This is a genomic window from Streptomyces sp. NBC_01717 (assembly GCF_036248255.1).
Taxonomy (GTDB): domain Bacteria; phylum Actinomycetota; class Actinomycetes; order Streptomycetales; family Streptomycetaceae; genus Streptomyces.
Window position 1 is genome coordinate 402,330 of record NZ_CP109179.1, and the last position, 115,343, is coordinate 517,672.

87 protein-coding genes and 21 pseudogenes (2 of these 108 cut by a window edge) are annotated in these 115,343 nt (G+C 67.4%); 65 read left to right on the forward strand and 43 right to left on the reverse strand.

Going from position 1 to position 115,343, the window contains the following annotated elements; all coding sequences use genetic code 11:
* From OHB49_RS43615 to OHB49_RS43625, 3 genes are all read right to left on the reverse strand, one after another.
* Positions 1 to 1,125: the 5' portion of a neuraminidase-like domain-containing protein gene (locus OHB49_RS43615; RefSeq protein WP_329167140.1), read on the reverse strand. Its footprint begins 8,907 nt before the window's first position; the window shows 1,125 of its 10,032 coding nt (coding positions 1–1,125); the start codon lies at positions 1,123 to 1,125; the stop codon falls past the left edge of the window.
* A 145-nt stretch (positions 1,126 to 1,270) separates the two neighbouring features.
* The gene (locus tag OHB49_RS43620; protein ID WP_329167141.1) at positions 1,271 to 9,202 is read right to left on the reverse strand and encodes a SpvB/TcaC N-terminal domain-containing protein; all 7,932 of its coding nucleotides are present in this window, start codon (positions 9,200 to 9,202) and stop codon (positions 1,271 to 1,273) included.
* 1,221 nt (positions 9,203 to 10,423) lie between these two features.
* Complete coding sequence (locus OHB49_RS43625) at positions 10,424 to 10,633, reverse strand: hypothetical protein (protein ID WP_329167463.1); 210 nt, start codon at positions 10,631 to 10,633, stop codon at positions 10,424 to 10,426.
* A gap of 979 nt (positions 10,634 to 11,612) precedes the next feature.
* Here OHB49_RS43625 and OHB49_RS43630 point away from each other — a divergent pair.
* Positions 11,613 to 12,560 (forward strand): annotated as a pseudogene (locus tag OHB49_RS43630) (hydroxyacid dehydrogenase); the annotation flags it as partial.
* Positions 12,561 to 12,691: 131 nt separating this feature from the next.
* Positions 12,692 to 13,221 (forward strand): annotated as a pseudogene (locus OHB49_RS46080) (SidA/IucD/PvdA family monooxygenase).
* 105 nt (positions 13,222 to 13,326) lie between these two features.
* Here OHB49_RS46080 and OHB49_RS43645 read toward each other — a convergent pair.
* On the reverse strand, positions 13,327 to 14,472 hold the full coding sequence (locus OHB49_RS43645) for a LuxR C-terminal-related transcriptional regulator (RefSeq protein WP_329167142.1): 1,146 nt from the start codon (positions 14,470 to 14,472) through the stop codon (positions 13,327 to 13,329).
* Between the two features lie 217 nt (positions 14,473 to 14,689).
* Here OHB49_RS43645 and OHB49_RS43650 point away from each other — a divergent pair, with 217 nt between their 5' ends.
* The 11 genes from OHB49_RS43650 to OHB49_RS43700 all read left to right on the forward strand — a co-directional run bounded on the left by OHB49_RS43650 (position 14,690) and on the right by OHB49_RS43700 (position 25,567).
* The gene (locus OHB49_RS43650) at positions 14,690 to 15,316 is read left to right on the forward strand and encodes a LysE family translocator (RefSeq protein ID WP_329167144.1); all 627 of its coding nucleotides are present in this window, start codon (positions 14,690 to 14,692) and stop codon (positions 15,314 to 15,316) included.
* A gap of 127 nt (positions 15,317 to 15,443) precedes the next feature.
* Positions 15,444 to 16,793 carry a diaminopimelate decarboxylase gene (gene lysA, locus OHB49_RS43655; RefSeq protein ID WP_329167145.1) on the forward strand — a complete coding sequence of 450 codons (1,350 nt, stop codon included), beginning with the start codon at positions 15,444 to 15,446 and terminating at the stop codon, positions 16,791 to 16,793.
* 45 nt (positions 16,794 to 16,838) lie between these two features.
* A complete protein-coding gene (locus OHB49_RS43660; RefSeq protein WP_329167146.1) occupies positions 16,839 to 18,014 on the forward strand; it encodes an aminotransferase class I/II-fold pyridoxal phosphate-dependent enzyme in 1,176 nt (391 codons plus the stop codon).
* 504 nt (positions 18,015 to 18,518) lie between these two features.
* Positions 18,519 to 18,686, forward strand: coding sequence for a hypothetical protein (locus tag OHB49_RS43665; RefSeq protein WP_329167147.1), 168 nt, complete (start codon positions 18,519 to 18,521; stop codon positions 18,684 to 18,686).
* Between the two features lie 111 nt (positions 18,687 to 18,797).
* A complete protein-coding gene (locus OHB49_RS43670; protein WP_329167149.1) occupies positions 18,798 to 19,565 on the forward strand; it encodes an iron-containing redox enzyme family protein in 768 nt (255 codons plus the stop codon).
* A gap of 104 nt (positions 19,566 to 19,669) precedes the next feature.
* On the forward strand, positions 19,670 to 20,944 hold the full coding sequence (locus OHB49_RS43675) for an ATP-grasp domain-containing protein (protein WP_329167151.1): 1,275 nt from the start codon (positions 19,670 to 19,672) through the stop codon (positions 20,942 to 20,944).
* 50 nt (positions 20,945 to 20,994) lie between these two features.
* Complete coding sequence (locus OHB49_RS43680) at positions 20,995 to 21,189, forward strand: nitroreductase family protein (protein WP_329167152.1); 195 nt, start codon at positions 20,995 to 20,997, stop codon at positions 21,187 to 21,189.
* A 135-nt stretch (positions 21,190 to 21,324) separates the two neighbouring features.
* Positions 21,325 to 22,569, forward strand: coding sequence for an MFS transporter (locus tag OHB49_RS43685; RefSeq protein ID WP_329167154.1), 1,245 nt, complete (start codon positions 21,325 to 21,327; stop codon positions 22,567 to 22,569).
* A 1-nt stretch (position 22,570) separates the two neighbouring features.
* Positions 22,571 to 23,845: an ATP-grasp domain-containing protein gene (locus tag OHB49_RS43690; RefSeq protein WP_329167155.1), complete on the forward strand. Its 1,275-nt coding sequence runs from the start codon at positions 22,571 to 22,573 to the stop codon at positions 23,843 to 23,845.
* Positions 23,846 to 23,918: 73 nt separating this feature from the next.
* Entirely contained in the window at positions 23,919 to 24,779 is an 861-nt protein-coding gene (locus tag OHB49_RS43695) for a class I SAM-dependent methyltransferase (protein ID WP_329167157.1), read from the forward strand.
* Entirely contained in the window at positions 24,776 to 25,567 is a 792-nt protein-coding gene (locus OHB49_RS43700) for a cysteine hydrolase family protein (protein WP_443079723.1), read from the forward strand. The genes OHB49_RS43695 and OHB49_RS43700 overlap by 4 nt, the downstream gene beginning before the upstream one ends.
* Before the next feature lie 310 nt (positions 25,568 to 25,877).
* On the opposite strand, the gene OHB49_RS43705 is transcribed toward OHB49_RS43700, so the two are convergent.
* Positions 25,878 to 26,369, reverse strand: a complete 492-nt coding sequence (locus OHB49_RS43705; RefSeq protein WP_329167159.1) for an allene oxide cyclase barrel-like domain-containing protein — start codon at positions 26,367 to 26,369, stop codon at positions 25,878 to 25,880.
* 658 nt (positions 26,370 to 27,027) lie between these two features.
* Between OHB49_RS43705 and OHB49_RS43710 the strand changes: the two genes are divergently transcribed.
* Positions 27,028 to 27,669 carry an HNH endonuclease family protein gene (locus tag OHB49_RS43710; RefSeq protein ID WP_329167161.1) on the forward strand — a complete coding sequence of 214 codons (642 nt, stop codon included), beginning with the start codon at positions 27,028 to 27,030 and terminating at the stop codon, positions 27,667 to 27,669.
* Between the two features lie 615 nt (positions 27,670 to 28,284).
* Here OHB49_RS43710 and OHB49_RS43715 read toward each other — a convergent pair.
* The 3 genes from OHB49_RS43715 to OHB49_RS43725 form a co-directional block, all read right to left on the reverse strand.
* Positions 28,285 to 30,369 carry a SpoIIE family protein phosphatase gene (locus OHB49_RS43715; protein WP_329167163.1) on the reverse strand — a complete coding sequence of 695 codons (2,085 nt, stop codon included), beginning with the start codon at positions 30,367 to 30,369 and terminating at the stop codon, positions 28,285 to 28,287.
* A 727-nt stretch (positions 30,370 to 31,096) separates the two neighbouring features.
* Positions 31,097 to 32,302: an esterase/lipase family protein gene (locus tag OHB49_RS43720; RefSeq protein ID WP_329167164.1), complete on the reverse strand. Its 1,206-nt coding sequence runs from the start codon at positions 32,300 to 32,302 to the stop codon at positions 31,097 to 31,099.
* 154 nt (positions 32,303 to 32,456) lie between these two features.
* Positions 32,457 to 32,732, reverse strand: coding sequence for a transposase (locus OHB49_RS43725; RefSeq protein ID WP_329167165.1), 276 nt, complete (start codon positions 32,730 to 32,732; stop codon positions 32,457 to 32,459).
* A 231-nt stretch (positions 32,733 to 32,963) separates the two neighbouring features.
* On the opposite strand from OHB49_RS43725, the pseudogene OHB49_RS46085 reads away from it, so the two are divergent.
* A pseudogene (locus tag OHB49_RS46085) lies at positions 32,964 to 33,178 on the forward strand (hypothetical protein); the annotation flags it as partial.
* Here the strand turns inward: OHB49_RS46085 and OHB49_RS43730 are convergent.
* Positions 33,177 to 33,509: pseudogene (locus OHB49_RS43730) on the reverse strand (MFS transporter); the annotation flags it as partial. The pseudogenes OHB49_RS46085 and OHB49_RS43730 overlap by 2 nt on opposite strands.
* A 30-nt stretch (positions 33,510 to 33,539) precedes the next feature.
* Here OHB49_RS43730 and OHB49_RS43735 point away from each other — a divergent pair.
* Complete coding sequence (locus OHB49_RS43735; RefSeq protein ID WP_443079724.1) at positions 33,540 to 33,953, forward strand: DinB/UmuC family translesion DNA polymerase; 414 nt, start codon at positions 33,540 to 33,542, stop codon at positions 33,951 to 33,953.
* A gap of 43 nt (positions 33,954 to 33,996) precedes the next feature.
* Here the strand turns inward: OHB49_RS43735 and OHB49_RS43740 are convergent, their stop codons facing one another.
* The 11 genes from OHB49_RS43740 to OHB49_RS43785 form a co-directional block, all read right to left on the reverse strand.
* The gene (locus tag OHB49_RS43740; RefSeq protein ID WP_329167166.1) at positions 33,997 to 39,360 is read right to left on the reverse strand and encodes an SAV_2336 N-terminal domain-related protein; all 5,364 of its coding nucleotides are present in this window, start codon (positions 39,358 to 39,360) and stop codon (positions 33,997 to 33,999) included.
* Positions 39,353 to 40,309: an AAA family ATPase gene (locus tag OHB49_RS43745; RefSeq protein ID WP_329167167.1), complete on the reverse strand. Its 957-nt coding sequence runs from the start codon at positions 40,307 to 40,309 to the stop codon at positions 39,353 to 39,355. The genes OHB49_RS43740 and OHB49_RS43745 overlap by 8 nt, the downstream gene beginning before the upstream one ends.
* Positions 40,306 to 42,372, reverse strand: coding sequence for a hypothetical protein (locus tag OHB49_RS43750; protein WP_329167168.1), 2,067 nt, complete (start codon positions 42,370 to 42,372; stop codon positions 40,306 to 40,308). Before OHB49_RS43750 ends, OHB49_RS43745 begins: the two co-directional genes overlap by 4 nt.
* On the reverse strand, positions 42,369 to 43,316 hold the full coding sequence (locus OHB49_RS43755) for an SAM domain-containing protein (protein WP_329167169.1): 948 nt from the start codon (positions 43,314 to 43,316) through the stop codon (positions 42,369 to 42,371). The genes OHB49_RS43750 and OHB49_RS43755 overlap by 4 nt, the downstream gene beginning before the upstream one ends.
* 136 nt (positions 43,317 to 43,452) lie before the next feature.
* Positions 43,453 to 43,650 carry a hypothetical protein gene (locus OHB49_RS43760; RefSeq protein ID WP_329167170.1) on the reverse strand — a complete coding sequence of 66 codons (198 nt, stop codon included), beginning with the start codon at positions 43,648 to 43,650 and terminating at the stop codon, positions 43,453 to 43,455.
* Positions 43,651 to 44,290: 640 nt separating this feature from the next.
* Positions 44,291 to 45,099, reverse strand: a protein-coding gene (locus OHB49_RS43765; RefSeq protein WP_443079709.1) for an IS5 family transposase whose coding sequence is annotated in 2 segments (ribosomal slippage) — positions 44,291 to 44,751 and positions 44,751 to 45,099 — 810 coding nt in all. Because the reading frame shifts where the segments join, the coding sequence is not laid out codon by codon here.
* A 227-nt stretch (positions 45,100 to 45,326) separates the two neighbouring features.
* A complete protein-coding gene (locus tag OHB49_RS46090) occupies positions 45,327 to 45,566 on the reverse strand; it encodes an excalibur calcium-binding domain-containing protein (protein ID WP_443079742.1) in 240 nt (79 codons plus the stop codon).
* Positions 45,529 to 45,723, reverse strand: a complete 195-nt coding sequence (locus OHB49_RS46095; RefSeq protein ID WP_443079743.1) for an Ig-like domain-containing protein — start codon at positions 45,721 to 45,723, stop codon at positions 45,529 to 45,531. Before OHB49_RS46095 ends, OHB49_RS46090 begins: the two co-directional genes overlap by 38 nt.
* Before the next feature lie 224 nt (positions 45,724 to 45,947).
* The gene (locus OHB49_RS43775; RefSeq protein ID WP_329167171.1) at positions 45,948 to 46,112 is read right to left on the reverse strand and encodes a hypothetical protein; all 165 of its coding nucleotides are present in this window, start codon (positions 46,110 to 46,112) and stop codon (positions 45,948 to 45,950) included.
* 333 nt (positions 46,113 to 46,445) lie between these two features.
* On the reverse strand, positions 46,446 to 47,327 hold the full coding sequence (locus OHB49_RS43780; protein WP_329167173.1) for a WD40 repeat domain-containing protein: 882 nt from the start codon (positions 47,325 to 47,327) through the stop codon (positions 46,446 to 46,448).
* Positions 47,328 to 48,114: 787 nt separating this feature from the next.
* Complete coding sequence (locus OHB49_RS43785) at positions 48,115 to 48,810, reverse strand: DUF6300 family protein (protein ID WP_329167465.1); 696 nt, start codon at positions 48,808 to 48,810, stop codon at positions 48,115 to 48,117.
* Here OHB49_RS43785 and OHB49_RS43790 point away from each other — a divergent pair.
* Positions 48,744 to 49,110: pseudogene (locus OHB49_RS43790) on the forward strand (transposase); the annotation flags it as partial. The gene OHB49_RS43785 and the pseudogene OHB49_RS43790 overlap by 67 nt on opposite strands.
* 21 nt (positions 49,111 to 49,131) lie before the next feature.
* Here OHB49_RS43790 and OHB49_RS43795 read toward each other — a convergent pair.
* A pseudogene (locus tag OHB49_RS43795) lies at positions 49,132 to 49,578 on the reverse strand (IS5 family transposase); the annotation flags it as partial.
* Between the two features lie 65 nt (positions 49,579 to 49,643).
* Between OHB49_RS43795 and OHB49_RS43800 the strand changes: the two are divergent.
* Positions 49,644 to 49,958 (forward strand): annotated as a pseudogene (locus tag OHB49_RS43800) (DUF6980 family protein).
* A 131-nt stretch (positions 49,959 to 50,089) separates the two neighbouring features.
* Here the strand turns inward: OHB49_RS43800 and OHB49_RS43805 are convergent.
* Both OHB49_RS43805 and OHB49_RS43810 read right to left on the reverse strand, forming a co-directional pair.
* Entirely contained in the window at positions 50,090 to 51,019 is a 930-nt protein-coding gene (locus tag OHB49_RS43805; RefSeq protein ID WP_329167175.1) for a cellulose-binding protein, read from the reverse strand.
* A 132-nt stretch (positions 51,020 to 51,151) separates the two neighbouring features.
* Positions 51,152 to 51,256 (reverse strand): annotated as a pseudogene (locus OHB49_RS43810) (IS5/IS1182 family transposase); the annotation flags it as partial.
* 1,274 nt (positions 51,257 to 52,530) lie between these two features.
* On the opposite strand from OHB49_RS43810, the gene OHB49_RS43815 reads away from it, so the two are divergent.
* Positions 52,531 to 52,887, forward strand: coding sequence for a hypothetical protein (locus tag OHB49_RS43815; RefSeq protein ID WP_329167177.1), 357 nt, complete (start codon positions 52,531 to 52,533; stop codon positions 52,885 to 52,887).
* 588 nt (positions 52,888 to 53,475) lie between these two features.
* On the forward strand, positions 53,476 to 53,739 hold the full coding sequence (locus OHB49_RS43820; protein ID WP_329167178.1) for a hypothetical protein: 264 nt from the start codon (positions 53,476 to 53,478) through the stop codon (positions 53,737 to 53,739).
* A gap of 42 nt (positions 53,740 to 53,781) precedes the next feature.
* On the opposite strand, the gene OHB49_RS43825 is transcribed toward OHB49_RS43820, so the two are convergent.
* The 3 genes from OHB49_RS43825 to OHB49_RS43835 form a co-directional block, all read right to left on the reverse strand.
* Positions 53,782 to 54,135, reverse strand: a complete 354-nt coding sequence (locus OHB49_RS43825) for a hypothetical protein (protein WP_329167180.1) — start codon at positions 54,133 to 54,135, stop codon at positions 53,782 to 53,784.
* Complete coding sequence (gene dnaE / locus OHB49_RS43830; RefSeq protein WP_329167181.1) at positions 54,132 to 57,725, reverse strand: DNA polymerase III subunit alpha; 3,594 nt, start codon at positions 57,723 to 57,725, stop codon at positions 54,132 to 54,134. The genes OHB49_RS43825 and dnaE overlap by 4 nt, the downstream gene beginning before the upstream one ends.
* 463 nt (positions 57,726 to 58,188) lie before the next feature.
* Positions 58,189 to 58,875 carry a M24 family metallopeptidase gene (locus OHB49_RS43835; RefSeq protein ID WP_443079725.1) on the reverse strand — a complete coding sequence of 229 codons (687 nt, stop codon included), beginning with the start codon at positions 58,873 to 58,875 and terminating at the stop codon, positions 58,189 to 58,191.
* A gap of 559 nt (positions 58,876 to 59,434) precedes the next feature.
* Between OHB49_RS43835 and OHB49_RS43840 the strand changes: the two genes are divergently transcribed.
* The 18 genes and pseudogenes from OHB49_RS43840 to OHB49_RS43925 all read left to right on the forward strand — a co-directional run bounded on the left by OHB49_RS43840 (position 59,435) and on the right by OHB49_RS43925 (position 76,324).
* A complete protein-coding gene (locus tag OHB49_RS43840) occupies positions 59,435 to 59,782 on the forward strand; it encodes a hypothetical protein (RefSeq protein WP_329167184.1) in 348 nt (115 codons plus the stop codon).
* Between the two features lie 33 nt (positions 59,783 to 59,815).
* The gene (locus OHB49_RS43845; RefSeq protein ID WP_329167186.1) at positions 59,816 to 60,067 is read left to right on the forward strand and encodes an antitoxin MazE7; all 252 of its coding nucleotides are present in this window, start codon (positions 59,816 to 59,818) and stop codon (positions 60,065 to 60,067) included.
* Between the two features lie 3 nt (positions 60,068 to 60,070).
* A complete protein-coding gene (locus OHB49_RS43850; protein ID WP_329167187.1) occupies positions 60,071 to 60,445 on the forward strand; it encodes a toxin Doc in 375 nt (124 codons plus the stop codon).
* 904 nt (positions 60,446 to 61,349) lie between these two features.
* Positions 61,350 to 61,718 (forward strand): DoxX family protein, encoded by a 369-nt coding sequence (locus tag OHB49_RS43855; RefSeq protein ID WP_329167188.1) that lies wholly within the window; start codon positions 61,350 to 61,352, stop codon positions 61,716 to 61,718.
* Between the two features lie 126 nt (positions 61,719 to 61,844).
* On the forward strand, positions 61,845 to 62,978 hold the full coding sequence (locus OHB49_RS43860; protein WP_329167189.1) for a monodechloroaminopyrrolnitrin synthase PrnB family protein: 1,134 nt from the start codon (positions 61,845 to 61,847) through the stop codon (positions 62,976 to 62,978).
* Positions 62,975 to 64,255: a flavin-dependent oxidoreductase gene (locus OHB49_RS43865; RefSeq protein ID WP_329167190.1), complete on the forward strand. Its 1,281-nt coding sequence runs from the start codon at positions 62,975 to 62,977 to the stop codon at positions 64,253 to 64,255. The genes OHB49_RS43860 and OHB49_RS43865 overlap by 4 nt, the downstream gene beginning before the upstream one ends.
* Before the next feature lie 11 nt (positions 64,256 to 64,266).
* A complete protein-coding gene (locus tag OHB49_RS43870) occupies positions 64,267 to 66,000 on the forward strand; it encodes a type I polyketide synthase (protein WP_329167191.1) in 1,734 nt (577 codons plus the stop codon).
* Between the two features lie 15 nt (positions 66,001 to 66,015).
* Positions 66,016 to 66,237 (forward strand): hypothetical protein, encoded by a 222-nt coding sequence (locus OHB49_RS43875; RefSeq protein WP_329167192.1) that lies wholly within the window; start codon positions 66,016 to 66,018, stop codon positions 66,235 to 66,237.
* A 29-nt stretch (positions 66,238 to 66,266) separates the two neighbouring features.
* Positions 66,267 to 66,539 (forward strand): annotated as a pseudogene (locus tag OHB49_RS43880) (3-oxoacyl-ACP synthase); the annotation flags it as partial.
* A gap of 320 nt (positions 66,540 to 66,859) precedes the next feature.
* Positions 66,860 to 67,038 (forward strand): annotated as a pseudogene (locus OHB49_RS43885) (3-oxoacyl-[acyl-carrier-protein] synthase III C-terminal domain-containing protein).
* A gap of 55 nt (positions 67,039 to 67,093) precedes the next feature.
* The gene (locus OHB49_RS43890; RefSeq protein ID WP_329167194.1) at positions 67,094 to 67,330 is read left to right on the forward strand and encodes a phosphopantetheine-binding protein; all 237 of its coding nucleotides are present in this window, start codon (positions 67,094 to 67,096) and stop codon (positions 67,328 to 67,330) included.
* A gap of 131 nt (positions 67,331 to 67,461) precedes the next feature.
* Positions 67,462 to 67,593 (forward strand): annotated as a pseudogene (locus OHB49_RS43895) (class I SAM-dependent methyltransferase); the annotation flags it as partial.
* A 103-nt stretch (positions 67,594 to 67,696) separates the two neighbouring features.
* Positions 67,697 to 67,923, forward strand: a pseudogene (locus tag OHB49_RS43900) (ammonia-dependent NAD(+) synthetase); the annotation flags it as partial.
* Between the two features lie 132 nt (positions 67,924 to 68,055).
* Entirely contained in the window at positions 68,056 to 71,520 is a 3,465-nt protein-coding gene (locus OHB49_RS43905) for a WD40 repeat domain-containing protein (RefSeq protein ID WP_329167195.1), read from the forward strand.
* 8 nt (positions 71,521 to 71,528) lie between these two features.
* Positions 71,529 to 73,151, forward strand: coding sequence for a hypothetical protein (locus tag OHB49_RS43910; RefSeq protein ID WP_329167197.1), 1,623 nt, complete (start codon positions 71,529 to 71,531; stop codon positions 73,149 to 73,151).
* On the forward strand, positions 73,127 to 74,320 hold the full coding sequence (locus OHB49_RS43915; RefSeq protein WP_329167199.1) for a hypothetical protein: 1,194 nt from the start codon (positions 73,127 to 73,129) through the stop codon (positions 74,318 to 74,320). The genes OHB49_RS43910 and OHB49_RS43915 overlap by 25 nt, the downstream gene beginning before the upstream one ends.
* A gap of 1 nt (position 74,321) precedes the next feature.
* Positions 74,322 to 75,695, forward strand: coding sequence for a hypothetical protein (locus tag OHB49_RS43920; protein ID WP_329167200.1), 1,374 nt, complete (start codon positions 74,322 to 74,324; stop codon positions 75,693 to 75,695).
* Positions 75,696 to 75,745: 50 nt separating this feature from the next.
* Positions 75,746 to 76,324 carry an SLATT domain-containing protein gene (locus OHB49_RS43925; protein ID WP_329167201.1) on the forward strand — a complete coding sequence of 193 codons (579 nt, stop codon included), beginning with the start codon at positions 75,746 to 75,748 and terminating at the stop codon, positions 76,322 to 76,324.
* A 1,008-nt stretch (positions 76,325 to 77,332) separates the two neighbouring features.
* Here OHB49_RS43925 and OHB49_RS43930 read toward each other — a convergent pair.
* Complete coding sequence (locus OHB49_RS43930; RefSeq protein ID WP_329167202.1) at positions 77,333 to 78,490, reverse strand: hypothetical protein; 1,158 nt, start codon at positions 78,488 to 78,490, stop codon at positions 77,333 to 77,335.
* A 583-nt stretch (positions 78,491 to 79,073) separates the two neighbouring features.
* On the opposite strand from OHB49_RS43930, the gene OHB49_RS43935 reads away from it, so the two are divergent.
* Positions 79,074 to 79,337 carry a hypothetical protein gene (locus OHB49_RS43935; RefSeq protein ID WP_329167203.1) on the forward strand — a complete coding sequence of 88 codons (264 nt, stop codon included), beginning with the start codon at positions 79,074 to 79,076 and terminating at the stop codon, positions 79,335 to 79,337.
* A gap of 575 nt (positions 79,338 to 79,912) precedes the next feature.
* Here the strand turns inward: OHB49_RS43935 and OHB49_RS43940 are convergent.
* Positions 79,913 to 80,587 (reverse strand): restriction endonuclease, encoded by a 675-nt coding sequence (locus OHB49_RS43940; protein ID WP_329167205.1) that lies wholly within the window; start codon positions 80,585 to 80,587, stop codon positions 79,913 to 79,915.
* Positions 80,588 to 81,785: 1,198 nt separating this feature from the next.
* Positions 81,786 to 82,112, reverse strand: a complete 327-nt coding sequence (locus tag OHB49_RS43945; RefSeq protein WP_329167206.1) for a hypothetical protein — start codon at positions 82,110 to 82,112, stop codon at positions 81,786 to 81,788.
* Between the two features lie 427 nt (positions 82,113 to 82,539).
* Between OHB49_RS43945 and OHB49_RS43950 the strand changes: the two are divergent.
* From OHB49_RS43950 to OHB49_RS43980, 7 genes and pseudogenes are all read left to right on the forward strand, one after another.
* Positions 82,540 to 82,886, forward strand: a pseudogene (locus OHB49_RS43950) (transposase); the annotation flags it as partial.
* Positions 82,887 to 83,049: 163 nt separating this feature from the next.
* A pseudogene (locus OHB49_RS43955) lies at positions 83,050 to 83,464 on the forward strand (transposase); the annotation flags it as partial.
* A gap of 206 nt (positions 83,465 to 83,670) precedes the next feature.
* A complete protein-coding gene (locus OHB49_RS43960) occupies positions 83,671 to 85,335 on the forward strand; it encodes a sensor histidine kinase (RefSeq protein WP_329167207.1) in 1,665 nt (554 codons plus the stop codon).
* A 4-nt stretch (positions 85,336 to 85,339) separates the two neighbouring features.
* Positions 85,340 to 85,750, forward strand: a complete 411-nt coding sequence (locus OHB49_RS43965) for a roadblock/LC7 domain-containing protein (protein WP_329167208.1) — start codon at positions 85,340 to 85,342, stop codon at positions 85,748 to 85,750.
* Positions 85,747 to 86,118 (forward strand): DUF742 domain-containing protein, encoded by a 372-nt coding sequence (locus tag OHB49_RS43970; protein ID WP_329167210.1) that lies wholly within the window; start codon positions 85,747 to 85,749, stop codon positions 86,116 to 86,118. The genes OHB49_RS43965 and OHB49_RS43970 overlap by 4 nt, the downstream gene beginning before the upstream one ends.
* On the forward strand, positions 86,099 to 86,710 hold the full coding sequence (locus tag OHB49_RS43975) for a GTP-binding protein (RefSeq protein WP_329167212.1): 612 nt from the start codon (positions 86,099 to 86,101) through the stop codon (positions 86,708 to 86,710). Before OHB49_RS43970 ends, OHB49_RS43975 begins: the two co-directional genes overlap by 20 nt.
* The gene (locus OHB49_RS43980) at positions 86,707 to 87,975 is read left to right on the forward strand and encodes a cytochrome P450 (RefSeq protein WP_329167214.1); all 1,269 of its coding nucleotides are present in this window, start codon (positions 86,707 to 86,709) and stop codon (positions 87,973 to 87,975) included. Before OHB49_RS43975 ends, OHB49_RS43980 begins: the two co-directional genes overlap by 4 nt.
* Positions 87,976 to 88,016: 41 nt before the next feature.
* On the opposite strand, the gene OHB49_RS43985 is transcribed toward OHB49_RS43980, so the two are convergent.
* Entirely contained in the window at positions 88,017 to 88,295 is a 279-nt protein-coding gene (locus OHB49_RS43985) for a hypothetical protein (protein WP_329167215.1), read from the reverse strand.
* 90 nt (positions 88,296 to 88,385) lie between these two features.
* Here OHB49_RS43985 and OHB49_RS43990 point away from each other — a divergent pair, with 90 nt between their 5' ends.
* Positions 88,386 to 88,508, forward strand: a complete 123-nt coding sequence (locus OHB49_RS43990) for a hypothetical protein (protein WP_267881606.1) — start codon at positions 88,386 to 88,388, stop codon at positions 88,506 to 88,508.
* 27 nt (positions 88,509 to 88,535) lie between these two features.
* On the opposite strand, the pseudogene OHB49_RS43995 reads toward OHB49_RS43990, so the two are convergent.
* A pseudogene (locus OHB49_RS43995) lies at positions 88,536 to 88,679 on the reverse strand (IS5 family transposase); the annotation flags it as partial.
* Positions 88,667 to 89,032, reverse strand: coding sequence for an HNH endonuclease (locus OHB49_RS44000; RefSeq protein ID WP_329167217.1), 366 nt, complete (start codon positions 89,030 to 89,032; stop codon positions 88,667 to 88,669). The pseudogene OHB49_RS43995 and the gene OHB49_RS44000, both read right to left, overlap by 13 nt.
* 736 nt (positions 89,033 to 89,768) lie before the next feature.
* Between OHB49_RS44000 and OHB49_RS44010 the strand changes: the two genes are divergently transcribed.
* On the forward strand, positions 89,769 to 90,410 hold the full coding sequence (locus tag OHB49_RS44010) for a hypothetical protein (RefSeq protein WP_329167218.1): 642 nt from the start codon (positions 89,769 to 89,771) through the stop codon (positions 90,408 to 90,410).
* 144 nt (positions 90,411 to 90,554) lie between these two features.
* A complete protein-coding gene (locus OHB49_RS44015; protein WP_329167220.1) occupies positions 90,555 to 90,740 on the forward strand; it encodes a type II toxin-antitoxin system RelE family toxin in 186 nt (61 codons plus the stop codon).
* Between the two features lie 719 nt (positions 90,741 to 91,459).
* On the opposite strand, the gene OHB49_RS44020 is transcribed toward OHB49_RS44015, so the two are convergent.
* Positions 91,460 to 91,615 carry a hypothetical protein gene (locus tag OHB49_RS44020; RefSeq protein ID WP_329167221.1) on the reverse strand — a complete coding sequence of 52 codons (156 nt, stop codon included), beginning with the start codon at positions 91,613 to 91,615 and terminating at the stop codon, positions 91,460 to 91,462.
* A gap of 142 nt (positions 91,616 to 91,757) precedes the next feature.
* Entirely contained in the window at positions 91,758 to 92,003 is a 246-nt protein-coding gene (locus OHB49_RS44025) for a hypothetical protein (protein ID WP_329167222.1), read from the reverse strand.
* 926 nt (positions 92,004 to 92,929) lie between these two features.
* Here OHB49_RS44025 and OHB49_RS44030 point away from each other — a divergent pair.
* On the forward strand, positions 92,930 to 93,154 hold the full coding sequence (locus tag OHB49_RS44030; RefSeq protein WP_329167224.1) for a hypothetical protein: 225 nt from the start codon (positions 92,930 to 92,932) through the stop codon (positions 93,152 to 93,154).
* A gap of 43 nt (positions 93,155 to 93,197) precedes the next feature.
* Here OHB49_RS44030 and OHB49_RS44035 read toward each other — a convergent pair whose 3' ends face one another.
* A complete protein-coding gene (locus tag OHB49_RS44035; RefSeq protein WP_329167225.1) occupies positions 93,198 to 93,575 on the reverse strand; it encodes a hypothetical protein in 378 nt (125 codons plus the stop codon).
* A gap of 29 nt (positions 93,576 to 93,604) precedes the next feature.
* On the opposite strand from OHB49_RS44035, the gene OHB49_RS44040 reads away from it, so the two are divergent.
* The 5 genes from OHB49_RS44040 to OHB49_RS44060 all read left to right on the forward strand — a co-directional run bounded on the left by OHB49_RS44040 (position 93,605) and on the right by OHB49_RS44060 (position 99,583).
* On the forward strand, positions 93,605 to 93,883 hold the full coding sequence (locus OHB49_RS44040; RefSeq protein ID WP_329167226.1) for a hypothetical protein: 279 nt from the start codon (positions 93,605 to 93,607) through the stop codon (positions 93,881 to 93,883).
* 236 nt (positions 93,884 to 94,119) lie between these two features.
* Entirely contained in the window at positions 94,120 to 95,463 is a 1,344-nt protein-coding gene (locus tag OHB49_RS44045; protein ID WP_329167227.1) for an endonuclease domain-containing protein, read from the forward strand.
* A 917-nt stretch (positions 95,464 to 96,380) separates the two neighbouring features.
* Positions 96,381 to 97,058 carry a GAP family protein gene (locus OHB49_RS44050; RefSeq protein ID WP_329167228.1) on the forward strand — a complete coding sequence of 226 codons (678 nt, stop codon included), beginning with the start codon at positions 96,381 to 96,383 and terminating at the stop codon, positions 97,056 to 97,058.
* A gap of 229 nt (positions 97,059 to 97,287) precedes the next feature.
* Positions 97,288 to 99,339: a SpoIIE family protein phosphatase gene (locus tag OHB49_RS44055; RefSeq protein WP_329167229.1), complete on the forward strand. Its 2,052-nt coding sequence runs from the start codon at positions 97,288 to 97,290 to the stop codon at positions 99,337 to 99,339.
* 112 nt (positions 99,340 to 99,451) lie between these two features.
* Positions 99,452 to 99,583 (forward strand): hypothetical protein, encoded by a 132-nt coding sequence (locus OHB49_RS44060; protein ID WP_329167230.1) that lies wholly within the window; start codon positions 99,452 to 99,454, stop codon positions 99,581 to 99,583.
* Between the two features lie 69 nt (positions 99,584 to 99,652).
* Here OHB49_RS44060 and OHB49_RS44065 read toward each other — a convergent pair whose 3' ends face one another.
* The 5 genes from OHB49_RS44065 to OHB49_RS44085 all read right to left on the reverse strand — a co-directional run bounded on the left by OHB49_RS44065 (position 99,653) and on the right by OHB49_RS44085 (position 104,719).
* Positions 99,653 to 101,140 (reverse strand): long-chain-fatty-acid--CoA ligase, encoded by a 1,488-nt coding sequence (locus tag OHB49_RS44065; RefSeq protein ID WP_329167231.1) that lies wholly within the window; start codon positions 101,138 to 101,140, stop codon positions 99,653 to 99,655.
* Between the two features lie 19 nt (positions 101,141 to 101,159).
* Positions 101,160 to 102,863 carry an aldehyde dehydrogenase family protein gene (locus OHB49_RS44070; protein WP_329167232.1) on the reverse strand — a complete coding sequence of 568 codons (1,704 nt, stop codon included), beginning with the start codon at positions 102,861 to 102,863 and terminating at the stop codon, positions 101,160 to 101,162.
* A gap of 44 nt (positions 102,864 to 102,907) precedes the next feature.
* A complete protein-coding gene (locus tag OHB49_RS44075) occupies positions 102,908 to 103,141 on the reverse strand; it encodes a hypothetical protein (RefSeq protein ID WP_329167233.1) in 234 nt (77 codons plus the stop codon).
* A 454-nt stretch (positions 103,142 to 103,595) separates the two neighbouring features.
* Entirely contained in the window at positions 103,596 to 104,093 is a 498-nt protein-coding gene (locus OHB49_RS44080; RefSeq protein ID WP_329167234.1) for a tautomerase family protein, read from the reverse strand.
* A 62-nt stretch (positions 104,094 to 104,155) separates the two neighbouring features.
* Positions 104,156 to 104,719: a TetR/AcrR family transcriptional regulator gene (locus OHB49_RS44085; protein WP_329167235.1), complete on the reverse strand. Its 564-nt coding sequence runs from the start codon at positions 104,717 to 104,719 to the stop codon at positions 104,156 to 104,158.
* A gap of 147 nt (positions 104,720 to 104,866) precedes the next feature.
* On the opposite strand from OHB49_RS44085, the pseudogene OHB49_RS44090 reads away from it, so the two are divergent.
* From OHB49_RS44090 to ku, 3 pseudogenes are all read left to right on the forward strand, one after another.
* Positions 104,867 to 105,191: pseudogene (locus OHB49_RS44090) on the forward strand (site-specific integrase); the annotation flags it as partial.
* A gap of 155 nt (positions 105,192 to 105,346) precedes the next feature.
* A pseudogene (locus OHB49_RS44095) lies at positions 105,347 to 105,580 on the forward strand (DUF5655 domain-containing protein); the annotation flags it as partial.
* 255 nt (positions 105,581 to 105,835) lie between these two features.
* Positions 105,836 to 106,449 (forward strand): annotated as a pseudogene (ku, locus tag OHB49_RS44100) (non-homologous end joining protein Ku); the annotation flags it as partial.
* A gap of 181 nt (positions 106,450 to 106,630) precedes the next feature.
* On the opposite strand, the gene OHB49_RS44105 reads toward ku, so the two are convergent.
* Positions 106,631 to 107,023 carry an excalibur calcium-binding domain-containing protein gene (locus OHB49_RS44105; RefSeq protein WP_329167236.1) on the reverse strand — a complete coding sequence of 131 codons (393 nt, stop codon included), beginning with the start codon at positions 107,021 to 107,023 and terminating at the stop codon, positions 106,631 to 106,633.
* Positions 107,024 to 107,258: 235 nt separating this feature from the next.
* On the opposite strand from OHB49_RS44105, the gene OHB49_RS44110 reads away from it, so the two are divergent.
* From OHB49_RS44110 to OHB49_RS46100, 4 genes and pseudogenes are all read left to right on the forward strand, one after another.
* Entirely contained in the window at positions 107,259 to 108,143 is an 885-nt protein-coding gene (locus tag OHB49_RS44110; RefSeq protein WP_329167238.1) for a hypothetical protein, read from the forward strand.
* 80 nt (positions 108,144 to 108,223) lie between these two features.
* The gene (locus tag OHB49_RS44115) at positions 108,224 to 108,547 is read left to right on the forward strand and encodes a hypothetical protein (RefSeq protein ID WP_329167239.1); all 324 of its coding nucleotides are present in this window, start codon (positions 108,224 to 108,226) and stop codon (positions 108,545 to 108,547) included.
* On the forward strand, positions 108,544 to 110,058 hold the full coding sequence (locus OHB49_RS44120) for a hypothetical protein (RefSeq protein ID WP_329167240.1): 1,515 nt from the start codon (positions 108,544 to 108,546) through the stop codon (positions 110,056 to 110,058). Before OHB49_RS44115 ends, OHB49_RS44120 begins: the two co-directional genes overlap by 4 nt.
* Positions 110,059 to 111,721: 1,663 nt before the next feature.
* Positions 111,722 to 112,110 (forward strand): annotated as a pseudogene (locus OHB49_RS46100) (IS256 family transposase); the annotation flags it as partial.
* A 232-nt stretch (positions 112,111 to 112,342) separates the two neighbouring features.
* On the opposite strand, the gene OHB49_RS44135 reads toward OHB49_RS46100, so the two are convergent.
* Positions 112,343 to 113,274, reverse strand: a protein-coding gene (locus OHB49_RS44135; protein ID WP_443079727.1) for an IS5 family transposase whose coding sequence is annotated in 2 segments (ribosomal slippage) — positions 112,343 to 112,869 and positions 112,869 to 113,274 — 933 coding nt in all. Because the reading frame shifts where the segments join, the coding sequence is not laid out codon by codon here.
* A 59-nt stretch (positions 113,275 to 113,333) separates the two neighbouring features.
* Here OHB49_RS44135 and OHB49_RS44140 point away from each other — a divergent pair.
* The 3 genes and pseudogenes from OHB49_RS44140 to OHB49_RS44150 all read left to right on the forward strand — a co-directional run.
* Positions 113,334 to 113,510: pseudogene (locus tag OHB49_RS44140) on the forward strand (IS256 family transposase); the annotation flags it as partial.
* 48 nt (positions 113,511 to 113,558) lie between these two features.
* Positions 113,559 to 113,933 (forward strand): YybH family protein, encoded by a 375-nt coding sequence (locus tag OHB49_RS44145; protein ID WP_329167242.1) that lies wholly within the window; start codon positions 113,559 to 113,561, stop codon positions 113,931 to 113,933.
* A 352-nt stretch (positions 113,934 to 114,285) separates the two neighbouring features.
* A pseudogene (locus OHB49_RS44150) lies at positions 114,286 to 114,844 on the forward strand (flavoprotein).
* A gap of 342 nt (positions 114,845 to 115,186) precedes the next feature.
* On the opposite strand, the gene OHB49_RS44155 reads toward OHB49_RS44150, so the two are convergent.
* A protein-coding gene (locus tag OHB49_RS44155) for a hypothetical protein (protein ID WP_329167243.1) crosses the window boundary here: on the reverse strand, positions 115,187 to 115,343 show its 3' portion. 230 nt of this gene lie beyond the right edge of the window; 157 of the gene's 387 nt are visible here — the last part of the coding sequence; the start codon falls outside the window, past its right edge; it ends in the stop codon at positions 115,187 to 115,189.

Sequence of the window (115,343 nt, forward strand, 5' to 3'; positions counted from 1 at the left end):
CAGCGCAGGAATGATGTTCTCACCCATCGCCCGGCGCAGGCCGGCGTCCAGCATTGCCAGACCGGCTGCCCCGAGGCCACGCAGGTCCACCAACCGCCCGGCGCGTGCCAGGCCGTAGAAGACAGCCGCCGGAACGGCTTCCGGCAGTTCCTTGGAGAGGCGGCAGGAGCCCGCGAACAGCTCCAGAACGTCGTCGTCCAGCCCGGTCTCGCGGGCCGCGAAGGTGATGTCGCGGTGGCCTTCTTCGTCCAGACGCGCCGCCGCCTCACACACTGCGGCCTCGCGGCCCGCATCGTCGGCGCCGGAGTCGGAGTCGGAGTCTGCCCGCCCCCTGGCCAGTACGTGGCTGGGCATCAATTGGGCAAGAGCCCGCCATACGCGTTCGTACTCGGACGGACCGCGCTCGGCCGTGGCGCCGTCGAGCATCAAGCGGAGCGTCTCCACCCTGCGGGCCGCAATACCGAGAATCGCCTCGTCGGCCGTCACCACGTGCTCCGCGGTGAGCATCTCACCGTCCGGAACGCGTACCACCGTGAACCGTTCCTGACGTTCGTTGTCGCACGTCACGGTGAAGACGAGGTCAGGGACAAGTTCGCCGCCGGTTGGAAGGTCACCTGACGCGAACTGCTCCGTCCCGTAACCGATCTCGAACCATCCGGCCTCGCCTGTCGTGGGATGCGGCCCGGTGACAGCCCGGCCCAGCAACTGCCCCCTGTCCTCCCCGTCCCGCCCGAAGAACAGGTCCCGGTCGAGCGCGACGACCAAGGCGCGGTCGACAGGACCTGAATCGCCCACCACCTGCCCGCGCACCACCCACTCCGGCGCCGTTTCCTCCCGGTACGCGTGCAACTGCGACAGCCTGCCACTCAAAGCCTCGGCCGTGGGCCTGTCGACCTCGCCCGAGACCTCAGGCAGCGCCGCTCGTTCCTGGAACAGCCTGACGAGTCCGCGGGTGGTGGGGCCATACTCCCCCCGCTCCTGCTGCAGTCCCTCCACCAGGCACCGATAGTCGTCGACGGTTACGCCGAACTCGCCTAGATCGAGGAGGAACTGCAGCCCATCCTGAAGGTTCGCGACATCGTCAGTGCTGCTGGCCCGCATGACCGGCGGGTCGATCGGGTGCATGAGGTTCTCCGAGTGGTGGCGAGGGGGCCCAGGACGGGAGCTTTCTGGCCTTGGCTTTACCGAGGTGTGGTTTTGAGTAGTTCCTTTGCCTCGTCGGTGATGTTCAGCGTCGGCTCGTTGAAGCACGGATGCTCGGGATTCATTCCTATTCCCCTGGCAACCGAGGCATAGTTTTGAGTAGTTCCTTTGCCTTGTCGGTGATGTTCAGCATCAACTCGTTGTAGCGCGGATGTCCGGGATTCATTCCGATCTCCCTGGCCAAGGCGTGGTACGTGTTTCCTCCTCCGAGCTTAAATTCAATCCACTCGTGAGCGATCACCGCGTCGAGGCGGGTTTCGCGTAATGCTTGGTTCCACTCTGACCAGTCCACTCGGTCCCGCAAAATGGAACCCTCAACCCAAATCCCTCCGTGACGCCCACCCACATTTCCGCCGAAATTATCCCCATATTCGGTATAGCCTGAGCCCTTTTTGGTAAACCCTCTCGCGCCGATATTTTTCTTGGGAACTAGTTCGGCCATGCGTTTATTGGTCATACCGGCCATCTCGGTGTGCTCATGGGGCAGCGGAAACCTCCCCGTCACTACGCCCTCGCCAGCCATGGCACCCGGGCCGGGAATGCGCACCGGCCTGTTTGCCAGGTGCATCGAGGCTCCCGCAGCCGCCGCGTTCCCGGCTGTGTCGCTGAGAACGCCGATCGCATGAGCCAGTTTCGAATCGGCTCCGAGGCGCGACGCGATGGAGGAGGTCAGTTCGTACTTGAAGGAGTTGGCGGACTTCCCGGTAGCGATCATCTTCACCGCGGACTGGCTTGTGTCGAGCCCGTTGAGGACAACCAGGGTCGACGCACCTGCGCTCTCCGGCTCCGCGGCAACGCCAGCCGCGATCTCGAGCGCTCCGCCAGCGAGTTGGGCCAGACCCATGACGCGCGTGACGATGGGGTCGTATGTGAGGGTGGGCTGCAGGCGTTCCGCGACGGCCTTCAGCTTCTGCATGCTTTCTTGATCGGACATCGTGGGTGGCGCCGGATTCGGTGTCGCGTGAGCAGGCTTGCGTGCCGCCTGCTTCGGGACCGCCGCGTGTGAGCTCTGGGTCAGCACCCTGCTCGGCCCGGTCAAGCTCGCTCTGGGAACTCCGTTGCTATCGGTTCCGGAATCGTCCCGGTCAAGCCAGACCAAACCTGTGGAGACGCCTCCGGCCGGCGTCCGGATTTCGGTATGTGTACCGGTCGGGTCTGAATAACTAACTGGATTGCACCGCGCATAGCGGTAGAGGTTTGACCCGTCGGACAATCCAGCGGGATCACAACTGGTCCATCTGCCAAGCCAGGTCGCGTAATGTCGCGCACCGTGGCTGGAGAGTCCGCTCTCCTCGTCTCTTTCCTTCGCTGCGAATCCGTACCGTTTGGGGGTTTCGGTCGCGCTGCGACCGGCCTTATAGGCGGTACTTCCGTACGGGTAGTACTCCTCGTAGGAGATGACCTGGGCCTGGTCGTCGAGTTCCAGGCTGGCGGATCCGAGGTGGTCACCGTACTGGTAGCGGATGAGCTGGCGAGGGGTAGGGTCACTACCCTGCAGCCTGGTACGTGTCTCGACCAGCGCGAGGCGTTGCGCCCCGTCCATGACGTGCAGGCTTTCTCGCTCCAGGGTGACCTGACCGCCGTTGCGGCGGCGGAAAATCTCGAAACCGCCTAGATAGATGCGCTCCTCCACCAGGCCGGGCGACTTCTCCCAGACCTTCCGGATCCGCCCGCCCGCCACGTCGTATGTGTAGAAGGCTCGGCCGCCGCCGCCCAGGTCCACCCCGCGAAGCCGGTCCCGGTGGTCATAACTCATTCCCGCCAGATGCGGCATGGACGTCATGCTTCCGTGCGCGTCATAGGTGTATCGGGCGCTGTAGTCCGGTGTGGAGGTGTGGTCGAGCAGCCCGGCAGGGTCAGCGGGAACGCTGGTGGCGAGGAGGCGATTGCTGTTTGGGGAGTACTGGTACCGCCGGTTCCAGACGACCTGGCCTGGTTGCGCGAGGTCGCGGCCACGGTGGTGCCGCACGCCAAGGAGGTTGCCGACGTCGTCGTACCGGTAGGTCTCGACGTAGTTCCGCAGGGCCTGGCCGTCGGCGGGGAGCGTGGTGACCGTGCGGCTGCCGCGGTCAGAATCGACTTGGCCATCGCCGCCCCGGTGTTCGCGGCCCGCGGCCGCGATCAACCGGTACGTGGGGTCGTAGAGGTACTCGGAGCCGGCGTCGACGCACTCCTGATTGTGGAAGACGCGGTCGTTTGCCGTGTCCTGGATCCTGGTGATGTTTCCTACGGGATCGTAGGTGTAGGAGAGGCTCTGCAGGGCGTCCGCTCCGCGCCGGGTCTCCAGGCGGGCCAGGCGGAGGGTGATGGGGTCGTATTCGTAGGTCACCTGCACGCCATTGCCGTGGGCGATGCGGGTGCGCTCGCCCCGCTCGTTGTAGTCGATGTCCGTGATGAGGCGATGCTGGGTGGTGCCGGGATCCAACAGCGCTTGGGGTTCTGCCGGTTGCTCCAGCCATACGTCGACGCCTTCGAGCAGTGCTGCCTCGTTGTAGCGGGGCCGGATGACGTTCATCGTGGCGCCTGCGCGGTCGCTGTGCGGTGACACAATTTGGATCGGCCGGTTGAAGGCGTCGTACACGGTGCTGCCGGTGAAGGTCTCACCCTCCAGAAGCGCTTCCGTTTGCGGGCCGGAAAGGGCGGGCCAGTCGACATCGCTCCGGTGGTCATGGAGCAGCCTCCGAGTGCTTCGTAGCAGGTTGCCCTTGAAGTCGAAGGCATCGTGGGTGACAAGGCCCGCTTCGTCGAACACCTGGAAGACTCTTCCTCGATGGTTCGCTACAGCACCCTGCTGCTCGCCGTACACGGTGCGTTCCACGCGGCGCTCGCTGTCCGCGGCCGCGCTGCGGAGGAACACTTCCAGCGGGCGTCGTAGGGCGTCGTAGGTGACACGGCGACTGAAGCCCCGGCTGTCCCAGGTCCGGATCGGTTTGCCCGTGACGTCGTTGAGGGTCCACCGTTCACCGGCGTCCGGGTTGTGGGTGTGCAGGGGACGGCCGATCAGGTCAAAGTCGGCAGTCATGACGATGACGCCGCGTGCGTCGGTGGCGCTGCGCTGATTGCCCTCGATGTCGTGTTCCACACGGCTGGTGAGCATGCCCTCAGGGCCGTTGTCAGCGGCGGTCAGGAACACGCGACCAAGAGAGTCCAGGAAGGTCAACGACGGCGTCGCTGCATGAGCGCCGGCCTTCCGCGCCGCGTCGATCTCGGCTGCTGCACACTCGGGAGTCTCCCCCGGTCTCCTGCCCGCGCGCTGTTCCTGCCACGTCTGCCACATTGGTGATTGGCTGGCGATGTAACCGCGCACTAGATCGGCAACGTCGGGATCGGTGCGCGGATTCAGGCCGACGGTGTCGTTGCTGTCCCATGAAGCCTGGCGCCATGGGTCGAAGACCGTTTTCGCGTAGGTGTGGTTCGGGTGGATGGTCGCGACCGGACGTCCGACAGGGTCATAGAACACGACCGCCGAGACACCAGCATCGGTCATCTCCCGCTCTTCCTCGTAGAGGTGGGTGGAGCTGAAGAACGGCTGGTACTGCCTGACCGGCAACCCCTTGTTGTTGTGAAGCGTGCGCCCAGTGCCCACCCAGCGTGGCTCAACGGGAACCTGCCGAAGTCGTCCCTCTTCCGTCAGGAGGGTTCCGGGCCGGACATCGCCCGATGGCCGAGGGGGCAGGCCGGTCAGGACAGGAGCGTCGGCGCTGCGTTCGGGAGCGTCTCCCGCCTCCGCCTGCACCTTGGTCTGAAGGTCGCGTCCGAATCCGTCCGAGTAGGTGAAGGCCATGCGGACCCCGCGGGCCTGGGCCACAGCGGATTCTGCGGCGTGGGTCTCGCGGACGAGCGTGGCCACGAGAGGCGGCTGCCCGCACCGGGCGAACCGGTGAACGTCGTACACGGTGCGGCTCGTCGCCGCCCCCAGCAGGCCGCCGGCCCGGCCGCGCGGATCCGCCACGAATGACTGAAGAACTGTCAGCTCCGGGTCCGCCGCGTCCGGGTCGGCTGCGAAGTCAGCCAGCGAGTCGCCAACCGTATCGCCCGGCTTGCCCATCACGGCCGTGGCCACCACCTGTCCAAGGCAGTCGAACGCGGCGGCGCTCCGATTTCCGTTCGCGTCGGTGATTTCGTGCGGCTGGAGGACCCGGTAGTCGTAGTCGGCGCGGACGGTGTTGTCCAGCGCATCCCGGCTCTGAACGGCAAAAAGCCGGTGCGGCGTGTCGTAGGTCACGATCGTGGAGTGTGGCTGTCCCGGGTCGGTCTGACCGGTGCCGTCCCGGCCGAATGGATCGGTGAAACGATGTGGGAGAAAGAAGTTCTCCCGGGCAAAGGTGAGCTCCTCGTCGTGCGCCGCGGACGGGTCGGGATGATAGAAGACGCGTCCAGAGGGGATCCACCAGCCTGTGCTGTCCTCGCTGCGCACGTACCCACCTTCGCCTGCCAGCAGCGCGTCGGCGTCGCCGGTGGGCAGCAGGTTCTCCTGATCCCGGCGGAAGACCTGTGAGAGGAGTCCGGGAGTGAACGCCAGGGTGTACGTCTCGCCCGGCAACGCGTGCGACTGGTGCTGGCCCAAAGGCAGCAGGCGGCTGAGGTCATTGCTGCGGTAGCGGATGCGCGCGTGCTCGATGAGACGTCGATAGGGGACGGGTTCGGTGGCCTGCGCGTGCCCTGTGTCCTCGTACGGGAGTTCGTGGTCGCCGTCGCCTGCGGCGTCGAGTTTGCGCCGTAGGTCGTCGAAACGAAACAGCGGAGTGATGGGCCGCCCGGCTTCGTCTTCCGAGCTCGCGTCGGGGCTGACGTGGATCAGCTCGTAGCTGCGGCTCTCCCACGGAAGAGGGGGTCGGTGAACGTCCGGGTCCAGGCCGGGATCGGGATCCTGGGTCGTGTAGCGGGTCTCGAAGATGGTCACCAGAGTCTGCTGCTGCCGCTTGCGGTCGTCGTCGGTGAGAACGGGGTCCGGGTCGGCCACTCGTCGTCCGTATCCGATGGCAACCGCGCGGGTGACGTTTCCCCAGATGTCGGTGTCGAGGGTGACCGTGTGGGTGACGCGGGGGTCGGCGTGCTGCTGCCCGAGCGGGCCGTACAACGCGCGCTCGTAATGGCACTCGATGCCTTCCCGTGCATGCGTGAGGAATACAGCGTGCTGGTTGGGGCCCTGCGGCTGGAGCAGCTCGACGGTGTAGCTGTGTTCCGTGACGTGGTAGGGGCGGTCGGCTTTGCCCGCCTCGTCGGATGGGTCCTCGACAGTTCCGTCGAGGGCATAGACCTCCTCGCGCAGGGGGTAGCCGCGCAGGGCACGGCAGGCGTTCTGCGTCTCTCTCGGCGAAAGCACCCAGGGGGTAGAGGTCCCGTCCGGCTGCCGGACGGTGTCCGGCAGGATGGTGTCGTCCAGCAACATGGCGGGACGACCGGTCGAGGCGGCCGGTGCTCCGCCTGAAGCGTCAGCGTCTTCGCGATAGTATTCGTGCTCAAGTTGGCCGCTGATGCGCGCCCCTTCCAGCCACGCGCCGGTGTGGAACCAGGTGCGCGTCAGGACGGGGGGCACGTACGACGCCGGATCCATGTTCCCGGAAGCCGCGAGGCCGGCCTCGGCTGGTGCGTCCTCGGTGTGGGGCAATCCCCGTTCTTCGGTGTCGACCCGCTCCACGAGCCCAAACCCGTGAAACTCTCGCTCCTCACCGTCGTAGTAGCCGTGGTGATAGCGGTAGCTGCTGACGAAGCGGTTGCGGCTGATGTGATCGTAGATCTCGACCCGATCAACAACGTGGACCGGAAAGGGAACGCGCGTGATCCACTGGCGCCCAGAGGCCTCATCCTCCCGGTAGAAACGGGTGGACGGCGCGTAGCGCACCCGTGTCTCGGCGCTCAGGTTGTTGCGAACGCGGGTGAGGAGGTGGGGCTTGGTGCCGCCCATGAGATCCACGTATCGCACTGGTCGGCGGGAGTCGCCCGGCAGGGGGGAGGACCACACCAGGCATGCGGTCCCGTTGCCGAAGAGGTCCACGGTGGCGACCGTGGACGAGGAGTCGACCCGGGGGAAGCCGCGCAACGGCCGTGGAGGGCTCCATCGGTTGCCTGAGTCGTTGAAGTAAAGGCTTACGCCCTCGCAGCCGAGATAGACGATGTCGTTAGTGCCGGAGCCGTCGATGTCGGCCAGCCGTACCCGCTCCTGGTCGAAGAGGCCCGGGCGATCGAACCTGGGCGCATTGTCCATCGTGATCTTCGCGCCGAAGCTGCCGTGGCCAAGGTTCGGCCAGTAGCAGACCTCGCCGTTGGAGACACGGACGAGGTCTGCGAGCCCGTCACCCGTCATGTCGGCGAGGAACACCGGCTGCTCCGGGTCGGTGAAGACCAGCCGCGGCCCCTGCTCCCCCACTGGAGGCCGGGGTACGCGCCGGGCGCGCTCGAACCCCTTTTCCCCCAGGGAGGGATACCAGGTGATGGTGTCGTCCTCGGCGATCAAGACATCGGCGTGACCGTTGCCAGTGAGATCTGCCAGGCGGAGGTTGGGCGCGTCCCAGTTGATGTCGGGTAGGGATTCGAAAGGAACGAGACGGTCCCAGCCCTCCTCCCGCGTCCGCTCGCAGAAACCTGGGGTCGGACCGTCCAACTGAACTACGTCGAGGCTGCCGTCGCCAGCCAGGTCGACCAACTGCGTTCGCCCGTCGTCGGTCCGGGCTGTCGAGGGCACCCGGGGCACCGATCGCAGCGGAGCGAATCGGCCCCCGCCGAGATTGCGCTTGTAGAACCACGAGGCCGCTTCCCCGGCGAGCACCCCGCACAGGCCCTCTCCGTCCAAATCCACCCACTGGCGGGCGCCGCCGATTCCCTCTGGGAGGTTCTCGATGCTCTCGGCACCTAGCTCGCGCACCTCGTCCTGTACGCGGGCCCGGCTGTAGTCGAACTCGAGCTTCGGTAGTGACCGGCGGGTATAGCCCTGCGCCCGGCGTCGGTAGCCGCGCTGGGTGGCCGAGGTAATGAACGAGGCGACCGGATGTACCGGCTCGCTGTCCTCTGCCGCGGACGGCTCGCCCGCACCGTCGTAGCGGAAGTCGGTGGAACGAACGAGGCAGCCCCGGCCAACTGCTGCCTCCTCAGGGAAATGATGGAACATCAGCACCCGTCGGCACAGCCGGTAGGTACGCACCTCGAAGCCGGCACGATAGGAGGAAAAGGGGTCTGGTCTGCACAGCCACTCGCCCCTGTCCTGGGGCTGTGGGCTCTCCTGGTCGTGCTCCCCGTAGTCGAAGACCACCTCGAACATCCAGTCGGCCTGAGTCTCATCCCCATTGGCCGTCCGAGGCACTCGATTGCCATACCGAATCCACTTTAGGTACCGGTTAGCTGAACGAGTCGTGTCCGTTCGGCCAGCTTCGTGAGTCTGTGTCAGGTCGACCCCGACCGAATCCTCCGGCTTGTACGTATACGAGATCGAGTTGCCCCGGTCGTCATAGCTTTCGCAGATCAGCCAGCTGAAGACCCGGTCCGACCGGTGCGGGCCAGAGGCCGTGGGGGCGAGGATGCGTGAGTTCTCGTCCTTGCCGTAGAGCGTGGTGATGTTGTCACGCGTGATGCAGCGCCAGTGCGTGTCTCCGCCGGGCGTCTGGACCCAGCGCTCAATGCGCGCAAAGAGTCCTTCGGACCGTGGCCTGTAGGCGTGGACTCGGTAGTCCACGCCGTCCACGGTACGAGGCGTGGACTCACGCCCCCACTGCTCACCCTGACGGGCCAGAACCGGGACAAGGTCCTCGGCTCCGGACATCACGAAGACGTCTGATTCCTCGGCATCCAGGTAGAGGGGAAGTCCTTTGTCAGTCTTCCGAGTAATCGATGGCAAAGACAGACCCCAACCGAAGCCAAACGGCCCGTTCCCCGAGCCGGAGTCGTATGAGAGCGCCAGTTCGGGGCCGAATCCCGAACGGCCGGGGCTGGTCGCAATGGGAACGGTGAGGGTGCCCGTGCCGGTGACAGGGTTGGCGGCGAACTTCTCCCCGATACCCCGCATCGCGCCGCCTCCCTTGGGTAGGGAGAACTGTCCCGTTGAGCCCGAAGGCCCGGAAGCGACGGCGGTCGGATGTGTCGACCCCGGCATGGGCGCGTGCATCGGTCCAGGCACTCGGAAATCTCCTGCTGCGACGGATCCAGGGGGCTCGGCCCCTGTGCGCCGTCCTTTCGGCCCGCCGGTCGGCGGAAGCCGTTCGAGGACGCTTTCCCGATATTTTCGCCTCTATATATATTTTGATCCATTTAGTCGCCCAGTTTGGGCCGAAAGTGGCGGTGCTGCGCGGAGCGCGGCAAGCCTGCCCGGCGCTTCTAGTGTCAGCCGCCACCAGCCAGCGACGAAGTGCATTGCTCTGCGAGCGCAGAGCAGGGAAGCGATCTCTGGTCATCCAGACACGGTGCCCCCGTAAGCCTCACCTGACGAACTGTTTGTGAGCCGGGGCCGACCCACCGGCAGTCATGCGTGGCTGGTGCCGGGCTTCGCGGGTGGGCGTTTCTTCGCGTCCTGGACCCCGACCACCCCAACACCCTCAAAGCGCGGCACCACCTCGCCCGCTGGGCTGGCAAGAACAGCCCCGGTGGTAATGAACTTCCGTAATTGCGGTTGGGGCATGCTGGGCCACCCCCATCCTGACCACGGTCGATCGTCGCAAGTAGAACCGGCTCCCACTCGGCGGCTGCCAGATCGATGAGGGGAATACCAGGCAGGAAGAGCCAGGCGCTCCGCCGTGCCTGTCGTGCGGCGGTCCTCTTTCGCTAGCAGAGGTGCGCGTGACCCGCGCGTCGGCGTCTTGCTCACCTTCGAACGCCTGCCGTGCTCTGCTGATGAGTCCCGTGAACCGCAGGTGCCGACTGCTGCTGCTCGCCAGATGCTGCAGCAGAAGGAGGGCGACGTCCCGTGTGGGTAGCTGCCGGATCTGCTCCGCCGGAACGGGCGGGGTGAAGGTGAAGTTCATGAGCGTGACGCTACGGCTCAACACCGATAAATCGTTGCCGGGTTCCCCTTGGGGTCCGAACCCCGGGTCCTGTCGTGCCACATCAAGCCTGGGCCTGGCGGGCAGACACCTCCTGGGCGAAGTCCACTCTTGGAAGGAGGCTACGACGATGGAGGTCGGCTGCTGGAGGCCGCTTGTCAGGCTCGTAGGTCAGGTTCAGCTCGCGGTGTGTATAACTCAACTCGGTTCCTTGGGCTGTTCCGGCTGGTTGGCGGTCCGGTGCGACACGGTCAACGGCCGGACTGCGTGACGCCGCTCGCGAGCTGGCCCAAGAAGTCCAGGATTGCCCGTCCCACCGGGGTCGGAGCGATGAGCACGCCCAGCGCCAGAACGATGACCACGGTGAACTTCTCGTCCAACCGGCTCCGGGCCTCCGTACGCCGGCGCAGCCGGAAGAAGACGATGACCGAGAGCAGCACAGCCACATTGATCGTCAGCAACTGCCGGACCTCCCAGACCACGACCGTCCTCACACGAGGGCAGCGGACGCCCACCCCAGCCCCCCTTGTGTAGCCCAGGTCCGGCGGCGCTGTGGCCGAGTTGTTGGTCAATGGCAGTAAAGCGATCTGTCTGGCCGGATTCCGCAGGTGAACGGCGCTCGGCACGGCGCTCTGCCCTTATGCGGGCCGTTCCTCTCCTGTGTCCGGTGCCCGTAATGACGCCTGCCGACGGATCGGGTGGACCACCGACGAATTGTGCGCGGTCCCCGACGGATACCGTTCTGTATTGGAAAACGTGGTCTTCGCCGAGTTTCTGGGACATCGCTATCCGTGGGTCGCACGAGGTCGCGGGGCCTGTCGTGCACGGGTATCGCCGAGGCGCCCGTCGCCTGCTGTGCGCGGAGTCCGCTGCCGCTGGCAGTGCCTTAAGGGTGCATTCACCCTCGGTAATTCACCGAATCTTCTACCACTCCGCCGACTCTACGGCAGAATTTCGACCTCGGTCGGTACAGGACGGAAGATCTGTCGCGTGCCGTCGAGCCGATCTTGCCGCGCGTAAGCCCGACTTCTATATCCCTCTATCATCGACTATGTCCGCCTTATCTTGTTTCATTCACGCAACGTGATGTGCTTCCTCGCATTACGACACATGACTCTCCGTTCACTTCTGGCTGCCGCATCAGAATATGGGTGAGCAGTAATGACGGCTCGTCGTGATACGGGGGATGGAATAAGGTATGGAAAAACTTCTTGCAAGGTGTCCATCCGCACTTTTCGTTGTTGGTGCGCTCGCGGGTGCCACTGTTTCCGAGTCGCCCAATTCCGCCGGAGTGGTCGCCGGAGTTGCGAACCCCGAAATTTCCACGACGGTGACCGACCTGGGCTGGGGATGAGGCCAGAACTCTTCCAGAGGCCGGGCCTTCGAAGATATCTGTAACATTCAATTTTCCATGAACAGGTGCAGAAAGATAATTTCGAAATGTCTCAGGATCACCTTCCTGTCGTCCTTATGGCCGAGCAGCTGAGCGACGCCACGCTCAATGCTCTCGGTCCCGGATTCGCGGTACGGTCCTGCGACGGCTCCGACCGCGACGAGCTGTTTGCAGCCATCGCCGAAGCTGATGCCCTGCTGGTCCGCTCCGCGACTCAGGTGGACGCCGAAGTGCTGGAGGCTGCACCCCGGCTCCGGATCGTCGCGCGAGCCGGAGTCGGCTTGGACAACGTCGACGTCGCCGCGGCCACGAAGGCCGGTGTCCTGGTGGTCAACGCGCCCACGTCCAACATCGTGAGCGCCGCCGAACTGACCGTGGGGCTCCTGTTGTCCACGGCCAGGAACATCGCCTCGGCCAACGCCACGCTCAAGGGCGGAAGGTGGGCCCGTTCGCAGTACGGCGGGATCGAGCTCGCAGGCAAGACCGTCGGCATCGTGGGGCTGGGCCGGATCGGCGCACTCGTCGCCCAGCGGCTCGCGGGATTCGACGTGAACCTGGTCGCCCACGACCCCTACGCGAAGTCGGAGCGTGCCGCGGAGCTCGGGGTCGAACTCCTCTCGCTCGACGCCCTGCTGGAGAGGTCAGACTTCATCACGGTCCACCTGCCCAGAACCGCCGGGACCATCGGGCTGATCGGGGACGAGGCACTGCGCAAGGTGAAGCCGAGCGTCCGGATCATCAATGCGGCCCGCGGCGGCATCGTCGACGAGGCGGCTCTGGTGCTCGCCCTCAAGGAGGGCCGCGTGGCCGGCGCCGGGATCGACGTCTTCGAGTTCGAGCCGACGACCCAGTCGCCGCTGTTCGACTTCGATTCCGTGGTGGTCACCCCGCACCTGGGCGCGTCGACGGGCGATGCCCAGGAGAAGGCTGGCGTCTCGGTGGCCGAGTCGGTCCGCCTGGCATTCGCCGGTGAAATGGTGCAGAACGCGGTGAACGGGACCTCGCTAGGAAAGATCGGCTGACGACGCCGTGGGGTCGCGGAGCCGATGTCCACAACATCGTGGACATCGGCTTCGCCCCTGCCAGAATCGCGCTTGCGGCGGCACTGGACGAGCACAACGACGTCGTGTCCGAGGGCGAGCGCCTCACCGCAGCCTTCGTGGAGCAGCAGCGGGCCTTCGCCTGGCACCGGGCATGCTGATCGACGGCGCCACCATGCAGGTCTCGTTCCGCAAAGACCTCACAACGATGCGTAATCCGGTCAGGCCCCCCAGCTTCCTCCCTTACCTTCAGGACAACGGTCGTGCGGTGGAGTGCCAAGCACGGCTGGTACGTGCTCACCGCCGTCATCGGGTGCGCGCACCGGGGCGCGGGGTGGGTCGGCCGTGTCGAAGCCAACGGGGCCGCCGCCTATCGCATCCACCTCGACGTTGGACCGCGGCCGCTGGTAGCTCATCGCGTCCTGGCATCGCCCCGTCGTCCGGACCATCCCGCTGGAGACCGCCCGCGCCCGGGGCACAGCCGGCGCCATTGCCGACCACTTCGCCGCCTAGCTGCGCGACCGGCATGGCAACCCGATCGGCGGGCCGCACCGCTTCCACTACGACCGGTCCGGCACCGCCGGTCTCCGCGACGCACAGATCCGCCACGCCCTGACCGGCCTGATCAACTGGGCGGGGCGTGTCGGTGTCGCCGCGACCGGTTGTGAGTTGCTGCCAGAACGTCGTGGTGTACTTCCTACTTCCACGACCTGGGCGTCGGTCACGACCGGACCTCGGCTGGCGGCCACGACTGTTCGGCACCCGACCCGGCCCTCCCGCGCCCAAGGGGCGGGTGAGGACTTGCTTCGTCTGACGGGCGTCCGTCCGGGGGATCGTCCGTGCCGTGCGGGGCGAGCGCCGCGATGGGAGAGTTTCCGTCGTGGTCGCGCAACAGATATCCGGCGTGGATCCGGCTCTTCGCCCCGATGCGCTCCATGATTTTGGCAATGTGCCGTTGGCACGTGCGTACGGTCATGCCCATACGCCGGGCGATAACCTTGTCCTGTTCCCCGGCGACGAGCAGGCGGATAATATCGGCCTTGGTCTTGTCGGACGCTAGTATTGCCTGGTCCCTTCCATGGTTCGCCGGAAATTCTTCCGCCTGACACCACATGCGCTCGAAGGTGGCGATAAGGAAATCGATAATATTCGGTTCCCTGATGATCAGCGCCCCCTTGGGGTTGTTGCGCAGCTCGATCACCACGGCCTCCCGGTCGAAGGCGATCATCCGCATGAATCCGTCGCCCAGAGTGCGGACCTCCGCTCCGAGACCGGTGACGATTTCCACGTAGGCGGCAGTGGTGGCGCTGTACTGCGCGGTGTGCTGATAGAGCGTCCGCATCTGGACGCCGCGCCGGAGCAGTTCCTCGGTCCGTATCATCGATTCGCGCAGCACGTCCTCGGCCCGTGCGCCGCCCGGTTGCGATGTGAGCACCTCGAAGTGGGCTTGAGCTGCGAGTTTGGTGAGCTGCTCGCGGACGGCGGTCACGCTGTGCAGTTCCTCGACCGCAGGCCGGCGCAGTCGCTCGGCCAGGCCGTTCTCGTAGACCGGGGTCAGCTCGTCCCGCAGCCGGTCGGCCGCGCTCCGCAGTAGTCGGGCATGCCTCTCGGCTGGCTCTGCGAACTCGTCGGAAGCACATTCGGGCGAAACTGCGATGAAGCGCGCCTCGGCGCCCCCCACTGCCACCAGCAGTCGGCGTTTCAGCAAACCCTGGATGGCGTTTTCCACTTCTTCTTGCGGAACTCCGTCCGGCGCCGGATCGTCCGCCCCTATCCCCGTCCGCGTGACCGCATGGGCATACATGGCGCACTCCAGGGAAGAGAGCGGCGAGAGCAACTCTCGGACCTTTTCATCATGTATGTCCATTTAGTTCACCCGTCTCGATGGAGCAAGTACAGATAAGTATGCATGGAACGGCTGAGTGGGCAGGCGCTGGCTGGCATGATGGAGCCATCTATTGAGGGGGTGCGTGATGACTCCGGCCATAGCGGAAGCGACAATACAAACGAACAAGTTTCTCCCTGGGGTAACGGCGCACCGGCGGTTGGTTCCGGCTGCTCAAACCGTGGCCGGATAGACCGCTATGGAGATACAGAGCACGCTATTCGCCTCGTTCCTCCTGGCGGCGACCATCATCTGCGTCACGCCGGGTCCTGACATGCTGTACGTGATGTCCTTCGGGGTGTCGCAAGGTCGGTCTGGTGGTGTCGCTGCTGCGGCCGGAGTGGCCGGCGGCATGTTCGTGCATGCCGTCCTGTGTTCCCTTGGAGTTGCCCTCCTTATTTCGCAGTACCCCTGGCTCATGCTGGTCTTCAAAGCCGTGGGAATCTGCTATCTGACATATCTTGGAATCTCAATCCTCCGAGACAAGTCCGATCTCTCCGTGAACGCGGAAAGATCGAAGAGGCCGTACGCACACATCGCGTACAAGGCTATGATCGTGAACCTGACGAACCCCAAGGTAATCGTCTTCTACGTGGCCTTCCTGCCGCAGTTCACATCGAACTCCGGATGGCCGGTTCCCCTCCAGCTCCTTACCTTGGGACTTGTTTTCGTCACCATTGGCTTTGCTGCCGATGCCGCTGTGGGCCTGGCCAGCGGCGCGCTCAGCAAGCGCTTCGCCGAGAGCAAGACGTTCACTCGAAAGGTGAACGTGTCTTGCGGGATCGTCATGTTCTTCCTCGCCGCGGTACTCCTTCTCGACATCTGAGCCCGCGCTCCCCCGTTCCCATCATGAATTTTCCCGGGCGCCTTCCTGATGCCCCGATTCAGGTGTACGGATGTGACTCCGGCTGCCTGAAGAGAATCCACCCCGACTTCTTCTCCAAGGGAATGCCGTGTCCGCTGCAGAAACCCACTCCTCTTCCACGCCTGCCGACGTCAGTGAACTGCGCCCCGGTATATGGCCCACGACCGCCTTTCAGGGCGACGACGGCGTGCTGAACATCGGCGGAGTGCCGGTGACGGAGGTCGCCGAACGCTACGGAACGCCCGCCTACCTCTTCGACGAGACAGAGTTCCAGGCCCGCTGCATCACCTTCCGCGAGGCCTTCCACGACTTCGATGTGTACTACGCGGGCAAGGCGTTCCTGACCCGTACAAGCGCCCGGATCGCCGAGGAGACGGGCCTGAGCTTGGACGTCTGCACCGAAGGCGAACTCGCCTACGCCAAGGCTGTCGGCTTCCCCGCCGAGCGTGTCCTGATGCACGGGAACAACAAATCCGAGGCCGAACTGGCTGCAGCGCTCGCCTACGGCGTCGGACGCATCGTCGTGGACTCCCGAGAAGAGCTCGACCGCCTGGAGGCCATGGCTCCCCGGTTCCCCGACCGGAAACCCGCGGTGCTACTGCGCGTCACCGTCGGCGTGCGGGCCGACACCCACGTGCACATCGCCACCGCACACGAGGACCAGAAGTTCGGATTCTCGCTGGTCAGCGGAGAGGCTGAGGAAGCCGTACGCCGGGTGGCCAAGGGCGGGCTGCTCGAACTGCGCGGCCTGCACAGCCACATCGGCTCACAGATCCTCGACACGGCCGGGTTCGAAGCCGCCGCGAAACGGCTGGCTGGCCTGCGCGCCAAGCTCATGGAGGACGGCATCGAGCTGCCCGAGCTCGACCTCGGCGGCGGCTTCGGTATCGCCTACACCGCCGGGGACGAGCCCACCCCAGCCAAGGAGATCGCCGAGATCCTGCGCACCGTGGTCGCGAAGGAATGCGCGGCGCTGGGTGTCTCGACGCCCCGGCTGGCCATCGAGCCCGGCCGTGCTATCGCCGGCCCAGCGGGCGTGACCCTCTACCGGGTCGGCACCGTCAAGCACCGCGAGGGTATCCGCACGTTCGTGGCGGTCGACGGCGGCATGAGCGACAACGTCCGCACCGCCTTGTACGAGGCCGCGTACTCCGTCCAGCTCGCCGGCCGCACCTCCGATAGCGCCCCGACCCTGGTCCGGGTGGTGGGCAAGCACTGCGACGCCGGAGATGTCGTGGTGCGGGACGACTACCTGCCCTCCGACGTGCGCGCCGGAGACCTGATCGCCGTGCCGGGCACCGGTGCCTACTGCCGCAGCCTCGCGCACAACTACAACCAGATCCCGCGACCGCCCGTCATCGCGGTCGCCAAGGGCCGGGCACGGGAGATCGTGCGCCGGGAGACCGTCGAGGACCTGATGGGTCTCGACGTTGGCTGAACGACCGGGCAGCCATCCGCCGTTGAGATTCACCGAGGAGCCAGCATGACCAAGCATCGCACCGACGACGCTTACACCAACAGCATCGAGTCGCCGACCTACCAGAGCGCTTCGTACTACTTCAGCAATGCGGAGCACGTGAAGGCGGGGCTGCACGACAGGTCCGTGCCCGCAGGACGGTACGGACGCTATTCCAACCCCACCTGGATAGAGGTGGAGAGCAAACTCAGCGAGCTGAGCGGGGCGGAGAGCTCACTCGTGTTCGCCTCCGGCATGGCCGCGCACGTCACGGCCTTCCTGGCGCTGCTACAGGAGGGCGACGAGGTGGTGCTGCCGTCCGAGTCGTACCGGCAGGTCCGCAATGTCTTCCACCACATCCTGCCGAAGTTCGGCGTGAAGGTGCACGAGTTCTCGATCCGGGATCCCGAGAAGTTCATCGAGAACGTCGCGGCCCTGCACGGGCGGATCAAGCTCGTGCACCTGGAGATGCCATCGTCCCCGCATATGTTCCTGATCGACGTCGCGCGCGTTCGTGCCGTCGTCGACCCGGACGTGATCCTGACCTTGGACAGCTCCTTCTCCCCGCCGCCGAACTTCTACGCCCTGCAGTGGGGTGTGGATCTGGTGCTCTTCAGCGCCACCAAGTACCTCAGCGGACACGGCGACATCGTGGCCGGCGTCGCCTCCGGGCGCGAGGAACTCATCGAGAAGCTCCGCTGGTACCGCGACACCACCGGTCCGATCACCGACGGCAATACGGCCTTCCTGCTGCGCCGCAGCCTCTACACCCTGCAGCTGCGCATGGAACGCGTGAACGCGATGGGACTTGAGGTCGCCCGGTATCTGGAGGACCACTCCAGCGTGGACCGCGTCTACTACAACGGTCTGGAGAGCCACCCGCACTTCAAGCTTGCCCAGCAGTACCTCAACGGCTTCGGCGGTGTGATCACCTTCGAACTGAAGATGACTGAGGAGCAGACCGCCGAGGTCGTCGATCGGTTGCGCGTGCCGTTCATGGCCTCCAACTTCGGAGCCCCGCACACGCTGGTCGAGCAGAGCACGTTCTTCACCTATTTCGAGTACTCGGAAGAGGAGTTGAAGAGCATCGGGGTCCCCCGCGGCACGGTGCGGCTCTCGCTCGGCTACCACAACGACGTCGCGGACATCATCAAGGACCTTGACCAGGCCCTCGCCCACGTCCAGGGGGCGCCCGCGTCCTGATGCCACTCCGCGCGGCGAGGCCGACCCTCCGACATGTCTCACCCGATCCATCGAAGTGAGCCCTGCCATGGCCCAGTACCAAAGGCCTGTCGCCCTGTTGACGGACCGGCTGAACGTGGCCGCCGTCGAGACGCTCGCCGACCATTTCGTCGTCCAGCACGGCGACTGCACAAACCGCGGTGACTTGCTCGCAGCCGGCGTTCTCGTCGTCCGCTCGATGACGGCCGTGGACGCCGAGGTACCGGCGGCCGCTCTGGGGCCCAGGTGCGTCGCACTAGCCTGGGCCAGCCTGCGTCCCGGTGGTGAACGCCCGCCGGGTCGGTCGCGCCTTGCGTCGCCGAACACGCCGTGGGGCTGCTGCGCTCCACCGCGCCGGATACCCGGGCCCGGCCGGCGCAACGGCGGGCAGCCTCGGATTTACCACTGCCTCAAGGCCAACACCTCGCCGCACCTGGCCGAACAGCTGCTGGGCAACCGCTCCTCATCGACGGGACCATCGCGGACGTGCTCAGGGAACGGGCTGCGCCGGACCCCGGACGGCCGGTCATCTTCTCGCCGTTCGGCCTCGGCATCCTGGACCTCGCGGTGGAACATCGGCTGTTCCGGCAGGCCCGGGAAGAGGGACGGCTCCTGGACGTGACCGGCTTCTTCGGCGAGACCCGTCGGTGGTGACGGCGCCGCACGCCCTCCCTCCTCCCGGCCCCTACGACTCACGGCTGCTGCACCCCCGTCTCCGGCAGCATCCCTTCCCCAACCATCGCATCACCCTTGAGAGGACGACGCATGTCTACCGCGGAAACCGAGATCCAGACCGACATCAACCACAAGCGCGTGCTGGACCTCGCCGAGTCTGTCTACCGCCACCCAGCGCTGAACAACGCCTTCTACGACCTGTGGCTCGGCACCGAGCTGCCCGCGGAGAAAGTGGAGATCGTCGCGCGCAACTTCTTCGCCCAGGTCGCCCCCACCGTCAACCGGCTTGCCCTGGTCTTCCTGCGGATGTCCCCGGACGACCTGGTGGCACGCTCCGAGACGATTGAGAACTTGAACGACGAGATGGGCAACGGTGACCCCTCGAAGGTGCACACCGTGCTCCTCAAGAACTTCTTCTCGGCTCTGCTCTCCCGAATCCAGAGCCGCCACGTCGCGTTCGACGACATCGACCCGACGGTCCTGCCCGCCACACAGCGCGTGATCGACGCAGGTGCCCGGCTCTTCGGCCACGAGAACGTCAAGATCGGCTGCGGGGCGCTGCTGGCGCAGGAATGGCACGCCTACGCCCAGCTCGTCTATCTCTACGAGGGGTCGCGCAACTACATGCGCCACTTCGAGCTGGAGGAGTTCCACGAGCACTGCGAGTTCTTCTACCTCCACATCGGCGCGGCGGAGAAGGAGCACAAGTTGCACGCCGTCTCCAGCTCCGCCGCTTTGTGCACGACTGAGGAGGACCTGGAGGCCCTGGAGTACGGGTTCACCAGCTATCTGAACCTGCTTGCCCAGTTCTGGCAGGAGCTGGCTGTCGCCGCTGGCCCGTCCGTCACCGCGGCCTGATCCCCGCCCATGGAGGAGGGCCTTCGCCGCAGGTTTTCCCCTCCCCGGGTCACCAGGTACAGCGAACCCTTCCCAGCAGCCACAGACCAACGAAGTGAGGCGCGATGACCGCCGTCCCCCGCGCAGTTGTGGTGATCGTCGATCCCTTGCGCGCAGGTATCAAACTCGCCCAGCTGTTCAACGGACTCGGCTACCGGTGCGCGGCCGTGCTGAGCGAGGAGAGCGACTCGGAATTCTGGCGCGCGTCCTTCCGCCCGCAGGATTTCCTGCTCACCCTCCAGGAGGCGCACGGCTTCGACACCCTCGTCCAGGCCCTGGGTGCCCACGAGGTGGCGTGTCTGCTGCCCGGCGGCGAGTCCGGCGTCGACCTTGCCGACAGGCTGACGCCGTACTTCCCGAGTGTTCCGGGGTTGAATCCCGCGATGGCACACGGGCGGCGCGACAAGTACTTCATGGCTGAACTGCTGACGGCCCGTGGTATCGCCGCGATCCCGCACTGCAGGACCGGGGACGTCGAGACCGCTCTGGCGTGGTACCGCAACCGGGGCGTGAGCCATGTCGTGGTCAAGCCGCTAGCGGGGACCTCGGCCGAGGGCGTGCACTTCTGTGCGTCGCAAAGGGATGTGCGAGATGCCTTCGCAGAACTCCTTGGCACCGTCAGTCTGTTTGGCAGGCGGAACAGTGAACTGCTGATCCAGACCGACATCTCTCGCGGCGGCGGCGTGGAGTTCACGGTCAACTCGGTCAGCTCGCGCGGACGCCACCACGTCACGGACGTCTGGCGGATGCGGCGGCGCATGGTCGACACCACCGCGGTCTGCGTCTACTCCGAGCTGGTGCACCCCGACGAGGACGAGTACAAGGTGCTCGACGCCTATACCCGGGGCGTGCTCGACGCACTCGGCATCGACAACGGCTCCGCGCACAGTGAGATCATGCTGACCTCCGGCGGACCGGTCCTGATCGAGACGGGCGCACGCATCGAGGGAGCCTGCGACCCCGGTGCCGCTCTGACCCTGTGCGGCCGGAGCCAGAACTCGCTGCTGCCGCAGAGCTATTTGGACCCGCCGGCCTTCGAGCACGCGATCGCCGGGCCCCGGCCCAGCCCCGCTCTGTACGCGCGCCACGTCTATCTGCTCAGCCCGGTGAAGGGCAAGGTCATCCGCGCACCCGACCTGGCTCGGATCCGCGCCCTGCCCACGTTCTACGGCATGGACACCACGCTGGACTCCGTCGCTGTCCTGGAGCGCACCGTCAACCTGGCTACCTGCCCGGGCAATCTCTACCTCGTCTCGCCCAGCCGGGAGCGCATTGAGGAGGACTACGCCGCGCTGCGGGACCTCGAGACCAGCCTCTATGCGGCCATGCTCACCGACTAGTACCTGCCGACCAATACCCGAGGAGCGTTTCTTGGACGCCGTGAACGGCGGTGCTGACGGATCAGAGTGCACCGAACGACGAGGAGCTCGCCTACCTCCTCCAGGATACGGCGACCGCTCCAGACTACGGCCAGATGCGCCCGTGGCGCTGGATCCTGGTCCATGGAGACCAGCAGTGGATTCTCGCGGCGCGCCGGGCCGCGGACGACCCGGACACCGCCACAAGGAGATCCTGCGTTCGATGAGAGGGGCCCTAGAGGGCGCCATGGTCGATGCGGGGGCCACGCCGGCCACGCGGCGTCCTCTCGCCGGTGTCGGCGCTCACCTCTCGGTCTTCGCCTGATGGTCGGACGTTCGCGACCACCGAGAGGAGCAGCGCGATGAAGCGGTACGCGTTGGTGCTGAAGGTGCCGGGGGTGTGGCAGACGATCGCCCTCAGCTGGTTGGTCAAGCTGCCCGTGATCTCGATACCCATCGTTCTCGCCCTTCAGGTGTCGCTGGGGCTGGGGCGCGGGCTGGGCTCCGCAGGACTCGTGACGGGCGCCTGGATGCTCGGGGCGATGGCCGGAGCACCACTGCTCGGCCTTGCCATGGACCGCCATGGGCTACGCCTTGTGCTGCTCGTCGGCGCGGTGGCCCAGGGCGCGTTCTGGGGGGTGGCGGCCGTACTTCCCTATCCTGTGCTGGTCGCCGCCGCGTTCCTGTCCGGCCTGCTATTGATCCCGGGCTCCACCGTCGTCCGTCTGGTGATCTCCGCCCAGGTGACCGCGGAGCACCAGCAGACGGGTTTCGCCCTCGACTCGATGACCAGCCAGCTGTCGTATCTGGTCGGACCGGGCTTGGGGGCCGTACTGGCGACACAGTTGTCCCCCTCTCTCGCCACCCGGCTGCTCGGGTGCGTGCTCGTCCTCGCGTCGGTGTCCCTCGCGATCCAAGTGCCCAGTGCGGTGACGGGCGGCAGTCGGCAGCGGGGCGCGAGAGCCGACAGCGGAAGCGGCCCGAACTGCGGGCTGCTGGCCCTCCTGGCCTGCACCTTCGCCGCCGGTGCGGTGTCCTCCGGATTCGAGATCTCGCTCCTGGCGGTGTTGCGCGCTGAGGGGGACGTAGCGTGGGTCGGGCTGCTGATCGCGATGTGTGGAGCGTACGCGGTGGCTGGCGGCTTCCTTTTCGGCATGCTCCGCTTCCCCGTACTTCCGTGGTCCCCGGTGTTGCTGCTCGGCCTCGTCACCTGGCCGCTAGGGCTCGTCACGGACTGGCGGGTCCTGCTGATCGCGGCCATGCCGGCGGCCATGCTCTCCGCGGCCTCCTTCGCGGCCACCGCGTCGGCCTTAGGCCGGGGCCGGCCGGCGCGGACACGGGGCCGGACGATGGGCTATTACGGCTCCGCGCTCGCCGGGGGCAACGCGCTGGGGGCCCCGCTGGCGGGACTGGGCATCGGCTGGGCCGGCCGGCCGGGCACCGGATTCGTGATCGTCGGCACCTTCTCGGTCGCCGTGGCGGCCGCCAGCCGGCTCGTACTGCTGCGCTCGCCCGCCGGGACGGACCCGGACGACCAGCTCCCGACCGACCCAGAAGCCCCTTCCCCTGCGACCCACATCAGAACCGACCTCGCTCAGGAAGGCTGACATGTCACAACCCCCCGTCGTCGCCATCGTCGACTCCTACGCTCTGTCGAAGACTCTCGCGGACGAATTCTTGAAGCAGGGGGCCGCGCTGGTCCGGGTGCAGAGCACCATCGAGGTGCCGGCCGCATACCGAGGACCGTTCGATCTATCGGAGTACGCCGAGAACATCGTCCACCACGGCGATCTGGACGCCACCGCGCGGGCCGTCGCGGCGCACCACCCGGTGGCCGTCGTCGCGGGCGGGGAGATCGGCGTCGAGCTGGCGGACGCCCTCAGCGAACGGCTGGGCCTTCCCACGAACGGCTCCGCGCTGAGCACCGCCCGGCGCGACAAGTACGTCATGATCGAGACGATCAAGCGGGCCGGGGTACCGGGGGCGCGGCAATTACTGGCTGGGTCCGGGGACGAAGTCGCCCGCTGGCACGAGGAGCTGGGCGGCCGAATCGTCCTCAAGCCGCTGCGCAGTGCAGCGGGCAACGGGGTGTTCTTCTGTAATACCCCTGAGGAGTCCACCGCTGCCTTTGCCCAGATAGCCGGCCACAGCAACGTCTTCTCTGAGCGCAACAGCGGGGCCGTTGCGCAGGAATACCTCCGCGGCACCGAGTACATGGTCAACACCGCGAGCCGGGACGGAGTGCACCGGATCTGTGAAATCTGGCGTACGACGCGCATCGCCGCCAACGGTGTGGCGGACCTGTCGGACACCGTGTACCTCATGCCCCGCAAGGGCGCCGCCCAGGAGGTGCTGACGGCCTACGCCGCGCGTGTGCTCGACGCCCTCGGCATCGCGCACGGTCCCGCTCACGTCGAGATCAAGCTGACGGCCGCGGGACCCCGGCTCGTGGAGGCGGGAGCGCGCATCTGCGGCGCCAATCTGCCGTACTACGCGCAGATCGCACACGGCAGGTCCCAACTGGACTGGACCGCCGAGGCCTATCTGCGTCCCGAGTACTTTCTGGCCCGTCATCAGGACCAGGAGGCCGAGGGGCAGTTCTGCGCGTTTGTCGGCCTGATCTCCCCCGTCTCCGGAACGCTGGCCCAGTACCGCGGACTTGAGGAGTTGCGGGACCTGGAGAGCTTTGCCGACGTGAGGGTGCACGTCCAGCCGGGCGGTCGTATCTCACGCACGGTCGATGACCTCACCTACCCGGCGGTGGTGGTGCTGATGCACGAGAGCGAGGAGACCGTGTTGCGGGACGCCAACACGATCCGGTACCTGGACGGCCCTTCCTTCTACGACGTGGCCCCCGACGACGAGGCCACGGCCCCGGCATGAGCAGGGGCTCTCCCCCACCGGCCTTCGGCACCCACCTGCCGAGCAACATTGCGAACACCTGAGGAACCTGTCGATGCCGACCACCACGTATACCGAGACGGCCCGCGCATGGGTCGCACGCTGGGACCGCCAGCAGGAAACCTTTCTACCGCAGCGCGAGGAACAGTTCACCGCGCTGATCGACGTGGTCGAGGAGATCAGCGAGCGACCCGACCCGCTGATACTTGACCTCGGATGCGGCCCCGGCTCCCTCGGGGCCCGCATCCTCGACCGCATCCCCGGCGCGACCGTCATTTCCGTGGACGCCGACCCGCTCCTGATCGAGCTGGGGCGTGCAGCGTACGCGGATGTACCGGGGCTCCGGTTCGCCGACGTGGACCTCCGCAACACCGACTGGGCGGACAACCTGGACCTCGACCGGCAGCCCGACGCCGCACTGAGCACCACCGCGCTGCACTGGCTCCACCCCGCGACACTGACATCGCTGTACGCCGGTCTCGCTGAGCTGCTGCGTCCCGGTGGCATCCTGGTCAACTGCGACGAGCTTGAACGCGACCGGGGGGCCTCACCTGTCCTTTCGCACCTCGACCGCGCGCTGCTCAGGCGCAGCAAGGGCCGGCTCCGGTCGCACGAGGACGCCGACAGCTGGTACGGCTGGTGGGAGGAGGTGCAGGCGGAGCCCGTTTTCGCTGCGGCGGTGGCCGAGCGGCGGCGACGCGGGTACGACGGCGAGAACCACAGCGATCTCTCCGCGGCCTTCGACATCCACCTCCGAGCCCTCGAACAGGCTGGCTTCTCAGAGGTCGGTACGATCTGGCAGCACGGCGAGGTCCGGCTGCTGTGCGGTGTGGTCGACTCCCCAAAGAACGTGGTGCCGGGCGACGAGCCGCACACGCACAACCACGCTCACGACGACGCGGGGACCACGCCGTGACGGGGGGCGGGACCAGGCTCCTTGGCCCCACCCCGCGCAACAGTTGGCGGGCCTCGGCCGATGAGGTCGACCTGTGCCGGCTCGTGCTACCCGCTCAGCCTGTGACCGTGCCCGCCAAGCCCCAGCGCCTCCGCCTCGACCTAGCCCGCACGGCTCTGGTCGTCGTCGACATGCAGAACGACTTCTGCGCACCCGAGGGCTGGCTTGCGTCCATCGGTCTCGACGTGTCCGGTGCCGAGAGCCTCGCCGCCGCGATCGCCGGGATGCTGCCCCCGCTGCGTGACGCGGGCGTGCCGGTGATCTGGCTGAACTGGGGCAGCCGCCCGGACCGCGTGAACATCCCGCCGAACGTTCTGCACGCCTATGATCTGGCCGGCACGGGCGGCGGCATCGGCTCGGTCCTTCCCGGCGCCGACACCCCGGTGCTGCAGGAGGGCAGCTGGGGAGCAGCCGTGGTGGATGACCTACGGCCGGTGGACGGTGACATCCACGTCACCAAGCACCGGATGAGCGGCTTCTTCGACACCCCGTTGGACTCGATCCTGCGTAACCTCCGGGTGGACACCCTTCTGTTCACGGGCGTCAACGCGGACCAGTGCGTACTTGCGACCCTGACAGACGCGGCCTGCCTGGGCTACGACACAGTGCTGCTGGAGGACGGAGTTGCCACCACGTCCCCCGATTTCTGCCTCCAGGCCACGCTTTACAACGTCGAGCGCTGCTTCGGCTTCGTCACTCGCGGAGATAGCCTCGTCTCCGCTCTCGCGGACCTCGGGATCGAGAAGTGAACGACGTCTTCCGCATGTTCTTCAACCAGAACCGCAACCCACACACGTCGAAGGGCCCGGTGAGAAGAATGACGAAGCATACGAGATTCGAAGTCGTGAGGGTTTGCCCCCCAACACGCTTTCCAACTCTGCACGTCCCCCGTTCGTCCTGGTTCACGGTCGTCCGTGGACCAGGCTCCTTGGGTTGCTCGCAAGGCGGCTGAACGGCCGCGAACGAGTGCTGTTCTCCGCTGAATCATGAGCAGACGGGCGCGGGAGGGGCACGGCCGGGGAGGTGGCCGAGCCGCTCGGCGAGGCGTCTCCTACCGTGTCAGTGGCTGAGGTTGAGGTTGAGCTGCGTATCTGTGGCACTGACGTTGACGGCTTGGATGTAGCCGGTGGCTTCGCGGTACTCCCCGGTGCCTCCGGTGATCGCGAACTTGATGTCGCCGGGGCCGGCAGCGGTAGAGGTGAACCGGCCTTGGAAGGTGATGTCTCCCTCGGCCAGGAGAAGAGAGCCCGTGCACTGCAGGTCGAACTCATCATCAGGGGCGGTGCGGGTCATTGTGCAGACCTCACCGTAGTTGCCGACCGGGACGCTGTTACGGAGGAGATCGCCGCTGACGACGATTTCGTCCCCTTGGCTGGGCCCAGATGACCCGTCCACATCAATGAAACTGGTCTGGGTCTGTCGCGCGATCAGCTGGGTGGCCTGCATAGACACGGCACCGGTACTGCTGAAAGCCGATGCCGGCTGAGAGCAAGCAAGGAGGGCAGCCAAGCCGATGGCCGTGCTCAGACCGACATGCTTGAAGTGACGCACTCTGTGCTCCTGTGGGACCTAGGGGGCGGCTCACTGACCAGGCGTCATGTGAGCCAACGGATTCCTAGGGCAGCCTTATGTGGATCGCACGGTACTGCGACCCGACGCGCTTATCCATTCAGGTGATACGACCGGAGGTGCATGTCCGAGGGACATCAAGGTCGGCTGCACCGGTTTGGCCGGTGTCCTGCCCGGTTTGGGGTCGGGCGTGATCAGGGAGCCTCCAAAGTGGTCTGATCGCCCCATGTTCGGACACAGGTTGGCCGGGCGCCTCTCCACGGCCGAGATGCCACCTTGGGCGGCGTCCGCTTTCCAACTGTGCACGGTCCCGTTCGTCCTGGTTCGCCGTCGCCCATGGGCCGGGCGTCTGCACTGCCTGCAGGCGAGCTGAACGGCCGCGTACGGCGGCGAGTGAGACTGCTGGCACGCTCAGCCGACAGCCGTAGGCCCGAAGCTCGTTCAAGTCGGGACAGATGGGCTGACACCCGCTTGTGACCAAAAATCACGCCATCGACGGTCAGCTGGAAAGGCCACACAGAACCGCGCTGACGCACCGTCATAAAATTTCACCGCCCGGGATCTACACGCATAGACCGCCCGGGCCCATCATGTGCGCGAGCCCACCCCTCTCAACTCCTCACCCTAGGAGCAGAAGCCCATGCGCACCAGAGAGCGCCGCAGCATCCTCACCACCCTCGTAGCAGCCGCCACCACTGCCCTCACCATCTTCGGCACCACCCCCGCACAGGCAGCACTGCCCACCCCGGTCAGCGCTGCCACCGCCCGCTCCTACCTTGCCTCCCTAACCGTGTCAGCCGAGCACTCCAGAACCGGCTACAGCCGCGACCTGTTCCCCCACTGGATCACCATCAGCGGCACCTGCGACACCCGCGAGACCGTCCTCAAGCGCGACGGCACGAGCGTCGTCACCAACTCCTCCTGTACCGCCACAAGTGGCAGCTGGTACTCCCCCTACGACGGAGCCACCTGGTCCGCCGCCTCCGATGTCGACATCGACCACCTCATCCCCCTCGCCGAGGCGTGGGATTCGGGCGCCGACAACTGGACCACGTCCAAGCGGCAGGCGCTCGCCAACGACCTCACCCGCCCCCAACTGCTCGCGGTCACCGACAACGTCAACCAGTCCAAAGGCGACCAGGACCCCGCCACCTGGTGGCCCTCCCGCACCGCCTACCGCTGCACCTACGCCCGTGCCTGGGTCCAGGTGAAGTACTACTACGGACTCTCGGTCGACTCCGCCGAGAAAAGCGCCCTGTCCTCAGTCCTCAACGGTTGCTGACTGCCCCAAACTCTCGTTCAACAGCAGTGCATCCGTCCCGCTGGAAGCATCCGGTGGGACGGAACGAGGGGGCCGACCTGGCCTTTTCCCGTCGTTCGCCGACCTGGGATGTCAGGCCCTGGCCCGTTGGATCGGCTAGCGCAGCAGCTGGGAGTGCGCCCCGCCTTACCGACGAAGCAGACGGCGGGCGAGTACCGCCGGGGCTCAGGGGCCGGCGACGACCGTCTGTGGGGCGTCAACCGCAGCAACAAGGGCGCCGGGAACGCGCTGGCGGCGCTGAAAACAACCGGCGGCGCGTCGCCCAGGACGCCGCTCGCCGCCATTACGACCACGCCCGGCACGCGGGTGGGCGCGGCGTGGCGGCATTCCAACGAGAAGAGCCGGGCCTACTACAACCAGCGCGCCGCGGGTCTACGGGGCGCTGCTGGCCGACATCGACGCCGGGCTCGGCACGGCCGGCGACCACGGCATCTTCGTCATGGGCTGGGGCGGGTCGGATCTCACCTACCAGCGCGAGCATCGCAAGCTGAAACTGACCGCCCGGTGGGTGGCGGCGAGCTGGCCCTCCGCGTCGCGGCCGACGCCGCCGCCGAGTTTCTGGAACAGAAGTACCCGTTATGAGGAGGGCGGCGGTGCGGTGACGGGTTCGGGAAGTGCTTGCTCGGCCCAGATGATCTTTCCGTGTCGGGTGGGGCGGGTGCCCCAGCGCTGGGTGAGCTGTCCTGTGAGGAACAGGCCGCGGCCGCCTTCATCGTCTTCCTCGGCGCGGCGTAGCTGTGGGGCTGTGCTGCTGGTGTCGGAGACTTCGCAGGTCAGTGTCTGGTCTCGGATCAGGCGTAGGCCGATGGTTCCGTTGGAGTAGCGCAGTGCGTTGGTGACTAGTTCGCTGACGACTAGTTCGGTGGTGGGGGTGAGGTCGTTGAGGTTCCAGGCGGCGAGCTGGTCGGCGGTGTACTTGCGTGCCTGGGCCACGTGCTCGGGCGAGGGTTGCAGGGTCCAGGACGCCAGTTGCTCGGGGCCGAGGGTGCGGGTTTTTGCCAGCAGCAGGGTCGCGCCGGGCTCAGGGGGCTGGGGGGTCAGGATGTCCATGAGGGTGTTGCAGGTTTCCTGGAGTGAGGCGGTGTCGGACGTGAAGAGGGCCTGGACCTGGGCCAGGGTCTGGGTGGTTTTCTGCGGCGTGCGGTCGTTGTGTTGGGCGGCGCTGGTGAGGATGAGGACGGTGCCTTTGGGCAGTTCGTGTTCCGTTGTCTGGTAGGTGGGTCGTCCCTGGCCGAGGGCTGGTCCTTGCGGGGTGTCGGCGAGCTGCACGGTGCCGTCCGGGCGGACGAAGACCGGTGGCTGGTGGCCTGCCGCCGACAGGGTGCAGTGCCGCGTGACGGGGTCGTAGATGGCATAGGTGCAGGTGGCTCCCACGGTCGCGGTGCGCGGTCCGGCTTCCGGGGTGGGGTGTTCCTGACCGCTGAGCCAGGTGACGAGCTCGTGCAGGCGTTGAAGAAGTTCGTCCGGTTCCAGGTTCAGAGCGGCCAGGGCGCCGATGGCGGCTCTCAGTTCGCCCATGGCAGCTGTGGCGCGGATGCCGTCGCCGGTGACGGTGCCGGCCGCCAGGGCGACCCGAGCGCCGGGCAGGGGGATGACGTCGGCCCAGTCGCCGCCGAAGCTGGAGGGCGGATAGCAGTGTGCGATCTCCACGGCGCTGTGGGTCGGGGCTTCGAGGGGCCTGAGGCTCATCTGGAGGATGCGGGCGGCCGAGCGGCCACGGCTGTAGAGCCGCGCATTGTCCAGGCACAGTGCGGTGTGGGCAGCCAGCTGCTTGGCGAGGGCGAGGTCGTCGTCCTCGTATGCGTCTGGGGAGCGCCAGCGGTAGAAGCAAGCGAGGCCCAGAACGAGGCCGCGGGCACACAGCGGAACCACGATCATCGAGCGCACCTGGACGGCTGTCAGCAGCCGGTAGCGAAACGGGTCGTCGGCCAGCCAGGCGGCGTCCGCGTCCAACTTGCTGATCAGGCAGGGACGAAGGTCTGCCATGGCCTGACGGTATGGCGATCCGGCCGGGAAGCTGCCGATTTCTCCGGCCATGGGGATCCGTGAGTCCTTGATGTCGTGCATCGAGTGCCAGCCCGCGCGCCGCAGCGCGATGCCCTCGATCAGCGGTCCGGGCTCAGGAGCCTCGCCGCGCAGCACTGGGTCAAGGAGGTCAACCGTGGTGGTGTCAGCGAAATCCGGGACGGCCGCTTCGGCCAGCTCCTGCGCCGTTTGAAAGACGTCCAGCGTCGTGCCGATCCGGGTGCTGACCCGGTGCAGCAGAGCCAGCCGCGCCTGGGCCTGGTAGCGCTCGGTGACATCCACGATCACTGTGGCCACCCCCAGGGGCCGCCCTCGCGCGTTATTCAGCCGGAACCAGGAGACCGCCGCAGTGACCTCGGCATACGGCTCGTAGGGGGACCGCAGCGTCACCAGGACATCGCGCCTGGGCGTGCCGGTTTCCAGCACCTCACGAACCAGGGCCTCGATGCCTTCAGCCTCTTCCAGACCACAGGCGCTCAGCGCCTCCGACAGCGTGCAGCCGAGGAGTTCCTCGATCGGGAAGGCTTGGATGTGGCGCGCAGCGGAGTTGAAGTACACGAGGCGCAGCCCGGTATCCAGAATGTGCAGGCCGATCGGGGACTCGGTGAACAGGGCGGTCAGAAGCGCATCACCCACGTCACCACCGGGACGACCCGGAATATCCCGCGGAGCGCTCACGGTAATCCTTCCTGCTGTAGGTGGCAGGCTTCGGCGCCTGCCCTATCCCCTGAATGATTTCATTCCAGACAGATTGTTATGAAGCAGAACAATCAGCCCCCTCCTCTGCCTCGCCCGCCGACGAGCAGACGCCCTCATCGCGATGCTCCGCGACGGCACCTTGCACGAATCTCAACCTGCCCCATCACCTTGACCAAACCCATAGGCCCCCGGGAGCGGCCGTGTTTCATAGGTGGTCAACCTGGCGGCGCTGGCGGAGGAGCTGAAGCGAGCGATGTCGACCTCGAGTTCCCGCGTGGCGAGCTCAAGGGCTCGCACGACCCCTCCGGGGTCGTGTTCACCGGTCGCACGCCCAGGGCAGCGGGCGCGCGCCTCGAACTGCCCATCGATCACCGGCGACGACGTCTGACCGATCCATTAGGGCGTGGATCGGAGCGGCTACCGGCCATCAACTGCTGTATGCGGGACAGTGAACGAGCTGTCTCCATCCCTCCGTGGAGAGACAGAACCGAAGCCCTCGGAGGCGGCCGTCACAACCCTCTGAGGGCTTCGCTGATCCCCTGTTCAGCACCATGCCGAGCGCTGCAGGTTCCATCTGCCGCTCGCTAGAACCAAGGTTGGGCAGGCTGGTCAGAGCGCGGATCGTTGAAGGGGGATGGCGGCCCCGGTCGGCGCGTGACGCGGATTAGTCGGCGATTTGCTCGATGAGCCAGGTGCACAGCTCTTCGGTGATGGCTGTGTGCGCGGTGGTCGTGGACGAACAGAGGAAGCCGCCTAGCTCGCTCTCCTGCGGTTCCAGTCCGTTGATGTCCGCGTACAGGTCGTCCTGCTTCTCGATGTCGCGGATCGCGACCGCGCTGACCGAGGGGACGAAGCACACGTCCTCGTGCCGTAGGTCCGCGTTGCCGCCGAGCTTCTCCATCGTCTCGGCGAGAATCTTGTAGGTGTGCAGGGTTCCGCCCGGCGCGCCGTCCACTTCCGGGAAGCCGCTGGTCGTGATGGTCTTCTCGGCCTTCGGGAACCTCCGGTTCAGGTATGCGGCCGTCACGTCGTCGCCCTGAGCCTGAGTGTAGAAGGTGGTGCCCGGGTAGATCCGGTCGATGCGCAGCGCGACCTCGCCGGGCTTCAGGTTCGGCAGGCCGACCCCGTCGGCGCGACCATTCGCCACGCCGATCGTCCTCGGGATCTGCGGCCACCTGCCAACCCGGTCCAGGGCGGCCAGGAACTCCGAGCGCTCAGCAGCGATGCAGATCTTGCCGGTGTCCTTGTCGTAGTGCCGCCACAGCATCTGGCGTGCGGCCGGGCTGTTCATCTGCTTCGCGAAGGCGTTCGGGAGCGGGACGAAGTGGGAGAACGCCTGCACGCCGAGTGGGATGGAAGCGCCGTGGTGCGGGCTGTCGTAGGAGAAGTACAGCCCGGTCCGGTGATTTACCCCGTGCGTCTCCAGTTTTGCGAGGGCATAGCGGGTGACGATGCCGCCCATGCTGAAGCCGCCCACGACCAGGCGGGCGTCGCCCAGCTGCTCGGAGATTGCCCGCATGATGGCGGCCTCGGCCGCCTGCGCGTTGTCCAGGATCGAGGCGCTGCGCTCATTGAAGCCGAGTAGGATCACGTCCCTGCCGCGCTGGCGCAGCTCGCTGATGAACGAGTAGCCGCTCTCCAGCCCGTGGTAGAGCACGTCGAGTTTGCTCCGGCCGAGGTTGAAGCCGTCGGCCATGATCACGGGTCGGACGAGACCGCTGCCGTTACCCTCGCGGGGGAACACCCAGGCGAAGCCGTTGGGCAGGGTCCACTCCTCGTGCTCCGGTACCTGGATCGTTCCGGCGGGTTCGACGGTCAGCGGACCGCCGAGAGTGAACGAACCAACATTCGGCTCGGTCGTCTCGGACATGGTCGTGCTCCTTGCGGAAGGGGGGTGGGTGCGACGACGTCATCATGGGGGGCGATCCGGGCGCATCACTCTTTTGATCTGCGGGTTTCACCACATCTGATGGACTGCGCAAGGGAAGTGTTTAGTGCGTTTGGCATGTGCCGTTGGCCTGTTCTCATCGCTCGTCCGTTCCAGGCCTAAAGCCGAGAAGGCTCGGGACACCGTCGAGGAAACCCATTCGTGACGCAACCAGGAGCGCCGAGCCGTAGGGCCTGCGGTGTGAGGCGGTGAGTGCCGAAAACGCCCAATGCCGGCCGGTCGCGGCCAGGCGACTGTTCTTGATCCGGCGCTGACTGACGCATCTACTCTTCCCTGATTCGCGGGTCACGGGAGCGCTTCCGGCGTACGCCTTCAGATCCTGGCCTGTTTCGAACCTGGTGCGATCATCCACCGATCTCGGCGAGCATCCGGGCGCCGGTGAGCACGGCAAGGCCGGGAAGACTCGTGATGACCTCTGCGTCGGGATGCTGAAGGAAGCGCTCTTCCGTTCACGCGCGAGATCGTCGCAGGCCCGGCAAGCCGCATCGAGCTGGGCGAGTAGCGCGCTGTTTGGCGCCCCATCGCCTTCTCCACCAGGGGCGGTTGGTGAAGCTGGGCCTGGCGGAACACGGCGAAGGGACGGATGGTTTCGGCCTCGACCCAACGCTGGCGACCGGCCCGCGTGATGGCACTCTTCAGTCGGTTCGAAGCGGAGGTACCGGAATCCTCCCTGCCGCTACATGGCGGGAGGTCCTGGAAGTCGTAACGAAGGCAGACCGGTTCGGCCTCCTCGCCACCAGCCTGGGCGGTCGCGCCCTGTGGGCCGCCGTACACAAGGCGGTCCCCGCGACGGGCGAGCGGCGGCGGGCGATCGGTGTGCGGCTGGTCGTAGGACGCCTGGCGGGGCAGGTGGCCAAGGGGCGCGCAGGGCCCGGGTGTGGGCGGGCATGGTGACGGCGGCGAGGATGCCGGCCCGTCCAGCGTAGGTAGAGCGCCAGCTGAGGTGGTCGACCAGCGTGGCTGTGAAGGGTGCGAAGACGGTGCTGGCGAGGGTGACGGTCGTCAGAGCGCGGACGCGATCCGGGCCCCACCAGTGGGTCAGAGCCTCGAAGGCGGGCTGGTAGAAGGTGGCGGCCATGGCGACGCCGGCCATGAGCCAGGCGGCCATGAACACGTACAGGTTGGGGGCCCGGCGAAATTGACGAGCAGTGGCAGGGCGATGCGGGCGACGTCCAGCGGCTGCGACCAGATCGGCGAAGGCCTGCGCCGAGAGCCTCAGGTCACCAGCCGACTCACCCTCACCGCGCGGTACGCCGATCGCAGTTCCACCACGCGCACACGCACACAGCCGGAACCCACCAACCACTCACCCGCTCTCGCCACGGCTGCCCTGGAACTGCTGACCACCCTCGGACTGCAACAAGCGCGAGTCCGTGCCTTCGCTATCCGTGTCGATGGCCTGCGGCTCGCCGACTCCGCGCATCGCCAGCGCTCCCTGGATCCCAGCGACGATCGCGCCCGCGCAACGGAAGCTGCCGCCGACAGAGCACGTAGACGCTTTGGGTCTGAGGCTATACGTCCAGCATCTACCGCGGGGCCGCCGACCACCAGGCGGGTTGGCCCAGGGCTGTGAGGTGGTCACCAGCGTCCCGAAGTCGGCCGTCCGGCCGCCACTGTCACATATCTCCAGGAGGACGCGACCATGCTTCGATGGCGGGTGGTTCCGCGTACCCCGCGACCGAGACCCACGCCTTCTCGGTGCCCTCATTGCTCAGGACGTAGACCGGGCGGAAAGGGTCGCGCAGGTCCTGTCTGTCAGAGAAGACGGCGCGAAACACGGTGTCGGAGACCGCCACGGCCGCCGGGGAGTCGCTTGCGGCGTTCAGAGCGGCCCTCAACGGCTGTGAATTTACCAGCCTGAGGGCCGTGACCACCGGCCGCCCCACCCATGCCCCGCGGTGCTGCGTCACGTCACCACAGTGCAGCGCGAGTCGCAGTCTGAGCGACGCTTCCCGGTGGAGGCCGTGCAGTGCACGCTCCAATCGCGCGAGCAGGTCCGGAGCCAGCGCCAAAGCACGCGTCAACGCCTCGAAGACGATGATCTGCCCGTCGCCCCTGTCGTTCCTCTCCCAAGACGGTGGACTCTCGTCCTGGGAGAGCACTTGGGTCAGAACGTTGTTCAGAGCACTGCGGGCGTTCGTCTGCGCCGTCACGGACTTCGAGGCAAAGCCTGCGATGTCCACGACGAGGATGAGGCGATTGCGCCCGGAGTCCAAAGCGGCGTGGGTGCGAGCGAGTTCGCCTATGCCATTGTCCGACTTGTTTTCGGCGTTACGGGCGTTGCTCCACTGTCTCCCTGCCTCCACCGCCCTAGTCGACACTTCGAGTCCCAGGTCGGTACGCAGGAGCAGGGGACGCAGCACGTACTGCGCGGACGGCCCGCCACCGTGGATACGCAGCCACTCGACTGCGCGGTCACCGGCCCTCGTCGCGTCGGGTGGAGTGAGGTCGTCGCGGGAAAGCAACGCGTTCAGGACAAACTGGGCGTCGAGGTCGGTGCCGTGACCGCGATCCCCCAGCCACGTCAGAGCGAGCGCCGTGGCCTCGCGCGCCTCCTCCGGTGCCAGGTCGCCGCGTTGCAGGAGTGCAAAGACCACGTACTCGGCCTCGGCCTCGGGGGAGGCACCGACCGAACTGAGCCAGTCGAGGGCATATCGCACGAGCTGACGCCGGGCGTCCGATGGTAGGTCCTCCCGGCGCAGTGCGGTGTGCACGAGGCCACTGTCGCTGGTACCGCCGTGAGAGCCTAGCCAGCGCAGTGCCTGGTCCAGCACGACGTGGGCATCCTCCTGCGACAGGTCCTCCCGTCGCAGAGCCGCCGACAACACGAACTGCGCCGATTCGGTGTCCCCACGCACCGCGAGCCATGTTCGGGTGTACGCCAGCGTCCGCGCCGCCTCGTCACCGGAAAGGCGGGAGATCCTCAGCAGGGAGTGGATCAGGTACTGCGCATCCTGGGTCTCCCCGTGGAGCGCAAGCCAGTCCAGCGTCTGTTGGATCGCCTGTGCTGTCTGCTGGCGAGGCAGATCCGCGCGGGACAGGAGGGGGGTGAGGACGTATTGAGCACTCTCGGCACGGTCATGCGCGTTCAGCCAGGACAGTGACTGGTCGATGACGGCTCTGGCCTGGTCCGCGCCGAGGTCGGTGCGCCTCAGCAGGGAGTGGAGCAGGTACTGCGCAACCTGGGCCTCCCCGTGCACCGCAAGCCAGTCCAGCGCCTGTTGGATCGCCTGTGCTGTCTGCTGGCGAGGCAGATCCGCGCGGGACAGGAGGGGGGTGAGGACGTATTGAGCACTCTCGGCACGGTCATGCGCGTTCAGCCAGGACAGTGACTGGTCGATGACGGCTCTGGCCTGGTCCGCGCCGAGGTCGGTGCGCCTCAGCAGTTGGCGCAGTTGGCGCAGTTGGACGGGGTTGGCCTCCTGCACGCCGGTGGACGCTTCCCGCCGTTCCTGGGCGAGTACTCGGAAGCGCTCCGCGACCTGTGAGTCGCCCTCTTTTTTTGCCGCGCGGGCAATGGCTTCCAGGTCCGGGAGCGCGGCGTTCCCCGCCAGTGCGTCCCACAGCGATTCCGGAGGGATCGAGTGCCGGCGGATTTCACGTCCGTACTGCTCGATGTGGTCGGAGAGCCGGAAGGATCCCAGTGAGGACGCCGCCCCGACCGGCCGCGCAACTTGGAACAGGCCCGCGCTGTTCAGCGTCTCGACAGAGAGCTGTCCCAGATCCGGCGTGTTCCCTTCCAGATGGCGCAGGTAGCCGACGGCCGCCTCGCCGAGCAGGACGCCAGGGATCACCGGTCCATGCCCGTAGCGGCGGGCGTCGATCGCGGCGTCCGCGAAGGCGCGTACGAGCGAGGACGCGGAGGTGTACCGCTCGATCGCGTCGGCGCCGCTCGTGAGGTAGGAGAGGGACGAGGCATCCCCGGTCAGTGACACAGGGATGGCCACACCCATCAGGCACAGGGTTCGTGCCTGCTGATGCCGGTCGGGTGAATTCAGCGGGGGTACGGAGATCAGTGTGTTCCAGTGGTCCGTCCGTACTGTGCCCAGCACCAGGACCGGGCTGTCGGCGGGGTCCTGTAGCCGCGCTCTCAGCGCCGCCGCGACGTGTTCGCCGCGCCCACCGGCCGCCTCGTCTAGGAGGTGTCGCTCCGCATCGCCCAGCCAGATCACGGTGCGCGCACCGATCCGGGCCGGAGCGCCGAGTGCCGTGTCGAGGTCGGCGTTGGACTGGGGTTCCCACAGAGACCAGTCGTGCGGAAGGTGGCGCGCCGCTTCGCAGGCCGACCGGGTCTTGCCCGAGCCGAGCGGGCCGACGAGCAGGACCAGCCTCGATGCGCCGGCGGCGCAGTCCTGTACGACGGCCCGCAGCAGCCGGTCGTGGCGCCGCTCGACGTAGTGCGGCGATTCCGACCGCGCCGTACGGTCGACGAAGTCGGCAATCGGTTGCCCGAGACGTGTAGTCATGACGGGTGATGCCCGGGCTTCTGGGCGCTTCTGCAGAGCACGGTCCCGCAACGTGGTGAACGAGGCCGCGGTCGACTGGCCGTCGGAATCCGGATCCGCTTGCCAGGCGAGGAAGTGAACCAGCCAGTCAAAGCTGCGCTCGTCGGCCGGGACGGCCTTCCCTCTGAACCAGTCGGACAGTGTGCTTGTGGTGAGTTGGACGGGAGGGTACGCCTGCTCGGCCCGCGACACCAGCAACGCATACGTCGGGGCGCCGGCCCGGTGATGCAGCTCGCGCAGGGCTTTGGCGAGTGCGTCCCGGCTCTCCCGCCGCGCTTTGCCGAGGCGGGTCTGGACACGGAACACGACGACGGCCCCCGGCTGAGGAGCCGCGCGCTCGACAAAGGCCACACAGGAACCGAAAGGCTGGAGCTCTCCGGGTTTGTCCGAGTCGTCGAGGACCAGGAGGAATTCGACGGGGGAGAGTACGACCGGGGTGCGCGGGGACGTGGTGCGCACAGCCTGCATCACGCGCGGCCACGAGAAAGTGGTCTCCACTCGTACCGTGACATACAGAGGAGCGCTGGCGCCACGCCACAGCAGGTCCTGTTCGAGCGCATCCTCAACCGGCGTCGGCCCTTCGAGGTCGATGCCCTCCGCGGAGAGCTGGTCACGGAGGTCGCCGATCACATCGGTAAGTGTGACGCTGCCCTGGATGGGGCGCAGGTCATCGAAGAGCGTGTTCCGATGCGGCCAGTCGCCCAGAGGGGCCGGGAGCCGCTGATAGGTGTAGTCAATCAGGCGCCGCAGCAGAAGCTCGGTGTCACGCAGAGCCAGGGGCGCGGTGGGCGGGCCAAACAGCGACTGCATCTGCGCCCGTACGGCCTCGTACACGGCGGATGCCTCGTGCGCCTCATGGGTCGTCGCCGCGGCCATTCCCCCGGGGGTGGCCGGACGTGCAGCACCGGCCTGCCGTGTCGCCTCCGCGCCTCCGTGCCCCCTCACCGCGGTGGCCGTCTCGGCGAATGGCTGTGTCTGCGCCGGTACCTGCCGTGCCGCCGTCGGGTCGTGCAGTACGGCCGCGACGCCCCCCGGGGCGTACGGGTGGGCGGCGGCATGGCGGCTGAAGGCGGCCCGCATGTGCCATGCGTCGTGGGTCGTGAGGTGGGTGCGCAGAAATTCTCGAGCGGGGGCACTGAGCGCCAACAGCGGATCGCCCTCGGCATCGCGGCGCACGGTGAACAGGCCGCTGGTGAGTAGCTCGGCGAGATCGGAGTACCGGGCTTCGGGCGCGGCCTCGTCGCGCAGTATGTGCAACAGCGGCAGAGGCAGTTCGGGGAGCCCGGAGCAGAGGACGGCCAGACGTACGGCCGGGGAGGGGGCGGTTTGGACGAACGCTTCGGCGAGCCGCTCCGGATCGGTCTGTCGGGCAGGTGCTGTTCCCTTGCGCGTCCGGAGGAGGCGGCCGGTCGCGGGGATGAGCACCGCGTCGCAGCCCCGTGGGTCGGCGCGCATGAGTGTGCTCGCCCACGCGCCCAGGGAGTTCGAACTGCAGGACACGACGGGCAGCGCGGACCAGGGCCCGAGGGGGTCCTCGACGCCCACGCGGGGACGGAACCTGGGAGGCAGCCGGAAGCGGAGGGCGCGGTTGGGCTCGCCGGCTCGGTCCGCGGTGACGCGTACGGCGGGCAGGTTAAGGGCGGAGCGGCGCCATAGGCGTGGCGGCAACGGATCGAGTAGCGCCACTGGCATCTGTGCGCCCCAGTCGCGCAACAAAAGCCAGGGGACGGGGCTGTGCCAGCCCCGGGCGGCGCAGTCGGAGGCCAGCAGGACCAGCCGCCTGCCCCGGGTGCCGCTGCTGTGGTGGGGGACGCGCTCGCGGGGGACTTCGCAGCCGTGGTGGTCGCGTACGCGCGGCTCGTTCCCCTGCCACTCCAGGCGCCATGTGTGGACGGCGCGGAAACCTCCCAAGGTGGTCAGGAGCCGGGTGATGGCCCGGGTAGTCTCCTCCCACACGCTCATGGACAGCGCCGAGTCCACGATGACGACCGCCTCGAACCAGGGTTCGGGAGCGGGACGGAACAGCGGTACCAGGGGGCCGCCCCGCGCGTAGTGCTCCACGGTGGCGTCGATGTCCAGGAGGCTGCGTGCGCCCTGGCGCCATGGCCGGCGGAAGGGCTGGATGGCCCGGCCGACGGCGAGCGAGTCCGGCAGCGGGTTGGCGCGCCCCAGCGACAACGGCGCGCCGCGTACCGTGTCGCTCGCCCCGGGACGCCGGACGGACAGCTCCCTGCTCGTCGCGCCGGTCGGGGTGTCGTCCTCGGCAGGCGAGGACTCGGTGTGCTCGGACGGCGCCGTGGGTTCGGGGTGGGTGACGGTCTCCTCGCCGGGTGTGGACCGGGGCGCGGCCGGGTCCCAGTCCACGGTGCCCGAGGCGGCGAGCCACAAGGCGTCGGCGAGGACGCATGCGTCCACTCCGGAGGGCAGCGGCGCGCTGCCCAGGGCCCGGACGAGCCGGGTGAGGGCGTCAGACACGGGAGAGCTCGCGCAGGAGCAGCTCACGCAGCTCCTCGTACTGTCTGCCCTTCGGCGCCCGGTCACCGGTAAGCAGGGCCACGGCGTTCAGCAGTTGGTCGACAGCGAGGTGTTCGCCCGCCTCGACTCGCTCGGCGAACTCGTCGACGAGTTCGCGTGCGCCCTCCGGCACCTCGTGGAAGTGGGCCTGGACGATGCCGGTGAGGAAGTCACCTGTGAGGGCAGGCATGGGGTAGCGGATGCAGCGGCGCAGGAAGGCCGGTGAAAAGTCGCGTTCACCGTTGCTGGTCAGCAGGATGAACGGGAACTGGATGCATTGCACCCGCCCTCGCTCGATGGGGTGCTCCTTTTCGCTGTCCCACTGGCGGACCTTGACCCGGGGCTTGCGGTACCGCACGAGTTCGGGGATCTCGAACTCACCTCGCTCCAGGACCTCCAGAAGGTCGCTGGGCAGGTCGAGGTCGCTCTTGTCGATCTCGTCGACCAGCAGGGCACGCGGCTGGTCGGCTGGCAGCAACGCGGTTCCGAGGGGCCCGAGCTGCAGGAAGGGAGCGATGTCGTCGCGGCTGCGTCCGCGTCCGGCCCGGTCGGCCGGTCCGTGCGTCATGGCCGAGCGCAGGCTCTGTGCGTGGATGCGGCCCAGGGCGTCGTATCGGTAGAGGGCGTCGGTCAGCGAGCTGCGGGAGGTGATGTGCCAGCGCAGGACCTGCCCGAGCTTCAGCTCGTGGGCCACCTGCTCGATCACGGTGGATTTGCCGGACCCGGCGGGACCGGTGACGAGGAGGGGGCGGCGTAGGTGCAGCGCCGCGTTCACCGCGTCGACGAGACCGGGCGGCGGCTGGTACTGGCGGTGCTGCGGCGTGCGCGGAAACGTGCGCCACGGCGGCGGGACAGCCAGCGGGGTGTCCCGCTGCTCATCGTCACCGCGGTAGTAGGGCTTCCAGATCACAACTCCTCCTCGGGGCTGGCCACGATGCGCTGCTCGAAGGGACGGCAGAACTCCAGCCAGGCCTCGTCGTGCCAGACCGCACGCAGCTCGCCGAGACAGGCCTTACAATCTTCGTGCCCGGCGGACCACCGATTCCGGTAGGCCTCGGCGAACCCAGCGGGCAGGCTTTGCCAGTGGCGTTCTACCTGGACCTGTAGCCGTACGTCACCGGGGCGCGCGTCCGGCCGTGGCCACAGGATGATCGGCGCGTACGGCAGCAGTTGCTCAAGAACGTCCTGCAAGGCTTCGGGGTGGTGGTCGAGCCCGACTGCGATGTCGTAGCGGCCTGTCTCCAGATCTTGCTCGAGTCGCCACCCGTCCTCCAGGACGGATGCTCCGATCCACTCCACCGGCACGCTGGTGCAGGCGGCCATGTCGCGCAGCGCCTTGCGGGCAGCGTCGTTTAGCTCGGCGTTCTCGTCCATCGGGTCCATGCGGCCGCTCCAGCGCACGACGACGGTGTGGTTGACGCCGAGCCGTCGAAGGCCGACCTTGTCCTCCTCGGGCTGCCAGGATGCCAGCAGGTGGGCAGGCGCGGCGACGTCCACGTTGACCAGCTGTTCCGGTGTGGGGAGCCGGCGGCGCGCCCAATTCAGGGCTGTCCCGATCGCACGGCCCACCCCCCGCTGGTCCGCGGCCTCGCAGCGGAAGCGCTCGTGGACGGGGAGTCTCTCGCTGCTGCCGACCAACCAGGCGTCAATCTCGTCCGGCCAGTCGGCCAACGCGCCAGCCAGGCTGACGACCAGGCGGAGTTCGCCCTGCTCGCGCTTGCGCGCCAGCTCGGCCAAGGCGTCGTTGAACTCGGTCACCACACCCATCTTCCACGCCCACTCCCGCAGCCGGCCGTCCACCTCGTTCCCCGCGGCCAGTAGGCCGAGGGCCGCCACGAAGCGCGCGGGGACCTTCCACGGGGACTCGTCGAGCGTCGGCGCGCGCAGGGCCGCGTACTCAACGAGGTCGCGCAGCAGCTCGGCGCCCTCGACCTCCGGGGGCAGACCCGACAACTGGCGTGCGGCGCGCAGCAGATCGCTGGTCAGCACCTCGGCGAACACAGTGTTGAGGAGGGTGACGATCTCGCAGCATCCCAGGAGTGTCGCCACCACGTCGGTGACCCGGTCGTGCCAGACCGGATCGGTAGCGTCCGCCACTTCGCCCCGCCGGGCGAACGTGTCGAGCTCGTCTAGCGCGGAACGTGTGAGGCGTGCCGGGAGTCGGGTACCGGCTCGCCACAGGGCCACGGCTTCCTCTAGGTCTTGTCGTCCAGACGCCCCCACGACGCCGCCTCCGGCGCCGGGCGCCGATCGCGCGTTGCGGGCGAGCCACAGGCCTTCGGCGGCGAAGGGGTCGTTGTCATATTCGAACCGGCCGACGACCTGGCCGACGATCCGGTTGCGCAGCTCTTCGGTGAGCTTGGCGTCCGCGTACACCAGGGGACCGGCGCCGGTGACTCCTTTGCGTAACACGTCGACGACGGCGAACGTCAGGCGCATGTCGCGGGCCGCTTGATCGGCCGCGGCTGCGGTGAGGACCGACAGCCTGGTACGGCCCGCCCGCACACCGCCCGCGATGCCGCGCGCGTCCGGCGTCGCGCCAGCCGCGTGGCAGGTGTCCACCAGCGCGACGACGCCCTCGACCCCTGGCTCGTCGACGGCCTCGGTGAGCAATTGGCCGACGTGCACGGCGGACCCGATGCTGCCAGTCGTGGAGTCGGCGACCATGTAGTACAGGTCGGCCTGTTGGGGGGCGGTGAAGCCGTGCCCGAGCAACGCCACTACCAGCACCGCGTTGTCGTCCCGGGCCCGGCACACGGCCTCGCGTACAGCGTTGCGGACGTCCTCAGGTTTCAAAGCGGCGCTCACCAGCAGGGACGGATGGTCGCCGGTGCGGGCGGTGCACGCCCCAAGGGCGGGGTCGGTGAGCGCGGAGTGCAGGCTGCGGGCGGCTTCCTCCAGCCGGGACAGGACGCCCATCGCAGTGCACTGCGCGCCCACGACCAGGACGTGCCGGCGCTGCTCCTCGGTCACTTCTTCAGTGCTTCGACCAGGGGGCCGGCAACGGCCGGCTGCCGCAGGTACTTGGTGGCGCTGTGCACCCACAGACCGTCGGAGTCCACCCGCTCGGTCACCGGCAGGACACCCGAGGCGTTGGGCAGCATCCAGTTTTGGACGCGCGGCCGGCCCACCACGATGTCGTCGCGGTCCCAGAAGTTCAGCCACCGTTCGACACAGCCAGGAGTGCGGGGCGGCTGTGGCACCAGCCGTTGGAGTACGGCCGCCCCCGTGGCCAGCGGTGAGCCCAGGGTCATCAGCAGCGGAACCGGCCCGCCGTGGCCGCTCAGCGCCTCGAACGCCACGACGGTGCCGAGCGAGTGGCTCACCACGATCAGCGGGCGGCCGGGCTCCGTACCGCGCAGCACCCGCTCGCGGATCCGTTCGTCCAGAGTGCGCCCGGCGCCGTCGGCCTCCTGCCTGCCGAGGTAGCGGCCGACCTGGGCCAGGTACCACAGCAGCGGCAGACCACTCGCCCACTGCGCGCTTCCGCGCAGCCCCGGCATCTGCAGCAGGGTCGTCAGCACCCTGCCGAGGACGCGGATCGGTGCTCCGACGCCCTGGGCCTCACCGTCGAAGCGGGGCAACTGGGCACGGGCGTCCTCGACCACCGCCAACGCCCGCTTGTCGCCGCGCTCCACGGAATGTATGCCCAGCTCGTCGATGAGTGCCTCGACGAACTCCTCGAGGAACACGGCGTCTTCCTGGTCGTTGAGCTCCAGGGTCTGATCCCCCTGGGCCTCGGCGTCGGCGAACAGATCGCTGTAGTCGGCGAACCGGACCTCCGCCAGCCAGCCTTGGGTCAGACCGGAGACCGCGTCGGAGTGCCCCGCCTTGCGGGCGCCTGCGGCCAGAGCCTCCAGCCACTCACGGCGTTCTCGCTCCGGGTCACGGATCCCTCCGATCCCGTGCAAGAACACAAGTTGAGTAGTGTCTGAACCGCCCACTTTCGCCCCCCGTACCACCTGTGCCCGAACGCACGACTGACACTAAGCCACAACTCTGCGTCTCACCAGGCGAATCGGGCAACATCGCAGGAGGACCCCGCTGTGAGGCTCAGGCCGCTGGGCCCGCCACCGTGCGGCTCGGCACCTGCGGGTAACCCATCAGGTCCTCGTGGCGTATGGGGTCACCACAGGCCTGGTCCGTGACCACCGGAACCAGTCCGTTGCCGGAGGCGTGCTCGACGACTGCGGGCAGGCCGGCGCCCTTACGGAGATGGCGATCATTCCTGGTAGAACTGAAGCTCGTCATCGAACATCGCTGCGGCCGCACTCGGCCTGCTGGACGGACTCGGTCTGCAACGCGCACCGCGTCGTGCTGTCGGCTGCCCGGCAGGACGAAACGGTGAGAGGCCGGCCTGTCTGTCAGGTCGGAGGGATTGTGTCGATCGGTATCGGGCTACGGACTGTCCTCCGGATCGCTTCCGACGGCCCGGACCACCGCCATCACGGTCACCTAGGCCCACGGCACCGCACAGGGCGGACCAGCAGAGAAGCGGCAGGTCGTTCACGGGCGACGCCAGTGATCCGTCGTGGCGGACGCAAAGCCGTGGCAGCGCCCGCGGAGAGTCCGTCAAACCAGGCTGTTCGCCTACCCCGGGCACGTCGCCCCTGTATACGGGGCAGGTGGCGGATGTATTACGCCCGGTCCGCAAGGCTGGTCCGAACCCCGGCGCCTGACAGGGCGCCCCTGCGATGATGCGGCCCCGCACACATCCCAGGAGGGACCATGCGCACCCGACTCAGCGCCGCCGTCGTAACCGCGGCCGCCCTGCTCGCCCTCACGGGCTGCGGAGCCGAGGCCGACCCAGCAGCTTGCAAGACCGCCATGGCCAAAGCGTTCGACGAGGCCATAGCTGCAGGCGACACAGCCAACTCGCTAAGAAGTCATCTCAATTGGTGAGCCTGCGGTAGCAGATGAGGGTGCAGGCGATGCTCGTGAAGGCGAGGAAGTGGTCGGCTTTGCGCTCGTAGCGTCGGTGCAGACGGCGGCAGCCTGCGAGCCAGGCCATGGTGCGTTCGACGGTCCAGCGGTGGCGGCCCAGTCGCTGTGAGGACTCGACTCCTTTCCTCGCGATGCGGTGCTGGATGCCGCGCTGGCGTAACCATCGTCTTAGGTGGGAGTAGTCGTAGCCCTTGTCGGCGTGGAGCTTTGCGGGCTTGCGGCGTCGGCGTCCACGGCGGGAACGGATCGGCGGTATCCCTTGCACGAGGGGAATCAGGGCCTGGCTGTCGTGCAGGTTCGCCCCCGAGATTCCAACGGACAGGGGCAGACCGGTCCGCTCGGTGATCAAATGGATCTTCGACCCGAACTTGCCCCGGTCGACAGGATTCGGACCAGTCAGATCCCCCTTTTCAGGGCCCGCATGTTCACCGAGTCGATCGCGCAGCGCGACCAGTCCAACTCGCCGCGGGCGCCGAGTTCGTCGAGGACCAGGCGGTGGAGCTTGGCCCACACCCTGGCCTTCGTCCACTCGGAGAAACGCCGATGAGCCGTTGCCCCCGACGGCCCGAACGAAGCAGTGGGCAACTGCTGCCACGTGCAGCCTGACGTGGCCACGAACACGATCGCGGCCAGCACCTCACGATCACCATGCCGGCGCCGTCCACCACCCTGCGGCCGTGACGGCGCCTCCGGCACCACCCGCTGAAACAACTCCCACAACTCATCCGGCACCAGCCGCTCAATGATCCCCACCATGACCGACAGCCTACCGACCAAACCAAATGAGATGACTTCTAAAGAAGAGCGAGAGCCCGACCGCCTGCGACGGGATCGACGACGCGACAGTCCAGCGCTTCGCCGCTGATCTGATCAGCGATCGGGCCGGCAAAGCTGCCGAGGACGTGATGGAGAGCCCCGCACCCGACGCCACACCCTGACGACAAGACGCGCCATGGGTAGGAGTCCGGACCGAAGCAGGCGCTTCACCGTGCGGATCGCCACCGCGCAGGCAGGACGAACATGGGGGCGGCATAGCCGCCCCTCTGTCCAGCCCAGTGCGAGTCACCCCCAGTCGCCCCGATCCCGTCACCATCTCGGTCCAGGTGCGCGCCGAACCCAGGCTCTCCTTCACGCACTGGGGCGGCGCCGGCCGCCCGCGCCTCGGCACAGTTGGCGAACTGCCCTTCAGACTCGACGCCAATGCTCAGGTCTATGACCCGGATGGAGTACGTGCCTTAAGCGACCCGGGCTTCCCTCCAACCTGAGCGAGTACCGGAACTTGTCGGTGCCTTCGAATCCCACCCGAGGCGTGTGGGTGACCGTGCCGTCACCCTTGTTGAGTTTGGTGGTCCCGTGCTTCGGCTTCGAGAGGAGCTTCATCTCCACGTCCGCCGCCGTGAGATCTTCTTCGTCGTCGTGTCGCGATTGACGTCGTCGGCGTAGACGCGCTCCACGAGACTGAGCACCATCGACTTCTCCGGGCCGACAGCTCGAGACACCGCATCCGGCCGATCCAGCTCGTCTACGGCTGGTTGCGCAACATGGGCCAGTTCCCGCCCGATACGCCGGGGACGCTGTTCCACCTGCAGAGCCGCGCGCTCCAATCAACGCCAGCGCAACTGGTAGATCGGTACCACCTGCAGTGTCAGCCGGTGCGAGACCTCATCGTCGACTACTTGACCGAGCGTCAAGCGGGGCTCGACTGGAACAGCCTTGAGCGCCTGTCGACCGTACTCGGGAAGAACTTCTGGGCCGACCTTGAACGTCATCACCCAGGGATTTCATCCATCGATTGTTCGCCGACGTCAGGCTTCCCTACCTTCCGGTTCTCGCAGCACGGCGGAACGACGTCTGAAGGAGGCTCGGGAGCGGCTGGAAGCTGTCCGGGCCGCACCGCTCGGTTCGACGTTCACCGCCTAAGCCCAGGTCGAAGGGTGGCTCGGTGAAGTCGAAGGGCTCTCGGTCAGCCTTGCCGCCACCGAGGAGAAGATCGCCCAGTTGGATGTCAGGTTGGCGCGACAGAACTCTCCTGTGTTCCTCGGAATCCCGACGCCCAGCCAGGTGACCGTCCGGACCTCCGAAGGCGCATGAAGAAAGCCCAATCAGGAGGCGAAGTCACCCCATACGCATATCTCTCCACTAGGGTGCACAGTAACAACCGATGGCGATCCCGACACCTCGCCAACAGTCATTCCGGATATGTCATTGGCCGCTATTCGCGCGCACTTCGTGGTTCCATTCTCAAGGTCCCACCTGCGGACCTCGGTGTATGTCCAGTCAGGCCCGTAAGGAGTGTCGTAAGACTCCTCATCTTGGACCATTCCTGCCCCGACCGCAATTGGGTTCCCTTTTGTCTCTGATAGGACAAGTCGTTTCAGTCGGTAAGCAAGGGTCCCACATCTGAGCTCCGAACTCTCACGTGTTTCGAGATTCCAGAGTTTTATGGCGCCATCTCGACCCGCCGCCATTATCGCCTCTCCGCCGAACTCACCTGCACCCACTGCGTACACCGGTCCCCCTAGGACTTGGTCTGACACGGTGCCAATCTTGACGCCAGACTCTAGATTCCAAGCCCGAAGGGTTATGTCTCCCCCGCTTACAATCGCAAGTGTTTCTCCGTTGACCTGCGAGACCGTGAACGTAAAGATCCAATCCACCCCAACATTGACACGTTTGGTCACCCTGCCGCTGCTGGCGTCCCACACTTCGACTTCGCCGCCATTTCCGAGAGTGAACACTGAGGGATGGTTCGCGAATTCGCCGACCGCAACTGTCCTCTCGAGAGTTGCATCTGGTATCCATTTCCCCAATTGGTTGCCAGACTCTAGGTCCCAAACACCTAGGCGAGGGGGTACCGCAAGTTCTCGCGCAAGAACCGATGTAGATGCCTCGCAGCACACAAATACACGGTCCGAAACGATTCCCGTAGCGACCGGTCGTCCTGCCCCATCGAAATCGTAAGCGCTCATGACCTTCAACGTCATCGCGGTCACCTTCATGGTGAGTCTTCGGGGAACAGAGTCGTGCGAACATGCCCTCTTCCGGCTTACATCCGTCACCCTCAGGCCGCCACTTGGGGGACCAGACAGCTCGTTACAGCGACTCGGCCGCCACCGCTGGGTCGTCGAGAGGACACCGTTCCTGGCTCGCCGGCCGCCGCTGACTACACCGCCGCTACGAACGCAAAGCCAAACCTTCCTCGCCTTCACCAGCTGCTGCGCGATCACCCTGGCCGTCCGCCACGCCGATCGCACGCACACCACCCGCACCCGGACCCTGAGCGAGCCCACCGCCCACACCCCCCGCTCTCGTGAACACCGGTCTCACTCTCCTCGCGTCCCTCGGCCTGCAGCGGGCCCGCGTCCGGGCGATCTCCGTACGAGCCGAGCAACTACAGCCCGTTGAGGCCGCCGCCCACCAGCCCACCCTCGACGCCACCGACGAACGGACACGCGACCTCGAAGCCGCCATCGACCGCGCCCGAGCCCGATACGGATACCGCGCCGCCGGACCCGCGAGCACCTACGTACGGGCCAACTGTCGCCGTGCGGCGCGGTATTTGTGCCAACGCCGTTGCCGGGAACATCACCGCAGTCGAAGGATCTCCACTACTGACCAGTCTGACGGTCTTGTGCAAGCCGCCCTCGCCCTCCACCTCGCTTCAACCTGAGGTTGAGACGAGCTCACCGCGTGAAGACTTCTTGGCTCTGTTCTCGAGACCGCCTCGCCGGACGGTGCGTCGACGGGTGCCTCCCGTCGGCGTACTGCTGTCTACAGTTCCCCGATGCGGTAGCGCTCGTATTCCTTGTCGAGCTGCTGCTGATCGACAAGGAGGGCACGTGCCACCGCTACCCAGACAGCGGCGAGACTGATGAAGGCCTCCAGTTCGGACGCGTCCAGCGTCTTGTGCATCACGAAGAATGCCAGGAGCCTGTTGGCGGCCGCCCGCACACTGGCCAGCGCTGGCCCCGGGCACGAACGGGAGTTGAGTAGTCGCGGGGCGAGTACGTCCGCGGGGGCGGCGCGGGGCAGCGGCCCTTGTGGAGGTAGATCGTGCGGCCTGTGCCGGACGCGCCAGGCATGTCGCGGGTCTCCGCCTCGGCCGGAGTCATCGGGCGGTCGCAGCGGTCGCAGCGGTCGCAGATCATCGGACCTCCCCCGCTCGCCGCTTCGCCGCCCGGTACTCCCGGCGTAGATCACTGGCGTTCGCGCAGTCCATGCCTCCTGTGCGGCACTCGGTGCACGCCTCGGTGTGGCGGATGAATCCGCTGTATGCGGTCCGGACCGTGGCGTCTTCGGCCCTGTGCTCGGCCGCCACTGGGCCGCTGTTCTCAGGCACGTCATCATCTCCGACTGCTGGTATCCACCCCCGGGCCATCGGCGGCGGAGGTTTTCGCGTAGCCCGCGTCCTGGCCGAGGTCGACGACGACCGGAAACGGTTCGCCGACGCCCGGGCCCTGAAGGCATACGCCGGAGCGGCCCCCGTCACACGGGCTTCCGGGCGGAGCCATGTCGTGGTCGCCCGGACCGTCAAGAATCAGCGTCTGGCATCCACGGGCTGCATGTGGACCTTCGCCGCCCTACGGTCACAAGCCCCACGCGAGCACTACGACCGCAGGCGCTCTGACGGCGAACGACACACGGCCGCCCTCCAGAACCTATTCAACAATCAACAAGCTACTGGGCTGTCTCTACCACTGCCTGCAGAACCGCACGGTCTACGACCCGCAACGGGCCTTCGCCGCATCCATGGCACTCGTTGCCTGACTCCCAAACTTGGCCTTCAACGAGATGAGATATCTTCGTGGTCAGGCCGCCGCGCGAGCTCCCCAGGCCGTGGTGGTCCGGCTCGGACTCGACGCCACCCGGGGATTCCTTCTGCAGGTTGCCCTTCTTCCGGGCCCCGGCGGCGTGCCGGTGGGCGCGGGCGACGGTGGAATCCACCGACACGTCCCAGGTGATCAGGCCCTTCACGTCCGCGATGGCCCGCAGATCCGCCAGGCTCCGCTTCCAGGTACCGTTGCGCTGCAAGCGCCGGAACAGGTCATACACCCGACCCCAGGGGCCGTACCGCTCAGGCACGTCCCGCCACGGTACGCCGGTCCGGGTGTAGAACCGTATGCCGTCGATCAACTGCCGCCTGATGCAGGTCGGCGGCCGTCCCGGCTTCCTCCCCTTCGGCAACAGCGGCTCCAGCCGGCCCCACTGCGTGTCCGTCAGACCGCCACGTGCCATCCGTTGATCATCACAGGCTGTGATCTACTTCTGGACATGGCGCCGATCAACGAGAAGCCGAGGTCATGACCAACCACTGCTGCGAGGAGATGGCCGCCACGTGAACGTGCGCTGCGACCAGCACGACGACCCCTTCGCCTGCCCGGACGCGCTGATCACATTCAGCGCCAAGTTCCAGGATTAGGGGCAGATCATCCACGACGGCGGCACATCGAGCATCACCATCGACTTCTGCCCCTGGTGCGGACGACGCCTCCCCGAGTCACAGCGGGACCGATGGTTTGACGAACTGGAGCGCCGAGGGATCGATCCGTGGGAGGACAAAGTCCCTGCCGAGTTCCAGGGACGACCGCTGGCTCGCCCCCTTGTCTCAGGACTGACGAACCAACAGCCTCTCAAATCACTTCCGAAACACGCCTTAGGCAGGCGCCCGGGCCCTCCACGCCTCGACGCACCGTCAGACACCCCCAACAGCGAGACAACGCCTGACACGGCATGGTTCTCGCCGTTCTTACGGCGCCGCGCCTGAGGAATCGGACACGAACGCATCGCCGAAGGCAAGGACTGCGGTTCCCCCCGCACCTGTAAGCGTAGCGAGCATGGCGCGGACGTTGGTCAGCTGGGCGTTGATGCTGTCGCGACGGTTGGCGAGAGCGGCGAGCTCTCGTTCGGATGCGCTGCGGATGCGAACGGCCTTGCTGTTCGCCTCGGCGACGATGTCATCGAACTGGCGCTGCGCTGTTTGCTTGGCCTCATGGGCTCGACGCTCGCTGTCTGTGCGTATTTGTTCTGCTTCAAGGCGTAATTGCTCTGCGCGGCACTGGATTTCTGCGAGCCGCGCTTCGGCCTTGGCCTGGCGTGAGGCTAGTTCGCGTTCGGCACGGTCGCGTCGCTTGGCAAGACTCACCTCAAAGTCGGCTGCGGCTTGGGCGGCGTTGCTCCTGGCGTCCTCGAAGAAGGCGTCTGCTTTCTCCTGCGTGGCTGATGCCTCAGCGTTTGCTGTGGCCCGCAGCTCGGAAGCCTGGTATTGGGCTGTTTGCACGAGTCGCGCGCATTCCCGATCACTGGCGGCGTTGAGGTCTGCAGCGAACGCGTTGGCCTCGGCCTGCATGCGGTCGGCCGCTGCGGCCACGATTTCATGCTCGCGCTCGGCAGTCTCGCGGGCCTCGTCGCTCAACTCCTGGGCTTCTTCCACGGCCAGGCGAAGGATCTCTTCGATACGTGGACCGAGTGCGGCGTATGAGGGCTCCGCACCGGTGTCCTGGGCTTCGGCAAAATCAGTCTCTACCACCAGCTCTTCGACACGCCGTTCCAGTGCGGTGAGGCGGCAGAGGGCATTGTCACGGTCGTCGAGGAGCTGAGCAACGGAGCTGTCCACCTGATCGCGGTCGTAGCCGCGCCGTGCGAGTTCAAAGCCAAAGAAGGAAGGGGTGTCGCTCATGAACTTCCTGTATGCAGAGAATGAGAAGGGCAGCATTACGGGACAACAACTCACTTACTGTGTAGCGAGGTTGACGTTGGAGGCAATCCTTTCACGGCGATGCCCGTGCTGCGCATTGAGGCTTTTCCATCCTCAGTGTGAACTGGTCGGATGCTGAGTGAGGATGGCCTGGACCAGGTGAGTGATGCGGGTGGTCGAGCATCGGAGCCTGCGGAGGAGTCGCCAGGCTTTGAGGGTGGGCTTGCTCAACACGGGCCCGTGGGCTGTCCCGTAATCCCTGGCGGCCGCACGACGACAGCTACGGCACCTCGCCGCGTTGCCGGAACGCCCGAATACGCCCTGCATGAGGACGCCCCTCCGCCTTGCGATACACCCCATGCGACCCGCGCGCTGATCCACCAGGGATTACGGGACAGCCCTCAGATCGTGGCGTAGCACGGTCGACGGTCTGCAGTGTGGAAGTAGTCTCCCTCCAGCCAAGACGGCTGGGTGGTGAACGGTAGAGATAGACGGGCTACCTAATCAGGTCCGTGGTGAACTTTCGTAAGCATCAGGCCCCGGGAAACCGCTCGTGTCCTGGGCTGGTAGCGCGGGCCACAGAGTGTGGTCAGATTCCCAACGTTGGACTGGTACCAGGTGCTTACGCCGCCGTGGTGACTGCAGGCACCCCGCTTTCCGATGGAATGCGATGCACATCCGTCGGCGCACTGTGGTCCGTGAAAGATCCACTGCATGGGTGTTCCGTGGTTGAAGCGCTCGGGCTGGGCTGGCTGTCGACCTTCTCGTCGTCGCCGTCTACAAGATCGATGAGGTTGCCAAGGATGACGATGAGCAACCACGCGCCAACTACGTAGGCCATCCCTTTACCGAGGTTGCGCGCGGCCTTTCGCATGTCGCTGGATGGGGTGGGTCTCGGGGTGTCCCCACGGTCTCTCCCAGTGCTGGGCGCGTGTCGGGTTCATCCCAGACGTAGGTTCCGGTCCAGGTGCCGGGGAACGGTTCCGGCCCGACACGATGGACGGCGGCGGCGCGGAGCCGGCGGGTGGGGGTCGCCTAGGGCCCGGGGCGTAGCCGGGGCCGTATCCGAGGAGATGGCTCTCGTGGACCACGGCCGAGTACGCCCGGCCCTCCGTCTCCGGTACATCTCGTTCGATGCACAGTTGGGCGGCGGCCTTCAGCCACGAGCAGTACGAGGCGAAGTGGGTCTGTACGGACTGCCCGCGTCGGCTGGCTCACCGGGCAGGCGCTCGGCCACGTCCTCCTCGAGCGCGGCAGGGCTGCCCGGACTCGGCGGGCCTGCTCTAGCCACTCCTCCTCGCTCCAGTCGGCGCCTCTGCGATCCATATGCGGCACAGTGTCACACGGGCCGCTTGGCTTGGTTCACTTCATGCGACAGCGTTTATCGATGACTTGCGGCGGCGCCGCTTGCGATCCAAGCCGGCACCCTGCGGGCCGCGGCCGAGCACCACGTAGACCAGGACCCGCTCCCCAGCACATAGGAGACCCGCACCGTGAGCAGACGCAACAACTCCTCCAACGGCTTCACGGCCTGCATGGGCTGCATAGTTGTCATCGTCGTGCTCATCCTCGGCGGCCTCCTCTTCCGCAAGATGCTCGACTCTGTTACTGACCTGCAGCAGCAGACCCCCCAAGCGCTCCCGACGGTGACCGAAACCGAGACTCCCCACCCCGAGCCAGCACCGGAGCGCACCAGCGGCAGCGACACCGGTGCGCAGGACGGCATCCAGTTCGGCTACGCCTGCTCCCCGGTCGGCGCCCTCGGAATCACCGGAGACGGACGCCCCGCCAAGTGCTTCAGGGGCAAGGACGGTCGGGCACACTGGGGCTACGACTCCAACCGCGGCTGACCCTCTGGCCCCGGTCGCCCTCGGCGCAGGCGGACGTAGTCCATCTACATGGGTGGACTTGGGAAGAACGGGGGGTGCTGGTACGAACCGTGTCACCGGCGCCCCGAGTGAATGGGGCGGCCTCGCGCAACGTGCGAATGGAACGCAGGGCCGCCGGCCCGCTGTCTGGTCGAAAGCGGGCGTGCCACGGGCGACGGCACGGCCGGACGTGGCCGCGCGCGCGTCGGGGTGCTGCGCCCGTGTCGCTGCCCGAGAAGCCGAACAGGCTCTGCCTCGTGTGCGGGCAGTGCGGCAACGATGGCCTGGACGAGCTGGAGCGCCTGGCCGCCCTCGCCGGGCAGCCGTCATGACCGACTCGGAACGTGCTGGACTTGCGGTGAGCAGGTGTCCGGTGTTGGGGAGCAGTGGGCCGCGCGTACGAATCGGACACCGTTGTAAGGCCGAGCGGAATTCCGGCCTGCTGGGCGGCCCGTTTCCATGCGATGACACACTGCATGCCCGTCAGTCACGGGGGGAATCGCAATGGGTTGTCTGGGTCTAGGCGTAGGGCAAATCCTGGCATGGAGTACGTGCTTTATGCCGTGGTGGATGAGCGTCGCCCTGCTGGGCGCCGTGTGGGCGGCGTTCTTGTTGTACTTCGTGATCCGTAAGGGCGACGGAGCAACCAATGCCTTCGTGTACAGCGTGGCTATGGGCGGCGTGGCGGGTCGTGTACAGATGCTGATCGCGTCATTCGCGGACGAGGGCTTGGCCGATGCGGTGGGTCTTGCGCCGTACGTGGGATTGATCGCGCTGGGAGTGCTGCCGCTCGCGGCCCGCAAGCCAGACGGATGGGGCACGTCGACCGTATGACGCTGACACCTCAACATGCGAGCCCACCAGTCCCAAGGCTGTTCACGCTGCCTGGGTACGTTGCGCCCCGCGGCAGGGCTCCCACTGTTGTAGGTCCATCTTTTCAGCGGACTGGGCGGTGAGCAGCGCCATTACCCATAGCTGCGTGCCGGGCAGTTCCTGGCGCTGATTCCCGGTAGCGCCCTCGATGATCCAGGTGTCGACGGGAGCCGGGATCTGACCGCTGTACCAGCCTTCGAGAGACACGAGCGCTGTGGTGTCCCCAGCGCGCTCTTCGCCGCTGGAATTTGTCCAGGAATGTGAGAACTGGGCTGAAACAGGTCCAGGTCCGCCGCACCGTGGGCAGTTTGGTGGGTCGGCGAGTTGCAGGACGATGGCGTCGTCCTCTTCGCTCACGCGGCGCCCTGCCAGGCGTCTGTACCGAAGGTGCCTTTGATGTCGGAGGCGACCGAGGCCGGGTCCACCAGGAATCCCAGCTCGTACAGGACGGTCTTCGCGGGCGTCTGGACTCGCATCCGTACCGGGCTCTCGCCTTTGTGCGCGGCAAGGATGCGCTTGAGCTCGGCGACCGTACGCTCGTTGATCTTGTAGGCGGAGAACGACAGTGTGACCGGTGGCCGGCCGCCGCCGCTCTCTGCTGAGGACACGTCCAGTACCTGGATCTCCTGCCCGAAGATACTGACCGCCCCGTCGCGGTCGTTGAGGCGGCCCTGTACGGATACGACGGTGTCGGCGATCAGAGCGTGCTGGACGAGGGTGTATGTGGCGGGGAAGAAGAGGATCTCCATCTCGCCGTCACGGTCTGCGAGGTTGATGATCGCCCAGGGGTTGCCCTGCTTGGTCATCCGGCGGTCCACGCTGGTGATGAGGCCGGACAGCTGGACAGTGCCTTCGGTGCGGCCTGATCCGAGGAGTTCGCTGATCGTGGTGTCCCGGTTGCGGGACAGGATGTGCTCGGTGCCGTCCAGCGGGTGCGCGGAGACGTACAGGCCGAGCATCTCGCGCTCCGCGGCCAGCAGTTGCTTGCGGGGCCACTCGCTGGCGTCGATGGGGAAGTCGAGGCCGAAGGCGGGCTCGTCGCTGTCGCCGCCGAGTTCGCCGAACAGGTCATCCTGCCCGATCGCGGCCTGCTTCTTCACCGGGATGATCGCGTCGATGGCGTCTTCGTGCATGGCGGACAGCCCTTTGCGGCTGTGCTGGAGAGAGTCGAAGGCGCCGGCCTTGATCAGTGATTCGACAGCTCGCTTGTTGAGGGCGCCGATGTCGGCCTTGTCGAGGAAGTCGGGGAAGGAGGTGTACTTGCCCTTGGCCTTGCGGGAGGCCACGAGAGAGTCGATGACGCCTTCGCCGACGTTGCGCACCGAGCGGAGCCCGAACCGTACGTCGTTGCCGATGGCGGTGAAGTTGGCGACGGACTCGTTGATGTCCGGCTGGAGCACCGAAACGCCCAGTTTCCGGGCGTCGGCCAGGTAGATCGCCGCCTTGTCCTTGTCGTCTCCCACGGAGGTGAGGAGCGCGGCCATGTACTCGGCCGGGTAGTTCGCCTTGAGGTAGGCGGTCCAGTAGGAGACGAGTCCGTATCCGGCGGTGTGGGACTTGTTGAACGCGTATCCGGAGAAGGGGAGCATGACGTCCCACAGAGCCTTGGTGGACTCCTCGGAGTAGCCGTTCTTGTTCATCATGCCGTCGGAGAATTTGTCCCACTCGGCGGCCAGGACCTCGGGCTTCTTCTTACCCATCGCTCGGCGCAGCAGGTCGGCGCCGCCCAAGGTGTAACCGGCGAGCTGCCGGGCGATGGCCATGATCTGCTCCTGGTAGATGAGCAGATGGAAGGTGTTGCCCAGGATCGGCTCCAGGGCCTCCTTCAGTTCCGGGTGGATCGGCTCGATCACTTGGCGGCCGGTCTTGCGGTGCGCGTAGTTCGTGTGCGCGTTAGCCGCCATGGGGCCGGGCCGGTAGAGGGCTAGGGCTGCTGCGATGTCCTCGAACCGGGAGGGTTCCATCAGCTTCAGCAGGGTCCGCATGCCGCCGCCGTCGAGCTGGAACACGCCGAAGGTGTCGCCGCGTGCCAGGAGCTGGAAGGTCGTGGCGTCATCCAGCGGGATCTGCTGCGCGCCGTCCGTCGGCATCGTGTCGGTGGTGATGTTGATGCCGCGGTTCTCCCGGACGTTCTGGAGTGCGTGGTCGATCACGCCCAGGTTCCGAAGTCCCAGGAAGTCCATCTTGACCAGCCCCATGTCCTCACAACTGGGGTAGTCGAAGCCGGTGATCTTGACGCCGTCCTTGGCACGCATGTGGAGCGGAATACGGTCGGTGAGCCGGGTCTTCGACAGGATGACCGCGGCCGCGTGGACACCGGTGTTACGGATGAGGCCCTCGACGCCCTTGGCGCCGTCGACGACCTTCTTGACGTCCGGTTCGTTCTCGTACAGGGCCCGGATCTCGCCGGCCTCCCCGTAGCGGGGGTGGCTCTCGTCGAAGATCCCGTTGATCGGGATGGACTTGCCCATCACGTCCGGCGGCAGGGCCTTCGTGATCCGCTCGCCGTGACTGAACGGGTAGCCCAGGAGCCGCGATGTGTCCTTGATCGCGTTCTTGGCCTTGAGCTTGCCGAAGGTGTTCACCATGGCGGTGAACTCGTCGCCGTACTTGTCGACGACGTAGCGCACCATCCGGTCGCGGTGGCGGTCGTCGAAGTCGAGGTCGACATCCGGCGGGTTGATGCGCTCCGGGTTCAGGAACCGCTCGAAGAGCAGGCCGTGTTCCAGGGGGCACAACTCGGTGATGCGGGTGGCGTACGCGACGATCGACCCGGTAGCCGATCCACGTCCCGGGCCGACGGGGATCTTCTGGTCGCGGGCGTACTGGCAGATGTCCGCGACGACGAGGAAGTAGCTGGAGAAGTTCATCGGACCGATGACCTTCATCTCGGTCTCGAACCGTTCGAGGACCTCGGCCGGGATCGGGTCGCCGTAGCGCATGGCAAGGCCCTTGAGGCACTCCTTGCGCAGCCATGACTCCTGCGTCTCGCCCTCGGGAACGCCGGGGAAGTTCGGCATCTCGTCGACGTTCTCGAACACCGACGCGTACGACTCGACGCGCTCCGCGATCAGCAGAGTGTTGTCGCAGGCCTCGGGAATCTCGGAGAACAGCTCCCGCATCTGAGCTGCGGTCTTGAGGTAGTAGCCGGTGCCGTTGAACTTGAACCGGCCCGGATCGTCCTTGTTCTTACCCACGCCGATACACAGCAGGTTGTCGTGCGCGTCGGCGTGCTCTTCGAGGACGTAGTGCGCGTCATTGGTGGCCAGCAGCGGGATGCCGAGATCCTTCGCCAGGCGCAGCAGATCCCCACGGACGTTGCGCTCCAGGTCCAGACCGTGGTCCATCAGCTCAAGGAAGTAGTTCTCCTTCCCGAGGATGTCCTGGTACTGGGAGGCGATCTCCCGTGCCTCGTCGTACTGGTTCAAACGCAGCCGGGTCTGGATCGCACCCGAGGGGCAGCCGGTCGTCCCGATGATCCCCTCGGCGTGTTCGGAGATCAGCTCCATGTCCATACGCGGCTTGCCGGCCGGGAACTGTCCCGTGTACGACGCTTCCGTCGACAGATAGAACAGGTTCTGCAGCCCCGTGACGTTCTGCGCCCACATCGTCATGTGAGTGAAGCGGCCACCGCCACTGACGTCCTTTGATCCCTCACCGTCGTCCGACATAGCCCTGACCCCGCCGGGACCCCAGAACTCCTGCTTGCGGTTCCGACGCGAGGATGGCGCTACGTATGCCTCGATCCCGATGATCGGCTTGACGCCGTCGAAGCCTTTGGCCACTTGCTGGAACTCGTACGCTCCGAACATGTTGCCGTGGTCGCTCATGGCGATGGCCGGCATCCCCTGACGCTCTACCTCGGCGAACATCGGCTTGAGCCGCTGAGCACCGTCGAGCATCGAGTATTCGGTGTGATTGTGCAGGTGAACAAAGCTGTCGGACACCGGGCAGGCACCTCCGAGGCGCTCGTGGAAAGCCTTGACCCTATCCCCCAGCGGGACGTGGAGAGCGCTCCCCCGCCCGCTTCAAAGGTGATCAAAAGGGATCCAGACGATGACCTGGGGCGATCACGCAAAGTTGTCACCGCGCGCTCTCGGGTCGCTGTATCCGGCGGGATGACCTGCGTCTCGTAGCGGTCATCGCGCGGACGGAAGGTGCGCCGCAGCGCCGACGGTCAGGGCTTGGCCGAGGCCCGATCACACGGCCGGCATGCGAAGGCACCGGGGCGGCCAGGACGAGCGGCTTCCCGGTGTCGTCCGGCCGGTTGTGGCGGGAGTCGGGGAGTGGAGATTTCTCGCCCCTGTCACCCGCCTCGCGCCGCGGGCTGCTCGGACAGCAATTACGATCCCGATCACCGCCCTGACGCTGGCCAGGGATGGATACGGTCTGGCTTGCCCTCGACGAGCGTCAGAGGTCCAGCAGTTCCTCGTAGAAGCCCCCGAAGCCCCGCTCGCGGTCGATGAGGTGGATCTCCAGGATCCAGTGCAGGAGTTGCCCCGCCTCGTCCATACGCCGTAGCGGCTTGTCGTTGGCAGGCACGATGTGGGAGTCGACGTCCTCCCAGTTGTTGTACTCGGGTGGGAACTCGCCCACGAGGTGGCCGACGTGCCAGCCGCCAAGCTGCCAGCCCGCTTCGGCCGCCAGTCGCTCGATCTCGGCGTAGAGCTGCTTGCCCGTGATGTCCGGGTCCCGTTCGAAGGCGCGGCGCCCTGCCGCGAAGACAGTTGACAGGTCGTCGCGCAGGCGGTGCTTGACGGGGTCGTCGCCGAGTACGAAGGTCCGTCCGAAGTCTGCCTCGAACTCCTCGAAGATCGGCCCGAAGTCGGCAAATACGATGTCGTCCGCGCCGATGAGCCGGTCCGGCGGGTTCTCGCGGTACGGCAGGAGGGTGTTCGGTCCGGACCGTACGATCCGCTTGTGCCAGTAGTGCGTAGTCCCGAACATCTCGTTCGCCAGGTCACGGACGCGGTCGCTGACAGCGCGTTCGCCCTGGCCCGCGGTGACCAGGCGCCGCATGTCGATCTCGGCGAACAGCAACGCCGCTTTGGCCTGGGCGTCCAACAGTCGTGCCGCGCGTGTGGATTCGTCCGTCACGTTGCTCACCGTAGGAGGACCGGCCTGGTGTCGCAACCGCATTGATCACGGCGGAAGCCGCCCCCCGCCCAGCCTATATTCGTATAGGTACGGTTGTGGCTCAGCCGCCGGGGCGACAGGTCGCGGTTGCCGTTCCAGATCTCCGGGCGAGTTGAAGTCACCAAGGACGCCACCCTCGCCGTGCGGCAGGCGCTCAAGCTGCTGAAGGTCGACCTCGGGCGCCAAGCTCGAGGCCGCGGCAAGGCGGCAGCGGCCACCACGGAGCAACTCCGGCAGATGAGTGCCGCCGCAGCCTCGCGCCTGCCAGCCATCCGCGACCGCGCCTTGTGGCTCATCGCCTTTACTCCGTCGAAGTTGCCGCGCTCAGCGCTGAGGGCGTCGTCCTCTCGCGTCAAGGCCTCGCTCGAGGTGCACGTACCGTCATTCAAAGAGCCGCCCGCTTCCGACGCCTACGGGCGTGGCTCGGCGACCTGCGCGAGCTCGACGCCGACGCCCGGTCCTTCCTCTCTTCCGGGCCCTGTCGACGACGGGCAACCTGAAGGGGCGCAGCAACGCCACGGTGCGAGGCCTGTACCTGTCTGGCAGGGCGATCAACGAGATCCTGAAGAAGCGCGCGGCCGCCGCCGGGGTGACCTACATCAACGGCCTGAAGCTGACGAGCCACTCCCTGCGGGCCGGTCCGAACAGCGACATGACGCGCACCAAGGTGCCGCTCGCCGGCCGGCGCGAAGCAGGCGACTGGGGCGAGAAATCTCCACTGCCTGACTCCCGCCACAACCAGCCGGACGACCCCGTCGAGGCCACCGAGACGGACCCGCTGGATGCCGTGCCACTCTTCGGCAAGTTCAAGGGAGAAGCCCGAATCGCTATAAAGACGCAGGTCGGAGCCACTTCTCGATGCGGGTAGCCAGAATGGTATGCCCGGCAGCATACTCGAGCCATGGCAGACACCAGCGTCAAGATCGACGACGTCACCAGGGACAGGCTCAAGGCCCTGGCCGACGGGGCGGGCATGTCCATGAAGGACTACCTCGCCAAGGTGGCCGCGGAGAAGGAGCACGAGAACCTCCTCGAGTCCGCGACGGCCGCGTTCCGCCGCGTCATCGGCGAGCCGGGCATCCTGGACCGGTTCGACGCCGACTTCGGCGGGCTCCCGCCAGCGGCCACGCACGAGATTCCGCGGGCTGCCTGACCTGTGGAATTACTCGTCGACTACCGACGGCTTCTGGCCCGCCAGGAAGACATCCTCCGCAACGACCTCACCGTCAACGACCTGTCCGTACTCGTCGGCATGGCGGCCCGGCACCGCGTGAACACCCCGCGCCTGGACCAGACGGACCCGGATGCCTTCTGGCGGGCCGCCGTGTTCCTGGAGGAGTGCGTACTCCTGCGCCCCCTCCCCGTCCGCAATGAGGCATACGGGTACGGCGTCGCCATCGCGTACCTGCAGGCCTCTGGCGAATCCGTCGATACGACGTTCGAGCCGTGGCGCGACCTGATCAACGACATCCGCGCCCTGCACGTGGACTCGTACAACATCGCCGATCGGCTGAGGTCCTGGCGCGTCTGACACGGCATCGGCCCCGACTGCCATGGTATGACCGTGGTGGTGCGGGCTAAGCCCGTGGCTGCTCATGTCCAGCCCTTCAGCCAGCGCCTCCGCGCTCGGGCAAGCGTGTCGCCGGCCTGAGTAGCCAGGGCGGCCTGGCGACGCAGACGGGCCCCGAGGACCTCCCGGCGCTCTCGCCGACACCGGCGCCGAGTTGACATCAGCCGGGTTCCGGGTCCGCTGGCCGCGACGCAGGTGGATCACGTTGCCGCAGTTCGGGCAGTCGCCGCCGGTGCCCAGCCGGATCCTGTCGTCGCACCGCCGGTCCGAGCAGACGCGCCGCTAGGCCCGGCCGCGACCCATCAGCCAGCCCAGCACGTCGCTCACATGGGCCGCACCTCCGACCGCCCTCGGCAACCGCAAGCACGCTCCCTAGGCCAGCAGCGTTTGGGGCCATCGCCGCTGCTCGCCACGCCAGCGGTCGAACACCGCCAGTCAGAGGCATGACAGCAATCTCGGATCAGGGTGGTCAGCTGTTCCTGGGGGGGGGCTGGCATGCCAACAGGGCGCTGGTCGATCCAGGCCGGGCCCCCGCGGTCCAGGTGGTTGCGGGCACGGGTGCCTGCAACGTAGGCCAGGCGGGCTCCGGCCCCGTCGAGGGGCCCGAGGACAGAGTTGCAGGGTTTCGGGGTCGATCCCCAGATCGGCAGCGACCTGCCGGATCGTCGCCTCAGGCCGCGACTGGTACAGCGCGACCGCGTCCGCCTCGAACTGCGGCGGAAGTTCTTCATGACCACGAGATGTCTGTTCTCAGATCCTCAGGTGTCCAAGGTCAGAGGTCAAGGCCCGATGAACCCACCCCCGGCAGCAGCCGTTGATGCCATGGGCCGTGCAAAGCGTCGGTCCGTGAGCTTCGCTCGGTGAATTGAATGGACGGGTTCTGGTGTCGGTTTTGGCAATCGTGTTTGCGGTGCTGCTGGGCGTGAGCTTTGCGGGAGGCGGTGCGGCGAAGCTTGCGGGGGCAGCGGTGATGAGGGCCGATGCGGAGCGCTTCGGATTCTCCTACCGGGCGTTCCAGGTGGTTGGTGCTTCAGAGTTGTGCGGCGGCGCGGGGCTGGTCGCGGGGTTGTGGTTCTCGTCCCTGGCAGTCGCTGCTGCAACGGGCCTGGTTGCGCTGATGGTCGGGGCCGTGGCCTGTCACCTGCGAGCCAAGGACCCGGTCGCGAAGGTTCTGCCGGCGGTCGTGGTGGGCTTGCTCGTTGTGGTGTCGGGGGTGCTGAGTGTCTATCGGTGACCTTTGCTCGCGTATAGCCGCCGGTCGTTCATTGCGAGATTTACGTGGCCGCAGACTGCCGGGTGACGGGACGTCAGGATGGTGACCGCTGGCCTGAGGTACCCGGTGGGGCCGGATGACCGTCGCGTGACCGATCTTGATCCTCTGGGTCTCGACGGTCTCCTTCCGATGGTGTGGGAGATGAATGCCGCGGCCGATGTGAACGGCTTGGTCGGGCTGCTGCGCGGCCTGGTTCCGACCACGGAGGTCACGGCCGGGCTGTCGCTGGCGGGCTGTGTGGCGGCGATGCGTGACCTGGGTCTGCTCGTCGGCTCGGTCAAACGTCACGGCGTCGAGCCGGTCGATGCGGTTCCCGAGCTGGAAGCGCCGCTGCTGGAGTTGGGCGCGCGGACCAGCATGATTCCTCGGGACACGGTGCACCACTACATAGGCTGGAACCCAACCGGCTCTCGTGAGCGGATGTACACGGGTGACCGGATGGAGCGAATGCTCATGTCCTCCGTGCGCGTGACCCTCTCCCGCTTGACCGCAGCGGTCGAGAAGTGCCGGTGCCTGGAGGACCTGGAACCGGACGAGCTGGAGTTCGCGGTGGCCGCGAACGAACTGGTGGTGCTGCTGCGTTCACTCGAAGACGCCATCGACATCGTCATCGCGAACGTGACCCCGGAGTTCTTCGCCCGCACGATGCGCCCTTACTTCGAGGAGGTCCGCGTCGGCGGGGCGACCTATCTGGGACCGGCAGCCGCACACGTGCCGCTGTCCCTGGTCGACCTCGCCTTGTGGGCGTGCGACTGTGGCGGCGAGTCCTACGACGCGTTCTGGCGCGAGTCCGCCCAGTACGGGCTGCCGCCCTGGGCAGATCTGTACGAACGGTGGGCCAAAGGCCCCTCGGTGGTCACGCGGGTGAGCACCGCGCTGGAACTTACCCCGGCCGGTCAGGCACCCCCGAACCTGCGCGCCAGCGCGGAGGCGTTGTGCCGGGCACTTCGCGCACTGGTGGTGTTCCGCGGCAAGCACTTCACGGTTGCGCGCAACGCCTATGCGGAGGAGATCCGGCTTTACTCCCTCGGCAGCGGCGGAGGAAGCCTCGACCTCCTCGACCAGGTGACCGCCCTCACCCGCGAGAACGCCAGTCTGCTACGCAAGTCCTTTGCCCGAGGCCGCGGCCCGAGTGCTGCCCCTGACACTCCTGCCCCTGCACCGGGATCCACCGGCAGCGGGAGTACGGGTCCGTACGAGCGCCAGGGGGTTGTCGCGTGAGGATTCTCATTGCGGGCGGCGGGATCGGCGGGCTGAGCGCTGCGCTGAGTCTGCACGCGGCCGGTTTCACCGACGTCCAGGTGGTGGAGGCGGCACGCGCACTGCGTCCCCTCGGCGTTGGGCTGAACATCCTGCCGAACGCGATCCGTGAGCTTACCGAACTGGGTCTCTACGACCAGCTTGCCGACGGGGCGGCCATCGCGACAAGCGAGTTGGCGCTTTACAGCCGACACGGCAGGCTCATCTGGAAGGAACCCCGGGGTCTGGCCGCCGGCTACTACTGGCCGCAGCTGTCGATCCACCGCGGCCACCTGCAGGGTGTCCTGGCACAGGCCGTCCGTGAACGCCTGGGTGCCACGGCGATCACGACCCATACACGGGTGGTGGGCTGCTCTCAGGCGTCCGATGGCAAGGTCACGGTGACGCTGGAGCGGGGCGGCACCGGCAGGGACGTGGTCGGCAACGTTGACCTGCTGGTTGGCGCGGATGGTGTCCGTTCGGCGGTCCGCGCCTGCCTTTACCCGGACGAAGGGCCACCGCCGGGCAACGGGCTGGTCATGTGGCGGGGAACGACTTGGGCCGAACCCTTCCTTGACGGTCGGTCGATGATCGTCACTGGCGATGACCTGCAGCGGATTGTCCTGTACCCGATCATGCAGGACGCGGCACGCGGCCGCTCACTGATCAACTGGGTGGCAGCACGCCCCGCCGAAGGCGATCTTCAATGTCACGGTGACTGGACTCGGCAGGTCCCCGTCGCCGAGGTCCTGAAGCACTTCGGCCACTGGAGTTTCGACTGGCTGGACATCCCATCCATTCTGGGCTCCACGACCCAGGTCTACCAGTACCCGATGGTGGATCGCGAACCGCTGCCCCGGTGGACGTTCGGCCGCGTGACCCTGCTGGGCGACGCTGCTCACGCGATGTACCCGATGGGCTCAAACGGGGCGACCCAGTCCATCGTCGACGCACGCGCGCTGGCCCACGCACTGGCCACCGAACCCGACGTCGCGCAGGCCCTGGCCGCCTACGAGAGCGAGCGCCGACCGGCCATGACCCTGCTTCAGGCCAGCAACCGGAAACAGGGCCCCGAAGCGGTCATCACCACAGTCCACCAGCGGGCACCCGAGGGATTCGACGACCTCCACGAGGTGATCTCCGAGAGCGAACTCGCCGAGGTCTCCGCCCACTACGCCAGCACCGGCGGTTTCGACGTCGAGGCCGTGAACACCCGCCCGTCCCGCAACATCCCCGCTTCCGGCCCGACCACAACCTGAAGGTGACCTCGATGAACCGGCCAACAACGCCAACCCGCACCCGCGAACCCGTGGCGATCGTCGGCATGGCCTGCCGCTTCCCGGGCGCCCCCGGCGTCGACGCCCTGTGGGATCTGCTGCGAACCGGAGGCGACGCCACCAACGAAACCCCGCCGGACCGATACGACATCGAGGCGCTCTACGCGCCGGAGCCGACCCGCGGCAAGGTGATCAGCCGACGCTCCGGCTACCTCCCCGACGTCGCGGGATTCGACGCGGACTTTTTCGGCCTCACTGCCGAGGAGGCCACCCATCTCGACCCGCAACAGCGCCTGCTGATGATGCTCGCGTGGGAGGCCCTGGAGGACTCCGGAATCCCTCCGCAGCAGATCGAAGGTACCCGCACCGGGGTGTACGTCGGCAGTGTGCACCTGCATTATGCGGAACTGAACGCTCGACGCGGCCTGTCGGCACTGCGCCCCTCCAGCGTCCACAACGTCTACAGCAGCCTGCTGTCCGGTCGTCTGTCCTACACCTTCGACCTGCGCGGCCCCAGTATCTCGGTGGACACCGCCTGTTCCTCGTCCCTCGTCGCGATTCACCTAGCCTGCCAGAGCCTTCGCTCAGGGGAAACCACGCTGGCCCTCGCCGCGGGCGTGAATCTCAAGTTCCTGCCCGACGAAGACGTCATGCTGTCCCAGATGCCGATTATTGCACCCGACGGGCGCTGCAAGTTCGGTGATGAGCGCGCCGACGGCTTCGCGCCCAGCGACGGTGCCGGAGTAGTGGTACTCAAGCCCCTCTCGGCGGCGCTCGCCGACGGTGACCGGATCCGCGCCCTCATCCTGGGCAGTGCCATCAGCAACGACGGCCGCAGCGTGCCCAATCAGCTGGCTCCCTCCGTCGAGGGACAGGTACAGATGCTGCGCTGGGCATACGAGGACGCCGGAGTCCCACCTGCCGAGGTCGACTTCATCGAAGCGCACGGCACCGGCACCCCTGCCATCGACCCTGTCGAGTTCGCCGCCTTCGGTGAAGTACTGGGCAAGGACCGGTCGGCGGACCGGCCCTGCTACGTCGGCTCGGTGAAAAGCAACATCGGCCACGCCGAAGGCGCCGCCGGCATCGCCGCCCTGATCAAGACGGTCCTATGCCTGGAACACCGCCAGATCGTCCCCAGCCTGCACTACGAGACCCCCAACCCCAAGATCCCCTGGCAGGACCTGCCCCTGCGGGTTCCCACCGAACCACTGCCGATCCCGGACCGGGGCCGGCCCCTGATAGCCGGCATCAGCGGACAGGGCATCTCGGCGGCCAACACCCACCTGGTGATCAGCCAGGCCGACCATCCCACACCCTGCGAGCCGCCACCCGCTGGCGGCCCGCACCTGTTCGTCACCTCGGCCCGCACCGACAGCGCGCTCCGCGACACGGCGATCGCCTACCTCGCCTACCTGACACCCGAGGGCTCCGGCAGTGCCCACCGCCTTGCCGATATCTGCCGTAGTGCAGCCCTAAACCGCCACCACCACGTGAAGCGCCTGGCCATCCTCGCTGGCACCCATCAGGAGCTCTCCGATCGGCTGCAGGCATTCCTCGACGGCGAACTCCACCCCCCGCGGGCTGACGACACCACGCTCCAAGCCCTCGCACACGACTACCTCGCCGGTGAACCCGTCAAGTGGGCAAGCGCCTTTCCTCAGGACACCCGGTACGTGCCGCTGCCTACATACCCGTGGCAGACCAAGCGCTACTGGCTCGACTGAGAGGAGGCCCGGACCATGACCCGCACCGCCGTACTCTGCGGCCTCCGCGCGTGGCTACCGCCCACCGTCGTGACCAACGACGACCTGGCCAAACGCCTGGACAGCACCGACGAGTGGATCCGCACCCGCGCACCGGGATCCGTCAATGCCACATCATCGAACCTGGCTTCTGCCACATCATCGAACCTGGCTTCTGCCACCTCCGACCTGGCCGTCGAAGCCGGCGCAGGGCCCTAAGATCGGCGGGCATCACCGCCGTCGACGCGGTGGTCCTGGCCCCCCCCGACCATCCGATCCCCGCGACCGCCCCCGCCGTCGCCGCCCGGCTCGGGCTGAGCGGATCCGCCGCCTTCGACGTCAACGCCGCGTGCAGCGGCTTCGTCTACGGCCTGGCCACCGCCGCCGCCCTCATCACCGCCTCCCTGGCCGACCAGGTCCTTTTCATCGGCGCCGACACGGTCTCCACCGCCGCCAACCAGAACGACCGGAGCATCGCGCCGCTGATAGGCGCCGGCGCCGGCGCCGGCGCCATAGTCCTGCGCGCCGGCACCACGGACGAACCAGGCGCCATCGCCGCCTTCGACCTCGGCAGCGACGGCGACCAGGCCGCACTCATCCGCCAGCCCGCCGGCGGTTTCCGCCAACGCTCCACCTGCCAGGACCCGCCCAAGGCCGACCGCTACATGACCATGGACGGCAAAGCCGTTTTCACCACCGCCATCACCAGGATGACCGCGTCCTCGCAGGCAGTGCTCCAGCGCGCTGGCCGCTCCACTCACGACGTGGACTGGTTCGTTGCGCACCAGGCCAACGCCCGTACCGCGCGGTCGCCCACCAGCTCGGCCTCCCCGCCGACCGGCTGGTCACCAACATCGACCAGGTCGGCAACACCAGCGCCGCCTCCATCCCCTCGCCCTCGCGCACGCGGCCCGCACCGGATCACTGCGTGCTGGACAACTGGTCCTGCTCACCGCCTTCGGCGGCGGCCTGACCTGGGGCTCCGCCCTGCTCCAGTGGCCTGATCTCACAACCGGCTGACCCACTGACTGACCCGCCGTCACACCCGCCCGCTACGACCGGAGGAAGCCCACACATGGACACCTCGCAGCGCGTATGGAAGGTACTGACCCACTGGTGTGACCTGCCGAGCGAGCCGATCCAGCCAGACCTGCAGCTCGACAGCCTTGACCTGGACTCCCTGAGCATGCTCGAGATCTCCCTGGGACTGGACAAGGAATTCAACACAACGATCCCGGAGAGCGAGATCAAGCAGGCCAAGACCGTCGCCGACCTGGCTGACCTGGCCGAAACCCACAGGACCCCCAAGTAACAGGAATTCTGCTGCTGCGAGCAACCTGGGAGCGCTTTGGGAGCGAGCTGCCCGGCGAGTCGGGCAGTGCAATCTGGGACGGATTGCCTGAGCGCAACGCGGCCCTCGATCTAGCCCGCTTTCACGGAAGTATGGATTTGGAGTTGCCGTTGTTGGATGTGGGATGTGGCAACGGCACCCAGACGGACTTCCTGGCCAAGAGCTATGGCCGAACGATCGGGCTGGACTTTTCTCCATCCGCAATCTCGGCGGCATCTGATCACGTCGGTGACCCGGCCGAGCGGCAGCCGCCCGATGTGCCGGGCGAGGCGGGCGGCGGAGGTGAGCTGGAGCACCTCGTGCGCAACCCTCTTGCCATCTCCGCCTCGGGTGCGCGCCGTCGCGGAGACGCTGGGCGAACTGGCGTGGAAGCCTCGATGGCCGACCTGGAGACCCTCGACCCGGGCAAGGCCGACGAGGACGCTCTCGTGGTCTCCTACGACGACATCGACGACTCCTTGGAGGGCAAGCCGGTGGGCGAGCGGGCCTTTGAAGCAATCACCAGCCGCTACCGCCTCACTGACCACAAGCGCCAGTTGCCCGTCGCCCACTGAAAAATGGCTGTACGGGTCGTCTCTCATCCGGATATCAGAGACTTTCTGATAATCCGGAGCCCCGGCTGCCATCATGTGCCGACGGGATCGGTGGCTCGGTCATTGCCGCCTTCCCGGGGGCGAGGGGGTTTGATGGCGGACGGGTCGTCGGCGGTGTTCGATGTAGGTGCGTTACTGCGGGAGAGGTTGTCGATCGCCGAGCGGAAGACCGCTCGGGGTGCTCTTCTCGCTCCGGCCCAGCCGGCTCTCCAGTTCGTCCGGACGTGTGTCGCCGCCGAGGACATCGGAGTGCTGCGGGCCCTCCGTGACCAGCAGACACAGGTGCACGAGTTGCTGGCCCCCACGGCGGCCGCGGCCACGAGTATCCGTGCTCTGGAGGGGGTGGGCCCCTATCTGCGGGACGAGCCCGCGGCGGCACAGGCGCTGCGGGCTTCCGCCGCCATGGCGCTCGCGCTGGTGGGTGATGCCGAGAGCGCCGCGCAGCAATTACGCATCGGGCTCCTGTGGTTACGGCACTGCCAGGCGCACCCAGCGGCCATGGCCGCGGATGAGGGCGCGGATGAGGGACTCAGTGCTCTGCTCGACGCTGCCACCACCGGGCACGCGGCCCGAATACGCCGGCTGCTGACGGAACTCGCCGCCGACGAACGCAATCTCGCCCTGTCCGTGCTGCTGTGGCTGCTGACGCTGGACGGCGCCCTTCCCGACCTCCGGAGCGTGGCCGGGGCGAGTGTCCTGTTCGACGACGGCAGAGGAGGTACGAGGGCGGCGCGGGCGACCCTCAGGGTTTCCGTCCTGCCCGAGGGGCCGCCGGCACTCTTGCCCGACCCGAGGATTATGTCGGGGTTCCGGGGGGACACGGGATTCGCGGAATCTCTCCGCGATGCCTGGGCGGTGGCCGGTGACGATGTCACCGGGACAGTGCTGTGGTCGCTCACCGGCCCCGACGGCGTCGTGGGCATGGTTGCCGACCGCTCTCTGGGCTGCGCCTTCGCCGTGCTCGTCGGTGAGGTGGGCCGGCGGTCAGGGCGCTGGTCCCGGCTGCCTGCGGTGCGGCGGCTGAACTCACGCACCGCGCTCGTCGGAGCGCTCGACGGGACGCCGCTCGGCGGGCTCCTCCCTGTCGACGGCTACGTCAGCAAACTGCGAGCGGCGGACAACGGGCAGAACGTGATCCTTCCGGCGGCGGACAAGAAGGCCGCGCTGGCGGTCTGGCAGGGCGATGCGTCCGCCCGTCTGCTCTTCGCCTCCACAGCCAAGGAAGCGGCCCGGGAGGCCCGGGTGCTCGACGGCCCGGGCCTTCTGCGCTGGGCCGGGAGTCTCGTCGTCCTGGCCACACTGGTGGCGGGGGTGGCCGTGGGCCTGGCCTACTCCCTATCAAGAGAGGGCAAGGAGGAGGCGCGCAACGCACTGGCGGCCGATCTTGCCGCCGAGGCCCTGACCCTGCGGCAGACCGATCCCCGCATGGCGGGACTGCTTGGCCTCGCCGGGAACTACGTCCGACCGGGCACCCCCCGGGCCGTGCAGGCGATGCGGGACGTGCTGGATGCGAACACGGGTGTGCGGCTCTCCTGGCAGGCGAGCCCCGCGCAGGTCGACAGCGTCGCCGTGGACGCCAAACGCAGCCGCGTGTACACCACCGGCGACGACCCGTACATCAAGTCCTGGGACCTGCACACCGGCAAGGCGCTGGGGAAGGTCTCCGGGCCCGTCGGGGGACTCGTACTCAACGACGTCAGCGGACTGCTCGCCGCCCGGGACAGCTCGTCCGTCCTGCTGTACGAGGGGCTGGGCAAAGTCCCCGTGCTTCGGGGCCGCCTCCCGGCCCCCACGTGTGCCCGCGCGGACAGCCGGCCCGTGGCGAACGCCTTTACCGACCAAGGCGTCCGCCTGGTCGAGGTGCGGGACGACGGGACGATGGCGCAGTACGACACCACCACCCGCGCACAGACCGACTGCCGGCGCCTGGCCTCCATGGGTGATCTGGGTGCGCCCGGCGGCCGCCGTGTCGTGGTGGACGCCGCCGTCACCCTCGGTCCGCCGAAGGGCCCCGACCACGAACCCCCGGAGGAGCAGATACTCCTGCTGCTGACGAACAACCGTGTCCTTTCGGTCGGCCTGGACAGTCACAAGGCGGCCGTGGAGATCGAGGAGAGCGACGTCCAGGGCACCGTCTCCCGGATCGGGGCGAACGATGAACTCGTGGTGCTGGCCACCCCCGGCGGCGTACAGGCATGGGACCGGGTACGGCACCGGCAGCTCAGCTATCCCGTAGGCGGGCTGGCTGCGGCACCGAATGCCATGGTGGAGCACAGCGGAAGCGTGGTGATCGCCTCGGAGAGCGGCACCGCCCTCGTGCCGCTCGGTACGGGTGACGACGCCGCGAGCAGCCGCGGTCTCGAACGGCCCCGCGGCGGACCGGCGATGGCCGTCTCGGTGGGTTCCGACTTCACCGTGGTGGCAGCAGGGCGCGGCGGGCGCGTCAACGTCCTCGACAGCGGCCCCGGGCCGCTCGGCCGCACCACCGCACCGTCTTCCAGCGCGGCGTCGTTCGGCCCGGACGGTGAGCTGCTGCTCACTTCCTTCTCGGAACTCTCCTCCGCGTCCGGCGGGCTGTACACGGTCCGGCCGAGGACCACGGACCACACCGGTACATCGGACTGGCCGCATCTCACCGACTACCGGTCCCGCGACTCGTACGTCAACGACGTGGCGATGAGCAACCGGTACGTGGCCGCCGCCGGGCAGTACGAGGGGCGTGGCACGGTCACCTTGTGGCGCAAGGACGGCACCTGGCTGCGCGACCTCAGGCCGTCGGGGGTCGACGAGAGCTCCCGTCCCCCGGCAGAACGGATCGTCACGTCGGTGCGGTTCGTGCCCGGCACCGACCTCCTGGTCGCACGGCACGTCACTGGCCCGGTCACCGTATGGTCCACCCGGACCTGGAAGGAACAGGCGACGGTGCCGCTCGCGGCGGGCCTGGGGCTGGAAGTGCACGGCACCCGGGCCGTTGCTCTGGAACAGCCCGGGGAAGCCGGTGCCCGGCTCGCCGAGATCGACCTGAGCGACCCGAAGGCTGGCCCCGCCAGGACCGTGCCAGTCCCGAATACCTATCGCTTCGTGTGGAGCCACGACGGCTCACGCCTCGCCCTGCTCGTCCAGGGCAACACCGTGCGCTATCTGGACAGCGGTCTGCGGAAGACCGGCACCCCGCTGCGGCTGCCCGGTGGCACCACTACGGCGACGGCAGTGGCGCTCTCCCCGGACGGCAGCCGTATCGCCACCGGCTTTGCCGACCAGGTCCTCGTCCACGACACCGCTACGGGGCTCCAGGCCATGCCCGCACTGCCCAGGACCGGAGACGGGGACATCATCCACTTGTACTGGTCGCCGGACGACCGGACGCTCGCCGCCGCCACCCGGTCATTTCGCACCGACAACGCCGCCGGACCGCTGAACTTGTGGCCGGTGGGCGGCATCGACTGGCGCGAGAGCATCTGCCGGTGGACCGGCGGAGAAGGACTCACCCCACAGGAGTGGGACGAGCACATCGGCAACCGTCATCCGTACGTCGACCTGTGCGCCGAGGAGAAATGACCCGAACCATGCCACCTTCGTCCCTCACCCCCGCTCTGCGCTCCTTGGCCGCCCTCCTGCTGTTCGTCCTCGCGGCCACCGCGTGCTCCACGGTCTCCGACCGGTCGACGCCCGACCCCGGTAAGCCGGGCGCTTCCCGGGCGGGCGGCCACGAACAGCCCGTCCTCGCCTACGTCCAGCCGCAAAAGCGTGCGGTGATGCTGGCCGACGCCACCGGTCGTACCTGGCAGGCCGTCCGTACCGGAACTAAGGCGCCGGACCACTTCGCCTGGTCTCCCGACGGGCGGCGCCTGGCCTGGACGGATCCGGTGGAAGCGGACACCACCGGGAGGCTGCACATCCTCGACGTCACCACCGGGAAGGAGGTCTCCCACGCCTGCCCCTGTCACGGAATCGGCTTCCTCGGCGCGGACGCCGTCAGCCTCGCGAGCGACGGCAGCGCGCTGCTGACCTTCGCCGCGACGGGCGATCCGCAGCGCATCCCGCTGGCCCGGAGCAAGGGGCCGTACGCCCTCCTCGCCACGGGCGGCTCCGACGATGCCATCGTGTTCACCCCTCTCCCCGAGGGCCCGGGGGTCTTCCGGGGGCAGGGCACCATCGACGCGGTCGACCGGCGCGGGAGAATCCGCCCGCTGCTGCCGGCGAAGAGCCCCTCCACCCTTGCCGAGGCCTGGCGCGCACCGGACGGCAAAGCCGTCGCCTGGGCCGACTCGGACAGTGGCGGCGCCTGCTGGACGGTCTCCACGCTGCACAGCCACTCCGGCGCGGCCGGCCGGCCCCGACGCCTGCTGCCCGCCGACACCGCGTTCCGGCAGGCGCTGATCGACGACCAGCGTTCGATCACGTCAGCCGCCTGGGCCGGAAAGGGGATGACCGTCACCTTCTCCGGCCTCCAGAGCTGCAACGCCCCGTACCCGGGCCGGGCGGTCTCCTACTACGTCAGCGACGGGAAGTGGACCTTCCTCGGCACCGGGCTGCTCGGTGTGGCCCTCGGGGCCGACGGGCGTACGGCCCGGCTGCGCGATGACGCCGAAGCCGACGCCACCCGTGTCCTCACCGGCACCCTCACCCTCGTCTCGGCAGGGCAGGAACACAGACTGGCGAACGGGGTCTCCACGTTCCTGTTCACACCGGCGGAAAGCGCGGCGGCGAAGCCTCCGGCGGCTGTGGGACAGCCGCCCGGTGCGGCCGTGGTCACCACCGACGATCACGGCAAACCGCTGCAAGATTCCGTGCTGAAGCTGGCCCGCCGGATCGAGGAGGCAGCGGCCGCCGGTGACACGGAAGCACTCGTGCGGCTCTGTGACTCCTGCCGGCCCTCGGTGCAGGACTGGATTCGCCGCGCGACGGGACCATCGGACATCCTCAAAGCGATCCGGGCACACCCGGGCCGGAATGGCGCCGACGCCGTGGTCTACCCCGGCCTCGCCTTCTGTGCGGACGAGCCGGGCAAGGAGGCCACCTGTACTCCGCAGCAGTTGCGGGACGTGGCCGTCCTCGGCATGAAACACGAGAGCGACTCGGAGTTCGGCGGGTGGACTTATCTCCCCTCGGCAGTCGGGATCGTGCCATTGACCGTGGCCTTCGAGGAGAACGGAGAGGCCCATTGGACCGGACTGGCGGCGGGATAACCGGCCCCTCCGAGGACTACGGTCCGCCCGCCACGGTGGCCTGCCACGACAGAACGGTCCCGGACGGCAGGCTGCGGGCCCCCAACGGCCCGCTGATGACCGGAGACCTGCTGGACGGCAGAAAGGTCCTCGGCTTTACCTGTCCGGCACGTGGCCTGCCGAACTCAGCGGACGATCTGCTCCTGTTCGAGGGTGACGACCACGCCGGCTCGCTGCCGCACCTCGGTGTCGTAGCGGTGTCCCGGCAACCAGGCGTGGAACGCGTCGGGTCTCATCCCTGCGGGCAGTTGGAAGCCAAACACGTTCACGGTGCCGACGAGCTCGCCCCAGGACTTGCCGACGCCTTCGACGAACTCGTGTACGGGCCCGACGCCCCCCGCTACCTCGCCCCGCTGATCGACCAGCTCACCGGTACCGGACACAGCTTTTGGCTGGCCGGAGGCGCCCCCAGGGATCTCGTGGCCGGTGCCCGCCCGGGCGCGATAGAAGATCTGGACACCACGGGCACAGCGCCGGCCGGCATCTTCTGCGAAGTGACGGAGCAGGTACTCGGAGATGACGGCCTCAGTGACGAGCACCCGCGCCGCTTCAGCCCGCACAGCCTGGTCTGCTCGATTCTGCCGCCGCAACGCGAAGGCCTCGTGCTGGACTACCGCGGGCTGGGCGTCGGCGGCCTGCCCTGGCCGGCCACCGGAACGGATCTCCGCCTGGACGGCCGGCAGCGTGACCTCACCGTCAACACACTGCTCTACGACCCGGTCTGCCATCTCGTGCTGGACCCGTTGGAGCGGGCTCTGGACGACCTCGCCCACCAGGGCGGCAGCCGCCGTCTCGTCCCGGCGGGATTCCCGGACAACCCCGAGACCTGCGCCGCCGTAGTGCTAAGGTCCCTGAAATTCCGGCTGCGCTGGGACCCGGACGGCGGCGGGCCGGACCGCGTGAGCGTACTGGACGACACGGCATTGCGGGACTGGGCCGCCGCCCTGCCCGAGGACCTCGTGGCCCGGCTGGATGACGGCGGCGACGCCGTGTGGCGGCGCCTGCGGGCCCTTGCCGCCACCTGCCTGCCTCCCGGCAAACCGTCCCCGGCCCTGTCGCAGGCGATAGAGGAGTATGGCGCGGCAGCCGCCGCCGTGGTCAGCCGACTGACCGGGCCGGACGGTGACTGACATGGCCCGGCAGGAGGACACCGTGGCAGTGCACCGCCCGCTGAGCGGCTGGATCGCCTTTCTGAAGCCGGGCCCGCCGGACGGACGCCCGGCCATGGGGGTCATCAACGACGGTGACGAGCGGGCCGATGCCAGGAACATGGCCCGCTTCCGTACCGCCGCATGGGCCCGGACGAGCGTAATCACCGAACGGGACGGGGTCTCCGGCCGGGTGCTCGCGTTGCGTGCACCGGACGGCTCGCTCGTGGTCGAACTCGACGACTTCGGCCGGCCCATCCCCGTCTCGGCGGAAGGCGCCGTGCTGGTCGCAGAGCTGGAGCAGCGGTGGTTCGATCTCCCCGCCGACACGGCGACGGTGGAACGGCTGCGCGGTGAGTGTCTGGAGCTGCGGTACTTCCTTCTCCACCGGATGGGCAGGGAGACCACGACCCCGGCGGAGCTGTTCCACTGCCTGCCGTGGGAGCGGGTGGAAGCCGCCGCCCATACAACTGCCCTACTGCTGACCCCCGGTGGCACAGCGTCGGCGCCCGCGAACAGGGCCGGGGAGCGGTCCGCCGAAGAGGAACTGCGGCACTGGTTCACCCCCGCCGTTATCTCGCTGGCCGGTCCATTGTCCGTTCTGCGCCGCGGTCTGCGCGGAGGGCGGGCCGGACCGTGGTTCTCCCGGGAGGCAGCCGCTCTGCTGACCGGACTGTTGACCTTGGCCCCGGCCCGGCTACCTGCCCCCGCCCGCTCCGCCCTGTCGGAGCTGGCCGGCCGGCTCGGCACCGATCCCGCACTCCACCACAGCGCCCGCCTCGCGGCCGCCCGGCTCACCAACCCCGTATCCGTGCCGGTGGAGCTCGACCTCACGCTGACGGCGCGCCTCGACTCGGACTTCGTCCTACGTGCCTCCTCGGGAGCCCCAGAAGAGACCGGTGCCCTGCTGGAACAAGGACCGGTGACCGTGGATGTGGCGGTGACTCCAGGCGGGGCGGTGGTCGTGGAGCTGGAGATCTCCACCACGGCCGCCTCACCCGTACGCCCCGCGGCCGACGACGGCCCCCTGTGCCACCCCGTCCTGGTGAGCCCGGTCGGAGCCATGGCGCAGGACGGTGCTCCGATTCGATACTGGATGCTGCTCGACAGCTCCGGCGACAGGCTGCACGGCTTCCTCGCCGTACCTGCCCCAGAAGGGCAGTTCGACATCGGGCTGGACGCACCACCGGTCGCACTGCGCTTCCTCGACCGGGTGCCCCAGCGGGAGATCCTGGCATCGCTGCACGGGAACGAGCACATCGGCCCGTCCCGCTGGCACCGCATGATCGACGGGCTTCCCGTACACCACCCGGCCCACGCCGCATTGGCCGCCTACGAAGCCCAACTCCCCACCTAGAGTCCATCGTTCGGGACCAGCCGCAATGGCAGGACGGCTACCTTGGACGGGTGGATACCGCAGACTCACCAGCAGGTCCGTCGAGCCCGGACACGGACGGGGCCACGACGACGGGAACGGGCACGGACGCACGCCGGCGTGCACTCCACGCCGAGTTCCTGCGACTGGAGGAAAGCGCCACCTACAGTGCCCAGACCCAGTTCGAACAGGCCAAGCGCTGGCGGGCATTGCACTGGGCCCTGGGGATTCCTACGACCCTGCTGGCCGCGGTGGCCGGGACCACGGCGCTGGTGGAGTCTGCCGGCAGCACCGCCGCAGGCATTCTGGCCCTGCTTTCCGCAGGGCTCGGCGCGGTGCTCACCACGGTCAACGCACCCCAACGTGCCGGGCACGCGGCCGCTTCCGCCAACGCTTTCCTGGAGATCCAGACGGCTGCCCGGCAGCACCGTGAGATCGACCTGCCGGACTGCGCCCTCGCCGAGGCGCGCGAGGTGCTCGCGGCGTTGACCGTGCGCCGCGACGAACAGAACGCCAAGGCGGAAGTGCCCAGTCGCCGTGCCTACAGCCGTGCGAAGGCCAATGTGCGGGCGGGTGCGCAGACGTACGCCGTGGACGAGAACTCCGGTTGATGGGGTACTGATCGCAGCGCCGACAATGAGGCGTCAGGAGCGGTTGACCTACCTCGTCAGTACCGACGTTTTCATGCCCGCTTCCTCGGCATACAGGAACACGTCGATCCGGGCGGCGGCCCGCTCTGCGGCATTGGCGTCACGCAGCCCCCAGCGCAGCCATCAGTTCAACAACCTCCCGAACCCGCCGTCGCTTCGGTGCGGGCATGGACCTCCTCATATCGCTGCTGGTCTTCCCGCCCCTCATCGCTCTTGGCATGGCGCTGGTGAAGGATTACAAGGGCGTCAGGACGTTCTTCGCCACTCGTCCTACGAAACTCCAGAGAACCAGAAGACGGAGAGGCGCTTTCGGGGCCCTGCAATCTTGACCGGTGGGTGTTCATCGCGCTTCCGTCCCTCGTCATCGTTGATCAGCTTCGCCTGCTGCTGTTCTAACGGTCTTCCAGGACCACTTCATCGAACACTCACGGCCACCAGATCTGGCTGACAGCAATGGCCGCAGCCGACAAACCGTAGGAGCTTCACTCGGCCGAAGCCACGCGGCCCGGGTCAACCCAGCGCGTCGATCGCCTTCACGATCAAGGCCCGTGCATCCACTCCATACACGGGTCCGTCGTTGAGCGAGCGCCCACACAAGAGCTCACCGGTTCGAACTCCTTCGGACTAGGATCCTCACCCAGCCACGATCTGGACCACGAAATCCTTCTCGTCGAGCTGCCACCCTGCCGGGTACGTTCACCTTGTGTGCTACTACGCTGAGAAGCCCTACAAGCCGCTTTACGCATGCCGCATCGTGCTGCAGCGGCGTCGTATCAGCGCAGGTTGGTGGAACAGATCAAAGGCATTCGCACGACAGAAGACTTCGAGCTTCTGCTTGTCGATCGATTGCTGACGCTCGCCGGAACTGGCGGATCATTTTAGAGTAGTCCGCTCACTGGATTTCTGACCGATGGGCTATTCTTGTCGGTCCCAACGTCAGTTGTGGCCGAGGCCGTACCGTCCAGACCGCTAGAGCTCATCGATGCACACCCGCAGCAACGCGTTGAGAGCGGCAGCCTGCGGCAAGTCGTGCATAGTGATGACGTCGGCACTCGCGCGAATCTGCCGGTGCAGCACGTCGTCCGCCTGTGTCTTGAACTCCAGCAAGCGAGCCATGTACTTCTTATCGGTCCGGCTCCACGGGTAGTTGTTTGCGGCTGCCTCAAAGGACTTGTGCCCGAGAATTGGCGGAACATGGTCGATGACGGCCCGCAGCAGCGCATGGCACGAGTACGGGTGGTCGTCCTCGTATGCGTCATCCAGCTCCAGCAGCAGTTGCAGAAGCTTGTTCACATTCAGCGTGGTCTTGCCTTGTTTCGCGGCAAGCTCTGAGCGAAGTGCCTCATTGACATATCGCTTCGGTTCGGGCGGCGTCACAGCACGCGGAGTAATGGTGCCCGTGACGGTCGGCATACCAGCCGCCAACGTCTCTCCGATCTTAATCTTGCTACCGGAAGAGCCAAAAACCTGCGCCAGTGCAGGAGCCTGACTTTCCGGGATGATAAGGGTGTTGGCTGCCAAAGTAAGCTCAGTAACCCGCTCAACATAGCCTGGCAGATCGTCAACGTTTCGGTAGTCCTTGATCCACTTATGAAGCTCAAATTGCCAACCGCTGTGATTGGTGCCCCACGGCCGATGACCACGCCGCATCACGGGCTCACGCTCGAAAATACCCGGCAAAGCTGCCACAAACTCATCCGTGACAGCGGGAAAGTCCCGCTTAAAATCCTCCGAGGTGATGTATGCGGCCGTCGCTTGGTCGGGGGTCGGCCTGACGGCCCGCTGGCGCTTAACGAAGTACTGCAAGATAGAGATGAAGTTGTCGCCGAACAGGTGCCGCAACTCGGGGGCGTGGAGACCAGCGGCCACGGTAAGAGTCGGGCGGCTGTCATCTGCCAAGTGGGCCCGGTCATACCAACACAGGCCGTACCACGCACCAACGGGGCTGTTAGCCCCCACTACCGGCAGCGACTTCAGTACCTGTTCGGCATCGTCGTACCCCAGGTGATCCATCATCTGTTCAACGTAGCGCCAGACCGGCCACTGCCCACTCTTCAAGTAGGGCTCGGCCATGACCCTCAGCAGGGTGAGTTGGGCATCATCGAGCGGGTCTGTCAGGGCGGGCATGGTTGGTCCGATCTTGGAATGATCTACACAGATGCCCAGATGCTACGCCGCCCCACTGACAGTCAGCCACGAGACTGAACGTCGCTGATCAAAGCCGCGGGGCCGATGCCGATGGGAGGGCCGATTGCTGAGGCATGCCCGCTGTCAGTTCCCGGATCTCGTCGTGATCGTGCTGTCACGTAGTGGTGTTGGATCACCGAGAGGGGCACCGTCATGCGATTGCCTTCTCGAGGCCGCGGATGAGAGTCGGACCAAGTTGGCGGAGATGTCCTGCCGGTTTGCCCTAGACTCGACAGTCGCTCCCGGCGCGGGAGCCGAACTGGTGTGCGGGAAGGACTGATTGACTGTGCGGCACGAGGCGCCGATCTACGACCAGCTCGTCAGGGAGCTCGGCGACATCCCTGCGCAGGTCCAAAGCGAAGCCGAGCGCACCGCCCGAGATCTGGCGCAGGTCTTCCGGCCTGTGGCACCGCTGGCGGGCGGCCAAGGTCTCTATTTGGCGCAGCCATTCACCGCTGGTCAGAGGTAGCACCCGCATCTTGAGCGTGGCTCCTGTCGCCGGGCGCGGACCGGGGTGGCGCGGGTGTCGGCGGGGACCTCTGACTGCCCAAGCGGCGTACCGTACTCCTTCGCCGTCCACCTGCCCGATCAGGACTGGGTCGACTACACCCTGCGTGAGTACGGCGAAGGCCGCCCGTACGTGGCCGCGAAGGTCCCGGCGAAGTTCCCCAAGGGCGGCGGGGGCAAAGCCATTCCGACTCTGTGGGTCAAGTACGCGCAGCAGGTCGAAGACCCCGCCGACCCCGGGTACGTGCGGCTCTGCGGCCTCGGCCTGAACGGCGAGTGAGCCGCCCACACCGTCAGGCGCGGCTCCTGGGTCCGCCTCGGCGTCGACGTCGCAACCGCCGGGGGCGACGGTTCACCATCTACAGGTGCGTCGGAGACATCCTCGAGTACCGCCACCACTCCAGCAGCGGCGCCGAGAACGACAACCATCCGGAGCAAGTGATCCGGCCGCAGACCGGGCCCGCCCGGTACTCATCTGGCGCCGGGTCTTTTTCTCGTGCCTCGATGAAGTCCAGCAGCGTCTCCTCGCGCCGCAGCCCCTGTTCGATGAATGCACGCACCTGTGCCCGCACAGCCCCCACCCTTCACGCATGCCCTCGATGACGTCCCTCGGCCGCCCGATTAACCCGACACCGACGGGCGCCGAACAGCGGGCCCAACAGGTTCACGGCTGCCCGACTCTGAGGATGGCTCCGTACGGCTGCGAGTGAGGACTGACGCCGAACGTGCTCCTTGAGTTAGATCTGCCCACCAGGCAGCACCTGTGTGCCCTGACCGAAGGGGACCTGGGTGGCCCTTGTCGCAGATGACGTGGGGGGTGCCGGGCACGGGTACGTTGCGGATATTCCGGTGCTGTCAAGACAGAGAGTTCGGTCGTCGCGGAGGCGGGACAGCGCGCAGCAGCTCCCACAGCGGATGCTGTCCGCCGGCCCAGGTGGCGAGGGTTGCCCGGTCCACGAGGTGCAGGCGCTGTGACTTGGCGAAGTCCTGGGCGGGTTTGGAGAAGCGGCCGTTGGTGACCAGGACGATGACGTCGCCTTTATGGACGGGGCGTCCGGTGCCGTTGAGGACCTGTAGGTCCGGAGTTCCAATGGCGGCTCCGGCCAGGCCAGCGCGGCGGTGTTTGCATTGGATGACCCAGCGTCGGCCGTAGGGGTCGGTGGCCTTGACGTCGGCGCCGTTGTCTCTGGCGCCGCCGACCTGGACGGCGTCCGTGCAGCCGTCGCGGTACATCAGGTCGCGTACTGCGTGCTCGAAGTCGCGGTGGTGCAGCCGATCGAGGCGGGTCATCGGGTAGCGCAGCGTACGGGCGCTCGCCTGCCGCTGCCGGGCCTGCTGGATCCGGGTGCGCTGCCACAGGACAACGGCGGCGGCAGCCACCGCGAGGATGAGAGGGATGATCCAGAGATGCCCGGCCAGCCAGTGCAGCAGCCGGCCGACCACCCACAGGATGACGGCGACGAGCAGCAGGGCTTCCCCAGTGCGCAGTTGCCGGCGTTTGCGCGAACGGGACGGGCGTCGGCCACTCACCGGCTGCTCCGGTCCCACGGGATCGGGTAGGACATCGTGGGCCGTGGCCGAGGCGCCGGGACCTTGTTCCAGCCGGGGAACCTGACCGGATACACAGTAGAAGCAGGCCGGGGTAACTCGCTCTCCCCGCCACCACTGTGCGGGCCGCCGATCAAGGCGACCGCCACCCCAAACAGCACCAGGGTGGACATCTCCCGGCGGGCCCCCGCCGCCCAGCGCGAGTACCCCCGCACCTTCGTACCGTCCCGCCGTATATACCCGTTCACCCACGGCATTGCCGTCCCCCCTCCCCCACGGGCTGCGCCCCTTCGCGCAACCGACCCATCAAACCAGCTTCCACTGACAACACGTCAGGAGAAGGTCACTTTCGGTCACACAGGCCGCTGCGTTCGAACAGGGCGCCCTATTTCCGCCAGCGTTGCTCGGGCTTGCCGATCTGCAGCGACTCGGGGGGACAGGATGGCGCCGCCGATGCCAAGGCCTGCACCGATCAGAGTCCCCGCGATTCCTGCGATGGCTATCCAGCCGTTGGTGTCCACGGGCCCGGATTCTGCCCGATGTCCGTATTGGGACCGAGCGTGCGAGAGCCCCGACCTCTCGGGGGCGGTCGGGGTTCCGTGTCATCTACACCCCGCCAAGGGGGTACACCGGGCGTAGATGACCCTGTCTGCCTTCGGCCGCGGTCGGGCATCAGAACGGACAGGCGATCAGCGAGGGGTCAGCGAGTACGTCCGAGGCCGGTTCGTCGGTGGCGTACACGGCGCCTTGTGGACGTGGACCATGCCCCTTGGTAGGTCCGCACCGTGGATGGCGAGCTGCTGCGCCTCGTGGGGCGTCATGTACCGGTCCCATCGGTCGCAGATCAGCGGACTGCCCGCCAGGCCGGGCCGAGCCGCACGGCTGTGACACACGCGGCTCCGACCCGACATGCGCTGCACATCACGGTGTGGCCGAGAAGCGCGCGGTACGCGGCCTCCGCGCCCTGGGGTGGCTTGGTCAGTACGATCACGGGGCGTCCTTCCGACAGGAACGGGGGAATCAGCGAACTGAGAGGCGAACACGTCGACCAGGCGCGACCCGAGGTCGACCGCTGTTCCGGCGGATAACGTGACGCCGCACCACACGCAGCACACGCCACGCTGCTGCGCATCAGACAGTGACGCGAGTGGGGGCAGCTCCCGAGGAGCATCCACGGCCGTCAACAGAACGCCCCTGCGGGAAGCCTCAGGCCACTGCCGCCGAGGCCGAACGCTGCGCCGAGCGTGGCCGCATTCGTCAGCCGCCCCGTACCGTCCGGCTTCTCCAACCATCCGAGTCCGTCTAGGTACCGGTCGGCCGGCAGGCAGAGCAGCGAGCGTGCCTCGGGGTGGACCGTCAGCCGCGGCAGGTCGGCGAGAAGCTCCTCGGCACCGGGCGGCACGAGCCACCACGCACGGTCGGCGCCGGGGTGAACCAGGAGCGGGCCGAGCCGTTCGGGGCCGATGCGCTGCAGCGCGGCGACCGACGGACGGATGTCGGCCTCCACAGCGAGCCACAGCCGACCGCTCGGAAGTTAGCGAGTTCGCCGGCTGCCCATTTGCGTTGCACCAGCACAGGGTTCGGGGCGCAGGAAGCCAGCCAGTCTGTGCCCGGATTGCGTGTCCGTGAGGCCATGAACAGCACCGTAGGAGCGACGGTTGCGGTACCGCTTGGTGATTGCGCCGGATTGCAAATGCCGCCTGGCCGGTTGGCGGGGGTTGCTTATGAGAGGTCGAGAGTGGCCCTCGCGCGGCCGATCAGGCGCCGTGCCTGGGGGCCGTGAACCGCGCCGCCAGCTGTCGGGAGGTCACAGGGCCCGGCAAGAGTTGGCCCTCGCGGAGAGCACGGCGACTCAGACGATCCGGGGAGTGGAGGTCTCGCGGATTACGAGCGCCCGCGCCGGCGTCCACCTTGCTGCCGCCCTGGTCCAGTAGTTCGGAGACGACCCGACCCGATCTGCCTCCGCGAAAGCACGCAAGAACTACGCCGGGACCAGTCCTGTCACCCGTGCCTCCGGCAAGACCTGCACCATCCAGGCTCGCTACGTCCGCAATTACCGCCTCGCCGACGCCCTCCAACGTCAGGCGTTCTGCGCCCTGCAAGCATCCCCCGGCGCCCGCCGCTACTACGACAGCAACGCGCCCGCGACCTCGACTACAACCCCGCCCTACGCCAAGTCGGGAACCGCCTCGTTGGCATCCTTCACGGCTGCCTCAAGACCCGAACCCGCTACGACGAGGCGACCGCCTGGTCGCACCACGCACACCTCCAAGCCGCTTGACCTCTAACGGCATGGGGTGTCTGACACGCAAATGCCCGGGGCGGTCGTTCCGTCACCAGCGCCATACACCAGCCGCCCGCCCCGGGCACCGCTCCCCCTTCCACACCCTCACCACGGGGGTCGGACCAGGTATCCCCGCTACCGGCGCTCCCGCGATCAGGCGTTTCGCGAACATCGGGACTTCGAAGTGATCACCAGCATGCCGGGCCTGGGCGTGATCCTCGGTGCCGAGTTCCTGGCCGCGACCGGCGGCGACATGAGTCTCTTCGGCACTCCTGACCGCCTCGCCGGCTTCGGCGGCGTTGCTCCCGTGCCCCGCGACTCCGGCAAGATCAGCGGCAACCTCCGCCGCCCGCGCCGCTACAACCGCCGACTCCAACGAGTCTTCACATCTCCGCGTTGTTCAGCATCCGTCACTGCGAGGACTCCCGCCGGTTTTTCGAACGCAAGCGAGCCGAGGCAAGCGCCACATCCAGGCCGTCCTCGCCCTGGCCCGCCTCCGGGTCAACGTCATCTGGGCCCTCCTGCGCGATGGACGGACTTACGAAGCCGTGCCGCCCACCGTTCTCGCAGCTTGACAAACAGCATTAGGAATCAATCGGAGCGTGACTCGATACGCACTGGTATGCGGAGGGGGTTGATCGTTTTGATCGAAAACCCCGATAGGCTCCCCTGTGGCGCTGCGAGTCGACGCGAACGCACTCGGTCGTCTCGAGCTGTGTGCTCGACGCGTACGGCGCCTGCACACCCCCCTGTTCGATCGTATTGCTTTCGAAGGATGCAGATGGAATTAGCCACTCCGCCCCCGGCGGCGCGGGCACCGGGCGCCTGGTACAGCTGGTGGCTGATGCCGCTCGCTTTAGGAGCAGGAACCGTCGCCACCGCGGTCGCGGGACCCGACCAGGTCCAGATACCCGCGACGTTCGCCGGTGCCGCGGCCACGGCGGCCAGCGCCGTCTGCGTACGGCTCCTCGTCCGCACCCAGTCCCAACTGCGCCGCGCCGACGGCGACTTCCGCACCTCACAGGCTGAGCACTCCCAGCAGTGGCAGCAACATGTGGCAGGACTTGAACGTAAGTACGCGGCCAAGCGCTCCGGCCTGGACGCACAATTGGACAAGCAGGCCAAGACCTTCGAGGCTCGCCTCGCGGAGCAGACGCGGGCCCACGAGACCGGCATGACCGCGCAGACCCACGCGGCACACGAGCAACTCTCCCGTCAGCAGGCCGTCGTGGGAAGGCTTGGTGACACCTACCTCCCCGAGGCGCTGAAGCGGTTGCGGGACGGCGAGGCCATCGACGACATCCTGTTGGAAGTCGGCCATGAGACGGATGCCGGCCCGGAGTTGCGCGCCGGGTTGCGCAAGGTCCTGCGGACCGCGCTGATAGGCGTGGAAGAGGAGTTCGACCGTTCCACTTCGGCCGAGCAGGCAGTGGTCAGCATCGGCAGCCGGATCCATGTGCTGACCAGCAAGCTGCGCGGACGGCTGCACGAGATGCAGGGCGAGCACGGGCGGCTGCCCGCGGTGGCCCAGGGCCTCATGGAGCTGGACCAGGAGATCGGCCCTGCCGACTGTCTCGCTGCCAGCATCGGCGTACTCGGCGGTTCGGACCGGCCCGGACGCCAGTGGCAGGAGCCACAGCGACTGCTCAGCGTCGCCCGTGGCGGCATCGGCCGCATCAAGGACTTCGACCGCGTCCAGGTCCGTCACCTGCCCGAACTCGGCGTCGACGGCGGCCTGGTGGACCATCTCACGCTGATCTTCGCCCACCTCCTGGACAACGCGGCGCGTTACTCGCCGCCCACCGAGCCCGTGGTCGTCTCCGGCAAGGAGGTCCCCAACGGCGTCGGCATCGAGATCCAGGACGCGGGCAAGGGCCTGAGCGACGAGAAGAAGCGCGAGGCGGAGCAGTCCCTCGCGGGCACCTCGAAGGGCCCCGGCCTCGGCGGCATCTCGGAGGACGCGAACCTGGGCCTGCGCGTGGTGGGCACCCTGGCACGCCGCTACGGCATCCGAGTCACCTTCGCGGACTCGCCCTGGCTCGGCACCTCGGTGGTCGTGGTGGTGCCGCACAAGTACTTCAGCCCATTGCCCGCCGCCGTCACGGAGCCGGCCCCGACAACCGCGGTGGGGTCCTCGACCGGCCGCGAGCCGATCCAGATCACGGCCGTGGAGATCACCGACGCGGTGGACACCACTCCCGGTGGACTGCCCAGGCGCCGCAGCATCCACAACGACATCGCGGGACCGCAGTCCAGGGCCGCTGAGCGCAGCGAAGAAAGCGTGGCCGCCGTGCCGCCCGACGCGTCCTTCACCGGCCTCGCCGCCTTCGCCACGGCCGGACAGGCAAGCGGCCCACCGCGCGAGAACACCGCGGACCGCGCCCAGGCCACGGACGCCGAGACCGCTGCCGGACGCGAGTCCAACCGCACTGAAGAGAGCTACTAGTCCCATGACGCAACAGGGAGCCGATGTGAGCTGGGCGCTCCGCGATCTGACGGAGAGCATCAAGGAGATTCGTTTCGCCCTTGTGGCATCGAGTGATGGTAAGGCGATCACTTCGTATGGTGCCGAGGACCCCGATGATGTGGACCGGTTCGCGGCTGTGGTCGCGGGGTTGCAGGCGTTGGCCCAGCCGGTGGCCAAGCAGTTCCCCAAGTACGCCGGGCAGCTGCGGCTCGCGATGATCGAGGTCGACGGGGGTCACTTGTTCGTGGTGCGGGCGGGTGTGGAGACGTATCTCGGGGTGCTGGCGAGGGAGGGCCTTGACCAGGGTCTTCTGGGTCATCAGATGAGGGATCTGGCCCGCAGGATGGGCGAGCTCCTCGGCACCACTCCGCGCCTGGACGAGCACTCTGGATGAGTGCTACCCGCCGTCTAACGGACCCGTCCGGTCTTGAGCGCTACTACGTCCTTACCGGTGGCCGCAGCGGGCCGGGCGGTTCCGCGGCGAGTCTTGACGTGGCGACTCTTGTCGTTGCGCGCGCCGCAGCCGTACCCGGCATGCAGCACGAGCACGAGGGGATACTCCGACGCTGCCGCGATCCGCTGTCGGTGGCCGAACTCGGCGCCCATCTCGGATTGCCCTTCAACATTCTCGCGGTGCTCCTGGCCGATCTGCTGGACGCAGGCCGCGTCGAAGCCCGCAATCCCATCCCGGCGTCAGGCGCCGGCCGCGGGCCCGACCTCGCGCTCCTTGAGAAGGTACTCAGTGGACTTCAAAGGCTTTGACCATCCCGACCAGAGGTCGGGCGGCGGCACCCGCTCGGTGAAGGTGATGATCGCCGGCGGGTTCGGCACCGGAAAGACCACCATGGTGCGCTCGGTCAGCGACATCGAGCCGCTCACCACCGAGGAGACGCTGACTCAGGCCAGTGTCGGTGTCGACAACCTGATCGGCGTGGCGGACAAGACGCAGACCACCGTCAGTCTGGATTTCGGGAAGATCGGTATCAACGACGAGTTGGTGCTTTATCTGTTCGGGACGCCGGGCCAGGAGCGGTTCTGGTTCCTGTGGAACGGTCTGTTCAAGGGGGCTCTGGGGGCGGTGGTGTTGGTGGACACGCGTCGTCTGGCGTCGAGTTTCAGGGCGATCGAGGAGATGGAGCGGCAGGGCGTTCCGTTCGTCATCGCGCTGAATGTTTTCCCCGATTCCAAGGAGCATCCGATCGAGGAGATCCGTGACGCCCTGGACATCTCTGCGCACACCCCGATCGTGGCCTGCGATGCCCGGGACCGGACCTCGAGCCGTGACGTCCTTGTCGCGCTGATACGCCATCTGAAGGAACGCTCCGCCACCGCTGCTGCTGTGGAGCCCCGATGACCGACCAGCTCACCAACGGCTCCTCCGCCCCCCGCGGGTGCCCTGTCGCGCATGGCGGCGCCGGCGATCTCGCCCGGCTGTACGGGGCGGACGCGGCACTGGACCCGCACGGCATCTACGGGCGGCTGCGCAAGGAGCACGGGGCGGTGGCGCCGGTACTCCTTGAGGGCGACGTCCCGGCGTGGCTGGTCCTGGGCTACCGCGAGAACCGGCGGGTGCTGGACAACCCCCGCCAGTTCAGCAGGGATTCGCGTATCTGGCGGGACTGGAAGGAAGGACGCGTTGAGGCCACCTCGCCGCTGATCCCGATGCTGGGCTGGCGCCCCGACTGCGTGTCCCAGGACGGTGAGCCGCACCGCAGGCTGCGTGGAGCGGTCACCGACAATCTGCAGACCCTCGCCGGCCGCGGCATCCGCCGCCATGTCACGCACTTCGCGAACAAGCAGATCGACGCGTTCGCCGACGCGGGCAGCGCCGACCTGGTGGGCGACTATGCCGAGTACCTGCCGATGCTCGTACTGACCAGGCTGTTCGGTCTCCCGGCGGCCGAGGGGCACAACCTTGCCGTCTCCTGTGCTCAGGTCATCAAGGGCGGTGAGGGAGCTCTTGCCCACAACGACCGGATCATGGAGATCCTCGGGGAGCTCGCCGAGCGCAAGCGCTCCGAGCCGGGCTCCGACTTCACCACCGGGCTGCTCGGACACGAAGCAGGCCTCGACGACGACGAGATCCTCAGCCATCTGCGCCTGGTGCTGATCACCGCGCACACCACCACCAGCAATCTGCTGGCCCGGGTGCTGCAGCTGATCCTCACCGACACCTCCCGGCTCGCGGGACTGGTGAGCGGACAGCTCAACATCACCACGGTCGTCGAAGAGGTGATGTGGAACACCCCGCCGCTCGCCGTCCTGCCCGGGCGCTTCGCCACCGCCGACCTCGAACTGGCCGGTCACCACATCAAGGAGGGCGACCTGCTGGTGCTCGGGCTCACCGCAGGCAACCTCGACCCGGAGATCCGTCCCGACACCGGGGTCTCCATCCAGGGCAACCAGTCGCACCTCGCGTTCAGCGGAGGGGCGCACGAGTGTCCGGGCCAGAACATCGGCCAGGCCATCATCGAGACGGCCGTCGACGTCCTGGTGCACCGGCTGCCAGGACTGCGCCTCGCCGTGCCGGCCGACGACCTCACCTCGACCGCCTCCACCTGGGAGGCACGCCTGGACAGTCTCCCGATCCAGTTCGCCGCGCAGACCTCTGGGGTCTGACCAGCACAGACCACTGGAGGTCGGGAGTGTAAAACTACCTTTTAGCCGAGGCGTTCCAGGATCCACTGGAGCCCGCCACCGTAACTGACGACGGCGCGGCTGCCCTGCGTGGTCAGGTGGCCCAGCTCGCCCCGGCCCGAGGGCGATGGCGACCGGCCCTTCCGAGGCCTCGCCCTGATCGTCCACCGGTCGGGCTGGCGCCCGCACTCGTCGACCCACACCGCCGGCGGGTAGATCCGGATCGGCGAGAGCGCCAGGCAGCGGCCTTCACCACGCGCCTCGACGATCTGGGCCAGACCGTGCAACACGCGGCCAGCCACTTTGTCCTCACCCCCGTTGGGCAAGGACGGTGGTCAAGTTGTCTTCCGGGGCCGACTGAGTCTCACGGGCGATGGGGGGCCGTCCGGGAAGTGGCCGACACCCAGATCCTGTTCGACCTCGCCGACCCGCCGCCACCGATTGCAAGCGATGGAACATGGGTCGAGGTCCGTGTGGAGCGGAACAGCGTCAGCCTGTGGCCTTACCTGCTGTGATTCAGAGGAGTCCGGCTCTGTCGCCGTTCAGCTGTCCCGCCAGTTGTGGGTTGATTCACGGGTGAGTCTGCGGCTCTTGAGGTCGATCATCGCGACGCGGATCATGGCTTCGGAGCGGTGACGATGGGTCTCGTATTCTCGGGACGGGCGGCGATGGTTCATGAGCCAGCCGGTTGGGTCGGCCGCGCGGTGAGGTGCTCGCCGTGGGGCGAATCCTGTTCCGCGCGGCCTCCCGCCGAACCGGACATGACGGTTTCCCGGTCATCCGGCTCTCCAGTGACTACTGCGTGAGCGATCTGGCTGGCCGTTCTGAAATGGATGCGATCGTGGCAGACGTCGCAGGCCACGACCGTTTTGCTTCGTCGGTGAAGCATGACGCGCGCCCAGTCGGAAGGCTGCCATCCGGCATGTGCGAGGTTGGTGAGAGCGCGGACATGGTGCACCCGCACGTTGCCCTTGCTTCCGCAGATCTCGCAGGTATCCGCCAGAAGTCTCGCGATGAGTTCCTTCTGCGGAAAGTCCACCCGGACCGGCTTGCGGTCGGTGAGTTCCGCCGCTCGCTGCCCCGGGCGCCGGTCAGCATCTTGTCGAGCTGCGCCGGTCCGCAGGTGCGCTCATCCACGCCTTCGGGCCGGTTCCTGTTCCACACGTGGGTCTGCTTCGACTTGGCACAGCACTCGTTCCACACCCATCGGCACCGGTCCCACTGCGCCAACAGCGCGGCGCACGCGGTGGACGACACACGCAGACGAAACCCCGCCCGCCTGCACCTGCGTCGTCACGACCTCAACCTATCCGGGAGGTATGACAGTTGAGAACTCTTGATGATCGCAGGCGCCCTCACCACCGTCCGGGGTGACTGAATCGCCCTGACGGCAATTCAGCTACCTCCGCCCTGCTCCACAGGAGTCCGATCCCTCCCCGCCCGAAACGACGGGGCATCCTCGGAGGTATCCAGTGGACGGTCCCCGGAGTGGCCTAACCGCTCCCTTCGAACCTCTGTTGCATTATATTCGGGCCAAGTCACCATTTCCCAGGCCGCTTTGTGGCATACCTGCGAGTCCGGTCCGACTACGGGGAGGGGCAGCGAGTGAGTGACGGGGGCGCCGGGTTCGGCAGGGTCGAGGCCGGCGCGCAGTTGGCAGTGCGGGTCTTCGAGGGTAGGAGCGGTGGGGCTGGGAGTACGTGGATCCGCCGGCCCTGATTCCGCACCACTTGGCGAACAAGCCTCCGGTGTGGACGGAACCGTACGACCAAGAGGTGCGCCGGCTGGAGGCCGCGACCGGGCAGAAAAACGGCAAGGGCATCGGGTGCGCCATAGCCCTGATGCTCCTCGTCGGCCTCTTCATCAGTGCGCAGTACGGCGTCGTGCTGCTGATCACCGTGATCGCGATCATCGTGACCCCACATGCGCGGGTCTCCGCCGCCCGCGGCGCGGCACAGCGCCGGCGCGAACGGCTGTGGAGCGACCACCAGCAGATGGTGGAGCACTGGCGAAGGCTCGTAGCCGAACACGAGGCACAGCATCGCCTCCGCTCCGCGGAGATCGATCTCTGGTATCCACTGCGGCTGGAGTCCAGGCCGAGCCGCATCGATGTGTTCGGCGGGACCGGGAACGGCTGGGCCAGTCTGCTGGCCACCGTCGGCGGCCCGCTGCTCGGCAGCGGGCAGGCCGTGCCGGGTCGCGCGGAACAGGGGGTCACCTCCCAGACCGCACGGCCAGTCAGGCGAGCGGCCACATTACGGCAGCTCAAATGCCCTGCCATTCATATTCGTTGTCATGCGACGACCACTACGGGCCCCGTTCTGGCGGGAGGCCAGCGCCGTGCGGGCCCGGTGGTCGATCTCGATGAGGTGGGGGGCGACAAAGCCGTGGTAGTCCGCTTTGCTCCTGGTCGGTAGATCCCGCCAGCCGGTGATGCGGCGACAGCAGTGGCACGCACCGTACCGGCAGCGGGCGGCGAAGTATTCGACCGAGTAGTTCCGCATCGCATAGTCGAAAGTGTTCTCCTCACTGGCGACTATGGGTGCGCGGACGACGAAGTCGTGCGCAGCGCTGGAATTGAGGCGGATCCCGACGGAGTGTGGCTGCCTCGCGACGAACCGAGACCCGAGGGCGCGTTCAGCAGTACCGACATGCTGCGCATCCACGTCGGGGTCTACCGCGTGATGTGCGAGATCGGCGACCAGCAGATCCGCGTCAGCGTCGTCCACCTCGGACGCCTGCGCTGAAGCACAACCGAATGGGACGGCCTCCGTGGGAGGCCGCCCCAGTACGTCACGTGATGTCCGTCGATGGCGGGGGTCTCAACGGGGCCGTCGGTGCATCCATCCCTTCTGGCCACCGGTGGGGACGCTGCTCGGCCGACGCGGCCCATGCGGCGACGGGCTCGCGGCCTGGTACTGCGGCCTCGGGCTGTCGCCGTACACCGCCTGGTGAGGGAGCCTCCGATACCGGATGCGGCGAGACCGCCCTCGTGTCCGGCGATGTCGAAGCGGTTGGCGGTCTTGGAGCCGGGGCGCAGCTGGATGCCGAGGTCGTCGCCCCACGCCTCGATGGCGTCGCGGATCCACCGGCCGTGCTCATCGGCGAGGGACGCGGTGTAGGAGCCGATGATGACGCGGCGTTCGGGGAACTTGCGCAGGCACCACAGGGTGCCCAGCGGGAGGCGCGTCGGGACTTGCCCTGCCGTGGCGGCCTGGTGAGCATGACGCGGTCCGCCCGGCCGGCTGCCATGTCGATCCATGCGGAGTCGATCAGGTTGAGGTGGGGGGCCTGCGCGCGGCGGTTGGTGAGGACGGCGGCGAGGGCGCCCGGCAAGGCGTCCATGGCCATGCGGCGTTCGGCACGGGCCAGGAGGAGGCGCAGCCCCGGTGAGGCTGCGGCCACCATCTCGCGCTGCACGGCGGGGAGTTACACCCGGTAGGCGGCGACCAGCTGGGCTTCGCGGTCATTCGGAGCCACGTGCGGCCTCCTCTGCGATCCCGATGAGGGCTTCGAGCTCGTCGAGCGTGACGTTGGTGATCTCGATCGCTGCGCCGTCGGCGCCGGTCACCTCGGTCTTGTTGCGCCGGTCCAGACCGAGGAGGCGGGCGCGGCGCTCCATGATGCGCAGGGCCCGGTCGATCGCGGCGAGTTGCCCTCCTTGACGGCCTGCCGGTAGGCGATGAAGAACAGCCGGTCCACGCGGGCGTTCTCGACCTCGCGCAGGTCGTCGGCCTTCGCGTCCAGGTCGGTGCGCCGCTCCTTCAGGGCTTCGCGGACGTCCTTGCACGCGGCCTGGATGAGCTGGGTGTCGGTGGGTGGTTCCTGGCCTTTGCGGTACCGCTCGATGCCGACCCCTGGGGGTAGGCAATGTGGTCGGTGTTAGTCGCCGGGTCGGCGGCGAGCTTGCGGGCGAGGGTGAGCCAGTCCACGCCGGCCAGGCGCATGTCGATCGCATCCGCGCGACGCTGCGAGTTGGCGGCGGGCGTGGCCTTGTCGAGGCGTCCCACGGGGCGGCGGTCCTGCCGGTTGCGCCCCCGCGCCCCACCCACATGATCCCGTATGGGGTCGACTGAGGTCGGCCCGAGGCGACTCGGGCGGTTTCACCGAATCCCGGCGCCCAGGTTCATCCCGGACATACATTGTGCGTGTGCAGACGACGCCCGCCTCCTCCTCAGCGCCCCAGGCGCTGCCGTCGGCGCCGTACGTCCCAGTTCTCGGCATGCTTTCGGAGGCCCGGGACCTGAACGGTCTGTTGGCCAAGTACAGGGCGGCCCCCGCGGAGGCGCAGACTCCCCGGGAGACTTTGACGACCCTCTGGCAGAGGATCTTCGCCAAACTGTCTGGCTGGGCCCGGGATCGGGACAGCCTCGACCCTATGGGAAGAGACCAGGGAACGGCCGGTGTCGACCTCGATGACTGGGTACGCGAGGGTCTCGACATTGTCTGTTTCCCCGCTGGGGGAGGCAAGACTGAGGCAACCTATTTCCTATTGCAGTGCAAGGCCCTCAGATTTGACCGGGTGCTTCCCTCCTGCGGCAACCCCCGGTTGTCCGCTCGCCCTGAGCCGCTTGAATCGGCGAGGCCAGCACCATCCAGGAGTGAGCTTCCGGCGATCAGTGGCTCGCAACTGATCAGGGCCATCGACCTGTTCACTTCGCTGCAGGGCCTGAAAGACTCGCTCGCGCGATGGCGTACGGCCCACCTGCCCGTCACGGGTGAAGCACGGCCCCCGTTGCCGGAGAGATCCGAACCGCTGGCCCTTGCCTGCGGTGTGCGCCGTCTCGCCGTCCCCCTCGTTCCTCGAGCACCGGGGCCGGGCCTTCCCGGCATTGGCGTTGCCATGAGGGACACGGGCGGCTTGGGCACCCCACCGGGGGTCTTGAGAGCGGCCTGAGCGCGTGTCCCCGACCGCTTGGGTTGGAAGGACTCGAACGTGCTGGAACACCCGGTGATCGCTGCGGCTGTGGCCCTGGAAGGCCTGGGCCTGCTGCTGTTGATCGCAACCCGGCTGGTGCATGAACTGACTGAACTCGTGGGTGCGGCCAAGCGGCTGCGCTCCGCCTGGCGTGCGCCTGCGGAGGAGCTGCAGCAGGCGCGCCCGCCGCGGCGGCTTTCCAGGGCCCGCCGGCGTGAAAGGGCGGCTGGGGACCGGGACTGATCCGAGCAGGGCGGGGCAGTGTGATGCCGCCCCGCCCTGCGGGTCAGATGAAGCTGAGCTGGTTCGGGTCGCCCGCGGGCGGCTCGGGCGGCATGGGCGGTGCGTCGGGGGCGTCGCGGTTGGCATCGCCGACGATCCGGTAGATCGTTAATTCGTCGCCGCCGTCGGCCGCGATGTCCACGCCGAGGCGTACCCAGGAGCCGCGCTTGACGGTGTGGGTGGCGGTCTCCCCCTTGAGCCCGAGGTCGCACAGTCGGATCCAGCCGGGCCCGTTGGGGGCGTCGTTCTTCTGGGCGTCCTCAACCCAGGTGACGGGGATGCCTTTGCCACCGCCGCCCTTGGGGAACCGGGCATACACCTTCGCTTCGACGTACGGGTGATCTTCGCCGTACTCGCGGATCGTGCGGTCCACCCATTCCATGTCCGGCAGGTGGAGCGCGAGGAGTGCACATGGTGCTCGCCACCCGGGACGGGCATGTGCTGCACCAGTTCCCCTACAGCGAGCAGCTCATCTCCCGTAGTCCGGAGGGCTGGGCGTCGGTCGCTCCCGACTGGAGGCCGGCTCCCGCGCCGCAGCCGGGCGGCGAACTGGTGCCGCCTATCCAGGCCGCGGTGAACTTCTCCTTCACCCCGATCGAGCTGGACCACGCCGACCCGTTCGGCGTCACCGTCGTGCTGATGGAAGAGGGCGGCTACAGCGTGCGCCTGACCGAAGCATGCGCCCGCTGAGCCCGTGGCACGCACCTTTGACGACGACGCGGACTCTGTTGCTCCATTCGTCTGGGCTCGGGGACCGCTGATGCGCGAGGGCGACTTGCCCGGTTCTTGACGTTCTGGTCGTGAGGCTACGCGCACGGGAGGTGCTGACGAACCAGATACTCAGGAATACGGAGTTGCGGGCGGCGGCCCAACTGACCGAGGCGCTTGGGACCAGTTGCTACGTTGCAGGCCGTTAGCCTGTCGGTATGTCAGAGCGTGTCATGCCCGGTCGCACGGACGGCCTGATCACCCTGGTTGCCGCGGACGCTCTGTGGGTCGATTTGACGGCCGCCAGTGCTGTGCCGACGGCTTCTGGGGCATTCACCTGCTCGCCTGCCCGTGCCCGGGTGGGGTACGTCCTGCTCGGCAGCCATGTGGTGGCGACGGTGAGGGCCAGCGGCGATCAGTGGAGTGTTCCGGAGGTTGAGGTGCGCCGAGCGGCCGCGGAACTGAACGCGGTGGGGATGGATCGGCAGGACCTGGTCCGCATCGGTCCGTTTCGTAGGGCACCGAGGCAGGAATGCAACAAGGAAACGCCGCTGCGTTGGCGCCAGCGCATCACAGGGGAACTGCAGGATCTGGGCGGCCCCGAGCGGGCAGCACGACGTGAAGTCGGCCGGCCGTACCATCTGGCAGGGATCGACTGGCGACAGATACTCGTGGAGCAGACCCGCGACGGGACGCAGCGCACGTGGTGGCTGCCGCGCGCTGCGGTCAGGCTGCTGGACGCGGCCGAGCACGCCGAAACGCAGTGGGTGCAAGCCACGCGGACCCACCAGGCAAGCGCAACCGTCACCCAGCCGCCCTCCCACCCCCGGCAGGCCCGAGACACCGGCCGTCGGCAGACGACGAGCCCCGACGGCCCCACCACCTCACTGCGCCCGTACAACAAAGAGCTGGAAGGCCAGCTGTACTCGGTGCTCAGCAGGAAGCCCGCTACCTCCCGCAAGGTGGCCGGGTGGGCGTGCGCCGTCTGCCGCACCGCGCCCGCCACCGTGCTCGACCACTGCCACGAACACGGCTACGTCCGCGCCCCCGTCTGCCATTCCTGCAACACACAAGAACGCCCCGACCACCTGTACAGCAACGACATCCGCGTAGCGAACCGCTACACACGCCTCTTCCACACCGACACCCACGACTGGCTCCGCCACTGGCACCGCTGCCCCGGCTGCCGCGCACGCACCACCCTGCCCCTGCCGCACCTCGCCGCATGGACCGCCCACATAGCCTGCCGATCGCTGCGCCCCACCCACCGCGCCCCCCGCGGGCGCAAGCCCTGCGGTGTCCTGCACGTGTCCTGGACGGGCAGTCAGAACGCGCCCCGTTCCTGCCTGCTCACGGTCGCCGTCGACTTCTGCCCCTCCGGCGAGCACCGTGTCCTAACAAGAGTCCCCTACCGCGAAGCCGCCGAGCGGTTTCGCACCTGGTTGGCCGAGACGGCCCCTGCCGTGGCCGCCGCGGCCGGTCCTGACCGCCTGGACGACCTCCCCGCCCAGTTCCGGCCAGTCATCGCGGACACCAGCGGCAAGGACCTAGAACTGTTTTGAGCGGGCACCGGGAGACCTGACACCGTTCCTAGCTAGCGTCTCGGGCGCTGCCTCAGCCTCCGACGGTGACGGGTCGGCGCCCTCGGCAGCAGCCAGCACCGCCGCGACCGTACGGCGCGGGCGCCGTACGGGACCAGCGGGTCGACCCGGACAATTGAGTTGACCCGCCGAGCATGGAGCTGGCCTGCGGGCCGCCAGTCACTGGCACCACAACCGGCCGTCCGTTTGCTCGCCGTGAACTCGCAGCGCCCCAGGCTCTGCACACCGAAACGACTCAGTAGGGCGCTGGAGCGGGAGTCCTGGATCCGCAGCTGCCGTGCGTGCGCCTCTGCCGGAGTCGACCTCATGGCCTGGAGGTCCGTTTCGGCCACGGGCCGGTCCGCATATGCCAGCACTGGCAAGCCGAGCTTCCGGCGACTACCGCCTGTCACGGGTGGTCGTTGTCGCAGGTCAGCCAGTTGGCTTGGACAGGGAGTCGCGACACGAGGACCTCGAGAGCATAATCGCGTGTTCGATTTCTGTTCGCCTCGCACCACCGGCCACGCACGGTCCGTGCCCGATAGACCGTAGGGACGTGCCTTGTCCGTCAGGGTGCCGAGCGAAGGCAGCCTCGGGTGCCGGCTTGCCGTCCAGTTCCGGGAAGGCAGCAATGATGGTGGCCGGCAGGCCAAGGCCAAGGTCCTCGCGTCCTGAGAAGCTCCCGAGGACAGATCCGGAAAGGCGCAGGAAGATGGAACTGGGACGTGCCGAGTACGTCGTTGGCGCCGTTCTCGGGCAGCCTCTTTCGCGCGGCTGTGAGGACAGTGGCGCAGCCGATCGCACAACAACCCGTTGCGCCGCTGAGGCGGCCGTGGCGCCCGCTCGCCCCCAAGCCCCGCTCAACTGGATCGCCACCCTGACCCCACACGGAGGCAACCATGGGCGAAGTTCTCGGTGACGTCCTGGGTTTCGCCGCCGCCGTCGCGGTCAGCCCGCTCCCGATCATCGCCATCATCCTCATACTCGCCACGCCTCAGGGACGCCTTAACGGAGTCCTCTTCACCGTCGGCTGGATTGCGGGACTCTCGGCACTGGGCGCGGTGATGCTGGCGATCGCTTCCCCCGCAGGCGGCTCCTCCCACAATCACCCGGCCACCTGGGTGGGAGCCCTCAAGCTCGCCCTGGGCCTGTTCCTCGTCCTCTTCGGCGCCCGGCAATGGCACCGACGCCCGAAGGATCCCTCACAAGCCAAGCTGCCGAAGTGGATGAGCGCGATCGATCGCCTCACGCCGATCAAGGTCTTCGCACTCGGACTGGCCCTGGCCGCGCTCAACGCCAAGAACGCCCCGCTGACCATCGCCGCAGGCGCCGCGATCGGCTCAGCCGGACTGCCGGTCGGGCAGCAGATCGCATCGATGGCAATCTTCGTCCTGATCGCCACCCTCGGCCTTCTGGCCCCACTGGGAGTTTTCCTACTCGGCGGAGAGCGAGCCAAAACCACGCTCGGCAATTGGAAAAACTGGGCAGCCCAGCACAACGTCGCCGTGATGGCCGTCCTGTTCTTCGTCCTCGGATTGAAACTGCTCGGAGACGGCATCTCCATCCTCACCTCCTGACGGGCTTACCCACGCGCGGCGGTGTGGTCCGATCACAGACGTGCAACAGAGAAGGTCGGCGGAGCGGCTTCGGGCTGGAGCTGCTTTGGGCGAGTGATCATGGCTCCGCAAGCTGCCGGCGCGTCGGGCGGTGGGGTGATGTCAGGCAACCGGGCGGTGGTGTCGCCGCGCTGAAGGGCGGCGTGTCGTTGATGCTGGCTGTCATCGCGCGAAGGAGGCTGTCGTAGGCATGGACTCTGGCTTCGATGCGGCGATTCTGCACGCGCTGTTCACTCAGCCATCCATCGGCCTGCATGTACTGGATCCGGAGCTGCGGATCGTGCGCTTCAACTTTGCCGCGCCCGGTGTCCAAGGCCTCGACCTGAGTGACGCGGTCGGCCATACCTGGCGCGAGCTGGGATTTGGTGCGGACGATGTGGAGACCATGCTGCGCACGGTGCTGGAGACGGGCGAGGCGGTGACCAATTTCCGGTACCGGGGCCGTCTGGCCGTCTGGGGCGGTGTGGAGAAGGTGTTGTCGGTCTCGGCATTCCGTCTTCAGGACGCCGAGGGGGGCACGCTGGGGGTGGCCGGCACGGTGGTGGATATCACCGAGCGGGATCGCGCTGAGCAGCGCCTTCAGTTGCTGTACCGGGCCGGTGAGCGGATCGGGAGCAGCCTGGATGTGTTCCGTACGGCGCAGGAACTCGCCGATGTCGCCGTGGCCGACCCGGCCGACCTGGCCGACCTGGTGACGGTCGGTGTCCTCGATTCCGTGCTGCACGGCGAGGCGCCGCGCCCGGGACCGTTGATCGACCCGGTCACCGTGCGCCAGGCAGGCGTCCGAGCAGTGGAGGCGATCACGGTTCCGGCCATGTTCGAGATCGGGAATGTCAGGGTGATTCCCCGGGGCACCCCGTATGCGCAGGCCCTCAGCGACCTGCGGCCCCGGCTCGTCCGTCAGCTGAAGGCCGACGATCCGTGGCTGGTCCGCCATCCCGCGCATGCCGAGAGCGCGCGTAAGGCGGGCGTACACTCGCTGATCGCCGTCCCGCTGGTCGCGCGCGGCGTGGTGCTCGGCATGGCGAGCTTCTACCGCGGCCCCGGATCACTGCCCTTCGACGACGCCGACCTCGGCGTCGCCACCGATGTGGTGGCCCGGGCCGCGGTGTGCGTCGACAACGCCCGCCGCTACACCCGTGAGCGCACGATCGCCCGCCTCACCCAGCGCACCCTGGTGCCCGACCGGCTGCCCTCGCAGACCGCCGCGGAGACCACGTTCACCTTCCTGCCGGTGGCCTCCAGCGGCGTCTGGTACGACGTCATCCCACTCTCCGGTGCACGCATCGCGCTCGTCGCGGGCGACGTGTCCGGCCACGGCCTGCACACCGTAACCACGATGGGCCGGCTGCGCACGGCAGTCCGCGCCCTGGCCGCGATGGACCTGCAGGCCGACGAACTCCTCGAACACCTCCACGCCCTGACCGAGCAGCTCGCCCGTGAGCACCCGCCTGTCGAGAACTCCGACGAGTCGGAGCTGACGGCGACCTGCCTCTTTGTGATCTACGACCCGGTCACGCGCACCTGCACCCTGTCCCGGGCGGGACATCCTGCACCCGTCCTGGCCCTGCCCGACGGCAGCATCCACGTCATCGACGTCCCAGCGGGGCCGAACCTGGGACGCGGCGTGGCCTCCTACCGGTCCACCAGCGTGGACCTGCCCGAGGGCAGCATCCTCACCCTCCACAACGCGGAACTCCTGCAGGACACCGATCAAGACCAGCTTCCCGCCTTCCAGAACGCCTTCAGCACACCCACGGGCCTGACCGGCCACCTGCAGGACATGTGCGACGCCCTGATGACCTCACTGCTCCCCGACAACCCCACCGACGACGCCCTGCTCCTGCTGGCCCGCACCCACTCACTCGGCCCGGACCAAGTGGCCTCCTGGACGCTGCCCAACGACCTCGAGAGCGCCGCCGAAGCCCGCCGCCTGGTCACCGGCCAGCTCACCGACTGGAACCTCGACGACCTCAATTTCAGCACCGAACTGATCGCCAGCGAACTGGTGACCAACGCCGTCCGCTACTCCACGGGGCCGACAGAACTCCGGCTGATCAACAACCGTGCGCTGATCTGCGAAGTCTCCGACACCAGCAACGCCGCCCCCCAGCTGCGACACGCGGAGGACGACGACGAAGGCGGTCGCGGCCTGTACCTGGTCGCGCAACTGGCCCAGCACTGGGGTACCCGCCGCACCGGACGCGGCAAGACCATCTGGACTGAGCAAGCCCTGCCTTGACGCCCCACAACCGTGCGTTGCTGGGGGGTCGCGGTACAGCGCTGCTGTAACGCTGTGCTCAGAACAGGAAACGACGGAGCTGCTCCACTGGCTGTTCTGACCAGGGAGGTTGGTGACGGGGGACGCGCTGACCGGTGTGCTGCGCGAGGACCCGGGCTTCGACGACCGGATGCTCTGTGCCTGTGGGCAGAGCGCTTCCTCGGATGAAGCGGTGAGCAGCGGCCGGACAGACGGCAGGGCCTGACACCGGTGCGCGTGGTTGCCGCGCACCGGTGTCAGGCCCCGGAGCGTCGGACGGCTGCCGGGGCCCGGCTCAGCGGGCCTCGGGGGCGGCTATCTGCCGCTTGAGGATCTTGCCGGTGGGCCCCTTCGGGAGAGCGTCCACCAGCCAGACCCAACGCGGGTACTTGTACCCCGCCACCCGGTCGCGGACGAAGTCCCGCAGTTCCTCCGCGCTCGCCTCAGCTCCCGGTCGCAGGGCGACCGCCGAGGCGACCTCCTCGCCGAGTGTGGGGTGCGGGATGCCGATGACGGCGGCCTCGGCCACGGCGGGGTGCTCGTACAGGACCTCCTCGATCTCCCGCGGGTAGACGTTGTAGCCGCCCCGGATGATCAGGTCCTTCTTGCGGTCGACGATGAAGTAGTAGCCGTCCTCGTCGACGGTGGCGAGGTCGCCGGAGCGCAGCCAGCCGTCCACGATGGTCTCGGCGGTCGCCTCGGGGCGTCCCCAGTAGCCGGCCATGATGTTGTGGCCGCGCACGCACAGTTCGCCGACGCCGGTCTCGGTGTCGGGGTCGAGGAGGCACATCTCGACGCCCTCGATGGGGGTGCCGACGGAGCCGGGCTTGCGGGGCCGGTCGGGGTGGTTGAAGGAGACGACCGGGGAGGTCTCGGACATGCCGAAGCCCTCCAGGATCGCGCATCCGAAGGCGTTCTCGAAGCTGTGCAGGAGCTCGACGGGAAGGGAGGCCGCGCCGGAGACGCACAGGCGCAGTGACGATGTGTCGTACTTCTCCGTACCGCGCTGGTACTCGGCGAGCACGGCGCCGTACATAGTCGGCACGCCTTCGAAGACGGTGACCTGCCGCTGCTCGACGGTGTGCAGGGCCTGGGCTGCGTCGAAGCGCGGAAGCAGGGTGAGCCGGGCGCCGCCGCAGACCGCGGCGTTCATGGCGCACGACTGCCCGAAGGCGTGGAACAGCGGCAGACAGCCCATCATGACGTCGTCGGGGGTGAGCCGCAGCAGGGTACGTGCGCTGATCTCGGCGTTGCGCGCCATGTTGGCGTGGGTGAGCATGGCGCCCTTGGGCATGCCGGTGGTGCCGGAGGTGTAGAGGATGACGGCCAGGTCCGCGTCCTCCCGGGGCACGACCGGCGCCGGGTGCGGGTGCCCGGCCAGCAGCTCCGCGAGGCCACCGGGCACGATCGGCACCACCGGCGTCCCGGTGGTCTTGGCGCCGGCCTCGGCCTCGGTCGCCACGTCCGCCCAGGCGAGCAGCAGCGCCATCCCGGAGTCGCGCACCTGGTGCGCGATCTCGCGCTCCTTGAGCAGGGAGTTCATCGGCACCACGGCGGCGCCGGCGCGCAGGATGCCGTAGTAGAGGACGGGAAACTCGATGAGGTTCGGCAGGATCAGGCCCACCCGGTCCCCGGGGACGACGCCGCGGGCGGCGAGGAACGCGGCGACCCGGCCCGAAAGTACGTCGAGCTCGGTGTAGGTGAGCCCGTGGTCGCCGAGTTCGACCGCGCGGCGGTCGCCGTGCTCGTCGGCGGCGCGCGCGAGGAAGTCGTTGAGGTTCATGGTTCGGAGCGCTTCCTGTTCAGCCGCGGAGCGCGGAGGCGAAGATGGCCGGCAGTTGGGCGAGGCCGGGGGCGGTGGTGAAGCGGGTGACGCGTTCGAGGGTGGTGCGGCCGGTGCGGTTGGTGACGAAGTACGGCGGGCGGGGGGACAGCGACGGCGATCCGGTGAACAGGCCGCGTGGCGCGGGGGCGAAGGGGGCGCGCACCACGGTCTTTTCGATGTCCTCCAGCATGAAGGCGTTGTTGACGAATCCGATGCCGCTGCCGATGTCCTGCCGGGTGTGACCGGGGTAGGCACCCCAGGGGGTGTATCCGAGCAGGAGGTTGACGGCGGACCAGCAGTTGACGCCGAGGGTTCCGTAACGCAGTTCCGCGATTGCCCGCTGCACCACCGCACGGTGGTTCTTCTCGGTCCTCGGGTGGACGATGAGGGTCGCACCGAGTGTGCCGGGCAGGGTGCCGTTGGCGAAGTCGACGGCGTGGCTCAGGAATTCGGCCGGGGTGTCGCCGGGGAGGCGTACCACGCCCAGGGCGCTGGCGAAGACCTCTCCGGTGAGCAGCGAGTCGTCGTGGTCGGCGATGTCCGGTATCAGGAGTCGGCAGCCGTCGCCGTGGCTCTCGGCCTCCGGGTGGGCCTTGAGGACCGCGGCCAGCCGCTGCTCGGCGCCGGGATAGTAGTCGGTGCGCGGCGGCAGTTCGCGCAGCACCTGCCGGATCTCCTCCAGCAGCCGTTCGGTGCCGTCCCACTCCCGGGGCAGGACGAGGATCTGGCTGGCGATGCAGTTGTGGCCGGAGTTGTTCATCTTGCTGGTGACGATGTGTTCGGCCTGGAAGCGGAAGTCCGCCGCGCTCCAGGGGCCGGGGGTCACGATGCAGGGGCTGACCCCGCCCAGCTCGCTGGTGAACGGCTTGGCGATCAGCGGCCGGTCGTCGCGTCGGCGCTGGTCGGCCTGCTCGTCGGTGCCCCAGACGATGGCGTCGTGGGTGCGGTCGCTGCCGGTCACATGGATGGTGTCCACGCCGTCGTGGGTCGTGAGGTACGCACCTTCGGCGGCACCGCCGTCGATGAAGCGCACCCAGCCGCGCTCGATGAACTCGATGAAGATCCGCTCGAAGTGCGGACGCAGATAGGCGTTGACCGGGTTCATCTTGGCGACGACGACCTGGCCCTCGCCGTACAGCTTGTGCAGGATGTCGACCGCGGTCAGCGCGGCGACATTGCCCGCGCCCAGGACGAGCGCCACACCGGCGGACTCGGCACGGCCGCGGCACTGCCCGGCCCGGTCCCGCACCTGCTCGGCGATGGTGCCGGGCAGCATCCGCACCCGGGCCGAGAACCCGTTCAGCAGGACGCGGTCCCAGCCGGTGGCGGGGAAGACGTCCACCCAGGTGCGGCCGCCCTCCTCGTGCACCGCGCGGGCGGGCAGCGGATCCTGGCCGGTGGCTATCCGGCGCAGTACGTGCAGGCGGGCGCCGACGATCTGGGCCAGCACCCAGGGGCCACCCGCCCAGTCCTCGGCGGCCCACGGGGAGTCGGGAGCGTACCCCTTGGCGCGGGCACCGGCCGCGGCCAGTTCGGCCGCGCCGTCGAATATCCGCGGCATGAGCCGCTCCAGCAGGCCGATCCGCTCGGCGAGCGGTGTCTCGGCCCAGGACACGGCGTTCTGGCGCAGTTCGCTCAGGGCTCGGTCGAGGGCAGAGGTGTCGAGGATGCTGCTGTTCACGTCACTCCTTTGTGATGGCGAGCAGGTGGAAACGGAGCGGGATGTCACGCGAGCAGGCGGCGTGCGTCGCGGGCGGGATCGATGAGGAGCAGCACTCCCGTGAGCAGCACGGTGTGCTGGTAACCGACCGCGCTCTGAGTGCCGACCAGGCGGCCGGTCAGCGTCGGAGCGATCGGCCCGGCCAAGGTCACCACCGCGCTCATCAGCCCCGGGGCGCCGCCGAACCGTCGGCCGGGCACGAGTACGGCGATCGTGGTCGCCGCGATACTCCCCATCACCCCGCATAACCCGGACCCGACCACCAGGAGCGCTACGGTCACCGGGCCGCGCGGGAACACCGGCATCGCCAGGCAGGCCGGCGCGCACACGCGAAGCGTGATGCCGCCGACCCGCGCGCGGGCCCACCGGCTGCTCACACCACGCCGCAGCAGCCAGCCGGTCAGCCCGGCCTTGCCCCAGCAGGGCGACAGCGCTGACCGCCCACCGCGCGACGATCAGGTTCGCCGCGGTGGTGTGCTCGGGCGTTCTGGGGTTCTCCCGAAATGACAACCCGCAGGTCGCGACGTCGTCGTTGATCCACCTGCGTGGGATTTCACATCGAGATAGTGATCTGTCCACACCGAGGTGGCCGCGACCTCCCACTCCGCCACCTGCTGCGACGCCCCTCTGCGGCAAGCAGCAGAGAGGGGCGTCAGTACGACCTGCCGACGTAGGTCGAGGCCTGGCGGGTGCTCAGGCGGTGAGGACGCCTCGTTCCTGGCGGCTCTCGGCGATGCGGTACTCCGCGACGCGACGGCCCTTTTCAGCATCGCCGATGGCCGCGCCTAGGATGTCGCCGAGGCCAGAGGCGTTGCCTGATGCACCCCAGTGGCCCTCGGGAATCTCCAGCGGGAAGACCCAGACCCGGTGATGGGCCTCCTCGTCCCCCGAGCCCTCGGCACGCACGACGGCTTCGGTGACCTCGGAGATGAGCTGCTGCTTCTTGTCTGCGCCGTTCAGTTGCCCCTCCGGCACCCTGGCTATGACCCGGTAGTGCGGCTTGTCGGGGGTGGCGCCGCCGACGAAGACCTCGGGCCGGTGCAGGAAGAGCCAGGAGATCTGGCGCGCGAAGGCGTTCGACGGGTCGGCGCCCTCGGCGCGCAGCAGGATCGAGGTCAGCTCGTCCATCAGGGTGCGTTCGGCGTCCGGGGCGATCGCGCCGGCGGGAATGTAGACGTCAAGCATGGGCATGGGGAACTCCTTCATTGAGGGGCGCACCGGCGTGCGGTGCTGGGACAGGTGCGGTGGCGGGGTCAGACCAGCGCCGTCAGCTCGGCGATGACCTCGTCCAGCGGCGCGGTGCTGCGCTGCGCGCGGGCCAGGATGACCGCGCCCTCGATGGAGGCGACGGTGAGCGTGGCCAGCGCGGCCGCTCGCTCCTGCGGGACCCCGTGCGCGGCCAGCAGGTCGCGGTACTGCTCGTGCCAGCCGGTGAACACCTTGCGAGCGATCTCGGCGGCGGCGGGGACCTGGTCGCCGCCACCGACGGTCAGCGCGACGATCGGGCAGCCCGAGCCGTAGTCGCTGGCGGTCAGCAGCGACCGCCAGAACTCGGCCAAGTGCGCGAGCGCCTTCCGCGGGTGCACCGGACCGTCGTCCTGCTGGAGGAACGCGGACATGCGCTCACCAGCAGCGCGGGCCGCGGCAGTGATCAGCTCCTCCCGGCCGCCCGGGAAGTGGTGGTAGACCGACCCGCGCGGCGCCCCGCTGTCGGCGAGCACGCCGTCGATCGTGATGCCAGCCGCACCGCGGGTGGCCAACAGCTTGACCGCGCTGTTGACCATCCGCTCCCGACTACTGACCTTGCCCTGGGGCATCGGTGCCTCCTTCCATCTATATTGAATATGACAGAACCCATAATTTTGCGCAACGGGCACCCGCTCCGCTCGGAGGCCCGTATGACCGAGCTGGCGATGCCCCCCGTCGAGCCCGCCGACGCCACGGGCGCATCCGGCGCCGGGGCCATCGGCGTTCTGGTCCGCGTCATAGAGCAGGCGGTTCGTGACGGCATCATCAAGGTCAACCCAGCCCGTGTCACCGGCTGGCAAAAGCTCTACAAGCAAGCCGCTCGTCCAACTGGCTGAAGCTCTCGTGGCTGCCCACGACCAGCAACACTGCTGGGGAGACGTCGTCCTCTTCACTGCGTGCGCTGCCGCACGAATCGGCGACGCCTCCGGATGCCGCGTCGGAGACATTGACACCAGCCAGTGGATCTGGACCGTGCGGCGCCAGACAACCCCTGCACCCGGTGGCTTGGCTGACAAGCGCACCAAGGGCAAGCGGGCACGCCCCGACCAGGGGGACGGACAGGGGCGCCAGGTCTCGAGATACCTCCATGGCCGACGCAACGAGGTCTCGTCCACAAGGTCACTGACCTGCGAAAACTCCGCCACTAGTTCAGTCAACAGGTCATCAACCAGGGCCTGTTCTACCTCTCGTGGCTGATGGACCACCGGGCGGAGTTCGAGCACTTGGTCCGTGACCGGCTCGGGGCTACGGCCGCGTCCCAGGTGCTGTGGAGCGGACCGCGCCTGATCTGTATCGCCGGCGATTTCACGTGCTACGACGCTCACGCGGTGCGCGAGTATCGTCGCTCGATCGACCTGGTCCGCTACCGACTCTTCGGTAGCGATCTACTCGGTCTTGAGACTGTGGCGTCCGTGAGCGGTGGTACGCAGGCCACGGTGCCGGGGACAGTCGCCGTGGTACTCAGGACGAAATCCTTGCCCATCCCCGGACCGCCCGCCGGGGTGAAGGACGCGTACCTGCGCCAGGTCCCGGACTTCAGCGCGGCCAGGGGAGCACTCCAGGCGCCGTCGGCGGCCATGGTCGGGTGGACGTGCTGAAAACCGGTCAACTCGCTGCGGATGGCGTAGGAGTGCAGGCGCTTGGTCTGCTCGACGCTGAAGTGGGTCACCGGCTTCCCGTCGGGGCTGCCGGTCACGGACGAGGAGCTCGACCAGATGCCGCTGCCCACGGCGAAGGCCATCGAGATCCTGGCATTCGTCGACCGTGAATCGATCGACCCCGTCCATATCACAGACAGCTATTATCTTTCGGCAGACTGCGCCGTGGCCGCCAAGCCCTACGTGCTTCTGCGCCGCGCCCTGGAGCGGAACTCGAAGGCGGCCATCGCCAAATTCGCGTGGCACAACCGGGAGCGCCTCGGTCTGCTGAGCGTCCGCGACGATGCCCTGGTCCTGCACTCGATGAAGTGGCCGGATGAGGTGCGCTCGCCTTCCGGGCTGACCCCGGATGCCGTCGACCTGGACGACGACGAGATCCAGCGGGCCATCGAACTGATGGACTCCATGACCACCGACGACATCAGCGGCTACCGCGACCACTACCGCGAGGCACTGGAAGAGCTCATCGCCGCCAAATCGGACGGCCAGGAACTACCCCAGCCGACTGGGGCCAGGCGCAGCAGCCCGGCCAGGTCGTCGATCTGTTGGCAGCCCTGAACGCGTCCGTGCAGAGGGCTAAAGAGTCCCGCGGCGCGTCGGACGAACACGCCACCGTCCACGAGATGAAGCCCCGCAAGAAGGCGGATGAGGTTGTCGTGAATGTCGATCAGTCGGCCCCGTTGATCCGGGTCAGGTCGGAGCAGTGAGCATCTGACACAAGCGTGTTCGTGGATGCAGGCGGTGGCCCTACCAGGCGCCACAGAGCAAGCCCACTGACGAACTGGGGACGGAAGAGCCCCCCTCTGTCCAACCGAGTGCGGGTCACCCCCAGTCGCACCCAATCCCGTCTCCATCGCGGTCCAGGTGCGGGCCGTAGCCAGGCTCTCCCTCACGCACCGGGGCGGCACCGGCCGCCCGCGCCTCGGCGCAGTTCGCGAACTGCTCTCTCTGCTCGTGGTATCTGCCGCCAGGACTCAGATCGACCGTGATGGTGTACGTGCCTTCAACGACCTCGGGCTTCCCTTTCAGCTTCAGCGAGTACCGGATCTCGTCCTCGCCCCGGAACTCTGTCCGAGGCGTGTACGTGACCGTGCCGTCGCTCTGGCTACCATTCGCAATCGTCGCGGCCGATCCCGTACACACCGCCCTCCCAGTCCTTGGCCTTCCTGAGAACTTCGAGCGTATCGAGCAAGCCCTCAAGAGCTGAGCACGCACGGCGATGCGGTGCGCGCACGGGACATGGCGCGGCGCACCAGCCCGGAGCCGGGGGCTGCCTCGTGATGGTCACCAGCCGGCGACATATCGCAGCCCTGGACGGCGCCACCCCGCTGCCGCTGGACACCCTCCCGCCCGGCGACGCGTCTTCCCACCACTTCTCGCGCAGGCGCCGCACCTCTCGCCACCGCCAGCGGGCAGTCGGGCGTCCTGGGCGGCTGGAGCGCTTGTCCGCTTGGTTAAGTCCACTCGCTGGTACTGGTGTTGGGGCGTCCTAGCGCTGGTCATGGTGCTCGTCGCCGGTCTGATGACCTTTGTGCTCTGGCCACGCGAGAAGACGCCCCCGCAGATGGCCTCGGCGGCCACGAAGAGCCTGCGTGCCTGGCGCGGGGTCACCTATGCGGGGACCACGGTGAACGGCAACGGCGCGATCATCGGCTTCCGTCTGACGGTCGCCCGCGACGGCACTACGTACGAAACCCTGAGCCGTGACTCGGGGGCATACGCGGAGCTCGCTGTGAGCCCCAAGCAAACCCTTCTGCGCGGCAACAGCCAGTGGTGGTTCGAGCACGAGCCGGGCAGCGCCGAAGCGCTGGCCACCATCTGGGTGGCCGACCCGCCGCAGGGGGTGATCGGCCTGGCCGAGCTGTCCCGGATGACTCCGACGGCGCTCGCCGACACCCTCTCGGGCAAGGACACCGACGGTCCGTCCGGGCGGCCGTCCACGTGGCGCCAGAGCGGGGCCACGTCGGTGAACGGCCGTCCGGAGAAGGTACTGACCGACGGCATCCTGCGCTTCGTGGTGAGTGCGTCCCCTCCGTACCAGCCGCTCTCGGTCGGCCTGCCGGGTTCCGCTGGATCTCAAGGAGCCGCCACACCCGAACCTGCGCCGGACGCCTCGGATGCGCGCACTGCCGTCTTCCGCTCCGGCCCGCAGGACGGTGCCGCACGGTCCGTGGGCCATGTGCAGTCCGCAGGTCACGTGCCGGCGGCGGCCGGTGAGCCCTCGCCCGCCCCGGCCCTGTCGTCCGCGGTCAGCGAGCCGACGCGGCCCAGGTGCAGAGCACAACGGAGAACGTACGCCAGGTCGACACCTCGCACGAGCAGGCCGAACCACTGAGCCAACGTGTGGCGGCCCAGACGGCCGTGGCCGTACAGCTCACGGCATCGTTCTGCAGCACTCCGAGCTGCCCGGCCACCGTGAACGTGACCAACCAGGGCACCGCTCCGACCAGCGGCACAGTGATCCTGACCGTAGCCGGACAGACGCCGCTGAACAGTCCTGTTTCCGTGCCTCCCGGCGGAAGCCGCACGCTGACGGCTACGGCGACGAATACTGCACCGCCCGGCCAGACGATCCAGGTGAACTGGTCCGCAGTCTTCTACGAAGCGAGCGTCATGGGCGACGACCCGGCGCTCGTCAAAAGGCTGATGGGCCGCGGTTTCAAGCTCAATGAGCCACTGGGCGACCAGCGGGCCAACGAAGCAAAGGCAAGTCCGTCCTGCAGCTCCTCGACGCCATGACGGCCGATATCGGCCCGCGGACCAGCCCCGAGGTCCGCGAGAGCCGGCTCAGCAATGTCGGCAAGACGGTGGCCAATCTGAAGCAGCAGGGAGCGTTCGAGCCGTTCTACGACCTAGCCGTGAACACCGACAACCTGAGAGTTTCCGGCGAGAGCGGCATTACCGAACTGGCAGACAAGACCGCCCAGCTCTCCTTCTCCGACCGGCGGACGCTGCAGTATGCGAGCGATCTGGCGCGCGCGGGGAACCAGGTTGTCTGGGGTAACACCTACAAACCCGAGGGTTCCACGGACGGGTACAAAGCCGACCTCCAGAACCTGACCGGCAAACAGACCATCCAGTACAAGGCCGTGTCCGGGGGCACGGACGCGGTCGTGACCGACTTCGCGAAGGCGGTCGGCGAACTGTCCGGTACCGGGGTGGTCCCGCCCGGCTTCGACAAGGTCGCCTGGATCGACATCGACCCGAACGCCTCCACCGTCCTGGCCGGCAGTGACCGGCAGGCACTGGCGAAGGAGTTCAAGAGGCTCAAGCTCGACAAGTACTGCAACGGCGCGGGCGGGCCCGCTTTCGACGCGGCCGTGTTCACCACCTATCCGCCCGGCCCGGATGGCACCCCGCAGCGTACGAACAGCGTATTCACCTGCAACGAGCTGCTGAGCAGCGCCGTCGACCACCACAAGTACATCCACGACGAGATGGTCTGGAAGGCCAGGTACGACCCGGTCTGGTACTCCGGCAACTACATCAGCGACGGCCGCCGAAGGAGCGAGACCACCACGGAGAACGGCGTCGCGCTGCCGAAACTCGCCAAGGACAACGAGAACCACTGGATCTCCAAGGACAAGCTGCCCTCGGCCCCCGGGGCGAAGCTGTCCCCCGCGAAGTCCGTCGGCCCGGGCTCGGTCGGCGACGGAAAACGGAGCGACCTGCTCAACAAGGTCGCTGACCATCGCAAGACGTCGGTGGATCTCACCAACGCGGAGCGGAAGTTCCAGAAGAATGAGACCGCGGCCAATGGGCAGACACGCGACAAGGCACTGAAGCGCTACCGGAAAGAGCTAGGCGTCACACCCAACAACAGCTCCATCTCCGAGCGGCTCGGCGAGAGCGCGGCACGCTACCACGTCATTCCGGAGGAATTCCCGGGAGCCCAGTGGATCCCCGTGCCCAAAACCCCCAATGGTGCCGATAGGTTCGACCAGCTGTACCTGCTCAAGGACGGCACGCTGCTCATCGTCGAGGCCAAGGCGCCATCGAGCGCCCTCGGCTGGCGTCAGGGGAAGGGCCGTTACAAGAACAAGATGGTCCAGCAGATGACCAGGGAGTACGCGGAGACGATCATCGAGGCGATGAAAGAGCGTGAGAAGAAGTCCCCGCGGGACGGCGAGCTGGCGAACGACCTGAAGGAGGCGCTGGACCACGGCAAGCTCCGCTACGTCCTCGTGAAGGCAAAGGATGGCGGCAGCTCCTACGCGGGTGGCACCCTGCAAGAAAGCGTCATCAACTAGCCCGGCACTGTGGGCAAGCCCTGGCTGCAGTGGCGCGGCGTGCCCCACGCGTTTCTCTCGTACTGCGCAAACGTGGCCCTAATCGGCGGCCTCCGGGTGCCGGCATCCTGGGCGGCTGGCCCGAGCCCTTCCTCCCCGGCCCGCGGGCCGTGCCCCTCACTGTTCGGAGCACCGCGCCCGCGGGCTGGAGCGTTCCCAGGGGCTGCAGATGGCTCGAGCTGCACCCCGGATCCAGCCAATGTGCGGCAACCGTGCGGGAGAGCTGCTCGGGCTTGACGCGCTTGTCGATCGGAGCGCTAACCGTCGCCCAGCGCTGCAGACACCCGGCGCGAACGTGCCCGATGATCCCTTTCAACCGTCGATGGGTAGGGCTGGGGTCGGGTAGCGGCTGGTTCAGCAGGGCTGTGAGTTCCTGGCGTAGCTCACGGTCACCGAGACCCCGGTCGGGGCCGATCAGAGCCCGGAGTTCGTTCCGCTGCCAGTCATACGCAGAGGCCGCAAGAACACCGTGTGCTAGCCAGTACCCTGCTTCCCACAGTTCTTCCAACGCCAGAACGGACCCCACTCGTCGCCGCGTTCGCCGAGTACGGCCGTGTCCGACGGACGGAACACCCGCTCAATGACAACGGGCAGTGGCTCGTCGGGATGGATCCCCGGCTCGGGACAGTAGGCGATGTTCCTCCACCCACGCTGCCGGCCGCGCCAGGAATCGTTTGCTCTCACCTGCCGAAACCCACGTGCTTTGTTCGTTCGGCGGCTGTTGGCATAGGCACGCTCGTCAGCGAACCGTCGGGGCCGTAACGACCTGTTCCGTCGTGCGCTGCCCCGGTGGGTGGATTCTCTACCGCGGTAAGGCCCGCTGCGACTCGTCAGGCGACTGGACAGCCTGGTGTCCTGCCTCATCGGACCTTGACCGGTTTCACCGATTCCTAGTGTGGCTCGTCAAGCCGCCGGCAGATTGACCGATGGCTGTAGTGGCGAGTAGGACACTATTCCTGCCGCGCCAGGCGGTCTCGCCAGGTTGGGGCGTCGTTGATTCGCCCTTGCGGGTTGAACCCGTTCAAATCTAGTGGGAACATCCTGCTCAACTGTTCCGGGAGGGCGAGGATGTGGAACAAGGCAGCGTGTCAGGGAGCGACGAGTGTAGGGAGCTCAGTTGGGCTCGTCTCGGCGTCCCTGTTGTGGGCGACAGTGATTGCTTTCAGCCCTTGGCTGCCAGCGACCATGGGCATCGCGGATCTGACAGGCGTTACCGTCCTTCTGAGCATGCTGCTCTGTGGCATTGTGTCTTCCTTGTTGTTGGGGGGTCTCCTCGGACGTGCTCGCGCCTGCTGGGCACTCGCAACATGTAGCGCCTTGGGGCCGACCCTTTGGATACTCGACTTCACGTCCTTCAGCGATCCCGACGTCCATTCATCGGATTCGGTGGCGGTCGCCTTCGTGGGCGGTTTGGCCTTGGGGTTTGTCAGTGCCCCTCTGGTGGGGGGTGCGATTGCGGGCCGGTGGCGCAGTCGTCGCCATGCAACTCGATGAGATTGGGCGGCGACTTTGCAACACGGGTTCACAGTGCAGGTCGCGACGGACGCGAGCCTGGTCGGTGATGACGGCCGCGTCCTTGGCGTCGGTCTTGCCCTCACCACCCGCATCCGAGCCAGGCACGCCCCTGCTCAGCGTAGTGAACGCCGACGGATCCACCGAGTCCGGATCCTTGATCGACGAGATCGTCCGGGAGGGCGCCCGGCGGATGCTCGCCGCCGCGCTGGATGCCGAAGTCAACCAGCGCATAGCTGAGTTGGCCGCAGAGACGGATGGGCCGGGAGCCGCCTCGGTCCGCAACGGCCACCACCGGTCCCATGCGGTGACCATCGCCGCGGGTCCGTCGAGGTCACGGCCCCGCACGTGAACGACAAGCGGGTGGACGCGGCCACCGGTGAGCGGATGCGGTTCTCCTCGAAGATCCTGCCGCCGTGGTGAAGCAAGTCACCCAAGGTCAGCGAGGTGCCGCCACTCCTCTACCTGCACGGACTGTCGTCCGGGGACTTCCTGCCCGCAGGAGATCTACAACGCCGAGGACCGCGCACACGCCGAGTAGGCGGTCGAGCCGTGCGCCAAGACATACGGCGCCAAGTTCCCCGAGGCCTTCGCGAAGATCACCGAAGACCGGGAGGACCTGCTGGCGTTTCTACGACTTCCCGGCCAAGCTCTGGATCCACCAGCGGACCACGAACCCCATCGAGTCGACCTTCTCCACCGTCAACTCCGCACCTAGGCACTGTTTCTCGGATCATGTTCGGAGCCAGATCATGATGGCTGCGAGGGTGACGGTTCCGAGGTAGATGTAGGCGCGTTTCTCGTAGCGGGTGGCGACGGCGCGGAAGCCTTTGAGTCGGTTGATGGCGCGTTCGACGGTGTTGCGTTTCTTGTAGCGCTCGCTGTCGAACCCGGTGGGCCGGCCGCCTCGAGAACCTCGGTTCTGCCGGTGTCTTTGCTGGTCGAGACGTTCGGGGATGGTGTGCCGGATTCCGCGTCGTCGTAGGTAACGGCGGTTCTTCCGGGACGTGTAGGCCTTGTCCGCCAAGACATGGTCGGGTCGCGTGCGGGGCCGTCCGACTCCGGTGCGGGGCACGGAGACCTGCTCCAACACACGCTCGAGCTGCGGGCCGTCACCGTAGTGTCCGGGCGTCAGGACGAAAGCGAGGGGGCGGCATCGTCCCTCGGCGACGAGGTGGATCTTGGTGGTGAAGCCGCCGCGGGAACGTCCCAGACACTCGCCGATCTGACCACCTCCTCCAGCCGGACGGCCAGTCTCCGCAGCACCGGATCGACCTGGTTCGTCCCCCGGCCGGCCCCCTTTTCAGGGACCGCGGCCGCCGACGCTTTCCTCGCGCCGGCGGCGTGCTGGTGGGCCCGCACCGCCGTCGAGTCCACCGACACATCCCAGTCGATCCCGCCCGCGGCGTCCTCGGCAGCCTGGATGCGAGACAGCAGCATCTTCCAGGTTCCATCAGCTGACCAGCGACGATGCCGCTTATAGACCGTTTCCCACGGCCCGAACCGCTCCGGCAGATCCCGCCACTGCACACCCGTCCGCACCCTGTAGAGAACCCCGTTGATCACCCGCCGATGATCGCTCCACCGACCCCCACGCGCACCACCACGAGGTAAGAACGACTCCAGCCGATCCCACTCCGCATTCGTCAGATCCCCACGGCCCATGCAGCCAGCCTGACCCCAACACCCCACTCACGTCCGGAGATCCGAGAAACAGTGCCTAGGTCACCCGAGGCACCGGCAGCCCGACCGCAACCCTGGCGATGGTGTTCAAACTCGTCGAATCCGCCCAGACTCGCCGGCGCGCGGTCAACGGCGCCCACCTTGTCGCCTTGGTCCGCGCCGGTGCCAAGTTCGAAAACGGCATCTTCGTCGAGCGAGAGCAAACCACGGCGGCCTGAAAGCCCCTGCCGCTTGTCGCTCCGCGATAGAGAGAAGAGGACCAGTCCATGCCCGAACACACTGCCCCGCTCGCCGAGTTCATGCGCACCTATGAGCAGGCCACCAACAGCCACGACATCACCCAGCTCGTCCCGCTGATCGCTCCCGGAGCCGTCTACTGGTTCTCCGACGGATCGCATCGCGGCCGCGAAGCCATCCTCTCCGCCATCGCCAACACGTTCGCAACCATCCGCGACGAGATCTACCAGATCGACGACCTGGAGTGGATCGCCCACAGCGATGACCACGCGATATGCCGCTACCGGTTCACCTGGACCGGAACCATCAACGGCCAGCCGCGATCGGGAAGAGGCCGCGGCACCAACGTGCTCGTCAACAACGCCGGAACCTGGCAGATGCTCCACGAACACCTCAGCGCATAACCAGGCGGCAGCACCGATCCACAGGAATTGACAATTGCTTGTCTCGAACCGCCGACATCTGCTTTGTAAGTTCAATTCGAGTGCCCGCGTGGAGGCCAGTTCTCTGTATCGGACGACCGTTTGCGACTGCCCAAGGTTGCTGGTGTCCGCTGTCGTTGATGTCAGCGTTGGATGTCAGAGGCCTAGCTCTAGCCGATTCGGTCAATGGCGGTCATACAGGCCACTCTGAGGCCTCTGGAGGGTGCTGCCGACCGGGAGGGGTTGCTGTGGTTGCGGTACTTCTCTGCTGTACTGCTGGCCGAGGGACGGGCCGATACGGGGCGGTGGAACGGTGAGCCGAGGCAGTCGCGGAGTGCTGGGAGTCGTGGGTACGGCAGCCGATGGGGTAGAGCAACTACGCACCGGTCTGGTCGAACCAGCGATCGCCCTCGGCTGGCAGGTAGCAGTGACCCTGACCCCGAATGCCGGCCGATGGCTGCGGGCAAACGGCGAACTGGATCGCCTGGAGCAGCTGACCGGCCTCCCGGTCCGGGACACTCCCCGCCTGCCGGCCGAGACTCGCCCCCACCCGGTTGTCGACTGCTACGTCGTCGCCCCGGCCAGCGCGAACTACGTTGCCAAGCTCGCAATGGGCATCGCGGACAACCAGGCACTGACACAGGTGAGCGAGGGGCACGATCGGCGTCCCCATCGTGTTGTTCCCGCGGGTCAACGCAGCACACGTACGGCACCCGGCATGGGATGGGCACGTCGCAACCCTACGGAAGGCGCCCGTAGAACTCATCCAAGGTCCTGACGTCTGGCCGCTCTATGAACCCCGCGAAGGGCCAGCGGATCGACAGCTCCCCTGGACCACGATCACGGAATCCATCCAGCACGTGACCGACCAGCCTGCTCTACACCCGCGTTAGTTCGATCCCTGGCGCGCTGACCGACGCCGCCCTACTGCTGTGCCAAGTCGCTCAGGGGTGCCACTGCACCCCAGTGTTGATCAGCCATCGATGTCAGGATCGGAACAACTGCGGGTATGGGCAGGATTCCAGGGGATCGTCCCAGCGCCCTGGCCCGTCCAAGACCTGAGCTTGGGAATCACCGGCCGATCAAGCTACCCCAGGGCCCTGACCTGTGCGTAAGCGTGCCTTTACTGAGCTGGGCTACGCGTCGAAGTAACCGCTGTTGCCCCCTCTTCCCCACCTGTTCTGGCACGTATCTGGCACGGCTGCCACGAGATGGGCACCGGCTCCCCCTCGTCGTCAGTCCTCTTCGGGAGGAATCAGGCGGTCGGCTCCCTCTGCGTCGTCCACATGGCCGGTGGCGTCGACGGTGATAGGAGTGGCCCGGCCCGTAGCTGTGATCAGCCATGCGAGCACCTGCTCGGTCAGCGGTGTCCCGTTGGGCCCCTCGTCCTCC

Excerpts from the sequence above, each read along its gene's own strand:
- OHB49_RS43620 (WP_329167141.1), bottom strand. The coding sequence starts at position 9,202 with ATGCGGGGTATCGGGGAGAAGTTCGCCGCCAACCCTGTCACCGGCACG.
- OHB49_RS43645 (WP_329167142.1), bottom strand. The coding sequence starts at position 14,472 with ATGGACATACATGATGAAAAGGTCCGAGAGTTGCTCTCGCCGCTCTCT.
- OHB49_RS43650 (WP_329167144.1), top strand. The coding sequence starts at position 14,690 with ATGGAGATACAGAGCACGCTATTCGCCTCGTTCCTCCTGGCGGCGACC.
- OHB49_RS43660 (WP_329167146.1), top strand. The coding sequence starts at position 16,839 with ATGACCAAGCATCGCACCGACGACGCTTACACCAACAGCATCGAGTCG.
- OHB49_RS43670 (WP_329167149.1), top strand. The coding sequence starts at position 18,798 with ATGTCTACCGCGGAAACCGAGATCCAGACCGACATCAACCACAAGCGC.
- OHB49_RS43675 (WP_329167151.1), top strand. The coding sequence starts at position 19,670 with ATGACCGCCGTCCCCCGCGCAGTTGTGGTGATCGTCGATCCCTTGCGC.
- OHB49_RS43685 (WP_329167154.1), top strand. The coding sequence starts at position 21,325 with ATGAAGCGGTACGCGTTGGTGCTGAAGGTGCCGGGGGTGTGGCAGACG.
- OHB49_RS43690 (WP_329167155.1), top strand. The coding sequence starts at position 22,571 with ATGTCACAACCCCCCGTCGTCGCCATCGTCGACTCCTACGCTCTGTCG.
- OHB49_RS43695 (WP_329167157.1), top strand. The coding sequence starts at position 23,919 with ATGCCGACCACCACGTATACCGAGACGGCCCGCGCATGGGTCGCACGC.
- OHB49_RS43710 (WP_329167161.1), top strand. The coding sequence starts at position 27,028 with ATGCGCACCAGAGAGCGCCGCAGCATCCTCACCACCCTCGTAGCAGCC.
- OHB49_RS43720 (WP_329167164.1), bottom strand. The coding sequence starts at position 32,302 with ATGTCCGAGACGACCGAGCCGAATGTTGGTTCGTTCACTCTCGGCGGT.
- OHB49_RS43735 (WP_443079724.1), top strand. The coding sequence starts at position 33,540 with ATGCGGGCGACGTCCAGCGGCTGCGACCAGATCGGCGAAGGCCTGCGC.
- OHB49_RS43760 (WP_329167170.1), bottom strand. The coding sequence starts at position 43,650 with ATGACGAGCTTCAGTTCTACCAGGAATGATCGCCATCTCCGTAAGGGC.
- OHB49_RS46095 (WP_443079743.1), bottom strand. The coding sequence starts at position 45,723 with ATGAAGCTCCTCTCGAAGCCGAAGCACGGGACCACCAAACTCAACAAG.
- OHB49_RS43775 (WP_329167171.1), bottom strand. The coding sequence starts at position 46,112 with ATGACGTTCAAGGTCGGCCCAGAAGTTCTTCCCGAGTACGGTCGACAG.
- OHB49_RS43780 (WP_329167173.1), bottom strand. The coding sequence starts at position 47,327 with ATGACGTTGAAGGTCATGAGCGCTTACGATTTCGATGGGGCAGGACGA.
- OHB49_RS43785 (WP_329167465.1), bottom strand. The coding sequence starts at position 48,810 with ATGCCTTCAGGGCCCGGGCGTCGGCGAACCGTTTCCGGTCGTCGTCGA.
- OHB49_RS43805 (WP_329167175.1), bottom strand. The coding sequence starts at position 51,019 with ATGAGCGACACCCCTTCCTTCTTTGGCTTTGAACTCGCACGGCGCGGC.
- OHB49_RS43820 (WP_329167178.1), top strand. The coding sequence starts at position 53,476 with ATGAGCGTCGCCCTGCTGGGCGCCGTGTGGGCGGCGTTCTTGTTGTAC.
- OHB49_RS43845 (WP_329167186.1), top strand. The coding sequence starts at position 59,816 with ATGGCAGACACCAGCGTCAAGATCGACGACGTCACCAGGGACAGGCTC.
- OHB49_RS43870 (WP_329167191.1), top strand. The coding sequence starts at position 64,267 with ATGAACCGGCCAACAACGCCAACCCGCACCCGCGAACCCGTGGCGATC.
- OHB49_RS43875 (WP_329167192.1), top strand. The coding sequence starts at position 66,016 with ATGACCCGCACCGCCGTACTCTGCGGCCTCCGCGCGTGGCTACCGCCC.
- OHB49_RS43890 (WP_329167194.1), top strand. The coding sequence starts at position 67,094 with ATGGACACCTCGCAGCGCGTATGGAAGGTACTGACCCACTGGTGTGAC.
- OHB49_RS43905 (WP_329167195.1), top strand. The coding sequence starts at position 68,056 with ATGGCGGACGGGTCGTCGGCGGTGTTCGATGTAGGTGCGTTACTGCGG.
- OHB49_RS43910 (WP_329167197.1), top strand. The coding sequence starts at position 71,529 with ATGCCACCTTCGTCCCTCACCCCCGCTCTGCGCTCCTTGGCCGCCCTC.
- OHB49_RS43920 (WP_329167200.1), top strand. The coding sequence starts at position 74,322 with ATGGCCCGGCAGGAGGACACCGTGGCAGTGCACCGCCCGCTGAGCGGC.
- OHB49_RS43930 (WP_329167202.1), bottom strand. The coding sequence starts at position 78,490 with ATGCCCGCCCTGACAGACCCGCTCGATGATGCCCAACTCACCCTGCTG.
- OHB49_RS43960 (WP_329167207.1), top strand. The coding sequence starts at position 83,671 with ATGGAATTAGCCACTCCGCCCCCGGCGGCGCGGGCACCGGGCGCCTGG.
- OHB49_RS43965 (WP_329167208.1), top strand. The coding sequence starts at position 85,340 with ATGACGCAACAGGGAGCCGATGTGAGCTGGGCGCTCCGCGATCTGACG.
- OHB49_RS43970 (WP_329167210.1), top strand. The coding sequence starts at position 85,747 with ATGAGTGCTACCCGCCGTCTAACGGACCCGTCCGGTCTTGAGCGCTAC.
- OHB49_RS43980 (WP_329167214.1), top strand. The coding sequence starts at position 86,707 with ATGACCGACCAGCTCACCAACGGCTCCTCCGCCCCCCGCGGGTGCCCT.
- OHB49_RS44020 (WP_329167221.1), bottom strand. The coding sequence starts at position 91,615 with ATGGAGCGCCGCGCCCGCCTCCTCGGTCTGGACCGGCGCAACAAGACC.
- OHB49_RS44035 (WP_329167225.1), bottom strand. The coding sequence starts at position 93,575 with ATGGAATGGGTGGACCGCACGATCCGCGAGTACGGCGAAGATCACCCG.
- OHB49_RS44040 (WP_329167226.1), top strand. The coding sequence starts at position 93,605 with ATGGTGCTCGCCACCCGGGACGGGCATGTGCTGCACCAGTTCCCCTAC.
- OHB49_RS44045 (WP_329167227.1), top strand. The coding sequence starts at position 94,120 with ATGTCAGAGCGTGTCATGCCCGGTCGCACGGACGGCCTGATCACCCTG.
- OHB49_RS44050 (WP_329167228.1), top strand. The coding sequence starts at position 96,381 with ATGGGCGAAGTTCTCGGTGACGTCCTGGGTTTCGCCGCCGCCGTCGCG.
- OHB49_RS44055 (WP_329167229.1), top strand. The coding sequence starts at position 97,288 with ATGGACTCTGGCTTCGATGCGGCGATTCTGCACGCGCTGTTCACTCAG.
- OHB49_RS44065 (WP_329167231.1), bottom strand. The coding sequence starts at position 101,140 with ATGAACCTCAACGACTTCCTCGCGCGCGCCGCCGACGAGCACGGCGAC.
- OHB49_RS44080 (WP_329167234.1), bottom strand. The coding sequence starts at position 104,093 with ATGCCCATGCTTGACGTCTACATTCCCGCCGGCGCGATCGCCCCGGAC.
- OHB49_RS44085 (WP_329167235.1), bottom strand. The coding sequence starts at position 104,719 with ATGCCCCAGGGCAAGGTCAGTAGTCGGGAGCGGATGGTCAACAGCGCG.
- OHB49_RS44120 (WP_329167240.1), top strand. The coding sequence starts at position 108,544 with ATGACGGCCGATATCGGCCCGCGGACCAGCCCCGAGGTCCGCGAGAGC.
- OHB49_RS44145 (WP_329167242.1), top strand. The coding sequence starts at position 113,559 with ATGCCCGAACACACTGCCCCGCTCGCCGAGTTCATGCGCACCTATGAG.